This is a genomic window from Terrimonas ginsenosidimutans (genome assembly GCF_022012415.1).
GTDB lineage: Bacteria > Bacteroidota > Bacteroidia > Chitinophagales > Chitinophagaceae > Terrimonas_A > Terrimonas_A ginsenosidimutans.
Map to the genome: position 1 here is coordinate 115,344 of NZ_JAKLTR010000008.1, position 115,343 is coordinate 230,686.

The following is a 115,343-nucleotide window of genomic DNA, read 5'->3' on the forward strand; positions in this document are numbered from 1 at the left end:
TTACTCAAATACCGGGGAAGACAGTGTAATAGTACGGGCATCCTGCCGGGGTCTCGTTTATTTTGATATAAGAGGGCGTTTGAAAAACGGCATGCTGGAATTCTCCCTACCAACAGCCAGTCTGCCGGATGGCGTGATCGCCTTTGCAATTATGCGGGATACATCAATGCCGGTGGCTGAACGGCTCTATTTTAACAGCAGGCCCGAACACCGGCTGAACCTTTCCCTTAACACCGACAAACCCAACTATCAGCAGCGCGAAAAAAGCACACTCCTGATCGATACAAAAAACAGCGAAGGCAAACCAACAAAGGCCAGCATCTCTGTTACCGTGCTGAATAAAGATCAACTGGGAGACATGCAGCTCAACAGGCAGAACATAATATCTTACCTGCTGCTTAGTTCAGATCTGAAAGGAACAATTGAGCAGCCTGGCTACTACTTCGAAAAAGAACAGGAAAGAAGTGCCGACCTCGACGCTCTTTTGCTGACACAGGGCTGGCGAAAATATAACTATGTGAAGCCGGAGGAAACGATCCGCTTTCAGCCCGAACCCTTCCTGACAATTTCAGGAAATGTAAAAGGCGGATTGTTCGGTAAGAAGCAAAAGAAAGGAACGTCACTTACGCTGATGACATTTGGCAAACCACCATCCGTTGAAACGACAACCTCAGACAGCACCGGGAGGTTCAGCTTTATGATCAATGATCTTTTTCAGCAGACGGTGAATGTTCTTATTCAAACCAATAACAAATCCGGTGAGAAAAAAGATTACATGATCACGCTGGATCAGAAACAAACGCCACCTGTTGCGTTTGACCAGATCAGGACAGTAGAACAGCCTGATAGCACCATACAGGCTTTTGTCAGGAAGAGTATTGACCGGAAAAAAACAGAAGATGCTTACATCGCCGCAACCGAAGGCGTTACGCTTGGCGAAGTGATCGTAAAAAGCTATGTGCTGACCCCGGAAAGAAAGAAAGTTACAGACCGCTACGGTAAACCCAGTATTATCATTGAAGGCGATGACATCCGTGCCAATGAAGCAAAATGGTCTTATGGACTATATAGCGTACTTCTCTTTAATTATCCGGATAAGATCAGGATCGTACGCGCCGGTGATGGTACATTGTATGCCATGCATCATAACAGGGAAATGACACTGGTGGTGATAGATGGAATTCCTGTAATGCCTTATGATTATCCACTGATCCCTTCTATCCCTCCCAGCGAAGTCAAGACCTTTGAAGTGATCGATTTTGCAAAAAACTTCAGCACCCTCTATTGCGAACTCTTTCCGCAAAGCTGTATGAATGCACCTGCCTGGGGTAATGTGATCGCGATCTATACCTATGGAAAAAGCGGCTTGTTCGGAGCAAACCGTGCACCGGGTATTACAAAAGCAGCCATCCCGGTATTCTCACCACAACGCACATTCTTTGCACCAAAGTATGAACAACCAACTGCTGATGACTGGAAAAAACAGGATCTTCGCTCCCTGATACACTGGGCTCCCAATGTACAGACCGACAGTACCGGACGCACATCAGTATCATTTTACAATGCCGACCTTACGGGAAAAATGCTGGTGATCGCAGAAGCAATCTCTCCCAACGGGGAAGTCGGTTATCAGCAATTGACCTTCGACGTTAGAAGAAAAGAGGAACAGTAACATTGCTGTCTGATAACTGGACGTTCTCCAAATGATTATTATGTGTTCCTTCCAGTATTCCGCCGGTAAAATAAACTGGTATAACTGGAAGGAATCACTCAAAAGGCAACTTCTTGCCAGATCAAACAACCGCTTCTTCAGCGAAGCCTTTCAGTGTTGTTTGCTCAACGGCTTGCGGAACCGGGCTCTCCTGAGCTCCCGTGGCCTGTGAAAGGAAATCTTCAGCCCAGTAGTTAATGTCATAGTGGCTAACAAGTTCATACAGTCGTTCCATCCGCATGTTCCTTTCTTCACTGTTCATGATCAATGCCTGTAATAGATTTTCCCTTAACGCCTTCGGATCATACGGATTGGTCAGCACCGCATAGGGCAATTCCACCGCAGCACCGGCGAATTCAGATAACACCAACACACCTTTATCTCCTTTTACCTCACCCTGAACAGCAATGTACTCCTTTGCAACAAGGTTGAGGCCGTCCCGCAACGGTGTGATCCACGCGATGTCTGCTGCACCATAGTAAGCCAGGATCTCCTCAAATGGGATCGCCCGGAAGAACAGCCTGATAGGTGTCCAGTTGATATTCGAGTACTTCCCATTGATCCGTCCAACAGCCTGCTCTATCTGCAACTTCACCTCATCATAGACCTTCATGCCTTCCGCGGGTGGCGTGCAAATATTAACGAGCTCAACCTTGCTGTGGAATTCAGGGTACTCTTCGAGAAACTGTTCAAAGGCCAGGATCTTCTCAAGCGGGCCTTTTACATAATCAAGCCTTTCCGCACTCACGATCATTTTCTTCCCCCGCAATGCCTGTTTCAATGTATCGATCTTCGCTTGCATGCTTCCATCTGCAAAAAGCTTCCGGATATGCTGCATATCAATTCCAACAGGCAATGCACCAAGTTTCACCGATCGCTGATCCATAAAGATCCCCGGCGTCATTTGCGACACACCAATAGCTGCACTGTAGGTCAAAAACCTGGGAGCACAGTTGATCTTCTCCTGTGCCACTACCGGGAACAGGCTGTTCGCTACATCCACAAAATTCTCCACATAACGGGGAATATGAAATCCTATAAAATCACATTGCAACAGGCTGCCTATGATCTCCCGTTTCCATGGCAATATATTAAACGTGTTTGCCGCGGGAAATGCCGTGTGATGAAAGAATGCGATGGTAAGATCAGGTCTTAACTGACGTAAGAACCCGGGCACCATCCAGAGATTGTAATCGTGTATCCATACGATTGCGCCGTGATCTGCCTGCTCTGCAGCTTTCTCTGCAAAACGCCTGTTGATCTTTACAAAATGATCCCAGTGATGATGATTGAACTGAGCCTTATCCACAAAAGAAAAGATCGTAGGCCAGAATGCTTCTTTCGCAAATGTCTTATAGAACAATTCCACCTCATCGCTGGTAAGTCCTATCCGCGCTGCCATCAGGTTCGGATAGCGGTCTTTATCGATATAGAAATTACGCAACACTTCTCCCTCCTGCTCTGTTTCTTCCCACGCGATCCATACACCCGCACGTCCGTTTGCAAAAAAACTTTGAAGGGTTGGAAGGATCCCATTCGGGCTTTTCGGAGAAACATATTGTTTCTTCCCGTTCGACCATGTCGTTTCATAAGGGAAACGGTGATACATCATTACCAGCTGTGGTGTCTCTGATATTGCGTTCACCAGCATCTGCTCCGTTGGCATTTTTGCCAGTGAAGAGAATGCAGGAAAAATGTCCAATGCTTCGGTAATACCACCGGCGCCGGCCTTCGCTGCGAAGTGAACATCATCCAGCATTTCCGTTGCTTCTACCAAACGGACTTCCGCATTACCAACAACCACACCGTTAAATCCGCAGGTATACATGGACAGGTCATTCAATGTGTCACCCGCCACAAGTACTTCCCTGTAATCGACATTGATATGATCGATCAGTTTTGTAAGGGAGGTTCCTTTATTAACCCCACCCGGCAATACATCAAGAAACTTCCCCGCGGAATAGATCACGTCGCATCGGAGCGAAGCAACCGCTTCCCGGACAGTTTCTATCAGCGTTTCATCTTCTATAAAAAAAGAACAGCGCCTTTGCTGCGGCACTTCCTGGTATACAAGACCCGGGATATCTTTCAATACATCGAGGATCTTTAGCTCACCTGGCCAGTTCTTTTCAATGGCAGCTTGTAGCGGCTCAACCGGTTCAAGCGTATGACCGTTAACAATGGTTGCCCCTACATCGCAAATGATATAGTCCGGATTCGGAATGATCGGATCATTCAATAATGGAATGACGGACTCCAGTCCCCTTCCTGTAACGAATACAAGTTTCAGGGCAGTATTCTCCCTGATAAGCCTGTACAATTGTTGTTTATGTAAACTCTTCCCACCCAGGAAAGTCCCGTCAAGATCAGTCGCTAATAACATATTTCCTGTTTTAATTTAAGAAAATTGCCTTTCAAGGAGTTTGAACTCATTAAAAGGATTTGCATGCTTGTGGAGGATCCGGTATACAGAATTAAAAACGGGCGTTTGCAAGGCTGATTTCTTCAGCAATCTTTCAAGTTCCTTCGACGCACTGAAACCCTCCGCTACCATTTCCATAGCCTGTAAAGCTTTGTTGACCGCGTAACCACGGCCGATCAGTTTCCCTAATGTGCGGTTGCGGCTGAAATCCGAATAAGCCGTTACCAGAAGATCGCCAAAGTATGCTGACTGAAAAAGATTCCGTGTTCCCGGCTCTATAGATTCGATCAGCCGGCTTGCTTCGCCCATCGAGTTTGCAACCAACACTGCCTGGAAGTTCTCCCCATACAGAAGTCCCTGGGCGATACCACTGGCTACTGCAATGACATTTTTCAGGATGGCTGCATATTCGATTCCTGCGGGATCCAGGCTTTGAATGGCCCGCACATACGGACAGCTTAGCTGCTCACACAACCCTTTCACCAGTTGCTGATCAGCTCCTGCAATCGTGAGATAGGTATTGCGGTTATTCGCAATCTCCTCAGCGTGACAGGGGCCTCCAATAACCACGACATCTTCTTCATTCCGTCCCAATTGCGTTGCCACAAAACGGCTGGGGGTGAGTCCGGTCCCGGGAACAAATCCTTTGATAGAAACAGCCACCGGAACACCGGTCAGCAGAGCGGCATCATGTTCCTGTAAAGTAGCTTGCAGGTAGGCAGACGGCACCGCGAAAACAACAAGGGAAGACCCTGCAATCGCATCAGCCTGTACCGCTGTAACGTGTATAAAAGAGAGATCAAGAGAAGCTGCGCCAAGATACCGGGGATTATGACCATGCCGCCTGATAAACGCTGCAGTTGCCGCATCCCGTACAAGCCATGAAACATTGATTTTACTTTCTGCAAATATCTTCACGAGCGCTGTTGCCCAGCTGCCGCTGCCAACAATAGTTATCCTGTTAAGCATGGCGCAAAGCTATCCCCCTGACTATGGAACGGAGTTAATCTCAGATTAAAAGAACATTAAAATGAAAAAAGTGTTTTACGAAGTAACTTCGATGGATATATGTAAAAGACAAGCCCGCAAGATCATAAGTGAATTCATCACCGGGCTTTGCTGGCGCCGCCTGCCGGTCCTACCGATAAGACTTTTTCGCCACATTCCTCAAAATGCCCTGCACGCCGGGCAATAGCACTATTACGGTATCAGCGGTCAGCACAAAAAGATCTGTTGCAACTTCTGCACCGCCACACTGAAAGAAGGAGCATTCCTGTCCCTAAGGCTTTCAAGCAAATGCGGTGCCCGGAGCTCCGGCATTCCGGTATACGCCCACATGGTAATGGTAATGCAAGCCTTCTCATGCAACAATGCATCACCTCCTTCCAAACATTCGATCATAAAATTCCTTGCGGCCATACTATCCTGGAATTCGATCATCGCCTGGAATACATCCCGGAAACAATCATTCCTGTGATGAAGGAACTGATGATAGATAATGCTAAAGCTGCAATTATATTGCTTCAGCAACCAAAGCCCGGTAGCAAATACGATAATTCTGACCGGACTGGTATGCTGCATTTTTTCAACAAGTAAACGGGCCAATCCTTTGTAGTTATGAAAGATCAGGGTATCGATCGCAGCACGCAGACAGGTGAATTCTGTTTCAGTATCGATCCTCTTTAACGTACTGGCGATGATCTCCTCTTTCCAGACCTCTTCTTCGGACGGAGTGGCCTGATATACATCACCAAAACCATCTTTATAAATGTAAAGGGTATTGCCTCCATTCATCATATACAGCTGCCTGGAAGTAAATTGTTCCATTTGTGTCATTAATCTTCCAGTGTAAAAGGCAACTCGTACTCTTTTTCAACAACCTTATCCTTGCTGCGTACTTTCACCGCAACTTTTGCTTTCAGTTTCTCACCTGTCAGAAGATAGTGTTTCACAAAACGGTCTTCATATACCATCCAGGATGGACTTTCGATCAGATATTCTGCAGTCCCGGATTTCCTGGCTTCATAAGCCCAGCGCTCAACATGCAATGGCTCGTAGTTAACGAAATTGCCGGCACATACAACCTGTATGCCGGGCAGGGATTTATTTCCCATTTCCGTATTATGCTCAACCAACACGCGGATCACGGAGTTATCTTCCAGGTCCCGCACTTCCCACTCATCGATCTTTGTTCTGATATTCATATTGCTTTATTGATAGTGATGGGGCCAAAATTAGCAGGCACAGACTACCCGGTCAGGCCGGAATCAGTGAACAGTGGGTTTTATCCAGTAAATGGTCTTAACAGCACGATATGTTCATATATCGCTTATATACCCCGAAAAGAAAAACGCCGTAAGAGCTTGCTTACGGCGTTTCAGAAACAGGTTGGAAGTTATCATTGCCTGATCAGCACAACCGTATTGGGACCAACAGCCGGCGCCACAGAGAAATTGAATTTCTTTTTACCATTTTTATCAAAACAAAACACCTCTCCGGTAGTTACAAAGTTTTTTGCATCGGTAACATAAACGTCTCCCGTTTCTGTATCGATATTCACCCCGTAAGGGTTTATGATAGCAGTTCCGTCTGTAACAAAGTTTGAGCGTGTTTCTTTGAAATCTGTTGTGCTGAGTGTGCGCACGTTCTTCGAACCAAAGTATCCTCCCGTTGCATACAGCAATCCATCATAATAGCGGATCTTACCGATAGCGGTATCGGCGGCTTTCACCACGCTATTGGTTGCCGTGCTGAATTTCACCAAAGACGGAGCAACATCAGCATAGTTGCCTCCGCAAGCCACATAGATATTTCCGCTGTTATCCGCGGCAACAAATCCCGGATTTACACCAATCTTTACCTTTTGTGTTTCAGCCATCGTATTCAGATCCACCACAGAAAGAGTGGAATCAAACACAGGGTTGTATCCTCCTGAGTTAGCAACATACAGGCGATCGCCGGACACAGCAAGACCATCAGGATTTGCGCCGACCTTTATCCACTTATCCACGGTCAGGGAAGTGGTATCAATTACAGCAACAGTACCATCACTGGACGATACCAGCACTTTATTCTTATATCCCACAGCATAGCGGGGTTCCCTTTTTGCGCCGCTTGCCGGATCAGTAAACTCGATCTTACTGATCAATTTCGCTGTAAAAGCATTTGCAATAGTGACATTGCTTGAAACGTTCATCGGAATATAGATCTTACCACCGTACAGCAGGATATCATTCCCAACCCCACCAAGGCCACTGCCATTTACACTGTTCCAGTAATCGGTAGTCGCTTTATTGTCACTGAACCCATAATAGGTAAGCATTGTGTTGCTACCGCTAAAATTTCCCTCACTCATTACATACAGACCAGTGGTCACTTCAGGAGTTTCAGGAGCTGGATTGTCATCTTTGTTACAAGAGCTTACAAACACAAAAAGAGATAGTGCAATAAGCAGCGATGTTGTTTTCATTTTTATTGATTTATAGTAAAGCCGATTTTATAAGACCTCCCCGGCATGGGATATAAGTTAATAATGTCATAGCGGCGATCGGCAAGATTGTTCAACTCGGCCTTCACCTGTAAATGCAATTGTTTCAAACTGAAATTCCGCGCCACAAAAACATCCTGTGTTCCCCAGCCATCCATTTGGGTGAAAGAACTGTTATCACCGATCGTATATCGTGTTCCGGAAAGAACAGCGCTATACCCGGCCGTCCATTTGCGATAAGCAACCGACAGTATTCCCGAACCTGAATGATCCGGTGTATAAGGAATTCTATCCCTGTAACTGGAAGAAGACGGATCCGTGATATCCCGCGCCTGCTGCCAGGTATAGGACACACGTGCGTTCCAGGTGATCATTCCGAAAGCGCCTCCTGCTTCGGCCGTTACATCAACACCTTTGATATCTACCTTACCAAGATTAAGCATCGTCCACACAAAAAGATTCTGCGAGGGTACTGCAACGATCTTGTCATTAATGCGGTTTATATAGCCATCCACGCTTGCGCTGAAGTGGCCCGCTGTTCCTTTCGCGTGCGCGGAGTAGGTCACACCAAAATTGTATTGCCGCGCCAGTTCAGGCCGCAGCGACGTGTTCCCGATAAAATTATAATACAGATCATTGAAGGTGGGCATGCGATACACTTCCTTATAAAATGCACGAAGCATTAAGGGGCTGCGAAGACCTAATTTCCGGCTTAAAGAAAACGCCGGCGTGAATTTATTCCGGCTGACGCTGGCGTTGTTTCTTTTTGTTTCGTCTTGAAAGTAACTCCACAATACAGAACCCTGCACCTGCCACAGCGAATCGGCATAAGACAAAAGCAGGTTATCCCAATTGCTCCATCGTGATGGCTTTGCAAAGTTGGACTTGTTGGCATGCAGGGTCGTATAAGCAAAATCAGCGGACAATGCAGCTGTGATATTCTGCGATACCGCCTGGCTCACTGAAGCGGAGAGATATCCTTCATTCTGCCGGTACCGGTCATCCAGCCCGCCGGAGTTATTCAGGAAATCAGGATCGCGGTAACGTGTATAAGCGTGATTGAACTTTCCCGCTATGAGCAACGATGTATTTTCCGAAATACTTTTTACGTAGCGCGTTTGCACAAAATAATCCCGGTTGTATAATTGCTGAACGGATCGGTCATTAAAGAATACGATCGCGCCAGGCAATCCGCGTTTCGATACAAAGCTCCATGCTTTTAACTGTAAAGATGAACTGTCGCGGAACTGTTTGCTGAGGTTGATCTCTCCCTGTAACGAGCGTAATCTGCTATTGTTCCGTTTTGTTTTTTCCGAAAGATTTCCATTGATGACGGTGAACGGATAATCTCCTTCGGAAGAAACCCCTTCTGTGTAAAAGCTCAATATTGTATTCCGGGGTAAGATCCATGCTGCGCCGCCAAAGGCCTGCCAGTAACCAAAGGATCCATTCCGGACACCGGCCTGCCACCTGTTCCGCGTTAATGCTGCCACATTGAACGAAGGCGTATACATGGCCAGCACAGATCCAGAACTAAAGGCCCGGGCTGGCAGCAGCGAAACAGAAGGATTGGGTTGATAGAGGTCGAGCGACTGCAGGTTATTGCTGGAGAAACGGCTAAGATCGGTTTGTCCTGACTGAACATCAGAAACCGGAATGCCATCATACAGGAGACCACTGTGTGAAGCCCCGAGACTGCGCACTGAGATCGTTTTTAATCCTCCTGCCCCGCCATAATCTTTTACCTGTACACCGGAGAAGAAGCGGGCTGCATCTCCCACCGTTGGGGCGTTCACCTGTTGAAGCGTTTGCTGACTCAGGCTTTGAGCGGGCAAACGGTCATCAAAGGGGTTTTTCTTTTTGAAACCGGTCACTTTCACCTTTTCCATGGTGCGTGTTGTATCCTGCGCCTGCAAAGAAATTGCAGCGCATAGAACAACGGGTGCCCATAAAAAATGTCGTAGTAGTGATCTCATATTAGTTAGTCCGGGTACCTGGCAATACAACTTTATACAGTCGGTCTGCACAGGCCTGCCGGCGATTCATACTGTTCAAGGCGAATCGGGTTCACAACAAGGGGGATAGAAACAGGCAGAACGGGATAGCATGTGGGGCTATACAATCTCTTCCTGGCCTTTTCCGCGAAAGCCGTGAACAATGATGCTATGGGCAGGTCTTCTGGCTTGAGGCTCATCCTGGCACCTTCCCATCCGCCTTGGCGAACAGTGGTTTGCAGATCCAGTATGTTTCCCTTTCGGGCACCTCTTACAGCTGCGGGACAGCTCCGGAATTACACCGGATTCCCTTTTAATCCTTGTGGCGGGCCACAGGAACCGATAACGGCGGCAAAAGTAGGGGAAATTGGGGATAGTTGGTCGTTGGCCATTGGTCGTTGTCCGTTGACCGTTGACCGTTGTCCGTTGACCGATGGCCGTTGTCCGATGGCCGATGTTCGATGGCCGATGACCGAGTTTAAGTCAGCACCATTTAATAAAGGGAAAGATGCCCTCCGGTTTCAGATGGGCTCTTTCCTTTTAGTATCCCTCGAATTGAAGCTCGGCCATCGGCCATCGAACATCGGCCATCGGTCAACGGTCAACGGACAACGGACAACGAACAACTCTGGTAAACATTCTTCTCAAAGCTCCTGATGACCTTTTCCCTCCTTTCCCGATACTCTTCCAAACACAGTTTTTAAAACTATCATCATGAGAAAGATCCTGCTTACTGCTATTGTGCTGTCTACGCTGATCGCGTGCAAAAAAGATAATGGAGACGGACCGGATCCGGTTGATCCGACGCCAAACCCGCCTTCCCCCACACAAAAAGATATTGCCAGTATTGACAATGCGGTGTCTGCATTTATGACCAAGCACACGATACCGGGTGTTTCCATTGCGGTTACAAAGGCTGGCAAATTGGTATACGTGAAATCATACGGAAAGATGAGCAGTGCGGATAACACAGCGGTTACGAACTCGAGTCTTTATCGTATCGCCAGTATTTCAAAGCCGGTAACGGGTGTGGGCATCATGAAATTGCTGGAAGCAGGAAAGCTGACGCTTGACGCTAAAGTTTTCGGGGCAGGCAGTATTCTTGGCGGTGATTTTACGACCCCTGCAGGCATGCATGATATTACGGTGCGTCACCTGCTGCATCACACGGTGGGATCCTGGGGAAATGATGGCAATGACCCGATGTTCAAACAACCGACAATGAATCATACGGACCTGATCAAATGGACGATCACCAACTATCCGGCAACTTCGGGTCGTGGTGTGTATCGCTATTCCAATTTCGGCTATTGCCTGTTGGGAAGGATCATCGAAAAATTATCCGGAAAGTCTTACGAACAATTTATTAAAGATGAAGTGCTGACGCCTTCCGGTATTACTAAAATGACAATGGGTGGCAGTAAACTTACTGATCGCAAAACCGATGAAGTGATCTATACAGGTCAGAGTGGCAACGATCCGTACGCCTATAATATTCCACGCATGGACGCACATGGCGGATGGATCGCTTCCGCAACAGATCTCGCCCGCTTTATGGTAAAAGTGGATGGCTTTACAACGAAGCCTGACATTCTTCTGCCGGCAACGATCACTACGATGACTACCCGCTCTGTCCCATCCTCCAACTACGCCTGCGGCTGGGGCGTGAATGATGCCAACCATTGGTGGCATACCGGAAGCTTACCGGGAACGGCTTCAGAGATCATCCGGTCGGCAAGTGGATACACCTGGACTGTTTTATGCAATTCAAGAAGCTATACTTCCTCGTTTGATAATGACTTAGATAATCTTTTGTGGCCCATCATCAACAATGCCAGCACGCCTTGGCAGGACATTGACCAGTTTTAAACCTTGTTTTTTCTCGAGTGAAAGTTCGGCCGCCTCATTCCTGGGGCGGCTTTTTTGTGTTCCCGGAAATTTGCGTTTTTATTGTCGGATAAGACTTTTGGGGAACCTGTTAATGACATTTTCGCATGCGTTTTAAAGGTTAAATAAGGGCGGGATGTTGGTGGGGTGTTCGTTCCGTTCTTGTTCGAGGTCAGTTCGACTGTTGTTCGAGGTAAGGAAAACCTGAGAAATGCCCGTAAAGAGGCAAAAGAGTCTGAAGTTATAATTGTTGCGTACGATATGGCTGACATTTAGTCGGGTGCCATTATCAAAATAATGTGGCTATTCTTGTTCCGATTGCAAGCCAGTCCAGGGGTAATTCTTCCGATGATCTAGCACAGATTCCGTCTTTATTCGTCGTTCAAGCGTTGTTTTCTGCGGGGACATGCGTTGTCTAAGCGTTAGGGAAGCGTTGGGGAAGTATCGTTTATTCGTTCAGATAGTATCGGGGAAGCGTTGGGGAAGCGTCTGGAAGCGTTTAAAGAGGGGAAATGTTTTGAGGCTAATCGGTATCAACAATCAAATTCTGCTGGATAAAATCGGGCAATGCGGGTCAAAAACTTCCCTTAACGGCCACTTTGAAGCGAAACGAGTGAGGTAAGGCAACCAGTCTTTAATCTGTAAAGTATATCGCAAATTCCAGGCGTTATGCGTAGCCAACGGGCTGTGTATCGGTTTCGAAGAAACCGTCCGTTTGCTGAAGAAGGTGGGAAGCAGTGTTGTGATGCGGGGAATGCTGCAATGGTTGAGCTGTTTTCCTCCCACGGTTGAAACAGTGGGCTGTTGCACAATCTTTCAGTTGAAAAGGTGCTGATTGCATCTTGACAACCTTAAATTTTTGTCGAGGTTAAATCGACATTCTTTTAAGTTGTGAGTTTGAAAGACTGTCATTTATGTAAGTCGGGGACCGCTAGCGTTTCCTCTCCCACGGTTAAAACCGTGAGTTAAGCCTCATGGATTCGATAGAAAGAGGCAACCACCCCGTTTACAGAGGTGTTTAATCCTTCCGTAAGAGATCGAAATCTTGTATTCGGCTCTCAAATCAAAGGGAACTACCATATGGTAGATGCCAGAAAAAACTACTTAACTTTCTTCTGTCTATACTTTTTTTAAAGCTGCCTGCAGATGCCCGGAAGATATTGGAGGATTAGTGATGGCATCGAAAAAGACATCTTGATCTTTAGCTGACGCGATGACAATTACTTGCGCCTCTACACAGTTTTCAACTTTGGAATTTAGGCCCGGCATGGAAGCACCGTTCATTTCCACCCACTTTATAATTGATAGTGACATTCGTTTTTATTTAGAGTCCTACTTCAGTTGATAAAAGAGTTTCATTGATTTGTCAAATATTCGCTGCGCCGATATCTACCTCTGCAAAAAGGCTTTGCAACCTACAAGATTTCAACTTCATAATTAATCGATCAAAGTCTATACTTCTACAAGAAAAGGAAGTGTTTAAAGTATTATCAAAAATCAAAATAAAATACTACACCTTTACACCATCGGCGGCAGATCAATTATGATCCCCCAACGACAAAGACATGAAAGGAACCTCACGGGGTTCTTTTCGCTTATAGGAGACTTATGAATATTCGCATCTATTCATTATGTTTATTTTCTGTCTCGTTTTGTATTAATGACAAACCAGGTTCCACCGGTTCACAAAAACACTCAACATTAATATGAATAAGAAAAAAAATAACCTTCGCACACCACCTCAAGTATCTTGTATATATGTATGTGTAAAGTCGAAAAGATCTATGTTTTAACAGCATTTATTCTAAGCTAACTGTTAAACGAATCTTACATGACACACCTTAAAAAAATAAAAGGCCGCTTGAGGCGACCTTTTAAAAACTTAAACTTAGTTACGTTACCTTTAGGCAAGAGGCTTTACTAAGCATCACGATACAAAGCTACAGCTTTATATCGACATTCTCAACCACCTTTTACCTTAGGAAATTTCAAAAAATACGGAAGTATCTGTCTTCGCAACGAATCGACCGATACCTTCAGGCCACCGGAAATCAGCAAACGAAAGCGATCAGGCTATACAAAACAAATCTAAGAATAGCCCAGGCGTTTCATCCGCTACTTGGGGCACTTGAAGTGATATTACGGAACTGTATAAACACGATTTTAACAACTTACTTTTCTGATCACGATTGGATAATAAATCAGAAGACGGGATTCATGTCCGATCCATCTCTCACTCATATTGATCGCAGAACCGGCAGAAGGGTAACAAATGACTTTCTTAAATCGTCAATTGAAAAATCAGAAAGTCTTCTGCGGCGACTGCGTGTTCCAGTAAGCAGCAGCAAGATAATTGCAGATCAGGCTTTCGGATTTTGGACCGACTTATTTGAAGTTCATCATTACAGGCTACTGCTCGGCAGGCCCATACAGATATTCAATCATCTTCCATCAGGACATGGGAGAAGTGAAGTTTGTGAAAGGCTTAATACGATAAGGCAGTTCAGAAACAGGATCAATCATAACGAGCCGGTATGCTTTAACGGAACTTTTACTGATTTTACATATGTTGATAGAGTCTATCGTGCAATAACGGATATCTGGAGATGGATTGATCCTGAGCTAATACAATGGACAAAGGCTATTGATAACGTTAGAACAAAAATTGAGAGAGCGCAACTTTTGTAGAATACTTCAGTGCATCTCTTAGAAGCACAACAACAATTGAAAATTTTTACAGCATCCAGATCAATGGTCAATGACGGGTAATTTTCAAATGGTCTAACGGGAATGCATCGGAAATTGAAATGCTAGATTATCATTAAAAGGAAAGTGATGGCAAAGTTAAAAAACATACACCCAGGTGAGATTCTTAGGGAGGAGTTTTTTATCCCATTTGAGATCACCGCTTATAAACTGGCAAAAGACATCGGTATTCCTCAAACCCGGGTTTCTGAAATAACTGAAGGGCAACGTTGTATTACTGCAGATACGGCTTTACGCTTGGGTAAATATTTTGGAAACTCCGCGAAGTTTTGGCTTGGCTTGCAGGGTGATTATGATCTGGAGGAGGAAGCGAATGCAAAGAAGAGTGTTTTTAATTCGATAAAAGCGTTGCATGAAAATGTTGCATGATAACTTAGCTAGCACTTGATAAAAAGTGGAGCATCATCCCTTTGAACTTAAGCTTCAGATTTCGCTGTTTATGAGAGATCGCCCCCTGGAGGACTCTTTTATTTCATACTGAGCAGGTGAAGTCTGCATGAGCTTGGCATTCCATTCAAAGCAGTTAATAGCTGGACCTAATATTCAGCTACATGCTGACGTCGGCAAGCGGACGGCTTCTTCGAAGCCGATGCGTAGTCGGAGACATACGCATAACTCTTGAGTGTTGCGGGGTTCGTTAAAGATTTTGAAAATACAGTCATCGAAAGCATCAACATCCCTCTTCTCGTAATGCCTTAAAAAAAAAGACAGCCTCAATTGAGACCGTCTCTTTCAAAACCTTATACAGAGTTACGTCTTTTTTTTGCCAGCAGCGTGAACGCTTCGAGTTGGTCCATAAAACGATCGGCATCTTTCTGAGTTTTTATCGACCGGGCCAGGAAATCTGGCTGACGGTTAGCCCCTAGCGTTTTCTTTTGCGAAGAATCAGCAGCACAGGCTTTTGCCAATTCGTCTAAAGCATCCAATTTTTCCAAAAGAATTTTATCCATATTTTTAGGTTTAAGGTTTTTGAATTACTCTTTAAGTCTGAACATATAGTAGTGATAAAGATCATTGGCAGACCTATCGTAATCAAACTGTTCCAGCCATGGCTTAGCCCAAATTGACCCGTCTGTATATGTCTCTAATTCTCCGCCTCTCAACACCTTTACGAACCAGTCTACGCCAAACGTCTCAAGTAATTCATTAAAGCTGGTTTCGTTCGAACGGAATATTCTGTGATAAAGATAAGCCCTTGTATCGGTTGAACCATCCACACCAATAGTATAACCTGGATTTCTTTGTAAAAATTTAATGCTAAACAGAATGATAGTAGAGAATAGTCTACTAAGATTGCTGTGTAACACGCGTGACTGATCGTCTATTTCCCCATACTCATTCAGTGGACCAAAAGACAGATTATATACATCGGGAAAATATGAATATTCAACGGGAGCTATCCTTATCCTTATGAGAACAGCACTACTGCCTTTACAAGGAGAATAGAATGAAGCTTCTGAAAAATCATTGGAGATCCAGGCTATTTCATAAGTATTTTCAAAGTCGATATTTATGAGCATACATTCTGCAATAGATTTATTTTATGAAGACTATGCTTCGAATCATTTGAGAGCGGCTATCATTTCAAAACAACAAACACATCACCGCCGTTACATACATAACAAGTAGTAAAAATGATTTTTAAACTAAAAAGAGCCCAGGTATTTTAACCAGTATTTTATGTTTTTTTCACGCCGGAAGAAATTGCTGAACCAGAAATACTCAGCCACAGTTTGACGTCAGTTAGCGGACGGCTTCTGCGAAGCCGATGTGTAGTCGAAGACATATTGCTATCCGGTAAAAAGTGTCAGACACTATGCGTAACCATGTATCGATCAGTGTATGCAATTTGTTATCAAATGGCCGGGGATACATTGTGATGCCTGTTTATATAGAGATAGTATGGAGAATACATTAAGAAGGGTCTGGTGAATGTCTGACTATTATCCGGAGAATGTCTGATTAAAGTCTGCTAAGGTCCCAGAAAGTCCCAAAATATCCCAGAAAGTCTCAAAAAGTCCCAGGATGTCCCAGAAAGTCAAAAGAGAATCAAAATGGATCGAATGGAGTAGATTCTCTTAACAGATCGATTTCAATATGCTGAATTTGCGGAATTGATCTGCGATGTCGCAAGATACGAAAAATTGCTTTTATGGTAAAATCAAAAAAGAAAGCATTACCAGGCATATATGGAAATAACAAACCTCCGAACGAGGCCCGCCCCGCTCAAGCTCCTATGCCAGGCCTTCTTTAGTTTATCAAAGACTTTACTGCATACAGACCCGGCATCTTCCGCTTAACAGAAGTCCATTTTCGGATTGAGGAGATGCCGGATCAACTATTCTTAAGATTGTTATTTATTTAAAATTGGTCCGGCATAGTGCCGTTGGGGGGAAGATGCTCGTCCCGGGTCTGCGTCGTTTAGAATTGTTATAGTATGAAATTTGGGCCGGGATGACATGGAGGCTTCCTTTTTGCTTTAATGGAAATAGTAGTTTATCCTCAAAAATCCGGAGACCGGGATGACATTGAGATTCTTTGAAGGATTTGATAAAGGCAAAAGAAATGATCTCTTTAAAAAATTTAACCCATGATACTTGCATGTACATAACAAATAACAAAATGGTCTTGTCTAAATTCAAAGCAGTTTTCTGGGGCCTATATCCTCTTCCTCCTCACAAACAAAATCCCACCCAACACCAGCACCGCTCCTCCAACCCACCAGATCCACGCCGTTGATCTTTTTTCGACCACCACAGGAGATGTATCCCCCATCAAGACCAGCCCCGCCCAATAAGGTGGCGCCAGCATTCTTCCTTTAGCTGATGCGAGATAATTAAGTTTTGCCTGACGCAATGCTTCATCCTTATCCATCCCTTTCAAGAGATGATCATAGAATGATTCCATCAGCAATGTACTTGCCTTTTCATCGATCATCCATAATCCCGTGACCATGCTCTCACTTCCCGCATAGTTGAATGCATGCGCCAGTGAGATCATTCCCTCCCCATCCTGGTAACCCGGCTTTCCTGATTCGCACGCTGTAAGCACGGCGAGTTCAGAACGCAGATCACAATTATACAATTCATGCAGAAAAAGTGAATTGGCTTCTCCTTCATCATTCTTTGAAAAGATCAAACGGGAGAATTCAGGTTGCAGGTTATTGGATTCCGCATGCGTACCGATATGAATGATCTTATTCTGCCCCGCATGCTCTTTGAATGAGGAAGCAGTCGACGCATTGTTGACATACGCTGTTCCACCAAACAAGGACTGGGCTTTCTCCACGAAATCAAGCGTGAAAGGCTGCGGTAATAACCTGATATAAGAACGGTCCAGTTGAAACGAATCTTTCACCGTAGCTGCATACTGCTTCTTTCCTTCTTCCAAAAAGCCCGGCGCAAATGCAACGAAGTTGCCAGGCATTCCCGATGAAGTCTTCTGCTGACCTACCAGCGTAAGTGTATAATGATACGAAAATGTATACGTGGAAAGAAGACTGGAAGAGACGAGCTCTTCATATCCATTTATCTTTTTCGGCGTAAGTATTTCAAAGTTCAGATTGAATAGAATTCCATCGGGTATCAGAATGATCTTCTTCGTATGAATATGCTGCGCCAGTGGCTGCCATAATTGCTGGTACAATTCATGCAACACACCTGTCACTTTCTTTGTATCTGCGCCATAATCAGCAATTATGCGAATACTGCTATCCAGTCCGGATGGCTTCAGTGCAACCCAATGTCTTTGATTCCGGTCTGCAACCAGGGCATACAATTGCTTGTCGACAAACATGTATCTTACCAGCGTACTATTTTGCGGCAACGATTGTTGCACGTCCGGCACTGATTTCACCAGAGAGCCATAACGCATGCGGTAGTATTCCGGGTGATCTTTTTTCAATGATGCAACAAACAGATCCCAATCTTTGACGGCCGCAAAATAACGCTGCATCGCTTCTGCATCACCGTTACCGCTTGTAAGCGATACCTGCAGCGCTGCCTTCAGCTCTTTCTCTTTCTGCTGCACTGCCAAAGGCACATGCGCAAAACGGACCGAATCTGATTTATCCAACCGGGAACGGATCCTGTAATAGGTTCCTGATTCCTGGAGATCGATCAGTTGATTGATGTAAGCCTGATCATTTGTCAACTCATACAGATCAAGCGTGATCTTTTTAATGAACTGCAACAACTCGGCATGGCCAGCCATCATCACACTTATATCTTTCGCTTCACGGATCACAGACTTCCTGCGTTCAATAATGCTGATGGCACTATTAAGTTCCTCCAGCAGCTGTGACAGCGTCTTCTTATTTTTATTTTTCAGGAGGTAGTATTCTGCCTTTGCCTTCAGCAATACCGCTTCCGGCTTTTTCAATTCGATCTTGATCGAGTCTAGCAGGCTTGTACTGTTACTGATCTCTGCCTGCACGATCTGCAATCCCTGTTTGCTATAATCCAGTGACTGCTTAAATTTCCCCGCCTTTAAGTGTAGTTCGGCCAGGTTGGTAAGCTGATAGAAATACATAAGGGTTTTCGTTCCCTGCGTCCGTTTGATATAATCCGCGCCTTTGCTGGCTTTGCTCAGCGCTATATCGAACTGGCCATTATCTACATAGAACGAAGCGGCATTCCTCAAAAACTCCAGGTAGATATCATCATACTCCCCCTGTAAAGAAGACTCGTACAGACTATCCGCTTTTTGATAATAAAGTGATGCTTTCTTATTATCATGTTGTTCTTCATATAAAAGTGCCAGCGAATTACATGCATCAGCCTGCCAGAAAAGATAATCTCCGTCGAGTTTGGTAATATTATCCAAACCAGTTCGGAGATAAAGCAATGCATTCGCATGATCCTTCATCGCAAGGTATAACTGCCCCAGTAAGATCTGCGATTGATACACAGCAGCGGGCTCTTTTTCCAGATGCTTTTGCTTTTGTTCATAAGAATACCATTCCAGGCTCAACGCCTGTGAATAATCACCAAGATCTTTATAGATGCCTCCCAGGTTATCGATCGCCATGTATTGAAACCCTTCCGCACCGGTTTTCTTTGGAATGGATTCAGGAATGGAAAGATAGATGCGAAGGTTCTCAATACAGGCCCGCATCGTCTCTATCGCTTTCTGCGTTCTCCCCTGCACGCCATAGATCGCACACATATTATTCTGCAGAACGGCGGGACGGTAATACCTGTTAATAGGTGTGCTGTCTGTCCGTGCAAGTGCTTTTAATGCCATATCAAAGAAATAGAGCGAGCTATCCAGCTTGGACGCCATCCACATTCCACTGGCCATATTGTTTGCGGCTGAATAAAAACTTTCGGGATCTGCATCAGGATGACTAAGGTAAAATGAGATGGCTTTACGACGATGGAATTGCGACAGGTTCATGTCTCCATTACGAAAAGCGAAGGTGCCCATATCACTGTCAAGCGCTGCCAGAAAATTCTGCCGGGGAGATGATAGCTTTTCTTCCAGCTTGTATGCCTGTTGTGAAGTCCTGTATGCCTGGTCAAGCTTGTCCACTGAAGCATAATATTCCGCCAGCTCTCCATACATTTTAGGAAGGGCATTTGTTGCATTTGCATTAGCCGTGGCCTTATCTATAAGCGTCCTGATCTTCTTTTCCGCAGTAGCGGGCGAGCCAAGTTGTTCTTCGACGCGACCAACATACATAATATAAGCCGGCAGAGAATCGTAAGCCTGTTGTTGGAATAATGCGTTCAGTTTAGCCTGTAATACTGAGTCTGCATATTTGTAGGATTTCTCACGGAGCGCTTTTTCCAGCAGGCCTTTTGTATCCGGCTGTTGTGCCATGGACGTCCCGGCCAGCACTATAAGTAATGCCAGTAATAAGGTGGTTTGTTTGATCACACAATTTATTTTATAGCAGAAAGAAGTTCTTCTTTTCGTGGATGCTTTGTTTGCTGTAAAAAAGGAACAGCGTCAGCCGTTTTATTTTGCTTGAGTAAACTTAACGCGAGGAACCAGTTAGCATCAGACTGGAATGCCGTGTTGTTTAAAGAAAGTGTTTGTTTCAGAAAATGAGCGGCACTATCCGGCTGGTCCATCGAAAGAAAGGCCAGTCCCGTAAAATAATTCAGCGTATCGTTCAGCGGACGCTCCTTCAGCAAAGGTCGCCAAACGCTAACGGCTTCTTTGAACTTTCCTGAACGATACTGGATCATACCGAGATTGAATTCATATTCAGCAGAGCTTCCCATCGTTGTAGCAAGTCCCGGATCAGATTCAAAATATTGTGCAAACAATTTCTCTCCACTGCTTTTACTTCTGGAAACGAACAAACCAACAACGATCAGTAATGCCACCGCAGCGGCAGCAGAAAACCAATAGATGCGTGAGTTGTTCCTGCGAACAGGGGTATTGATCTGATTGGGTAACTGCTGATGGAATTGTTTCAGCTTTTGCTCCAATGCGGATTCTTTGATACCGACAGCAATCGTCTGTACATGCTGCACTTTAGCACGCAGGGATTGGTCAGCGTTTATTCTTGCTTCAAAAGCATATAGTTCTTCCGGCGGCATATCGCCAGCGATGTACTGCTCGATCAGCTCCCATTCTTCCTGTGGTATTGGATCAACGTTGTTCATGCTTTTTTATTTAGCATTTCCTTTAGCTGTTGGATACAGCGGTATTTATTGTTTTTCGCCGTTGCCTCTGTCCAGTTCATCTGATCGGCGATATCCTTCATTGATGCATCATCGTAATAGAACAGTGTCAGTATCTTTCTGCAGTTCTCTCCAAGTTTACCGAAGTACTTTTTAACTGCGGCGATGTTTTCATCCAGGAATGAATCCTGTTCATCTGTTGTTCTTCCTTCGGGCATTGCGGTGCTATCGATCCGGACAACTTTTGTGTGATGTGCAGAGCGAAGCTGGTCCATCCATTTATTTTTCGCCACCTGGAACAGGTAGGCTTCCAGCGATGCATTTCCGAGCAGCTGGAATTTACCCAGCTGAATATTTCGCCATACAGCGATGAACGCCTCCTGGAACACATCCTTTGCCTGATCAGGAGTGCCGCTGTTATTCACCACAAAGTTCTCCACCTTGTAATAATTCGCGTGATATAACTGCTGAAGGACGATTTCGTCATTGGCCTTCAACGCCTGGAGCTGCTCTTGCGCAGCGATATGTGGTACAACACTGTCTTGGCCCATTGGGAATCAAATTCGGCCAAAAGTTAATTATTTATTTTTCATTATCTGTACATTATGACACATTGTTGCGGGTAAGGAACGCGGCGATCGCGGCGATACGCGGCGGACGCGGCGAAAACAGCCATGACAAATATTGTATTTCGTTGCGCTCGCCGCGTTCCTTATGCGCCAGTTGAACTCGGGAGATCACCATGCATCAGGTATGCCCCAGTCTTGGATCGTCATAATAATCATTGACCAGGTCGGGTCTGTCGCGCAGGATCTCAGCGAGTTTTACTTTCTGTTCGGTCCTGTTCCCAGGTGTGGGTTCAGTATAATTGTTCCAGAAGATCAACCCGGTTGGTGTAAGTTCTATCGAGCCGGCTTCTCCGTCAGCTTCCTCATCATCCATTTTTTTTGCTTCAGCCGCATTGGTTGTACTGATTGTCACGGTGTTGCATGGCCCCGCAATGCGATGTGCTTCACCTGCCTCATAAATGCTTACAGACAGGATCTGTTCATACTCTCCTGCTGTCACGATCGTCATTTTGGCGCCATCCGGAAATATGATCGTTCGCCTCACACCATGACGGTCCTTGATGTGCTTTCCATTCAGGTTTTCATGATTTCCTGATAGAATGCCGGTTTGCCCTGATTGCGACACCAGGCCCCAAAACTCCAGTTTAAAGGTTGGATACGACTCGTGAAAGATCTTTATATGGGCGTTCAGTTTGATCAGGATCTGCCCGCCGCCACTTGTCCGGTAGTTATATACCCCTTCGGCCGCATCGAAATTCAGCTTGCCTTTGGGATCTACCACCAGTCCGCATTCATTCTTCCGCTCTGCAGCCTCTTTATCCTTTTTGCAGGAGGAAAACAGCAGGATCATCAATAGAAAGAACCCGCACCAGGTCTTACTCATCATAAGAGTAGTGCTCAAAGCCCGGCGAGAGCCAGTGCTCCGGGAGTATGGAGAGATCTTAAATCTTGTCATATCGTTTATTTTTTGATGAAGGCCGCACAATGTGCCCTTTAGGGATATCGGCAGGGTGAAGAAAAGGTCATCAACTTAGGTCAGGAATTCGAAGCATTTTTTGAATTTGAGGGTCGTAAGAGCAACGCAGCGGGCGCAAAGGATCGCAACGGGCGCAAAGAGACCCGTCTTTGATGAGGATTTCGTTGCGTTTGCGGGCCCGCTGCGTTACTCCTAGGCCGGCCAACTGAGAAGATTTACGGACTGGCCGAACATTTACGCGCTTCAGGGGTTATTAATTTCAATCTTATCATTCAAATTCTACACTATGGAGCAGGTACAGGACACTTTTACGACTGCAGTCGACGCCCGTATTATCCAGGCTTACAAAGAGTTTTTACTGAACAATGGTCACCAGCCAGCCTCTGTTTTCAAATTTGCCAAAGAGCTGGGGATCTCCGAAGAGGAATTCTACCGCCATTTTGGGTCTTTTGAAGGGGTGGAAAACAGGATCTGGGCAGATTTCATCAGAAATGTGATCGCTCCGCTTGAAACCGATGAGGGTTTCCACAGCTTTTCGGCGAGGGAAAAGATCCTCACTTTCTATTTCGCCCTGTTTGAAGAATTGAAAAAATCGAGAAGCTTCGTTCTCTTGCAGCTGAAAAACCATCGCAAGCTCGAGTTCACACCGTCTTTTCTACGCGATTTCAAGAGCATATATGAACAATTTATATCAGGCATTATCGATCAGGGTAAAGCCGCCGGTGAAGTGGCCAAACGCCCATTCTTCGATAAACGATACGCCGGCGTATTCTGGTTCCACCTGGGATTCCTGTTACTGTTCTGGCGCGATGACAACAGCTCCGGCTTTGAAAAGACGGATGCCGCCATTGAAAAATCCGTGAACCTGGCATTCGACCTGATCGGTAAGGGCGCACTGGATTCCGCATTCGATTTTGCCAAATTCATTTACCAGACAAAAGCATAATGGAAGAATCAAACAGCAAACCCCGCAGCAAAGAATTTGAAAAGATCCCTGTGACCAAAGTGCAGCGGGCAACAAAATTTGTGGGCACCGGTGTGAAGATCGGCTCCAATTACCTGAAGCATTACGCAAAGAAACTGGTCAACCCTGATCTTACGAAGGAACAGCTTCATGAAGACAATGCCCGTGATATCTACAGATCTCTTTCAGAACTCAAAGGCAGCGCGCTGAAGGTTGCGCAAATGCTCAGCATGGATAAGAACCTGCTGCCTGCCGCTTACCAGCAACAGTTTGCCATGGCGCAATACAGCGCGCCACCGCTCTCCTTTCCGCTGGTGGTCCGCACCTTTCAAAAAAACTTCGATAAAACGCCGGAGCAGATCTTTGATACTTTCTCCAGGAATGCAAGCAATGCTGCGTCTATGGGGCAGGTACACAAAGCAACGCTCAATGGAAAGCAACTGGCGGTGAAGATCCAGTACCCGGGCATTGCAGACAGTGTAAAATCTGATCTGGCCATGGTAAAGCCGATCGCTTTATCCATGTTCAAGTTAAACCCTGTCGAATATGATGAATACATGAAGGAAGTGGAAATGCGGATGATGGAAGAAACAGATTATGTACTGGAGCTTGAACGCTCGGTGGACATCTCGACCCAAAGCGCACACATTCCCCATCTTCATTTCGCAAAATATTATCCTGAGCTTTCCTGCAGCAAGATCCTGACGATGGACTGGATGGAAGGAAGACCGATGGGAGATGTAAAAACGGCTGAACTACCCGGGAATAAGAACCAGGAGATCGGGCAGGCATTGTGGGATTTTTATGATTTCCAGATCCATCAATTGAAAGCCGTGCATGCAGATCCTCATCCGGGCAACTTCATCATTACACCTGATCATCAATTAGGCATCATCGATTTTGGATGCGTAAAAGTGATCCCTGAAGCTTTTTACGATACGTATTTCCAGTTACTCGATCCGCATCTGCTCAAAGATGAAGAACGGACAACTGCGTTGTTCTATAAGCTGCGATTTATCCATGAAGATGATTCGCCGGAAGAAAAGAAATTGTTTATAGAGATCTTCTCGAAACTGGTGGAATTATTGGCAAGACCATTTGCTGCTGAAACATTCGACTTCAGCGATAGAAGTTACTTTGAAGAAGTGTATCGTTTTGGAGAGGAAGTGTCTGCACTGAAACCCCTTCGTGAGTCAAAGAAAGTGAGAGGAGTGAGAGATGCGCTGTATATCAATAGAACTTACTTTGGATTGTACAATATGCTGCATGAATTAAAGGCGAAAGTCAGGACAGGCGGGTCTTAAAAAAAGATTGGCCTTTGCGTTCTCCGCGATACTCCTACGCTATTGTTGTCTTAGAGTGGATCATAGTGTAATATTGGTTGCTTAAAGAACAGGAACATCCACAAACTTCCCTTTCAGTTCACCGGAAAAACCATCCGTGAAGGTCTCCCGCATTGCATCTCCTTTTTTGATCGCGTTCAAACCCTGGCTCATCATTCCAAATACAAAATAGCCGCTTGCTTTACCGTTCTCTACTTTCTCGATTACCAGTTTGCAGTTGGGTGAAATGGCAGGAAGTTTACGCGCCAGGCTTTCTGTTACATAAGTTGCCATGTGACCATTCGCTATGATCGGTGAGAATTTATAGATATAAGGAGTTTTGCCCGCTCCGTAATACAATACCGCCTTACTGGATTGGATCTCTGAAAACTTTTTGGTGCCATACATCGCATTCGATTGATTGGCTTCCTTGAATGGGAATGTCTCTGGTTTAAGACTCATATTCACTGATTGCAGCTCCACAGAAAAATAATTCTCTTTACTGTTTCCCTCTTCTTTACTGGCGATGAATGTGTACCTGTTATCTCCGCTTTTGATGAACTGTGCATACGGCAGTGTAATATTCACCAGTTTACTTTGCAACACTACTCCTCCGTTTGCTCCGCTTACGGCAGACGTCGAGCTGGTTTTGGTTGTAGCAGTATTTGCTTTTGAAGCAGCAGGTGTTCCCGCGCTTACGCCAGCGGGTTTTACATACTTATCCGCTTCTTCTTTAAAGATAAATTCCACGCGACGGTTCTGCGCTTTACCTTCCGGCGTTTTGTTATCAGCAATGGGTTGGGATTCACCGCGACCTTCTGTGGTCAGCTTGTCTTTATCAATTCCGTATTGATCAGACAGGATTGTTTTTACAGCCTCTGCCCTTTCCTGTGATAGTTTCTGATTGGCCGCATCTTCTCCATCGCTGTCTGTATGTCCAACGATCTTCACAGGAGCTTTCACATCTTTCAATACTTTACTGAGATCAAGCAGAGAGCCCATGCTTTCCGGGCGAAGTTTAGCAGTGCCTGTATAGAACAACAGGTTGCTTACCACTTTACCCTCTTCGAAAGCAGCCCGCGTATCAGGAACATCTTTTGCTACGCGAATGTTAGAGACATAGAACTCGGAACCGCCAAGGCTGCCAAACAGGAAGCCGAGCTGATTGGGGACCAGATCTTCACTTACGATCCCGGCATCATACAATTTCTTTTCATTCCACCACATCCTGAAACGTTTGCCCTGCACGCAGATGCTTACGTGAACGGGAACGGTGCTGGAGTACGGCATATCTGCCGACATGATATCAGAGATCTTCTTTTCATTTGAAGTGAGTGTGATACGGCTCTTATCGCTGGTGATAGCGTCAAACTGAATCGATTTTTTTCCTGATTGAAGGATAGATTCATCGGCAACAAGTTTGCCGCCGGTGTTCATCAGGAAAATAGTAAAGCGCGGATCGTAAGAACCTTTTACCATCAGCATATCAAATTCTATCGAAAAATTATTTCCCCAGCTTTGTTTCTTGTTACGCACGATATGTTCAGAGCTGGTAGCATGCATTTTCAACCAGTTTCCTTCCAGTCCTTCGATGGTTACTACTTCCGCGGAAGTTGACGTGATCCAACCCGTGGGAGCTTCTCCGGTATTATCTTTCTCAAAATTATCGTAGTACAAAACGGTTGTACCGGGTACAAAATCGAACTTGCTGTACACATTAAGCTTTGGCTTTGCTTCGGTGGCAGAAGCGGAAGGAGTGGCGCTATCGTCGCCGGCCGTTTCAGATTTCTCCTTGTTCTTTTCTTTATCCTTGCCTGCGCCTTCCAGCTCTTTTTCTGCTTTATTACTAACGGCTGATTCAGCCTTTTGCTTTAGTTTTTTCAGAAGTTGCGCCTGTGATGCTGATGTGAGCAGGAGCATTCCGGCGATCAGAAGAAGACTTTTCATTACTGCTTATTTAGGGATTAAAGGTGCAGCGCAAGTAAGGAGAATGATATCCCTTGAAAATGGGATTTTTGGCGGAATGACCGATTGTTTGGTACAACCTTGTCGGTTGAAGTGGCGTATAGGAACGCGGCGGACGCGGCGATACGCAACGGACGCGGCGAAAATAACCGCAAAGAATATTGTATTTCGTTGCGTTCGCCGCGTATCGCCGTGTCCGCTGCGTTCCTACTACGCAAATCAGGCAGCCGTCGGGCATAGAACTTCTAACATAATTTTCAGAACAAATCGCCATATTTTCCGTAAATTGCCAATATGCCAGGCAAAATCCATCATATGCTCGCTATCTCCGTCACCGCGAATCCCGTGCGTGACATGAGCGATGTATATACCTGGTCATTCCCCGAATTCCTGCCTTTCTGCAGGCATCTTTATGATTTTTCCAGCTTCAAAGCCTTTACCACTCAGGGCCCGGGCCTCATGCACCTGGCATAACTGCCTGGGTAATTTATCCGGAATTGCATCCATTTATTTATTGACTTAATGTATTGTCATGCATAAAAATGACGGACAGATCGCTATCAGCGAACGGTTCGTTCTTTTACTTGTGTTGGTGAATGCAGTCGCGATCAGAAGTGGTTTCACTACAAACCCCAAGTGGTATAAAGTGAGTTTCATTTGCATTCCGCTTCTGATCCTTACGATCGTAGCAGCCCGCAGGAAAAGAGCACCCGGCCTTAAATAACTATTTCTAAACAGGAACATGAATGAACAAAGCCGATGTTTTGTTCATTCACTCCTTTTCTTATTAAAAAACGATCATGCAAAAAACAAAAAAGAGCCTGCTGCTGACTGCGGCAGATTATGAAACCATACATGCCCTGTTAAAAGACAATACCAGCAAGCGCTGGTTCAACCGTACTGAAGCAGAAGATCTGCAGGAAGAACTGAAAAAGGCAACCGTTGTATCCAAAGAAACCATTCCGATGGATGTGGTGATGCTGTATTCTCTTGTTACTATCCGTGAAGAGGGCAGCAAGCAGTTGCGCAGCTTTACTATCGTTCCTCCGGGCAAAGCAGATATCACACAGATGAAGATCTCCGTCTTTTCTCCGATGGGTACGGCCTTGATCGGTTATGCAAAAGGAGAGAAAGTGCAATGGCGTGTGCCGGCGGGTCTAAAAACGTTCAGGATCGTTGATGTACAGCATCCACACAATTAATCATTTCAGATGAATATAATTTTAGTCCTTCTTCTTCCTTTTGGCTATTTCATCTACTTGCTGATCAGGATCCTGCTACAAAAAAAGCGCGACCGAAAACGTAAACAGGAACTGGCGCGTGTGTATAACAGTTTTGTATTGAGAGAGCGGATGATGATCGACCATTCGGAAGTTATTGGAGACATGGTCATTGCATTGAACCGGAATGGCAGGGAACTACTGGTGATAGATCATGGTGATCAACCAAAAAAGACACACAGGATCAGGCTTTCGACGGTTACAGATTGTCTTATCAAAGAAAGAAGGGAGAAACGCGGCAGTCTTGACAAAATAGAGCTGCTGTTGCTGATCAGGTCAGAAGCTACACCGCTGAAGATCTGTTTCCGTCCGGCAGATGATTCTCTGATGGAAGAACAATCGGTATTAAAAACGGCAAGAAGATGGAAGAACCTGGTGGATGTGCACAGGTATGTGATGAAGAGTGTGTGACAGGAGACGGAAAACTATGTATTCTCCACGATTTCCCTGCTACGCAGGAAACATCTTTGGTCGATTGCCGCAGGTTCCCGCAGATTACGCAGATGAGTTTGCAATAGTTGACAATGCGAGCTTATCCTGAATTATCATTAGAAGATAACGCAGATTAGCGGCTGACATGCGGAACTGATCTGCGCCCTTTGCGTTATTCCATCTAACAAAAATTTATCTGCCTTGCGTAAGGCCCCCTCTAAATCTCTCCCGAAGGGCTACCGTGTACCCATAAGTATTCGAATGGCGTAGGGGAACGCGGCGGACACGGCGATACGCGACGTACGCGGCGAATACAAAGTTTGCTATGGCTGTTTTCGCTGCGTACGTCGCGTATCGCCGTGTCCGCCGCGTTCCTTTACGCCATCAAGCTATCAAGAAATTATTCGGTCAAATAAAAGGAAAAATGTGAGTACACGGTAGCCCTTCGGGGGAGATTTAGAGGGGGCCTTACGCAGGGCGGCAGACAAGACGGTTAACTACCTTGTTCCGATTGAAATATGTTTCCTGACCGTAGGATTGCGATCCAGGCGCAGCTATTCTTACCGTTCAACAGGCACAACCTTATACTGCTTTCCCTTTTGTGTATCAAACTTCATTACAAAACCGTCGCCTTCCTTTTTTGCATCAACCTTTATCCCGGCAATCACAAATCGGAAACGTGAACGTATCACGCATTTCCCGCCCGCCAGCGACAGGATCTTTGCCCCGGCAAGTTCTCCGTCTTTCCAATCAATATCTACCTGGAAAGCACCCCTCGCTCTCAAACCTTTTATGCTGCCCGTCTTCCACGCAGCTGGCAATGCCGGCAATAAATGAAGAGATCCCTCGTGACTTTGCAACAACATCTCCGCCATACCAGCTGTGCCAGCAAAGTTGCCATCGATCTGGAACGGAGGATGTGCATCAAAGAAATTCGGATAAGTGCCTCCACCGCCTTTACTATCTGCTCCGGAATAATGCAGCAGGTTGCGGATCAGTTTATACGCATGATCTCCATCCTGCAATCTCGCCCACCAGTTGATCTTCCAGCCACGGCTCCAGCCGGTGCCTTCATCTCCACGGATCTCCAGCGATTTTTTTGCAGCCTGAAAGAAATCCGGTGATTGGGATAAAGTGATCTGTCTTCCCGGAAATAAACCAAACAAGTGTGAAGCATGGCGATGCTGTGGATCTTCTTCCTTAAAATCTTTATACCATTCGAGCAACTGCCCCTTACTGCCTGTTTTTAACGGATAAAGATTACGCTTTACATCGCTCAGTTGTTCCCTGAATTCTTTGTCATTATCCAACGCAGTGGATGCTTCGATCACGTTTGTCAGCAAGTCCCAGATAATAGACATATCCATCGTTGTAGCAACGGAAACAGATTGCGGCTTTCCATTCCTGTCAATAAAAAGGTTCTCAGGAGAAGTTGACGGAGCAGTAACCCAATATCCCGACACTTCATCTTTTACTAACCAGTCCAATGTAAACAAGGCTGCCTGTTTCATTACGGGGTAAGCAGTTTTCAGGTATTTGAGATCTTTGGTAAAGGCATAATGCTCCCATAAATGCTGGCAAAGCCAGTTGCCGCCCATATACCAGTTAGCCCAAAGAGGATCTCCATTGCCGATATCTCCGACCGGGTTAGCCAGTCCCCAGATGTCTGAGTTATGATGAGCTACCCAACCACGTGTGCCATAGAATTCGCGGGCAATATTTTTCCCCGTAGCGGAAAGATCTTTTATAAAATTTAGCAGCGGCTGATGCATCTCTGAAAGATTGGTCAGCTCTGCCGGCCAGTAATTCATCTGCGTGTTGATATTGATCGTATAATTGGAACTCCACGGGGCTCTTAATTCTTTATTCCAGATGCCCTGCAGGTTCGCCGCCGGACCTCCGGGTCGCGATGCGGAGATGAGCAGGTAACGGCCGTATTGAAAATACAATGTCTCCAACCCGGGATCGCTTGCGCCATTGGAATAGGCAAGTAATCGTTCATCAGAAGGTTTACCTGCAGATGGATTCTTTGCAGTACTGTCTGTCAGAACAAATGAGACCCGTTTAAAGTACCGCTGATAATCCTGTAAATGTTCTTTTAACAATACCTCGTAGGTTTTCCCTGAGGCAATATTAATAGCGGATGCTGCAATTGATTTCTCATTTTTCCCGTCACTGTCAGGGCACTTATCAAAACCGTTAAAGCTGGTTGCTATCGCAACGTAGCATACAATTTCATTTGCACCACGGATATGCAATCCCTCCGCATCTGTACTGGTCTGTCCACCTGCCGCAACTGCCTTTATACGGTTTTGAAAACGCATCCCGTTGCAACCTGACGTATCTTCATAGATCACATGTTCCCTTCCTTTTGGATTATAATAGCTCGGATCCACGTGAGCAGGGGCTTTGCCCGTTAAAAGTATTTCGCTGTTGCCATTTGACGTTGCGGTTGATTTCAACTGGCTTCCGAGCGAAAGATCGACACTTAATGCATTTTTCTTATTTGCCGTAAAACGGATCACAAGTATATTGGAAGGAGCATTGCAAAAAACTTCCCGCGTGTATGTTGTGCCATCAACCGTGAATCTGGTGGTCGCTATTGCCTTTTCAATATCGAGATCCCGGTAATATTGCTCAGGCTTTCCCTTCTTCAGATCCTGCTTTATATGGATATCTCCTGCCGGCATGTAAGACTCTGTATACAAACCCTGCATTTTCCTGGTAAGCTGATCCGCTTTGGCATAATCTTCTTCTTTCAATAGCGCTTCACGTACTTGTGACAGATATGATTTTGCTTGCGGATTTACGTTTCGTTTTACAGGGCCTCCGCTGTAAAGAGTGCTTTCATTTAACTGGATCAGTTCTTCATCTACTTTTCCGAAGATCATCGCGCCAATGCGGCCGTTACCGACGGGAAGGGCTTCCACCCATTGATCAGCGGGTTTGCTGTACCAGAGTTTTAGTGGAGATTGTGCAAAAGTATTATCAGCGTAAACAGAACAGGCAACCAGGAGAAAAACAGTAATTTTTTTCATGACAAATAATTAGCCCAATATAGCAAATTGTTGATCATTTAACAGCCATATTCACAGACCGGCCTTTCACGCCCCTTTCTAAAACGAATTCTTTCTGCGATCAGATCTTTACCATGGAAGGGGTCGATTTCTTTGATAAAAAAAGATGAGTCCGCGAGCTTTCTTTAAAAAAAAGCAACATAATAACCGCTTTCAGTTAACCGGATACAAAGAGAAGCCAATACCCCTCGATAATAAACATTTCAGTATAAAATAGCATTCCCGGTTCGGTGGCTGTTTTCTCCGATTCAGTAAATCTCCATCCCTGAAACACCCAGGCAATTGCTTACTTCGCAGACAATTTCAAACCAATGTCGTTTAGTAAAGAGATGGTCCTACAGTAGCTCGATGGCCGATGGCCGATGAACGAGTGCCGATGACCGATGGCCGATGACCGATGGCCGATGGCCGATGACCGATGGCCGATGGCCGATGGCCGATGACCGATGGCCGATGGCCGATGACCGATGGCCGATGGCCGATGACCGATGGCCGATGAGCGATGAGCGATGACCGATGGCCGATGGCCGATGGCCGATGGCCGATGGCCGATGGCCGATGGCCGATGACCGATGGCCGATGGCCGATGACCGATGGCCGATGGCCGATGGCCGATGAGCGATGAGCGATGGCCGATGACCGAGGGCCGATGACCGATGGCCGATGGCCGATGACCGAGTGCCGATGGCCGATGGCCGATGAGCGATGAGCGATGGCCGATGACCGAGGGCCGATGACCGATGGCCGATGGCCGATGACCGAGTGCCGAGTGCCGCATTTGGATGGAAGCTATTGCTCTTAATTGATATAGTGTATCCACTAATAAGTACATGTATTTTCGGCCAACGGCCATCGGCCATCGGCCATCGGCCATCGGTCATCGAGCTACTGTAGGACGTTCTCTTAACTAAACGCCATTGCATTTCAAACCGAAGCAACCTGTCGCTATGGAAAAAACTGCTGCACCAGGGCTGCACATCGTCCCGGCTAACAACCAGATGTGCCATTGTATCCAACTTTTCGGGGAGAGCCTCTTCCTCGACCACTTCGTTCAGAACAAACCGTTCAGATCAACACAATATTTACTCATTTTTATCGAACAGGGAAGTGTAACAATATCCGTCAACGGAGAACAGTCAATATATCCCGCTGGCAGCCTGTTCCTGGTCTGCCCCAGCCATCAGCTGCATTTCACTACATCACCCGGCAATTGTACCATGTACATACTTTCCTACGATGAACAAAGCGGCGAGAAATTACATCTTGATTTTGGTTGTTACAAAGCGTATCATGCCATCTTTGAAAAACGTGAGATTGTTTCCTATGCTATGGAAGACCCACTTCGTGGATATTTCACCTCGATGCTGCATCAACTGGACTACTATCTGAAGATCCGGCACGAAGACAATTTCAAGATTCATATTGTATCAAATATTTTCTCGGCGATCATTTATACAATGATCGATCTGATGCATGAAAATATTGACATGGAAGACCATTCTTATTCAAGAAAAGAAAAGATCGTGATGGATTTTCTTGACCTGGTGGAAAAAGAATTCCGAAATACAAAAGGCATTGGCCAATATGCAGAGAAACTGCATGTTTCGGTGCAGTATCTTTCAATCTGCGTAAGAACGGTCACACAAAAAACGCCGTCGTTCTTCATAAACCATGCTGTACTGACAGAAGCAAAAGCTTTGCTGTTAAATACCGATCATACATTATCTGCGATCGCGGATGATCTTGAATTTCCTGATCCTTTTACATTTGGAAAGTTTTTTAAGCGGCTAACAGGAACGAGTCCGGGAAAGTTCAGAAAGCGCGCCTGACAATCTGGAATTAAAGATCTGTACTTGGCTTGAAACCGACCAGTCAATGTTGTTTGACATAATGGCTTACGACAAATACTCCTTAACCAGCATCATGGATCTCGGGTATGAAAATCCCCGCGGCCTTATTTCCGTTAAAGTAATTTTAAGGCAGAAAGTGGTGGCTGCATGAAGGCCCGAGACTAATCGGAGAAGCCGTTTTCCTGTAAGGAATCTTCACAACATACTGGCGTAGGAGTATCGCAAAGGACGCAAAGACGTCGCCAGGCACGCAAGGATATACTTAGCGACCCTGGCGACGTCTTTGCGTCCTTTGCGATACTCCTACGCCATGCTCAGAAGAGATACCTCATCTTCCGGAACCGGTCATTTCCGCATTTCCAGCCGGAAAGGCTTCAACTTAAGGCAATTGACAACTTTAGACTTACTTTTGCAGTTATGTCTACTACCAATCCCCTTTTCGACGAGATTTTATCCAAACTAAAGATCAAGGCGCTCAATGAGATGCAGCTGGCCTCCATAGAGGCTGCCGATAAGCACGATGACCTGATCCTCTTATCGGCGACCGGCTCGGGCAAAACATTAGCGTATCTGCTCCCGCTGGTCAAATCGTTAAACCCGGAGGGCAAGAAAACGCAGGCGATGATCATTGTTCCCTCACGGGAGCTTGCTTTGCAGATCGAATCCGTGTTCAAAAGCATGGGGACGAGTTTGAAAGTAACCTGCTGCTATGGGGGTCATTTGAGAGAAACCGAAGAAAATAACCTTGTGCAGCCGCCGGCATTACTGATCGGAACTCCCGGCCGCCTATCAGACCATATCCGACGGGGAAATATCACCGTCGATTCAATCGAAACGCTGGTGCTCGATGAATTCGACAAATCACTGGAGCTTGGTTTCACCGATGAAATGTCATTCATTATTGGTTCCCTCCCATCCCTGAAAAAAAGAATGCTGATCTCCGCAACCGAAACCGTCAGGATCCCCGATTTTATTGGCATTCAGGATCCCGTGAAACTGAACTTCTTGAATTCAACTGATCAGGAAACAGGACTTACGATCCAGACAGTTGCAAGTGATGAAAAGGATAAACTCCAGACTCTATTCAGGCTGATCTGTATGCTGGGTAATCGTTCGACCATTGTCTTCTGCAATCATCGGGAATCCGTAGAACGCACAAGTAACTGGCTGAAAGAAAAAGATATTGTCAACGTGTTCTACCATGGTGCGCTGGAGCAACAGGAAAGGGATGCTGCATTGTGCAAATTCAGAAACGGAACGGCAAACGTACTTGTCACAACCGATCTTGCCGCAAGAGGACTTGACATCGCGAACCTCCGGTACATCATTCACTATCATCTGCCAGCGAGCGAAGATGTGTTCACCCACCGCAATGGAAGAACCGCGCGTATGGACGCAAGCGGCACGGCGATCCTGATACTGTCGCCTGAAGAAAAACTACCCGCTTACATCGATCCGGAAACGGAGAAAATAGAACTGCCGGAAACAGCCACATTGCCGGCAAAGCCACACTGGTCTACCCTTTTTATCGCTGCAGGAAAGAAAGACAAAGTCAATAAGATCGATATTGTCGGATTCCTTTCGAACCGGGGGCAATTAAAAAAAGAAGATATCGGCCTGATAGAAGTAAAAGATTTCTTCTCATTCGTTGCCGTGAGGAAAACAAAGATCAGTGCTGCACTTCAACTGATCAAGGAGCAAAAGATCAAAAATAAGAAGGTAAAGATCGCCGTAGCGAAGTAACGGGGCACGAGATCTGTTTTTAATGATTAATGACTAGAGGAAGTGCATTCACTTCCTGACCTTTCAGTCCCGGGCGAAACCCTGTTTTTATCAGAAAGGAAAAGTCAACCAATCAAAAACTGTCAATGAACACCAGAAACTTTCTGTCAATATTCATCCTTACATGCATCATATCATGCAGCAATAAGACTGCCGTGCAGGATGGTGTTGTTTCAAGGATAGCCGACTATAATATATTTGAGTATGAAGTGACCGGACTAGTGGAAGACAGTTCTGAACAATGGAAAAGATATGACAGTCTTTTGGCAGGTGTAACAGAAGAGTATCTTGTTAAGCTATGTGACCATAGAAGCCCTGTTATCCGGGCATATGCATTTTCCGGCCTGATCAGGAAAAAGAGTTCACATATATTCCGTGTGCTAAGGGAGCATATACATGATACCGCTTCCTTTACCATGGTCACAGGGTGCTTCTCTAATGCATGGTCGGTAACTGATTTCTATCTCCAAAACGTGGGGTATTATTATAAAGATTCTTCCTCTTACCGGATCGATCCCGAACAAAGAGCTTTTCTAGATTCACTGATGTTATTTGGCAATGAAATAACGCTGCGGCGTGAAAATTATAATGCTCCTCTTCTACACTCGCGCGCCTATATGCTCGAGCATATTCCTCATACTCCCTCCTACTATAAAAGGCTTCGGGAGATCGTCACAGCAGGTGTTATAGAAGCATTGCCTGCATTGGCGAAATTCCACAATGAGGATGATGTCCCCCTGATCAAAAAAGTGTATGAAATCGATGGCTCGATCGGAAACAGCTTTGTGTTCAAAGCGATCACAAACTTTCCGCATCCCGACCTGTTTCCAATAGTGGAGCAGGAAATTGAGAACAGTCTCCTGCATGATGACTATTCAGGCACTTCACCTTACCCATATTACCAGGCTCTTGTGCAGTACAAAACGCAAAGAACAAGAGAGCTATTGGTAAAGGCGATTTCGAGAACTGAACGTGAAGACCAGCAGCGGCTGGTAAGAAATATAAGATACCTTCTCAAAGAAAATCCGGATAAGATTTTCGAAGGATTATGAAAATAGGACGAGTCAGAGGTTTAATATTAATGATGAAGATTTGCCCCAACGTGTTGAAAAAAGTTACGGATATACCTAATCCACACTTAATGGCTCAATCTTTTTAAATAATGTATCTATTTTAGAATGAAGAGATGGGTTTGTTAACCGGTATAGCTCATCCAAAAAGTCTGTTGAAACAGGTTTTAGATTGGAATATTTATGCTTCTCAATAAAATTTCTCAGCACTTCATTTAATTTTTGTTCGCCTATTAATTCACTTAAAAGATACATCACCACGGCTCCTTTTGAATAGGATATATGAGTTTCCCCTGGCTGAACCATGTACAATGGCTGTTCTATTGAAAACCCTTTGCTGAAGGAATAAATATCGAGGTGCATTTTTATTCGATCCAACATTTTTTCTTTGCCATGCATCTTTTTAAGCAACATCATTTCAGTGTACATAGCCATTGTTTCAGTAAGCATGGCCGCCCCATCTCTGTCATCAGGATTTATTTGACTATTACCCCACCACAAATGTGACAGCTCATGTCCGGCCAATTCGTTGATCACATCCTGTTGCTTATCAGCCTTAATATTGGAGTGAAAAACCATGTTTTCTGTCATGTAGATGGTTGCAGGATAAGCCGTAGCTGCAAAGCCACCGGTAAAACCCGATACTTCTGCAAACCGGATGGTTTTAAATGGATAGTTTCCAAAATTTGTTTCGCAATAATCCATGGTTAACCGTGCGTTATTCATGAGATGATCTGCATTCTCTGCGTGTGTCGGGTGATAATAGATCTCAAAACTTTTGCCTTTATAGTTTTCCTTTTTTACAGCGTATTGAGCAGAGGATACAGCAAACCTGAACGGAATGGGATCATCGGTTTTGTACTGAAAGTAATTCCTGTTTTGTACTTTCCAGCTTTTGGTCAACTCTCCAACGCCAAGGGCCGTTTGATTGCCTGATGTCGAGATCGTCATGTCAATTGTTATGAAATCGTTATTGGCAGTCTTTGGTGCATCAAATGCAGTGATTGCTGATTTGGCTCCCAAATTATATTTTTTCCTGATTGTTTCATCCTCAATTTCATTTTCCAGCACATATCCAAAATGCGGATAGTATCGGCTAATGCGCATAAAGGAACCATTTTCAACAATGGCATTAAATGATTGATGTCCGTTCACCGCCTTCCACCGGTAAGAAATATTGAAATGAAAGGTTGCTTTTTGATTGGGCATTAACACTTTCTGCAATGCAAGTACCTGGTACTGATCTTTGACTGTAATTGTTTCATCCGCAATTTGAAATGCGGCACTTTCTATCTTAAAATCATTGGCAAAATTGACCAGGATAGTGTCGATATTTGAGCTGGTTTTGTTTTCAAGTGTGTAAGTTCCTTTTATATGGTAAGCGTTTTCTTCCGGAAACAAATCAACAGTTGTAATGATGCTGGTAACAGTTGGCTGGGGGCGGGTACTGTATTTACGATAAAGGGTTTCATAATTTACCTGTGCTAATAAACTGGCTTTTTCATTTTTGGGTTTATACCCTTCCACCAATTTTATCCCGGAATAGGAACAAGCAGCAACTGTTACAAGTAATATCACCCATCCATATCCTCTTCTATTGGTTTTCTTTACCAGGTAAGAGATGGTGAGCAAAATTATCAAACAACAAAATCCAAAGAACATTCCTTTTGCAAAGTCAGCACCATATAGGCCGAAGCCATTCATATCACTATAGTTTACCCGAACACCGTAGAATATCTTCGCCAGGGGATAGGTTATAATTTTTTTACCAATGGACGTTGCCATTATGAAAACAAATAATACTGCCACACCCAATCCTGCATATTTTCGATTGATAGCTTTTTTGATCAACAATAGAAATCCGCTCATGAGTATCAATGGCAGTGAAACAAAAAGAAACAGGTTGCTATACACTTTCCATTCAATAATTGGGTAGTTGTATAATAATTGGAATGCAGTTCCTTCAACAATTAATGCAAGGGTAAATATTAATGCCACAACTGCTAATGATATCCACTTTGCAAAAAAACCGGTCGAGGTATTGGCGGTACTGTTTTCAATCTGGTTAAAACGTGTATTTCTGCTGCGCCAAAAAATATCAAATGCATAATACAATACGATGATCAAACCCAATTCGTAAAAATGCTGAATAATGGTAGTGGTCATTAATCCCGAGCTCACATATTGCTGTGGAATTCTGAGGCCCTTTTCAATTGCTGCATACATTTCCATTCCTACTCCGAAAAGTACGTACAAGAAAGCCAGTATAAAGGGTATGCTTTTTACAATATAGGTTAAATACATTTTAGTAAAAGAAAGCAAAGCTTTCAGTTGTGCCAGGGCATGATGTTGTGTGGATATAGCTTTGTAGCTGTAACTTAAATTATGCTCACGGGTATTTTCTTTTGATCCCGACCGGAGTTTTGATTGTTTTTTTGAAAAACTAAATTTCCTGATACTTATATAAAGGAGCAGTACAGAGATAAGGACAACAATCATTCTATTCAAGGCAAATAATCCGTTCAACGAAATCAGCGCTGTGTTTCTTTGCTCCACAGTCCAGGTTGAAGTTTGATAAAAGTATGCGGACATACCAAATGGATCCACTATAGCACTGATTAACCTGGCTTGTTCCGATTGCGGCAATGCTCCCGCCATTAATGGTGAACCCGAATAAATAAGGGTGACCGTATAAAGCATGTACAACAATAGTCCGCTAACGTAAATGGTCAGTTTGTTTTTTGAGATCCATCCGGCAAAGCTTAACACAGCCGTTGTAAAAAGCGTGTTGATAAAGGTAAACAAGAGGACAGGTTGTATATAATAGAGTAATGAAACAGACTCATACTTTAGGTTGGATGCCGATAATTGATGGCCAAACAAAAAGCTTCCTGTAAGTAAAACGGTGAGGGAAAAGCCGATGGTGAACAATGATGTAAACCTTGCTGCAATAAATTGATTTTTCCTGATGGGTGTGCTGAAAAATATCTCCTGAAAATTATTGTCCAGCTCTTTGTTTACATGCTGGGCAGTAAAAATGGTTGAAAATAGTATGGCTGATAAACTGAAGAGTGCGGTGATAAAAGAAATTTGGTAAGGTGAATTTTGATAAACACTTTCGCTTATTGTAAAATGTGCATCTTTTCCTATCACTACGCCCAATGCAACTATCAAAACCAGCAATACCCAGGTGGTCCATCTTTTGAAGAAACGCTTTATATCGAATAAGAATAAGGTATTCATCATCAGTTTGAGTTTTGATGGAGTATAGAGAAGTACACATCTTCCAGGCTGGGGTCTATGGGCTGGAACCCAGCGGGCATCCTATCGGCCAGGATATGAATATTTAACTTGCCCGTTATGAATTGTGAGGATATAACCCTGTGATCTCTTTTATGGTCATCAAGCTCCTGCTTTATAATTTGTTTTCTTCCGATACGTCCTTGTAAACCAGCGATCAGATCATTGGGGTTGCCCTGTTGCAAAACAGACCCGTTATTGATGATGGCCATTTGCGAACACAAATTGCGGACATCTTCTACCAGATGTGTAGAAAGAATGATGATGATGTCTTCTCCCAGTTCGCTGAGTAAACTGTTAAACCTGTTACGTTCTTCAGGATCAAGTCCTGCCGTGGGCTCGTCAACAATAATAATCTTCGGATTACCCAATAATGCTTGTGCAACGCCAAATCTTTGTTTCATGCCACCTGAAAAAGTATGCACTTCTTTTTTCCGGTCAGCAAATAGATTTACTTTTTGCAGCAGCGATAATATTTGTTGCTTTCTGTCATGAGTGTTGGTAACTCCTTTCAAAATAGCCAGGTGGTTCAGCAGATCGTATGCCGATATTTTAGGATACACGCCAAAGTCCTGCGGTAAAAAGCCCAACTGTTTTTTAAGGAAGAAGGGATCATCAGCAACATTTACATTATTGAAAAATATCTGACCGCTATCTGCAGTTTGCAGACCAACAATAGTGCGCATGAGCGATGATTTTCCGGCACCATTTGGACCCAGCAATCCAAACAAACCATTGTTTATTTCCAATGAAATGCTGCTGATGGCTTTTACTCCATTGAGGTAAGTCTTGCTCAGATTTTTGATAATTAATTTATTCATAGCGTAAACTTTTAGGCAATGGAATTTTGGACAGGAACCGGCCTTTTTTTACAGGCACTATCCACTAGTGGTCATCTGTTGTGATGTTTAAGGTTTATTTGTAAGTTTTAAGGCTTATACCATTAAGTTGCATAACAAAGATATCCCTAAACCATGATACCTTGTAATACATAATACTATACCGGGCTCAAAGGGCTGATTAATGGTCGCTTTTGCGGATGACCGGCAAGACATTTGTTTTTGGCTTGCTCGCTTTTGCTTTTATGTGATACCTACACCTTGGTCATCTACCCGACAACTATATTTCCCAGAGACTATCACCCCATACGAAGCCCCATCAATCAGAACACACCGATTTTGGGGAGGCTTCTAAACTGGTTTTGCATAAAAGAGGCCGAGGACAAAAGCTTTCCGCATAATCACCGTACCACACCTCGAACTTTTCTTATCCGGTTTTAGCTAACAATTGTCTCTCCATCTCGCCAAATACTTTAACTCCTCTATTATTTGGTTCGAGTTTGAGATCCCTGGACTGTGTATTTTGTTACGCTTCTTCTATATCCATTAGTGTATGCCGCCATAAAAGCAGAAAAACAACTGCCTTATGATACCAGCGGTAATAACATACTTGATTGGGAGGAATGCTGTTTGAACGCAACTACCGTAAGCAGGCCACCGAAGCACTGGAGTGGGGAGCGGCTTAAAATCCCGCCGATAGCTCCTGGTATGGCCACCTGGGTGATATACACGCTGTATGGAAACAATATGATAAGGCAAAATGGTATTATCAGAAAGCAATATCACTTATGAATGGTGACCAGAAAAAACAAACCAATGCTAAACTAAGCGGGTTGCCTAATGATAATTAGCATTTACTTACTTACTTTGCCAGAAAACAATGGGATTATTTGATAAATTCTTTGGAAAGAAGTTAAGCGGTGATACTTCAAAGCAAGCTTCAAAAATCATCCAGCTTCAAGGGGACGATACTTCTATTTTAACGCGCGAGAGTGTTGGGTTTAAAATTATTAGGCCTTTGACTAATGAACAAACGGAAAAAATAGACAAGTCGACACTATTGTTACGGACAGGACAACTTTATATGCACTATTGGACAGATAATTTGGTTTGTACAGACCGAAATGACCCGGAATGGCAAAATAAGGTATTGTTTTTTTGGAAAGCAGAAGAACCCTTTGCGAAGAAAGCACTTCCACCAACGTTTGAAACTTTTAAAAGGAGGCATTTTCTTTTTACAGGTGACACATCAAAAATTTCGTTACAAGTTGGACAGGCTATGCCCTGGTTTGGTATGCCAGGACTTGGAGAAAAGCACGTCTGTGAATTAAACGGGAAAAAAGTTACAATTCCTGAATTAGATGAATTAGGGTTGATTGAGTATATAGAACAAGTTGAATTAACATCTGACAATTACGACATCCTGACAAAGCGGGATGATTACTTTTTCTTAATTGACGATAGCGTAACTCCTTTTCAAAACGGTAATTTTTATTTGAACGAAAAACCAATCCCAATTCACTTGGCATACACTATTGGAGGCATTCATATCTTTAAAAAAGTTAAACCTAATCAGGCGGAATAAAAAAATACCCCATAACAAGGCACTGGCAGAAGCGGGAGAACGGGGGACCCCGATGTCAAATTTGACTTTTTAATTTTTTACTACCATCAATACTCCCTCCTGTACGCTACGCAGCCGATCATAATTCAAGATCCGGGGAATCAAATTTGTCCTTATTCAACAATCAGTTCGTTCAGGCCCGCGTGACCTTTTCCGTCTCTCATAAGTTTATTAACGGGTGTTTGAGGATCGGAAGTCCAATCTCCATCCACAATATATTTATAGAGGTACCTCCCTTTGGGAAGAGCTAAGCGGCAGGTCCACCCACCATCTACCTTCACCATCGGGGTGCCGAACATATTCCAGTTGTTGAAGTCACTGACAAGGGATACTGATCTGGCATTTTCAAAACCTTTCAGGAAAAACGATGTAGTGCCTTCGAGGCTGGGCAGAACACTGATATAGTCGCGGCGTGGAAGAAGGCTGTCTCGCATTGCCACCTTATATACAAGGAAGGCTACAATAATGGCGCTTTCCCTGAGGTCTTTCTGGTTAACATACTCCACCACATCCATATTTGTATGATGAACAGCGGATATGTAGTTCAAGGGATCCTGGATAAACTGAAATGCAGGAATATTCAATGCATCAAATAATTCGTGATCCGTTTGGTTACTGTATTGGAGGGTCACAAACCCATTTTCATCTTTATTGAAGGGGGCAAGATAAGCTTCCAGAATTGGTTTGATCTTGCTGTTTCCCTGAGCATAAATACCTCTGATCTTTCCTGTGCCGTTATCCAGGTTGAAATAAGCGGAAATATTGGCGAAGTCGGGCTTGGTCCGATTACTCATCAAATCACCAACATGCGCATCAATGTACTTCCGGGAGCCGGCGAAAACCTGTTCCTCCCCACCCCACAAGCTTAACTTTACACTTCTTTTGAGGTTCAGTCCGGCTGCTTTCAGCAGGCGCATTGCCTCGATCATGACGGCGCATCCGGCTGCATTATCAACCGCCCCTGTCCCCCCATGCCAGGAGTCGAGGTGTGCTCCGATCATCACCTGCTCTTTTTGCAGCAAACTGTCTGCTCCTTTCATTGTAGCGATGACGTTGACATTATACTCAGGATTATAATTATAGGCTACATCCAAGTGAAGTTTCAACACCGGGGAAATGCCTTGTTTGATAAGCCGGATCAACCTTCCGAAATGTTCGTTGGCAATTACAAAAGAAGCAACGGGCTTAATGTCATCGTTTTTTCTATAGGAAGGAATATTCCGGTTGCCATCCACATGTAATATGCCATAGGGATAGTCGCTCGGCTCCAGCAAAGCCAATACTCCCTCCTGTTGGCAAAACTGAAAAAAAGGTCTCATGTCATCCCTTCTTTTTTCCTGGGACGCTATCGCATGTTGGGTAGAACGCCGGCTATGATAACCGATAAGCAGGTCATTAGGATCCGGGTTATCTGCGGCTTGCCGTAACAGATCTTTGGACAGCAACGCTGATCCTATTTGCTGAGCCCCCCTGAAGGAATGAAAATCCTGTCCTAACAACAAGATCTTATTTTTGAGTTTACCCTTCAGGGTTTTAAAACTATCGATGTTGTCCAGCAGGACAACAGATCCCGAAACAGTTCCTTTGGTGGGTTGGGTATAGGCCAGAGGATAGGCAACAATATGCATAAAGTCAGGAACCGTCATCTCAACATTAAATGACTTGATCGTCCAGCCCCTGAACTGTTGATCAAACGATTCAAATTGAACTTCATCAACTCCAAACGAAATGAGCTGTTGTTTTACCCATCCAGCTGTGCGAAAATAATTCAGGGTGCCCAGCAGCCGCGGCCCGTTGATGTCAGCAAGATTGTTAAGGGATGAAGAGATGGAGGAATGAATATTTGCGGCAGTTCTGATTTTTTCTAACGCCAGGCTATCGTTAGACGCTTGTCCAAATGCCGCATGTAACGGCATGCAAAATATTGCGCAGACAATTCCGGATTTGATGGTAGTCATAACAAATGAAGCTTAGGAAATGCATACGTTCTTACCCAGGTCGAAACGAATAAATAAATGAAATATTTTCTTCATTTCTTCATTTATTTATGTCGATAATGAACTTATAAGCTGGTGGCAGCAACACTGTTTAGCAGAGTTTAACCCCTAAAGTTTGTGATGAAGAAAAATCATTGGCGAACCGCAGAACAACGTAAGCCTTTATGAAATAAAGGATCAAGCGTAAAAGTTGCGGGATGGTTGTCTAAATGTTTAATGGTTTAAAAGTTTAAAGTTTTTGCTTTTGCTTTGCTTCGGTCCCTCGGCTGATGTAATCAGGCTTGCCGGTATTCTGCAAACGGGTTATTATTATTTGTCCACTTACAAGTTTTTAAGCGATAGCTACCTGATCGGGTACAAAAACGTGAGCGCGCCTTGAAGCGATATATGCTCCTTAGATACGACATTCTGGCACGCGAAGCCAGTTGATGTGTGACTTATGATAATCATTCAGGGTCAAACTCCGCGTGTTTTTGAAATGCTTGTTAGTCGTCGTTAGTTCGTCTCTTGGTCGTCCTTTGGCCGTCCAAAGTTTGACGGGATTTCAGGCAGTGAAAAATGGTGACAAGCTGACACGCTGAGGGCGATAAATCTTTTGAGCGACTGGCCTGAATTCCCTCTTCCGCTTCGCTACGGTGTAAGAGCCGGTAGAAGTTAATGCGAGCGATGCTCATCCGGAACATTTCAACCCAAGCCATTTTGCAGACCATCCCCCAGCTTTTCAATATGATCCGAAATAAACGATGTGGGTAAGTATTCAACAAAAAAGCCAAAAGCAAACTCATTTTTGAATTTTTACTTTTGACTTTTTACTTTTTTTCGAGGTCCCTAGCGGATTCGAACCGCTGTAGAAGCTTTTGCAGAGCTTTGCCTAGCCACTCGGCCAAAGGACCATTTTTGTCCAAAACCAGCTGATCAGCCTTGTTTTTTGGACAGGCGCAAAAATAAGATATTTTTGGTTAACAAACAGAAGGTTTTCTAATTAAATAAGTTATATGAATCGAATTGCAGAGTCTGAACTGATAATCAACCCGAGGGGTGCCGTTTATCACCTCGATCTGAGACCTGAAGAAATCGCGGGAACTGTGATCACGGTTGGTGACCCGGACCGTGTCAAAGAAGTCAGCAAACACTTCGATTCCATCGAGGTTCAAAGACAACACCGGGAATTCGTTTCGCATACGGGCTATGTGGGTAAGAAAAGATTAACGGTATTATCCTCAGGGATCGGACCGGATAATATCGATATCGTAGTGAATGAACTGGATGCACTGGTCAATATTGATTTTGAGACCAGGCTTATTAAATCTGAACTGAAAGCACTTAACATCATCCGGATCGGCACCTCCGGTTCTCTGCAGGCCGATATCCCCGTTGATAGCTTTGTTGCGTCCACACATGGTCTGGGCATAGACAATCTTCTGAATTTTTACCGTCACGAACATAACGAGGAAGAAAACCAACTGTTACATTCTTTTGTTACACATACGCAGATGCATGGACAGATAGGCAATCCTTACGTAAGTGGCGCTGCCCCTTCCCTGCTAAAACATTTTGTAAAAGACTTCCACCACGGTATTACCGTAACCTGCCCGGGGTTCTATGGCCCACAGGGAAGAATTCTCAGATTAGGCGTGCGGAACCCGGCCCTGATCAACCGGCTCACCGATTTCCGGTTTGGTCAGCACCGTATTACCAATTTCGAAATGGAGACTTCCGCCATCTACGGACTCGGCAGGTTACTCGGGCACAATTGCCTGGCAATCAATGCTATTGTTGCCAATCGCGTGGTCCAGGAATTCTCCAAAGACGGCAAAGCCGCTGTGGAAAAGCTCATCCAGAAATTCATCGGCATTTTTGCAGAGGAGAAGTTATAGGTACCAGAAGTTTCAGAGGTTTCATAGGTTCCATAGGTTTCAGAGGTTTCTGAAGTTCTATTATTCCGAAACGCCCGAGTTTCTGCGCTTGTGAATGTATGGAACCTCAGGAACCTATGGAACCTCTGAAACCTATGGAACCTATGAAACCTCTGGAACTCAGGAAACCTCTAAACCTTATGAAACCTCCGAAACCTTTCATACTTTTGTCAACTTTATGACGCTCAAATTCTACAAATACCAGGGAACAGGCAACGACTTTATCCTGGCAGACAACCGTACCAATCAGTATTCTTCCCTCACAACCGACCAGATCCGCCGTTTGTGTGACAGGCGTTTTGGCATTGGCGCGGATGGACTCATGCTGCTGAATCAAAAAGCAGGTTATGATTTTGAGATGAAATATTTCAATGCTGACGGGCGGGAAGGAAGCATGTGCGGCAATGGCGGACGCTGCATTACCAAGTTCGCTTACCATCTTGGCATTCACCGGATCGATTATAAGTTCATCGCTGTCGATGGCGATCATGAAGCAGAAATCGACCCCGACGGGATCGTTTCGCTTAAAATGAAAGATGTAGATAAGATCCGCCGCTTTCACAGCGACTTTATTCTGAATACAGGTTCTCCTCACTATATCAAACCAGTCAACGAAGTAATGGATATAGACGTTTACAAAAAAGGACGTGATATCCGCTACAGTAAAGACTTTGAAGCAGAAGGCATCAATGTCAATTTTGTTGAACAGGTCACTGATGACAAGATCATTGTACGCACTTACGAGCGCGGTGTGGAAGATGAAACCTATTCATGCGGCACCGGCGTTACTGCGGCAGCACTGGTCTACTATCATAACGAAAACGGCTTTAACGACGTAGAAGTAAAAACACTGGGCGGCACACTCACTGTTGAATTTGACAGAATGGGTGAAGAAAAGTACGCGAACATCTGGCTTTGCGGACCAGCGGAAAAGGTGTTTGAGGGAGAAGTTGTAGTCAAGTAAAAAGTCTAAAGTAAAAAGTAAAAAAAGGGTATCCCGGGGGAGGACGCGCCTTAAACGTTCGGGGGCTATTTTTACTTTTTAATTTTTACCTTTTACTTTGACACTATATTTGTCGCATGATCCAGTATTTCAAAAATATCAACCACACCACGGTTGAAGTAGATAAGCCCGAAGAAGGAACCTGGGTCAATGTATTACCGCCATTGAAGCAGGAAGAATTTACCGAGCTGTCAAATAAGCTCGATATCCCTATCGACTTCCTGACCGATTCATTGGATATAGACGAAAGAAGCCGTTTCGAAAAGGATTCCACGGTGAAACTGCTGGTCATCAAAACACCAACCGAAAACAACTCTTTCAACGAAAGCGACGCCTATTATATCACTATTCCGATCTGCGTCATTCTCACCCACACCCAGATCGTTACTGTCAACTCGTTTGAGAATACCGCGATCAAGAAATTCCTGAGCACATTCCAGAACCGGCATCCTGACAAGAAGAATATGATGGTGCTGAAGATCTTCGAGAAAGTCGTGCAGAACTTCATGGAACACCTCAAAGAGATCAACCAGCGCAGGAATGTTTTCGAACAAAAGCTATATGATGCCAGCCGTAATGAACACCTGCTCGAGCTCATGCGGATCCAGAAGAGCCTTGTTTACTTTGTAACAGCACTCCGTTCAAATGAATTGCTGTTCATCAAACTGGAAAGAACAAATTTCCTTGGCCTGAATGAAGAGGAAAAAGAATTCCTGAATGACCTGATCGTGGATAATTCACAGGCCCTTGAAATGGCCAACATCTACACCAATATCCTCAGCAGTACACTGGATGCGTTCGCGAGCATCATTGCCAATAACCAGAACCAGGTGTTGAAAAGACTGGCTGTGATCACGATCGTACTCACTTTCCCTGTATTGATCTCCAGTTTATTTGGCATGAACGTACCAAGCGGATTCGAACATTCGCCATACGCGTTCTATATCGTCGTATTCCTTTCACTGGCGATTGCCCTGATCGTTGGCTGGTTATTCCTCCGTAAAAAAATCATCTGAGATAAATGCATTTTTTTAATATCCGCGTATACGGCATTCTGATAAACGACAGGAAACAGGTGCTTGTAAGCGATGAATACATCCGTGGCAGTTACTTCACAAAGTTTCCGGGGGGCGGACTTGAATTTGGCGAAGGTACCCGCGATTGCCTGAAGCGGGAATTCAAAGAAGAAATGGATCTTGACGTCGAGATCGGCGATCATATCTACACCACAGATTTTTTCCAGATGTCTGCTTTCAACCCGGAACATCAGATCATTTCGATCTATTACTTTGCCAAAGCGCTGGAGGAGATCAAAGCACCGCTGCGGGAGAAGGAGTTTGACTTTGATGAACGGGAAATGGAGATGTACCGTGTGAAAGGTGAAACGGAGACGTTCCGGTTTGTAGACTGGGAGGATTTTTCTTCAAAGGCGGTGACATTGCCGATCGACAAAGTGGTGGCGGATCTTCTTAAAATTCGGCTGGCGTAGGAGTATCGCAGAGGACGCAAAGATTGCGCAAGGAACGCAAAGAATATCCTGGCGAACTTTGAGCAACCTTTGCGTCCTCTGCGAAACCTTGCGTACTTTACGGAACCTTTGCGTCCTCTGCGAAACCTTTGCGTCCTCTGCGATACTCCTACGCGGTTTCATCTCCCATGGCAGCCTTTCTCATTTGAGCAGCCGTATCATGCCCGAGGTAACGCTCTATCAGGTTGTGCACCCCATAGATCACGGGTGTTAAGATCACGGCCATGATGAATTTGTAAATATAATTCCCTACACAGATCGTCATTACCAGTGCAAATGACCATGGCTGCCCCTGCCCCGGAGACAAGCGCGGCCCGATATAAAAGGCAATAAACAACACAACAAAGCTGTCAACAAACTGCGAGATCACGGTTGAGCCCGTTGACCGCAACCAGATCTTCTTTTCACCGGTCACCTGTTTGATCTTGTGAAAGATCCATACATCCAGGATCTGCCCGATCAGAAAAGCGACCAGCGATCCGATAATGATCCATGAACTTTGTCCGAGTATTGATTGATACGCCACATCCGCATCCGCGATTCCCTGGGCTGCATAATTGCCGGTCCAGAAATCCGCCGGCGTCAAATGGATCGCGCCCTGGAACATGATGAATGTGTAAGCGATCAGCCCAACCGCCAGGAATGAAAGGAACCTGACGCCTTTCATCCCATAATATTCATTGATCGTATCAGTCATGATAAAAACAACCGGCCACAGCAATACTCCTGCAGTGAGGTTGAATGAGAACTTATTCCCAAATAAGCCGATCTCAAACGGCGCAACCCCAAACGTTTTCTCCAGCGAAAAGATCTTCACCCCGATCACTTCAGCGATCAGCGCATTCGCAATAAAAAAACCTCCCAAAATCAGGAACAGCCGTGTCGGTTTGTTTTTAATTATAGCCTGGATCATTTAACACAAGTATATAAAGCACAAGAATGACGAGAAAAAACAAATTACTGACGATCAGCCAAAGTGGAACATATGGTGTCAGCTTTCTTTTCACAAACAATACGATCAGATAACACACGTTCACAACGGGTACCAGGATACCTCCCATCAAATACCCCAATATGACGATAAACGATGTTGTACCGTCATCACTGGTCCAATCCGTGAACCGCAGGGAGAATGCCAGAAGGAAAAAAAAGCCGCAGATAAAGGCCAGTCGAGACAAAAATAATAGCCAGCGCATCAGTGATTTTCGTCTAAAATAGCATTATTTTGTCAGCCCGGGGGCCAAAGCTTTCCACGTAAAATGGACAACTGACTAACAGCCCTTCGCTTAATAAAAAAAAGATAACCGGATGAAAAACGATCTTGTAAAAAAGATACTTCCCCATATCATCGCAATCCTGATCTTTCTTGTTGTTTCCGTGATCTTCTGCAAGCCTGCACTGGAGGGAAATGTTTTGCACCAGGATGATATCGTTGGCTGGAAGGGTATGGCCCAGAGTGCGTTTGATTACAAAGAAAAAAACGGTCATTTCCCCTTGTGGAATACTAATGTATTCAGCGGCATGCCAAACTACATGATCGCAATGGATGGAAAATCTGTTATGCCAAACATGAACAAAGTGCTGGCATTGGGTCTTCCGGAACCGATCAGTTTCTTCTTCCTGGCTTGTATCTCTTTTTACATCCTTTGCCTTTCTTTCCGTCTCAGACCGGTGGTCGGTATATTCGGCGCGCTGGCTTTTGCATTCGCTACCTATAACCCGATCATCATTACAGCAGGTCACGTTACCAAAATGTACGCGATCGCCTACATGCCTTTCCTGCTGGCAGGTCTGATCAACACATACGAAAAAAGATACTGGCTCGGGCTTTCATTAACAACGTTGGGTACATACGTTCTCTTAAATGCCAACCACCCGCAGATCAGTTATTATTTCTTCATCGCCGCAGCGATCATTACGATCTCCTATCTCTTTATATGGATCCGGCAAAAAGAATGGAAACATCTTGGAATTGCTTTTGGTGTCACGGTGCTGGCAGCAATTGCTGGATTGGCCACTACGGCACTCAACCTGATGACCTCTACGGAATATGCAAAAGCAACGATCAGAGGTGGAACAAATGTTGCCATCAAGGGAGATAGCGTGACCGCAAATAAAACCGACGGACTGGATACTGATTATGCTTTCTCTTACAGCCTTGGCCGCGGCGAGGAGCTCACTTTACTGATGCCAAATGCATATGGTGGAAATGGCCGGGAACCGGGGAATGAGGATTCTCATGTGATTGAAAAACTGACCGCTAAAGGAATGCCGGAAGCGAACGCCGCACAATTTGCGGGTCAGTTCGGTAAATTCTGGGGCGATCCGGGCTCTTCTGCAGGAGGTCCGTTCTACTCTGGCGTGATCGTTTGTATCCTCGCTCTTCTTTGCTTTGTGTTATATAAACATCCGATTCGCTGGGGTTTGCTGGCTATTGCAGTTCTTGGCGTGATGATGGCCTGGGGAAAACACTTTATCGGGTTCAACATGTTTCTTTTTGAGAACCTCCCGCTATATTCAAAGTTCAGATCACCGTCTATCGCGATGACCATCCCCCAGTTCATTATGCCTATTGCGGCTGTACTGGCATTACAGGTTGTATTCTTCCGCAACAATGCGCAGGAGCTGCTGAAAGCAGACTTCAAAAAGATCCTGTATGCTCTTGGTGGACTGGCAGGTTTGCTGATTGTTATTTACCTCATGATGAGCTACTCCGCTCCTTTTGATTCGCAGGTACTCGATCAACTGAAACAGAACACTGGTAGCGATGACATGGGCCGTGCCGTGATCGCTGGTTTGAAAGAAGACAGGAAAGCCCTTTTCGGAGGACAGGTGCTCAGAACAATCGCATTTATAGCACTGACAATCGGTCTGATCTGGACGTTCATGAAAAATATCTTAAAGCCAATAGTCGCTGTAGCGATCTTCACGGCAATCTCGTTCATCGACCTTTATTCGGTTGATAAAACATACCTGAACGAAGGCAACTTCCGCTCACCTGATGAGCAGGTAGCTCAAACGGCTACCCCAACGGCAATAGATCAGCAGATCTTTGCAGATAAAGACCCTCACTTTAGAGTGTTTAATGCCGGAAACGAACGCTTCAGCTCAAGTGACTATCATTATCCTACGTTTCATCGCACATTGGGCGGATATCACCCGGCTAAGCTCCGGATCTATCAGGATGTGATCGAACGTTACCTTAACGGACAGGATAGCCGCGAAATATTGAACATGCTCGATGCGAAATACATTGCTGCAGTTAATCCACAGAACGGCCAGCCATTACTGATCCCCAACCCATCCGCATATGGTGCCGCCTGGCTTGTAAAAACTGTTCAAACTGTGAACGACGATGCTGCAGAATTACAGGCAATAGGCCGGACTAACCTGCGAGACACGGCAATCGTTCAGACTTCTTTTGCTAAGAACATTGCACAACCTCAATCGGATTCTGCAGCGACCCTTACACTGTCCAAATATGATGCAGATGAGATCGAATACAACTTCAACGCATCCACACCACAGTTTGCGGTATTCAGTGAAATCTATTACCCGTTAGGCTGGAACGCTTACATTGACGGAAACAAAGCAGAGTATGTAAAAGCTGATTATGCTTTACGCGGACTATCAGTTCCTGCTGGGAAGCATACTATCAAATTTGTATTTGAACCCGCTTCTTATAAAAAGGGGTTGGCTATTTCATTCACTGCATCCATTATCGTATTGATACTGATACTGGGAGGCTTGTTTATGGCGTGGAAACAATCAAGGAAGTAAAAAGTAAAAGTAAAAAACAGCGCGTGATGGCAGCAAGCCAGGCGCGCTGTTTTGCTTAACGACACAGTAACTTCGTTGATACGGAACCGACAGATTCAAAGATGTTTTTTACTTTTACTTTACCCCATGCCAAAAGTCCTCAGCCTTGTATGGTATAAAGTGTATCCACCCTCGTTTGGCGGGCAAAAAGGTGTTGCCCTGTTTAACCGGCAACTGGCAAAACATTGTGAACTGGTTTGCCTTTGTTCCGATAACAATGAACCCAGGGAACCCTACACAGTGCTTCCGGCCCTGCCAGGTGGACAACGTCATGTAATAAACCCGTTTTACTGGCAAAAGGTCAAAAGGATCTGCTGCGCGGAAAAACCTTCTGCTATTATTCTTGAGCATCCCTACCAAGGGATCTCGGCGTGGATCGCTGCGCGAACAATTAAAGCAAAACTGGTGGTTCATTCACACAATATTGAATCAAGCCGGTTCCGGCAGATCGGCAAATGGTGGTGGCCGGTTCTCCGGGTTTACGAGAAATGGGTCCACCGACGAGCAGATCTCAGTTTGTTCAAAACAGAGGAAGATCTGCGATGGGCGATAAAATACTTCGGGTTAGATGAAGAAAAATGCGTCGTGATCCCGTATGGTACAGAACAAACCGGCCGGCAAAGAATAGCGGATAACTTCGTCCGTGAAAAATATGCGATCAGGCCAGAAGAAAAGATCTTTCTTTTTGCAGGCACGCTGGATTATGAGCCGAATGCAGCCGCCGTCGAAAATATCTTTCGTGAGCTGGCGCCGCGCCTGAAAGCTTCCGGTATTCCGTTCAAAATACTCATCTGCGGGCGCAACCGCTTCCCTTCCTTTCAATATCTGAATGATCTGTCTGATCAAGATATTATCATGGCCGGTGAAGTTGAACACATTGAACCAATCTTTACAGCCGCCGATGTCTTTATCAACCCCGTCCTCTATAGCGGCGGCATTCAAACCAAAAATATAGATGCCATCGCAAATGGCTGTAATACGGTTTGCTTCGCTTCGCAGTCAACGGGAATTCCCATTGAAGTCTGTGGCAACAAACTGTTCGTCGCGGCTGATAACAACTGGGATGATTTTGCCGGACAGGTATCAAACGCAGCCGCGTTCCGGCATCCCACGCCACTATCATTTTTCCAATATTTTGATTGGGAACGCATCCTGCAATCGCTTATTCGTAAATTGCATCTGCATGGCTGAATCGATATCATTAATCATTATTACGTATAATCGCCCGGACGACCTGCTTGACCTGCTGCAAAGTCTGGCCAAACAATCCGACATCTCCCCTCTCAGAGAAGTGCTTATTTTGAACAATGCGAGTACCGTTTCGTATCAACATGCCGAGCAGTATATCAATGAACATCCGGAACTGAAGGTGAATTATATCCTTTCACAGGAGAACCTTGGCGTATCAAGAGGACGGAACAAGTTGATGTCAATGGCACAGGCTGAACTGATCCTTGTGCTGGATGATGACATTGTTTTTCATACGGACAATAGCCTGCCAGTCATTGCCACTGTGTTCACCAAAGAGTTTTTTATAAAAGCCAACACCGGCATTATTACGTTCAGGGTGATCTATTACGATACAAAGGAACAGCAGCAAACTGCACTTCCGCACAAACAGTTTGAAGAATACAGGCACAAACCCGTTTTTCTCACCTCTTATTTTACCGGCTGTTCTCATGTGATCAGGAAAGAACTGCTAACGCAAACCGGCCTCTACCCTACAGATTTTTTTTATGGAATGGAAGAATACGATCTTTCCTATCGCGTAATTAACGCAGGCTATTCTTTGGGATATGATGCTGCCGTTACATTTGAACATAAAGAATCACCAACAGGTCGTCAGCTGAACTATCAAAAGCTCGCGTCTCAATGGGTGAATAAATCGAAAGTGGCGAGAAGATACCTTCCTTTCATTTACTATCTCACAACAATGACGGGCTGGAGTTTTGAATACATTAAGAAAGCGAAAGGACATTGGGGTACATTCTTTAGTTCATGGCTTAAAGCGATCAAAGCCGGCTTTACCGAAAAAAGAAATCCTGTAAGTAAAAAGGGACTTGAATACCTGAAAGAAGTGCATGCGAGATTATGGTATTGAGAAAGATCGCTTAACGGATTGCCGGGGAGTTTCCCGCTGAGCTACGCTGATTGGGGGCTGATACGCAGATCAGTTCCCGATGGCAGGCAGATAGCTGCGTATCTGCGGATTGGTCTGCGTATATCTCCCGGACACTACGCGATACAAACAAATCATTTCCTCGCAATCAAAGCACTTTATAAAAATGTGGCCTGTTACGCAATACCAGGAAAGAATGCCGCAGTAAAACCATTGTATTCGAACTGTATCCCCACCAGTTCTTCCATTCCCCACCGATACCAGGCCTGAGCAAAACAGTCTTCATTAACAAAACAAGCAGGTAAAGCGGTATCGTAAAAATATACGCACTCAGATGAAAAAGAAACCATGCTACTCCGTATTGCTTCCGGATACGTAATAACCCGGAGAGCATTACCTGCTTACCCTTCCGATCACCTAAGTGCTGATACCCTCTTGTTTTTGATTTGAATGCTTCATTGGAAGAAGAGCCTTCCAGGTGCACTACATGCAGATCGCCATACACACACATAGGACCAAGCTTACGCAAACGGCTGCACCATTCTATCTCTTCGGAATAAAGGAAGAAATCTTCATCCAGCAAGCCGGCCTTTTCAATTGCCGAGCGTTTCACCATCAGAAAAGCTCCGTTGATCCAATCAACTTCGACAGCTCCAGCCGCTTCCGGCACATTTGTTTTTTTTAGCTTCATTTGCAAACCCACCCAACGAATAAAACGACCGAGATAGGGCAAGGCCATCAGATGGTTTAACCCACCTTTCATAAAGAAGTTGCCAGAGATCTGTGGCGTGCGGTCGCGGTTCAGCAACTGCACACCGGCACCGACATAATCGCTTTTTGAAAACCGTTCATAGCAGGTTGCGATGGCATTGCCTTCATTAAGTGTATCAGAATTGAGCAACAAAACTACGTTGCCTTTTGCCTGGCGGATGCCCTCATTATTTGCCCGTGCGAACCCACTGTTATAACTCATCTGGATCCATCTTACAGCAGGATAGGCGGATTGCACACGCTGAGCACTGTCATCCTTTGAATCATTATCCACGATGATCACTTCCAACCTGCTTGCATCACCGGAATAGATCGACTGCAGGCAATCAAGCAATAGCTGCGGTGTTTTGTAATTGACGATTATAATGGAGTAAAGGATCATTATTTATAAAGGTGTTAATCACCTCTTAATGCGACTTCAACACAGGTTTGTGATATATCTTTTTAAACAGCAGAAAGATCCCATGCGATATTGGATTGCTATCGATCAGCTTACCAACTTTAATCTTCCGGTAATCCAGCGGCTCAAATTTTCCATCACATAGATCTTTTCCATACTGACGGAAAGTATGGATCAATTGTCCGACAGAAGGTGTTTCGCGTTTTGATTTTGGTGTTCTCAACACCTTATGGGTAATTCCCTGGCAGTATTGCCGCAGAAGTTCGACTCCATCGCGCTTGATAACAGATGCCAGTTCAGGGTCATCGTGTTTAAGCCCGATAAGGTATTTCATCAAAAGGTCAAATGCATTGATGAACCGCGCATCAGAGGAAGACGATGTTGTAGCGGCGGGATGCTTTCTATACGAAAAACACTCCTGGCTATCCACGGCCAGAAAGTTTTTTCGGCTTAACCGGATCCAGAGTTCCATATCAGCGAACAGCAGATTCGGATACATGGGCATTCCCCCGGCCGCTTCAAAATCACGGCTTCGCATCATAAACCCGGTTCCCATAAGATCAATTTTATCCAGCAGAAAATGGCTGAGAGCGGTTGCCGGATCCTGCACTGCATTCATGTGTTTACATTTACCGATCTCATTCCCGGAAGAATCTATATAACGGAAATGGGTCTGATAGAGCGATGCATCCGGATATTTTGCGATCAGTTCCTGCATCACACAGAGATAGTTCTTATGCAATATATCATCATGACCGATAAGTGTCATAAACTCCGACTTTGGCAGACTCAGCGCCCTGTGCCAGTTATCTTCCATGGTAAGAGAGGTGGGTGCGGGAAAGATCTTTATACGCTGATCGTTGAATGATGCAAGAATATCGAGGGTATTATCAGTGCTTTGATTTTCCAGCACGAGCAGTTCAAAATCATTAACCGCTTGCGATAGGATGGACTGTACGCACTCACGCAGGTAATTGCCACCGTTTTTTACCGGGAGTATGATGCTGTAACGGGCCATTTACTATTCCTATCCTTTAATTAGTTTTTTTGCCTTGACGATAAAATCGTGCAGAGCCGGTGTGTTCTTTTTTAACTGGTATTTTATCCTGAACCTGTTTACAAAACCGGTTTTCATCACTTCCTGTTCCGCCTCGACCAGGCTTTTATTATCAAGTCCGTTCTTTTTGTAATAATGATGAAGGAATGCCATGTGACCCGTTATCCATAGACCAAAAAATCGCTCCATCAATTGTTTGATCTCAGGCCACTCCGGTAAATAAGAAAGTTTGCTTTCCATATAAACCGGGAAATTCCGGGTAAGTACAGGCAGCTGCTCATTTTGGTTGCGACCAAAATTCTCTTTATGTATTGTCTGACATCCGAGTGATCGGTTCAGCACCACCACCCCCTGCGTGCTTGACACGCTCATATAAGCATAGTCACCGAGGAACGGTGTTCCATAATCAGGAATACCGCCGAGTTTTACAAGTATCTCTCGTTTGACAATACAGGTCGACCAAAGGAAATGAGAGAATATTCTGAACGTAAAAAGATTCATAATAAAATCTGAAGGTGTAAATATCTGGACAAAGTTCAGATCATGTTCATTTGAGATGCAGGAGTTTGTTCCCACGTCCAGCTTATATTGTTTGGCAACATCTTTATCTGCACAAAACCAATCGCAGCCTCCCATATACATTCCATATCCCGGATGCGACGCTCTGAGATCAATGAGTGTCTGCAGCATGTCCGGATAAACCGGATCATCGTCAGCGATCATCACAATATATTCTCCGGACGACCGCTCCAGGCTTTTGTTAAAGCTTGGCTTCATACCGAGATTTTGCCCGTTGCTGAAATATTTAAATCGCGGGTCGTTCATTGACTCTACAAAATGACGTCCGCTGGCTTCCGGGTCATTGTCAGACACGATCACCTCGTAGTTCGTATACCCCTGAAGCCTGATGCTTTCCAGCGTACTCTTCAGTATTGCGCCACGTTTGAACGTAGTAAAACAAAAGCTTACCAAAGGATTCGCTGATATATTCTCGCTCATACCTTTTATTTAACACGCTTCAGGTACCCATCCGGGGCCACACTGATCAGCAATTTGTTATTGATGCTGTCGTCTATTTCGAACTGAGGATTCTCTGCCAGATATGTTCTTACAGCAGTCAGCGGATTGTCTCCGATGCCCCATGGTCTTTTAAGACCCGGAAGATAATCTTCAGGAAGATGTTCTACGATCGTATCAAACACTACCACATAAGAATTCAGTGAAACTAACGGCGCATACGCTTTGAGTTCCTCCAGCACGTGCTCATGTGTATGATTGGAATCAAGTACCACCATGATCACAGGCTTATCCTTTGCAAAAGCTTTCACCTGCTCTACAGTTTCTGCAGCAATGGATGATCCCTGGATCATTGTGATGCGTTTGAACATCGGATGAGCTTCGATCTCCTTTTTATTATGCTCACGGATATCAATATCAATTCCCAGCACTTCTCCTTTACCCACCAATTCAAGTACAGATGCATAGAATATCAATGAACCGCCATGTGCAATACCTGTTTCAATGATGAGATCGGGTTTGATCTCCCAGATCAATTCCTGCATCGCCAGGATATCCTGCGGATACTGGATAACAGGGCGTCCCATCCACTTGAAGTTGTATGAATACTGCGCTTTATTCGACTCAGTGTTGAATGATCTTGCAGCCTCCTGCAAGGCAGCGTTGGTTCCATTGCTCTGGATGCGATCGGCTGTTTCCTGTTTGAATGCCGCAATAGGATTACTCATCAGTTATAGTTTTCAATTTTGTTGTATCACCCCAGAAATTCCTGGGCTCGAGATCTGAATAAGGATAAAAACCGAGATTCAGCTTTATATCTGCATTGTTTCTGTTCAAATACTCCTGTACAAGCTCTTTTACCTGCACCGGGTTGCCACTACAGCAATTAATGATCCCTGATACCTCTTGCTGATCTGCAATCTTCACAATATTATCTGCCACTTTCTCTATGGGCAGATAATCCCTTAGCTGATCACCAGGGCTCATATTGAACGATGCATCACCACGCTCCAGCGCAGCCTGAAGCTGCGAAAGTAATGAATTTGGGTTTTGCCCCTTTCCATACATATAAAAGAGACGAATCCATTTAAGAGTTACCGGATGTTTTACAGACAGTTGCGCCAGCCTGATGCGAAGCTCATTTTTAGCCTGTGCATAAAAATTATCCGGAAACACTGCCATCTCTTCACTCAATTTGCCCTCCTGCATCCCGTATTCAAAACAAGTGCCGGTAACCGACACATTTTTCAATCCGTTTATCACCAGATTTTCGATAAATGCATAATGACGTGGAAGATTTTCTTCCATATGAAAAACTGACTTGTAATTAGGTAATCCTTCCCATGCCAGGTGGATCAATGCATCGGGCTGACAGAAATACTGATACAGATCCAAGTCAGCTGACGCAGAAGCAAGGTCAAACGGCTTGTAGTCAACTTGCGGAAACCAGTCCTGCTTTTTCGCTTTCTCTTCTGACAAAGAAGAAGCTATAACTGAAAAACCTTTCTTCAGCAATGCGTTGACGACATGATTTCCAACAAAACCAGTAGCTCCTGTTACGAGTACCTTTTTCATAATCAATCAATCTTCAGTCCGGGAATAGCAATCACAAACTTTCCTCCCCAGTCACGTATATAGGCCAATTGAGCCATCACTTCGTCTTTGATATTCCAGGGGAAGATGATCACATAATCGGGTTTATCCTGCTTCAGATGAGCTTCCTTTACAACCGGTATATGGCTTCCGGGAAGGAATTTATTTTGCTTATGCGGGTTGGCATCAACCACATAACTGACCAGGTCAGCCTTTACCCCACAATAATTCAGCAGCGTATTTCCTTTCGCCGCAGCTCCATAAGCCGCTACTTTACTCCCGGCTCTTTTTTGCTGTACGAGAAAATCAAGAAAATCCGTTTTCACCTTCATAGCTGCCTGCTGAAAACCGCTATAGTAACTCATATTTTTGATTCCTTTCGCTTCTTCTTTTGCCAGTAGTGCTGCAACAGATGATTCAATTTGCTTTGACCCGTCTTCCGCATGTTTTGCATAGATCCTGAGTGAACCACCGTGTGTCGGAATCTCTTCCACGTCAAACATTTCTAAACCTGCAGCTTTGAAGATCTCTGCTACAGTTGTAAAAGAAAGGTAAGAGAAGTGCTCATGATAGATCGTATCAAACTGATTGTTCTCCATCAATTGTACCAGGTGAGGAAATTCCATTGTTACAACACCCTTATCATTCAGTAACACTTTAAGTCCAGAGGTGAAATCAACAATATCAGGCACGTGAGCCAGCACATTGTTACCAAGCAGCAGATCCGCTTTAGTTCCTTTCGCAGATAATTCTTTTGCAAGTCTTACACCAAAGAAATCAACGACTGATTCCACTCCTTTTGTTTTGGCTACTTCAGCAGTATTAGCGGTAGGTTCGATGCCCAGTACAGGCACTTTTTTCTCTACGAAATATTGCAAAAGGTATCCGTCATTTGAAGCGATCTCAACAACCTGTGATCCGCTGTTATACCCGAAGCGATCGATCATTTTCTCTACATACTTCTTTGCATGTTGCAGCCATGTCGTAGAGTAAGAGGAAAAGTAAACGTATGAACTATCGAAAATGGTATCAGACTTTTTATATTCATCCACCTGCACAAGAAAACACTTACTGCAGGTATATATCTTCAGCGGGAAAAAATTTTCCGGTTCGTTCAATTGTTCTGCACTGAGAAATGAGTTGGATGCAGGAGAATTGAACAGGTCTACAAACACATCAGTAAGTTCGGTTTGGCAAAATCTGCACGTCATATTGTTAGATTCCTTTAAAATTTTTATTCAATAACGGATGCGAACGGTCGCGATCAGAAATTTCAGTTGGTGCCAGTGGCCATTCAATCCCTGTCAAAGGATCATTGTACATGATTCCTCCTTCTGCCCCCGGAGTATAAAATGCTGAATGATGATAAATAAGTTCACAGTTATCTTGCAGGCACTGAAACCCATGCGCAAATCCTTCTGGTATATAGATCATTTGCCTGTTCTCTGCACTTAATTCCAACTGCGTGTGCTGCAGGAAGGTTGGAGAGTTTTCCCGCAGGTCTATCACCACATCCAGCACGGCTCCTGCAATGCAGCGGACCATTTTTATTTCACGGAACGGTGGCAATTGATAATGCATTCCCCTGATCGTTCCTTTTTGGGAGGTAAAAGAATGATTTATCTGTACCCATTCCTTATCATGTCCAATCGCAGCAAATTCATTCTTGCAATAGGTACGGCTAAACCAACCGCGGCTATCACCGACAGGCTGCAGGCTTATAAAGAAGACACCTTCGAGTTCTGATGGGGTAAATATCATTTACGAAGGTAATTATCAATTTGAGTGAATGTAAATTCAGCCTGCTGCTCAACCGGTGTTTTATACCAGTCCATCGACCATTCGATCGCTTGCGGTGCTGACAATTGAGGTTTCCACGACAATTGTTCTGCCGCTTTTGAAATATCAAGCTTTAACAAATTTGCTTCATGCATTGCGGCACCGTTGGAGGAAACTTCCATTTTGCCGCTACCCCATGTTTTGATCGCAAGCTCAACCAATTCCTTTACGGTGAGATGGTCTTCAGGCTGAGGGCCGAAGTTAAACGCCTGTGAAAATGAAACAGGGTCATCGGTCATTTTTGTTCCCAGTAAAAGGTAACCACAAACAGGTTCGAGCACATGTTGCCAGGGCCTTACCGATCCGGGATTTCTGACAAGGATCTCTTTCCCTTGCAGCAATGCTTTGGCAGCGTCGGGAATGATCCTGTTCCGGCTGAAATCACCGCCTCCGATCACGTTACCTGCTCTTGCGCTTGCCAGCGCTTTACGATGGATCAAAATATCTTTGACATTAAAGAAAGAATTGCGGAAAGAGTCAACCACCAGCTCGGTGCAGGCTTTGCTGGCGCTATATGGATCATATCCGCCAAGGCGATCCTCTTCTTTATACAGGCCGTGATGTTCTTTATTATCGTATACTTTATCAGTTGTGATCACAATGATATTGCAGCGTTTTTCCAATTGCCTCGCCGCTTCCAGCACATTGGCGGTGCCAACAACATTGACTTCAAACGTTTCCGAAGGAATTTCATAAGAAAGCAATACAAGCGGTTGTGCTGCCAGATGAAATACATAATCCGGCTGAAAAGAGGCGATCTCTTCGGTGAGCTGTTTCCTGTTGCGGATATCAGCGATCACGCTTTGCACGTTCAGACCTGAGAACAGGTTATGAAACGGAGCTGAATCTTCCGGGGCAAGTGCATAGCCTTTTACTTCTGCACCGAGCTGATGCAAAAGGGCCATCATCCAGGTCCCTTTAAAACCTGTATGACCGGTGAGAAATACTTTTTTTCCCGCATAATATGAACGCAATAATTCCAGCATTACCAGCTTTTCCATTTTGCGTGACCTGATTGCCACAGTGATTCCAATTCAATTTTATCGCGAAGCGCGTCCATGCATTTCCAGAATCCTTTATGACGATATGCAGCAAGCTCACCATCATTGGTAAGATTCTCCAGCGGATCATCCTCCCACATCATATCCGACATATCACCGTCAAGATATTTGAACACTTCTGGTTTCAATACAAAGAAGCCTGCATTGATCCATTTACTTTCATCCTTTGCTTTTTCACGGAACGAAACAACGTCGCCGTTATCTGCAAGATCCATACCACCAAAGCGGGCATCGAGCTGTACGGCAGTAACACTGGCTATTTTGTTGTGTTGGCGATGGAATTTCATCAGCGCATCGAGATCCACATCACTTACACCATCACCGTAGGTCAGCATAAATTCTTCATTGCCGATATACTTCTGCACAGCTTTTAAGCGACCGGCTGTTTTGGTTGAAAGACCGGTATCTACCAGCGTTACTTTGAATGATTCAGCATTTGAGTTCAGTATTTCGATTTTATTTTTCCCCAGATCGATGCATACATCTGAATTATGGAGATAGTAATTCATGAAATACTCTTTGATCACATATCCCCTATATCCCAGGCAAACGATAAAATCGTTGTAGCCATACCTGTCGTACATTTTCATGATATGCCATAAAATGGGCTTTCCGCCGATCTCTACCATTGGCTTGGGCCTTGTGTCTGTTTCTTCGGAAATACGTGTTCCAAGACCCCCTGCGAATATAACTACCTTCATACGCAATGAAAATTTGGCAAAAATACCGGATTAAGATGAAAGTTCGGCCGATCCCCGCTGGTGGGAAATGCAGGTTTTTAGACCATTACAAAAGATCGGGATACTTTCTTGTTAGGAGCCCTCCTTATTCGCCTTTTTCAGGCAGAAAGCTATAGCTTTCAAACAAAACTGCCAGGGGCCTGCAAAACAAGTGCATGGCAGTGACGAATCAGCTATTTACGCACTAGCGGATCAGCATAAACGTCCCTTTTCTGAAAATGCGCGCTTCACAACCCGTATTTGCCCTGATCATATACACATACGCATCTGCGGGCTGCTTTTCTCCCTTGTAAGTACCGTCCCAGCAGGCATGACGATCCTTTGAATAAAACACCCGGGTTCCCCAACGGTTAAAGATGCTGAATTCTATTTCGTCGACAATTCCCCAGAATTTTATTCCATAACAATCATTAAGCCCATCGTTATTGGGTGTAAAAGCTCCTGGCATGTGGTACCCGCCCTTATTGCCTGTTGTAACACTGACAAGTACTGAATCGCGGCCTTCACATCCATTCCTGTCCGTACCCGATAAAACATATACGGTGGAAGCAGTCGGAGTGGCGATCGGATTTGCCAGTCTCGGGTTATTTAGGCCGATAGAAGGGGTCCAGCTATACGTCAACGCGCCACTGCCTGACAAGCGCGATTCGCCATAGCTGCAATCAATATTGTTGCTGCTGGAAGCTGTTACGTTTGGCCTGGGTGCAACCGTGATCATGGTTTGTAAGACTGCCGACTGACCACAGGTATTCTCGGTAATGGTAACGGTATAATTCGTGCTCACTGTGGGAGACACGCGAGGAGACCCCGACAATGGATCGTTGACACCTGCAGCCGGAGACCAGCTAAACGTGTCTCCTCCCGTTGCCGTCAGTGTCACGGAATCCTGCATACAGATTTTTCCTGGGCCGGTCACTGTAAATGCCGGATCGGGATGTAGTGAAACTTTAACCGAATCCTCGTAAACACAATTATTTAGATCTGTGATCAACACATGATATTTTGTGCCTTCTGATGGCGTTGCTACCGGGTTGGCAATAGCCGGATCACTAAGTTCAGCAGAAGGAAACCAATTGTACACAGCTCCGCCTGTTACCCACAATTGAATGGCCGTATTCTTGCAAATGACCGTATCACCCTGACGGGCTATAGCGGGTTTCGCAAATATGCTTATGATAACGGTATCTTTCGCCACACACCCATTCACAGTTGTCCCAGTTACAATATACTGCGTGGTCACCAATGGAGATGAAATGGGCGTCATTGACGACGGATCATCCAGTGCCGAAGCAGGAAGCCATTCATATGATTGTGCACCTGAGGCCTTTAACTGCACGGGCTTACCCGCGCATACAGATGTATCGGCCACTGCCTTGATATGCGGTTGATCAACCATTATCTTCACCAAGTCTCTTTGAATTGAGACAGGCGCAAAAGAAATATCGTCAAGGGCAAACCAATTGTTTGCACCGGCAGTGCCTTTATCAATAATAGCTAGTTCCGCAGTCACTGCAGTCCCGGAATTCCAGGTTATATAGAACTGTTGCCATTGACAGACAGCTGTGTTTCCTATCAATGGCTCTGACATCTCGATGCCATTTATACGGAAACGAAGATTCCCGGGATTCTGGGAAGAAAGGGATTGGAGCCATGCCGAAAAAGCGTATTCATGACCTGGTATCACAGGCACAACCTGTCTCCATACGATAGCATCAGTTTGAGCAGTGCCATTTATCAAAAGCATATTTCCCGAGCCCGAAGTATGATCTGTACAATTGCTCAGCGTATTGTTCCATGAAGAAACATTTGCGGCTACGTGATACTGACCCTGCGCTGAATTCTGGCTGGCATTGGTCAGATCCGTACTGAAGCCGGTATTCCCCTGCACGAAATCACCATTTAATATCATATTCGCGCCCATCATTTCAGCAGTGAAATAATAAGTAATGTCTTGTAACGCTGAAGTTGTTGGCTGAGCCAAGGCGGGATTATCTAAAAACTGCCCGGTAGACCAGCAATGCTGCAACGCAGGGAGCGTCCTCAGCAACTTGGTTGAGCTTGCACAAATGGTTGTATCGGGCGTAAGGATTATATTTTCAATGACCGTTTTGATGCTCATCACTTTGCTGATGGTATCAGAACAGACACCATCTGTAACAGCATACCGCACAGGGAAATCACCCTCAGCTGTAAACTGAAATACCGGGTTAAATGTACCCGTAATTTCAGTTCCATTAACGCTCCAATACTGGTTTCCGGAACTTCCTGCACCAAAGAATTGAACATTGAAAGGATCGCAAATATCTTTTTTATAACTGAAATCAATTTTCAGCCCGATCGGTTTTACCTGGATGGTAAAACTATCCGTACAACCCTGGCTATCCGTAACTTTGAGTTTAACGTCTTTACTGCCAGTCTGAAGATAAGTGTGAGAGACATCCTGGGTGCTGGCAATTGTACCATCTCCGAAAGACCACTCCCATGACACGATGGGGTAGTTTCTTACTACAGCGGAGCCTTTGAAATCAAAAGACATACAGGAAATCGGTGTGGAAACTATATTCAGACTTTCGATATTTATTTCGGCAGGTAGTGTGGCAAAAGGTAAAATGAGTCCTGTGCCAAGAACGCCTAATCCTCCGCTGGTTGCATTTCGGGTACCGCCGGACAAAGTATTAATGCCACGCTGGCCCGGTGTCACATTGAAGGATACGCCGGCGGCAGGCATCACGCCCTGACTCACCCATATCATACCTGCCGAACCTCCGCCACCCGGCCCTACATTGCCAGGGCCGGGATTGGATCCACCATCACCTCCTTTTGCTGAAACAGCCACGTTGCCGGTATAGTTAAGTACATCAAGCAAGATTGTGCCACCTGCGCCACCACCGCTCCTGCCAACTGGTGTTGGGGTTGCAGTAGGCGCAGGCGTTTCTCCGTGCGATTTTATCGAAAACCCATTCGAGATCACGCTGGGCGCCGATATAATAACGATTCCGCCACCATTTCCACCGCCGCTGGCAGCTGTTGCCCCCATCTGATGGCCAGCGCCGCCGCCGCCACCCATATAAATTCTGTTTATAGAGAAAGATCCTCCAACATTTGTCCCCCCCAGACCTCCGTTCGACACGATGGCGGAGCATCCATCATACTCATAGCCCCCATTCCCGCCACTGCCGCCGTTACCTCCTCCACCTCCTCCGGCATTGATACTATTACCACCACCACCACCTGTGAACGGATTATTCTTACCGGCCCATGGTGCCAGGTTATCATGAGATGATTCTCCCTTCAAGCCGCCGCGGCTCCCATCAACCACATTTGTCACAAAATCATTGAATCCGCAAAGTCCATTTGTACTGGGAATTGCAGCACCGCCGCGGAAACCTCTACCTGAAACGTCAATATCATTATTTAATGTGAGCGTATTCCGTACATTAAATGCCAACACTCCTCCTTTCTCCCCATCCCATGGAAGACAGGTCAGTACTTTGTCCGTTACCAGATCCTGGAAATAGGGAACCCTTACCAATTGGACGCGCCCTGCAGGGATCGTAAATGTTGTGGCCGGCTTGTACATAAGTCTCACCATTTCACCATTCACAGAGTGAACGATATTATATTCAAAACGTCCCGAATTGCCAATGGTAGTAAAAAAGCCAAACTGCGCTGTATTGGCAGTAACGATTTGTACACCTTTCATTTGGATCGTCAGCACCGTATCACCAGCCTTAAAACCAGTTGCATCTTTGACACGCAACGAATTATTACAATCTCCGAAACCCAAAACGGGCGTGTAAGTATTGACGATTAGCGAATCCGCAGGCACAGGGATTTTTATTGCACAGGAATCAACATCAAACCGGCAGTCCGGGATTTGAGTATTTATTGACGCTGCACCATCCAAAACGCCGTTCCAGGTTGCATTTCCCTGTTTATTCAGGAGGTTATCAAAAGTATAGTATGCGAGAAGACCGGTCTGCGTCGTGGGGTTTGGCAATGAGGTATTCATGTAACTTCTGATCTGCTCCTGCGTTCTGGCAACATTCCAGATCCGGACCTCGTTTATATAACCTATAAGCTGCGTGTTATGGACAAGGGCGTCATACAGTCCGATCTTCGTTTTGAAATTATTCTGGTACAAATTGCCACTTGCCGGGGCACTGCTCATCAAAAAGCCATTACGATAAAACTTTAATCGCGTGCCGTCATACACCATGGCCACATGATACATCTTATTAAGTTCGATCTCGCATACCGGGGGAGTCCTTACATAACCGTTATCGGACGTCGTGATCTCTGCGCTATTGGGTCTCAGCAGGTAATTGATGTCAGGCGGATTATTATGTTTCGACACAAGATCACCGGCCCATACATCTCCGCCTGAATAAGGCGCTGTTCTCATAAAAACAGCTTCAACGGTTACTGTATTTCCGGGAACATCCAGGTCTCCCACTGAGACTATCGAATTGCGGGACGGCAGATTCAGCCAGTTGTTACAAGTCTGCCCAAATGAACGATAATGACTGATAAAAAGCAGCGTGACCAGGATACTAAGACGGACAAAAGACCTTAACATGAATTTGGATAGGTTTTGCTAGCAGTTTGTTTTGAATGAAACCGGGCGAAAAATACAGAATCAAACTGTTTTCTGCAAGGTTTTGCGGACCATTAATAGTCTCCATGCCAAATCAAATTATTCTGAGGGAATTGTACCCTCCCCACCTGTAATAATGGCATCCAGGAACCGTTGCATCCCCTTTTTTTTCGCGTCAGTGAGTTCATAGCTTAGATGCAACGTATAGTACTTTTTCATATCATAAAAATCATACGGATTAGAAGCTACAATTTCATCGATCAGTTCGAGCCCCATCGCATTGGCTTTGTCGAATTCTTCGATAAATTTCTCATCCAATGGTTTCGTACTCACCCAGGCCGCAAATACAAACGGTAATCCGGTAATACCCTTCCATTCGCTTCCAAGATCATAAATATACGTTGAGACCTTTCGCTGCTCCAACGCCCGGTCACCAATAACAAGACCCGCAGTTGTACCACTTATTTTGTCGCGGTATGATTCATCTTCCGCCTCCAATATCTCGGGATGAATGCCCCAGGACTCCTTCATCAGCCATTTTAGTAATGCTACGGAAGACCGGCTTTGATAATCAAGGTAAACACGTTCAATTCTGTCCAATGGCACTTCACTGAAAAGGCATACTGAAGCGATCTCCGCTTCCGCACCAATACAATAATTGCCGACGATATAATATTCCTTCAATAATGGAATTGCCCCCACAGGTATCAATCCCACATCAATTTGCCCGTCGATCAGCATCTGTGCCAGCCGGGCCGGATACGCTCCCACAAGATCAATTTTACTCTTCATGGGCTCCCTTTCCAACCCATAGATCAATGGCTTTGTATTCCGATAATTGACTATCCCTACTCTAATCTTCTCCAATTCTGTTATTTTTGCCGCAAATATACCTTCCGCCCCCGACTTCGTCAGGGGGAGGAAGGCAAAATCTAACAGTTTCATGGAACTTTCCCCTCTTACAGCAATTTCCGCCATTGATGGCCGCTATCGTAAACAGGTCCAACACCTCGACGACTATTTTTCCGAGTTCGCGCTGATGAAATACCGCGTGATCATTGAAGTGGAATACCTGCTTTTCCTGGAAAAAAAGAAATTTGTAAAGCTTACCAATAAGAGTATCAAGCATCTCCAGAAAGTAATGACAGATTTCGGACCGGAAGACGCACAGGAGATCAAGCAGATTGAATATACCACCAATCACGACGTAAAAGCTGTGGAGTACTTTCTCAAAACTGAACTAGAGAAAAGCGGAGGAAAAGCTGCTAAAGAATGGATCCATTTTGGCCTTACTTCACAAGACATCAATAATACAGCCGTACCTCTTTCTTGGAAACACAGTATTGAATACGAGTACTTACCCGCGCTGCTCAATCTTAATACACAGCTTAAATTGCTGGCTAAAGAATGGAAGAACATTCCAATGCTGGCTCATACTCACGGACAGCCAGCAAGCCCAACCAAACTCGGAAAGGAGATCATGGTGTTTACGGAAAGGATTCAAAACCAGGTCGAGCAATTTATCGCCATTCCCTTCATGGGTAAATTTGGTGGCGCTACCGGAAATTTTAATGCGCATCATCTTGCTTATCCTAAAACAGACTGGATCAAATTCGGCAATGAATTCCTCCAGCACCTCGGTTTGAGCCGTCAGCAATTCACTACACAGATCGAACACTACGACAATCTTGCGGCTCATTTTGATTGCATGAAAAGGATCAACAACATATTCGTTGATCTTTGCCGGGATGTGTGGTCATACATTTCGATGGAGTACTTCAAACAAAAAACAAAGGAAGGTGAGGTTGGTTCTTCCGCGATGCCCCATAAAGTAAACCCGATCGATTTCGAGAATGCTGAGGGCAATCTTGGTTTAGCCAATGCCGTGCTGGAACATCTTTCAGCAAAACTCCCGGTATCAAGATTACAAAGGGATCTGACTGACTCAACGGTGTTGCGCAATATCGGCGTGCCATTCGCCCATACAATCATTGCGTTTAAGTCAATTGAAAAAGGGCTTGGTAAGCTGATCATTAATACCGATAAAATACACGCATCACTGGATAATAACTGGGCTGTCGTGGCTGAAGCGATACAGACTGTTTTGCGCAGGGAAAATTATCCCCAGCCATACGAGGCACTAAAAGAATTGACCCGTGGAAAACAAGCAATCGACAAAAACACAATTCACGAATTTATTGACACATTAAAGATTGATACTGAATTAAAAAAACAACTTAAAAAGATCAGCCCGCATAATTATACCGGTGTTAGCCCAAACTATTAGGAGGCTGAGATCCTTTGCATAGTTCTTGTCACGAGATGGTAAATACGCGCGATGAAAAAGCTATGCCTGATATTGTTCTCGATCTCTCTATTAGCTTCCTGCAAAAAAAACGATGATGCCAAATCGCAGCAGCGATTGCTGGTGACGGGTCTTTACAAAGGAACATTTAGCAGATCTGGTCTTGATACGGCAGACATATCCCTTAGTATTGTCGGGAATCGTTTCGAAGGGCAGGGCAGCCACCAGAACTATCCCGCTATTTGCAGCGGAAGTTTCAGCGAAAATCAAAGTTCAATCACTTTCCAGGACTCCTGCGCTTGGCCGGCAAATTTCGACTGGTCACTTATCCTGAATGGGCGATATGAATTCTCGGTGGATAGTAAAAACGTAAGAATCTGGAGAATCAACGGTAGCTCTACTGACGAGTATGTGCTGTCGCGTTTAACACGATAAATACTTTGGCAGTTATAAAAAGAAAGGAGCTCAATGAGCTCCTTTCTTTTTATAACTGCCAAAGTATTAAGGATTGTCTTTCACCCGGGTAAATTTACCGAATTTGCCATCGATATACCCGTCAGAATTCACCAGATCTTTCCAGGTACCCTCTGTCAATGTCCCTTCTTTTTCATTGAAAGTAAGGGTAGCGCTCTGGGTAACTTCGTTGCTGGTACGGTTAATCGTTTTATATGTTGCTTTAACGGTTGTTCCGGTCAGCGTCCATGTTCCCTGCTGATAGTAAGTTTTCCCATCGGAACCAAGTCCTTCAGTAGTGATGGTGCCATCAGGTTCGATAGCAAGCACATAACGCAAAGGCGCAAGGTTTGGCAGCTGAGTAACAGTATATGTACCGATGTATAAGCCGGGAAGTTGATACACTTTTGGTTCTTCTACCGGTGGTGGCGGTTCCTCGTCTTCTTTTGTACAAGATGAAAAACTGATTGCACTAACAGCCAAGAGCATTGCCAGAAACTTTGATTTCATATAGGATTCTTTATGTGTTTAAAAAGACCGCAGATTTACTCGGCTCGTTTTATTCCCTGGAATTTCCCATCAAGGTGTCCATCAGGGTTCTTCACATCAGTCCAGGTTGCATTTATAAATGCTCCTGCCGAATAAGTCATTTTTGCAGATTGGGTAACTTCAGACCAGTATCTATTAATTGTGGTATAAGTAGCGGTAAATGTCACTCCTTTCAATTTCCAGGTACCTTTGTGACGATAAAGTCTTCCGTCTCCACCCATTCCCTCTGTCAGCAGTTCGCCGCCGGGCTTGATAAAAAAAGTGTATTGCAGCGGAGGTAGGTCCGGAAGTTGATCTACAGTGTAGGTGCCGGTCCAGGTGCCATGAAGGTCTTCCGGAGAAAGTGCTGAATGATCCTTTTTACATGCAAAGCGATTGAGTGACAAGGATAAAAGCACAGAGATCAAAATTGCTTTCATTTGGTGGTTCTAATGGTGGATGCCAAGATATAAAAAAAAAAATGATTCCCGCCAATTCAGTACTTTATCAACCTGAACCGGCAAACTTTTCTGTCATTTTCTTCATATTCGATCTCCGGCTTAAAGCCGCATTTTACCAGTACTTTCTGCGAAGGAATATTTGCCAGGTCCGTAATAGCCGTGATCGAATTATATCCAAGCTTTTCAAAAACATAGGCCACTCCCGCCGCGGCCACTTCTGTGGCATAGCCCTTCCCCCAGTAGGATTTTAATAAGGCATATCCCAGGTGCTGATCGGTCGTGTTGGTGAGTGGCATGATGGAAAAAGTTCCGATCACCTGGCCGGTTTCCTTTTCAACAAGAGCAACACGCCAGTTGCGGGGAACATCATCATACCAACCAATAATCTGATCCAGGAAGATCCGGCATTCTTCATACGTCTTTACCGGGCGGATATAACGCATGACCTCTTCGTCTCCGTTCAACCGGTAAAAAACGTCAAGGTCGTCCATGGTGAAGAAACGGGTATAAAGCCTGTCAGACTGGAACAGCATCAGACGTTTTCTTTATGGATCTCCGATGTGAAATGAAATTCTATATCAGGGTTGTTGGCACGTTCTGTATTGAGGAACCATTCGCTTTGCCCAAGGTATACCATATGACCATCCTTATCTTCTGCGATATTAGCCTGTTTAAAGCGGCCAAAATCTTCCAGTTTTTTCGGGTCGTTGCTGGTAAGCCAGCAGGCTTTGAAGAACGGCAGGGAGTTGAACACGACTGACGCTCCATATTCGTGCAGTAAGCGGTATTGTATCACCTCAAACTGAAGTTCTCCCACGCAACCGATTATCTTTTTATTTCCCCCGAATTGAGTGAACAGCTGGGCAACACCTTCGTCTGTGAGCTGCATCAATCCTTTCTCCAGTTGTTTTGTTTTCATCGGATCCTTATTTACGACCTCCTTGAAGATCTCAGGAGAGAAGGACGGAATACCGGTGAAGTAAAAATCTTCTCCCTCGGTGAGCGTATCGCCGATCTTAAAGTTTCCGGTATCGAACAAGCCCACTACGTCGCCCGCATAAGCATCTTCTATAATGCTTTTATCACGCGCCATAAAGCTGTATGGATTGCTGAAGCGAACATCTTTGTCAAGGCGTACGTGGTGGAAATATTTATTGCGTTCGAATCTTCCTGAACAAACGCGAAAGAACGCGATCCGGTCGCGGTGCTTAGGATCGAGATTTGCATGGATCTTGAATACGAAACCACTCAGCTTATCTTCTTCCACATCCACTTTGCGGGCGGTCGTTTCGCGGCTGCGTGGTGTGGGAGCAATACCGATGAACGTATCGAGCATTTCTTTCACACCAAAGTTATTGATCGCACTACCGAAGAATACCGGTGCGATCTTTCCGGCAAGATATTCTTCTATCTGAAGCTGACCGTGCACCGTTTCTACCAGTTCCACATCTTCGCGGAGCTGTGCGGCATCTGTATCTCCCAGCAACTGATTCAGCACAGGATCGTTCACGTCTGAGATCGCCAGTGAATCTTCTTCATTTGCTTTTGTGTTTGCGGAGAACAAAAGCAGGTTTTTATCGTGCAGGTTATATACGCCTTTGAAGTCTTTACCGCTGTTGATCGGCCAGGACATCGGGTGAAGGGAGATCTTCAGTTCTTTTTCGATCTCTTCCAGCAGGTCGAACCTGTTCTTACCGTCACGGTCCATTTTATTAATGAACACGATCACGGGCGTGTCCCGCATCCGGCAGACTTCCATCAGGCGGCGGGTCTGGTCTTCCACCCCATTCACGCTGTCCACCACCAGGATGACACTGTCCACCGCCGTCAGGGTGCGATAGGTGTCTTCTGCGAAATCCTTGTGACCGGGGGTATCCAACAGATTGATCAATATGCCGTTATATTCAAAGCTCATTACAGATGTTGCTACCGAGATACCTCTCTGGCGTTCAATCTCCATAAAGTCGCTCGTTGCATGCTTCTTGATCTTATTGCTTTTCACGGCACCTGCCACCTGGATCGCACCACCAAACAGTAGGAATTTCTCCGTAAGGGTGGTTTTCCCGGCATCCGGGTGACTGATAATGGCAAAAGTGCGTCTGCGCTCGATTTCTTTGTGATACTTGCTCATAAGGGCGGCAAATGTACAGAAAAACGTTGACCGTTCTCCGTTCACGGCTGACGGAATACACCGCCGGTTAACGGTGAACGGAGAACGGTCAACGTTTTTCTGTACATTTGAAACATGATCAGGCGAACTATCGAAGTGATTCTCAGCAGTTGCAAAATGGCGGCGCAGGAGCTTTGGAAAAACAAGCTCCGCACCTTCCTCTCGCTATTTGGTATTACGATAGGCATTTTCTGTATTATCGGGGTGCTGGCCACGGTAAACAGCCTGGAACAGAATATTAAAAATGAGGTGAATTCACTGGGCAGTAATACGATCTATGTGGATAAATGGCTGTACACCACTGATGACGATGATTATCCCTGGTGGAAGTATGTGAACAGGCCTTATCCCAAATTTGAAGAGGTAAAACATATACAGGAAAGAACTCCCAGTGCGAAATACACGGTTTTCAGGATCGCCACGATCGACAACGTGGATTATAAAGGAAGTTCACTTTCCAATGTAAACCTGTATGGTGTTACAGAAGATTTTGAGAACATACAGGCGCTGGAGGTTCCGACAGGACGATATATTTCTCCGGCCGAATTCGACCGCGGGGCTAACGTTGTTGTACTCGGCGACAAGATAGCGACGGAGCTGTTTGGCTCACCGGAGCTGTCGCTTGAAAAAGAAGTGGTGATTCGTGGTAAGAAGCTGCAGGTGATAGGCGTGATCAAAAAGCAGGGCTCGCAGATGATCGGTGGCTGGGATTTTGACCAGAGTGTGGTCATGCCTTACAGATTCTCCAAAACTATCATGCGGGAAGATCGCTCAGACCCGGTGATCATGGTCCAGGGCAAAGAGAACCTCAGCAGCAAGGTGCTGAAAGATGATCTTGCCGGCACCATGCGTGCATTACACAAACTGAGCCCGACGAAGGAAGATGACTTCGCGCTGAACGATATCAACGATCTTACCGAATCCATCAGTTCAGCTTTTGTAAGCCTGAATATTGGCGGCTGGTCGATCGCCGCCCTATCATTGATCGTAGGAATGTTTGGCGTAGCCAATATCATGTTCGTATCCGTAAGGGAGCGGACAAGCCAGATCGGTCTGAAAAAAGCGATCGGGGCAAAGAGTTATATCATTCTGACTGAGTTCCTGATCGAATCTGCGTTTCTCTGTATCATCGGCGGGCTGATCGGGCTGGCGCTCGTATTCCTGCTTACGCAGATCCTCACCGCTTCGCTGGATTTCCCGGTATATATCTCAACCGGCAATATGATCCTGGCCATTGTGATCTGCGTCATCGTTGGTATACTCGCGGGGTTCATACCTGCTTCCCAGGCAGCAAGAATGGATCCTGTAGTGGCGATCCGGAGCAAGTAGGCTTCACAACATTCCGGATTGGCGTGGCACTATCGCAATGCATGCAATGGATACGCAGGAGAGCGCTAAATACCTCTTTGCGTACCTGGCGATTCCTTTGCGTCCTCTGCGATACTTCCCCAACAGCGGCGATGGCATAATCCTCCCTCTTTGCTACCTTTGCGCCATGTCTGTAACCATTCTTGCAATTGAATCAAGTTGTGATGAAACCTCTGCCGCCATATGCACAGATGGAAAGATCCTGTCAAACTATATCGCCAATCAATCTGTTCATGAAAAATACGGCGGGGTGGTACCGGAGCTGGCAAGCCGTGCGCATATGCAGAATATCGTACCGGTAGTAAAAGCGGCAATTGATACAGCTGGTTGTTCACTTGACCAGGTTGATGCGATTGCATTTACGCAATCACCGGGACTGATCGGCTCATTGCTTGTAGGTTCGCAATTTGCAAAGTCATTATCCCTTGCGCTGAATAAACCATTGATCGCCGTGCATCACATGCAGGCACATGTGATCGCTAATCTGATCGAAGAGAAAAAACCGTCCTTCCCATTTATTTGCCTGACAGTCAGCGGAGGTCATACTCAGATAGTGGTTTGCGAATCTCCCACACAGTTACGCGTGATAGGTGAAACGATCGATGATGCAGCCGGTGAAGCATTTGATAAATCCGCCAAACTGCTCGGACTACCCTATCCCGGCGGTCCACTGATAGACAAGCATGCAAAAGAAGGAAACCCTGACCGTTTTCAGTTTCCTGAACCTAAAATACCCGGGCTGAATTTCAGCTTCAGCGGATTGAAAACCTCGATTCTTTATTTCCTGCAAAATGCCGGAACAAGTCTTGTATACAAAGAAGAGTTCAAAGCATCTGAACAGGAGCGATATGATTTCATACAGAATAATCTCAACGATATCTGCGCGTCCATTCAGCAACGCATCATCACGATCCTGCTGAATAAGGTAAAGAAAGCAGCCGAAGAAACAGGGATTACAGATCTCTGCCTTGCCGGAGGTGTTTCAGCCAACAGCGGATTGCGGAAAGCTTTTGAAGAAATGGGGCGAAAGAAAGGATGGAATACATTTATTCCCGCATTTCAGTATTGTACGGATAATGCTGCCATGATCGCCATCACCGCGTATTACAAATACCAGGAAAGACAATTCGCCGACCTTTCTACTGAAGCTTCTGCGAGGGCAGAGTGGTAAACCTATTTTAAATACGATTACCTGATTTCATCTTAATGGCAAACAGCTATTTCCGTTTCAAACAATTCACTGTCCACCAGGAACTGGCTGCGATGAAAGTCACAACGGATAGTTGCCTGTTCGGCGCATGGACTGCCGCACAACTAGACAGCCAATCTCCGGTAACTTCAATACTGGATATCGGAACGGGCACAGGGTTACTCAGCCTGATGCTGGCTCAAAAATACAGTGCACATATAGACGCAATAGAGATCGACGGCGATGCAGCAACACAGGCAGAGAAAAATTTTGCACAATCACCCTGGAGTGATCGATTACAGATGATCCATCAGGACGTTCACCAGTTCACGCCTTCCCATTCTTATGATGTTATAATAAGCAATCCCCCATTTTATGAAAATGATCTGACGGGAACTGATTCAAAGAAAAATATAGCCCATCATGACTCGGGCTTACTGTTGGACGATCTCATAAAGATCATCACGAACAAACTTACACCAGGAAACGGAAGTTTTTTTCTGCTGATGCCGGAGAAGCGGCTTTCAGAAACACTATCAACGATCCGTCAGCATCAGCTGCAAACGTATAAGATCTGCAGGGTGAGGCAATCGGTTGGCCATGGTTTTTTCCGCGTGTTAATATACGGAGGCAACCAGGGCAACGAAACAAGCCCCTTCAACGAAGAATTATCGATCAGGAACAGCCACAACGAATACACTGATGAATTTGTAGCACTTCTAAAAGATTATTACCTGTATTTATAGCTGCATTAAATGCCGCTGGCATAGTCATCGAGGTAATCATACAGCGGTGTCAGCTGACCGCCATTCGTCATGGTTGCACGTTCGATGATCGGCGAACCACCTCTTACCAGGTCTTCCAGTACAAACTTGATCAGTTGCTCTCCGAAATAACGTGATGCGTCTCTCGGCAGTTCGTTTGGCAGATTCCCTACAGCCATTACATCTATGGAGCCGGCGAGATAGGGTTCTGTTTTTTGCAGGGATCTTCTGTCTACGCCATACACAGGATCCTCGATCGTCTGATCGCCGAGATTGATCGGTACAGATCCATCCGCATCATCAGTAATATCAGCAATGGACTGGATGATAAAATCATCCGCGCTTACAGCTGTTTTTTCAAACAAACGGGGCACGTCTTTATCCCAGTAGATCCCATTCATCAGGATATCCGTTTGCGCCGCGTAAGGAAGAAAGCGGCAGTCGTATTCGTTGGGATGATCATGAAAGTCTTCGCGGTTATATGTACCGGTAAGTTTATGACGATAAAGATCATGCCCTTTCAGCTGTGTGTATACGGGATAAGAAAAACGTCTTCGGAGATAATCATCAGGTTCTACCTCATGAATGCCCATCAGGTTCATGATCTCCAGGATGCCATGCGCCACGCGTCCGCTACCGGTTACAGCGATCTTGACATTAGGAAGCCGGAGGCCGAAGTAGTGATGTATGAGTTCGCGAAAACTTCGTTCTTTATATACGCGATCGAGTTTATACAATCCGGTGCGGTTGCCGTAAGCCATCATGCCGTTATGCGCACCGACCACCCCTGCGAAAAAGCCAAACCCGATGATCCGTTGTCCGTCCTCATGTTCAAGACATTCGTAATCTATCAGCCGGATGCCTTTGTCAAGAATCGCTTTGAGGAGTTTTTGATTATGTGGCTGCTTTTTCTTGGTATGGGAAAAGAAGAGATAGGTTTTGCCATCTACAAGCTGACTGACAGGCACTTCTTTGATTCCGAGCAGTACGTCGCAGCAGGTTATGTCTTCCATCACCTCCACTCCTGCTGCGGTGTATTCACGGTCTGTGAAACAGCGGCTGGGGGAAGATTGCGCCACTATTTTTACATCCGGCAAATGCTTGTGGATCCACTTGCATTGAGAAGGGATCAGCGCTACGCGATTATCAGCTGGCGTTTTTCCTTCGCGGATCAGTCCGATTCTAATCATAGTCGTTAAATTTGCAATCGTAGAAAGCCGTGTAAAGTTAACTGAAATGCGGTTGTACCTTATTTAAGAAATCAGTGATTTTAGTAAATGGCATTCCTCATATGCTATACTGATAAACACTATCGATCGGGACAAAACAAGGAGGTTTGATATGCTGAAAGCGTTGTGGAGATTGATCCGGAAGGTGTTGCTACCGAAGAAAAGTTGCTGTCGCGACTGATCTTTCAAAAAATATTTGTCTCACATTGGATTCAAATGGCGGGAAACACGTAATATTGCAGCCCCAATCTGAGGCCCAGGTGGCGGAATTGGTAGACGCAGCAGACTCAAAATCTGCCGCCGCAAGGTGTGCTGGTTCGATTCCAGTCCTGGGCACTAAAAGGCCTTTAAGTCAATGACTTAAAGGCCTTTTGCTTTGTGTAAAGAATTTACTGCTGGTCCCGGTCCGTCATTAATCCCAGTGGATCAGTTTGAATAACGGCGGATAATATACTCTGGTATCGAAAAAGTCCGTTAGCATTATAAGCCTTATTCAAATGCACACGGAAAAATCAGTTGGCGATATATCGTCCAACGGCTGGCGGACAACGGTAGGCGGACGGCTTCTGCAAAGCCGATGCGTAGTCGCAGACATACGCATAACCCTTGATTGTTGTTGAGTTCGTTATTGGTGGGGAGGAAATTACGGGTAACCGGTACTCCTCAAGACAGCCCTGGTGCGTGTCTCACGCACCAGGACAACCATCCGAAATTCCCGGTGCCTGGAACACGCGCTATCCCCCTTAGGTCACGGAATTTCAAGAGATCTTGATGGCGTAGGAGTATCGCAAAGAGCGCAAAGTAGCCGCCAAGAGCGCAATGAAATACTTAGCGCTCTTGGCGGCTACTTTGCGCTCTTTGCGATACTCCTACGATGATACTTTGTTAACCTGAAGTCGATGGAACACGCACCGGATCAGGAAATGGCGATTCCCTATTTCACCTTCTCCACTTTCAACACAACACTCGTTCTCCCACTGTTCACCAGCGGATTAAATCCAATCTCCATCAGGAACTGTCCCGAATACACTTTCTGAGAATCGATCAGAGAATTCACTCCCGGATAAAGAGAGATCTCACTCAACCGGTAGGTTGATGCGGCTTCAAGACCTTTTAACTTCACCGGATAACTGCTGCCCTGCCCATAACGGCTATTCACCAGGTAGTTGAACATTACCGCAGACGACCTGTCTTTCGACACATAAGACAAAGATGCTACGGCACTTTCACGCGGGCTCGCTAAACGATATAAGTCGCCTTTCCACACGATCTGCTTGAACGACTGGTAATCCTTTATCGCATTCTGACAATACAACAGATCTTTTTCATTCAAATGACTTACGACTATATCAAAACCAAGCTTTCCCATCATGGCTACATCTGTCCTGTATTTGATAGGTTGTTTTCCCCAATCCGTAACATGATTTGCACCGGCCACGGCCGGATAGAAATACGAATATTCCCATTGTATAAAGATCCTCTCAAGCGGATCGGTATTATCACTGGGCCAGTATTCCGTAAAATATTGCAGCGCCGCATAATCAACACGGCCGCCACCACCGGAACACAACATCATCGGCACCGTCGGATACTTAGCGCGGATCTTCTTCAATACCGTGTATAAACCACGCATATATTCGATAAAGAAATGTGACTGATTTTTCAGATATGCAGAATGTGCATTAAAGATGACCGCGTTGCAATCCCATTTGATATAAGCCAGGTCTGGATTCTTCGTGAACAGGTTATCGATCACACCAAACACAAAGTCCTGGACCTGTGGATTGGCCAGATCAAGCACCAGCTGATTCCTGAAGTAGTGTTCTGCCCGCGCGGGCTGTTTTACCACCCAGTCCGGATGTTTTTCATACAGCTCGCTTTTGGGGTTTACCATTTCAGGCTCCACCCAGATCCCGAACTTAACACCATTGTTCCCCGCTTCTTTTACAAGCGTGCTAATGCCGTTTGGCAGCTTGGTTTTATTTTCCTGCCAATCACCCAAACCAGCCGTATCACCGTTACGCGGGTATTTATTCGCAAACCAACCGTCATCCAGCAGAAAAAGATCAACGCCAAGTTTTTTCGTATCCTTCAGCAACTCCTTCAACTTAGATTCATTGAAGTCGAAGTAAGTCGCCTCCCAGTTATTCAGCAGTGTTAACCGGTCACCTTGCCCATCGAGTAGTTTGTAACTCCTTGCCCAGTCGTGCAGCTGCCTGCTTGCGTAGCCCTTCCCCTGGTGTGACAACACATACAGAAACGCGGGAGTCACAAACTCTTCCGCCGGTTTAAGCGTGTAAGGAGAAGCATAATTATTGATCCCGGAAATGATCCGGAGATTATTTTGAAAATCAAGTTCGAGGTCTGTTCTGAAATTACCGCTGTATTCCAGCGCCCCATACAGCACCGTGCCCTCATCTTCGCTGGCCGGCTTCCCCAGTGACACCATGAACACGGAAGGCTGGAACAGATTCGCTCTTGTACCCAGCTTTGTGTCAAGCGTCTTTATCCCGTGAGTGAGCTTTGATTCCTCCGGCTGCATTTCCTTTGCCCAGTCTCCATGATACTGATTCAACCAGAATCCATCCGCTTTAAGATAAAGATTTGCGGAAGCAAATTTATTCAGCACAACATTCCCCTTCTCGTTATGTTTGATCACTGACCATTGCTCTATCACATCCTGCGCTGCAAACACTTTGTAATAAAGGGACACCTCAAAATTATAAACCGGGTCTTTTAACAACACCCTGTATTGTGTAACACCGGGAGAGATCTGCTGCTGATCATGACTGGTATATCGCAGATCGAGAGAATTGTTACCATCGGCATGCGTAACGGAAACTGCTGGCTCCATCAACCCCCTGGAACCACTGCTGCTATAAGCCGCGTTCAGTACCTGCGTATAATCCCCATCACCCAGCTGCTTATATGCCTGGGGGATCAGGTCATACTCATTCCGGTTAGCCAGTTTTTTGCCATAGTAGATGATAGAAACATCTTTTTTCTGATCAATCTTCAACACCAGCGCGTTGCTGGCAGTTTCCATCGGAATAACCTGATCCTGTGCAAACGTATACACGTTCATTCCAGCACATACAACCAGCAAAGCCCAGCGATGCAGATCCAGCAATATCCTCTTTACCTTTTTTGTTTTTACCATAAAAACGGATTCTGTATGAACAATAAAACTTAAGATCACTTTAATGAAGGATCATATTTATTCAAAACGGTTATACCCGGCCACTGATCCGTTCTGAACGGAGCCGCCGGCAAACCCTCACTATTAAATAAGTTCGCATTCCCATTATCATCTGCCCATGCATATCTCACTGCAACGGGCTGAACAACGGATGAGGAATAAACCTTCACCCTTCCCCCGGGAACGATCAATGCTTCTGCGGGATAAAATCTCTGATCAGCTCCCGCGATTTCAAACCCCTGCAATTGACCGGATCCTTTAACAACAAGCCCTTTCGCTATCGCAGAAAAACTCAGCACGATACTGCTGTCATTCTTCTTCATTGCGGTGTATACGGGACCGGAAGACTGAACCTGTTTTTTATAGGTATTTCTCAATGCGAGCAACGCGAGCCTGTAACCAACATCCTGCTTATTCCGGGGATGGATATCTGCCGCATCGCCAAGATCAACGGTTACCGCCATTCCTGTTCCCCGCAAGCGAAGAGGCGCCGCCTGCGATTCTCTTAGTTCTGCCCATGTACTGCCGCTGTTACTATTTCCATTTGCCGCATTGAAGCTGGTCAGCTGTACAAAGTAGAATGGCATAGCAGGATTACTGAAACGTATCCTCCAGTCACGGATCAACAACTGCATCGCCTTGCGGTATTCATACGCAGTTGAAGTATTTGCTTCACCCTGGTACCAGATCACTCCCTTTATCTGCAGCCGCTCTATCGGATGGATCATTCCATTATACAGCAGCGACGGGTAATCATTGGGCCCGATACCGTTGGAGCTATGCAATACATCCTGGATACGATACCGCCACGCACCTGACAACGGAAATCTTTTGCCATTTGAGGATAAGAACAGCTGGTTGCTGTCGCCATAAATCCCGCCGCCATTTCCACCATCTTCCACCCTGACCGCGATCACATTTCTACCGGGCTTAAGCAGGCCATTCCGTACAGTATATACCCGGTCAGTGTTCCAGCCATTCATTCCGCCAATGCGTTCGCCATTCAGATACGTATCATCACGATCATCGATCATTCCGAGATGAATGGCTGCAGTGCCGGCCAGGTCTTCCGGGCTAAGATCAATTGCTGTTCTGAACCAGACAATTCCGTCAAGACGCGACAATCCCGGTTGCGATTCCCATAATCCAGGAAGCAGCATTTTTTTCCATCTGATATCGTCATAGCTGCTTTCTTTCCAACGGGCACTATCAGAAAGATCGGGCAGATCTTTTTGAAGTGATTCAACATAAGACTGCTCCCTGCTGCGACGCTGACCGATCAGCGCATCCATGGATAGTTCAGGAGCGTGTTGCATCACGGTAGAGTAGTAAGGATCGTTTTCAAATCCATCACGACTGATCCAGGTTTCTACAGGTGTTCCACCCCAGGTAGAATTGATCAGTCCAACAGGTACATTCAGTTCTTTATGCAATGCACGACCAAAAAAATACCCTACGGCAGAGAAAAGGGGGATGCTGGAGGGGGAACAAGTCTTCCATTCCCCTTTCAGATCACCTTCCGGCAGAGCGGATACATTTTTCTCTACGGTAAAAAGACGGATGCGTGGATAGTTTGCGGATGCGATCTCCGCCTCTGCATTATTGACACTGCTCCATCCTTTCACCGGGAACTCCATATTCGACTGACCAGAGCACACCCAGATATCTCCCATCAGTATGCCTTTGAACAGAAGTGTCTTGTTTGCGCTCACAGAAAGATCATAAGGGCCGCCGGCTTTTTCCGGAGAAAGTACAATGGTCCATTCACCCATGGCATCAGCCCTGACAGTTCTGCGCTGCTGATGAAAAACAGCCGTTACATTTTCACCGGGTATTGCTTTACCCCAAAGCCGGATCGGCGCATCCCGCTGCAGCACCATGCTATCACCGAAGACAGAAGGCATTTGCAACTGTGATTGCGCAGGCAGCATGATCCAGCTAAAAATTATTACCAGAAACGATCTCGGCATCTTTCATTTTTTATCATTCATATAAATCACGTTCAACTCATAGATAGAAGGCGGCGCGGTCGCTTTTAACACGCGCAGCCGGAGATTGCCGGTCTTATAAGCAACAGGAAAATGTATCACCTTACAATCTCCTATCGGATCCTCGCCCAGATAAACAGTGATCCATTTTTTATCCAGCATAACATCGATCGCATAGCGTTTGATCCTGGGCGTCCGGTATTGCGAAAAACCATCGGCATCATTTGCCACATCCTGGTATTCAAAAATGCTGATCTTATTGAAGGGCTTTGCTGCATCCAGGCCGATGACTACCTCCGCTACTGTATCTGTGGAAGCCCATCGGGATTGCATATTCCCATCATTGATAGCGGTAGCAGCATATACACCTTTAGAGTCCGGATAGACACTACTGGCAGAAGCATTCCGACCTGTTGATAAAAATGAACCGTTCACTGGTAAAGGCTTTCCTTCCCGGATACCCAGTCGCTTACCCAGCGCAATCACTGCGTTGGCCTCATATTCCCTGATACGGCCTGTATTATCAGGCGGAACATTCAACACCAGCGTATTCTTGTTCGCGGTTGCGTGGTAAAACAGTTCCTGCAATTCATCCAGGTCCCGAACAGGCAGCTCAGCAGTCTTCTGAAACCAGTTCCATCTTTTACTGAGGCAAATAGTATGTTCAAACGGAAGATAGTATGACCCACCTTTATGCAGGTATTGCTTTTTATCTGAAAGATTGGCAAGCTGTGGATCCCAGAGACGGAAATCAGAAGGAAAGTACTGGAAATAAAACCTGTCATTCTCCGTCATATCGCCGGCGGGTGTATAGTTGCGCTTCCCTTCTTCACTGACGATGGTGTGATTAACGCTTACTGCACAATCAGGATAATACTTTTTTGCGAGCCGGTAGATCTCTTCAATTCCCCACTCCTCCGGTTTCTTATCCCAGCCACCATCAAGCCAGAGCTCGCAGATGGGGCCATAACCCGTGAACAATTCGGTCAGCTGATCCAGCATATACTTTTGATAAGCTTTGCGATCTTTGTATACAGGCTCATGCCGGTCCCAAAGGGAGTAATAAACGGCGAACTGAACGCCGTATTTGCGGCACGCGTCCGCAACGGCTTTCACGATATCCGTTTTAACGGGCGACGATGCAACGTCATAGTTTGTGAACCTGCTATCCCATAAGCAAAATCCATCATGATGTTTTACGGTGAGCAATACATAACGGAATCCGGCCTGTTTCGCAACCCTTACCCATTGATCAGGATCCAGGTCTGAAGGATGATATTTCTCCACCGGGATCGTTCCGTCAGACCATTCGATATCAGCGAAAGTATTTATCCCAAAATGAATGAACATACCATAGCCCCTGTTCTGCATGGCCTTTTGCGTAGCATTCGGAGTACGTGCGGGCGTGATCACCTGTGCGTTGAGGTCCGGCAGGAGCAGTATACAAACAAATGACACTAAAAGAAATTCTCTGATCACTTTCACTGTATTTCTGTTTTACGTTTCATTGATCTGTAACCCAATTCAGCACCTCCGGATACAGGCATTACAGATCCCGTGATAAAACTTGCTTTATCAGATGCAAGGAATACGCATGCATCACCGATCACATCTCCCTGGGGGCAATACCCGAGTGGGTGGATCTGGTCGAGATAAGAAGCCATCGCCTGGGGATCGTCCAGGCTGGCAGCCCATTTACGCAACATATCTGTCCACACACCTGCAGGCGCAACCGCATTTACGCGAACACCATACGGTGCATAGTCAAGCGCCATTGATCTTGTAAGGGCATTCACCGCGCCTTTCGTGGCGGCATAGGCCGCATGATCTTCCTGCCCGATCTCTCCCACAAGGCTACTCGTGTTGATAATACATCCTTTTGTCTTCTTCAGTGATCCGATCGCAAACCGTGTTGTAAGCAGAATACTTTTTACATTCACATCAAAAAGCAGATCCCATTCGTGATCAGCCGTATCATGTAAAGTTTTGGCAGGATGAGCGATGCCTGCATTATTATGCACCACATTTATCTTTCCATAGCGAAGGATAGTCTTTTCAATCGCCCATTGGACAGTAGCGGCATTCGTGACGTCACAGAACATACAATCATCCATCCTGATCCGCAATGCAGATGCTGCCTGATGTAAAGACTCTTCATCATTCGCAGCGATCACCACCCTCGCACCTTCCTCTAAATACTTCCTGGCGCATTCCAGGCCAATGCCCATAGAACCGCCGGTCAGGAATATCACTTTATCTTTCAACAGATCTCCCATGCTTTTAATTTTACCTGAACGAATAAAACAACCAAACCATTACGATCACCAGGATCATTGTTAAAAAGCGGTAATCGCCCAATCCCCGACGCGCCTTCATCCTCAGAGGTTCCAATGGATGCTTCCAGAAGAAGTCGCGGCTTTCTTTTGTATGCGCAACAGGGAATAGAAAAGAGAATATCACCTGCATAAAAACACAGACACAAAACAGGTAAAAAGCCATCATCATGAATGGAATTCCTGCTATAGGGTTGTCGGGCATCAGTTTATTAAGGACAAAAACAATGGCTCCTAAGGCTGAGCCAAGCCAGAGCGTAAGCCGGGCAGACTTTGCGGAAGCCTTTCCCCAGAATATTCCAAGCAGGAATACGCAGGTGATCGGCGGCGCGATATGCGCGATGATATCATTCAATCCATTGAAAATGCTTTCATACCGGTTCAGCAACGGCAGCAGCAGCAAAGAGAAGACCAGTGCGATCACCGCGGCAACCTTACCGGCCTTTACCAGTTGTGCATCGTTCACCTCCGGCTTGTATCTTTTGTAAACATCATAGCTGATCATTGTCGAAATGGAATTCAGCGCACCGGAGATCTGGCTCATCAAACCGGATAAAAGCGCCGCAACCAATACCCCCACCAGGCCGGTAGGAAGCAGTTGCGTGATCATTACCGTATAGATGCCCTTTGACTGAACAATTTCTTTACCCGCGGCATCAACGGTCTTTAAGCTCCCCAGATCAAGTGATCCGGTTTTAAACAACACAAAAGCCAGCAGACCCGGTAATACGAAAATAAATACGGGAAGGACCTTTATAAACCCGCAAAATAATGCTCCACCTCTTGCATGATCTATATCCTTTGCTCCCAGTACGCGTTGCACGATCGTCTGATCTGCACACCAGTACCAGATGCCTAGAACAGGATAACCCAGGAAAACAGCATACCAGGGCATTCCGCTTTCGTCTCCGGAAGGACGAAGCATTGATAGTTTGCTTAATTCATTTTCTTCTGTCAGCACATTGATCATTGGTTGCCATCCACCCACTTTCTGAAATGCCGCCCAACTGATGATCAGCGCACCTGCAACCAGTACTACGGTCTGAATAGATTCGGTAACTACGACTGCTTTCAATCCGCCAACGATCGTGTAGACAGCTGTAATGATAGAGATGACTATCACGCCGGTATACATATCTATACCAAACAGTGTTTTTAGCACTATACCACCAGCCAGCATCGAGAATGCAATATGGATCACGACGGCAGAAATGAGTGAGATAACGGTAAGCCAGTCGCGACAGGCCCTGTCGTACCTTTTCTCCAAAAAATCAGGCAGGGTTGCTACGCCCGATTTGATATAAAAGGGAACAAAGAATAATGCAAGAAGGATGAGCGTGAAGGCTGCCATCCATTCGAAATTTCCATTCAGCAAGCCTGAGTCAAAACCGCTTTGGGCGAGGCTTACGAGATGAACGGTGGATATGTTTGTAGCAAACAGGGCAAGTCCGATCGCAGGCCATTTCAACGATTTTCCGGCAAGGAAATATCCGTTGGCAGCATTTGCCCGGGTTTTACGTCGATGCCTAATGCCTGACCATAATCCTATGATAAAGATCAGTACAATATACACGGCGGCAATAACAATATCTCCAGCTGCGATCATCTCAATAATTGGATTGAGGGGTTGGCAATAGATGATGACCGGTCATCTTTTTATCAACCGCAATAATTTTGTTTCGTGAGGCAATACCGTTCCTTTCCATTTATTCTTTTTGGCAGCGGTCTTATGCGTCCAGATGTCCCTGACGCTGTACTCCCCTTCAATACCCAGCTGCCGGAATTCCAGCTCCCGCTGCTGTTCTTTTCCTGATTTATTCAATATCGCCACGGCAAGATCCCCGTTCTTCAAAGGCTTCAGGAACACTTCCCAGGTGTCTGTGTTCTCTATCCTGCCGGCCTGAACACCCAATCTATCCTGGTTGATCGCAATAGCTTCTTTGTTCAATAAGATCTCCCGGGTTGGAGTGTTCATCCTTGTCAGGTCATTCGTAGCGATCAACGGAGCAGCCATTACGCACCATAAGCTCATCTGGCTTTTGTATTCAGTATCTGTACAGCCGGTCCCACCGAGATCAGCGGAAGGTCCTTTTGCCCCGTACAGACCGATCACCAGCATATCGGGATCATTCCATTTTCCGGGAGCGGCATATTTGTCCAGGCTTCCATTCACTTTCACTATATCCATGATCCCTTCGCCGCTCTGCCCGGGCAGGGCCTTCCATTTGTCACGGATATCACCTGTGGTTCTCCAGAGATTTCCGCCCACAGCAGCGGCCCATTTCCAGGGATGCCGCCCACCCCATTCGCATATACCGAATACGATATCGCGTCCGGACGCGGAAAGCGCGTTCGCCATTCTCTGGTAACGGCTTTTAGCAGTAGCGGAATCTTCGGGCGCGTTACAGTAATCATATTTCAGGTAGTCGATCCCCCAGGCGGCAAACACTTTTGCATCCTGTTCCTCAAAATTCAAACTGGCGGTGTAGCCTGCACAGGTAAGCAATGCAGCATCGGAATAAATCCCTAAACGAAGCCCCTTTGCATGAACATAGTCCGCCAGCGCTTTTATACCTGAAGGAAATTTTACCGGATCAGCTATAATATTGTTCTTGTTATCCCGTCCTCCCTGCCATCCGTCATCAATGATCAGGTAATTGTATCCTGCCTCTTTCATTCCCGTCGAATCCATTGCATCAGCCATCCTTTTTATCAATGCTTCATTGATATTTTCTCCATAAAGATTCCATGTCATCCATCCCATAGGAGGTGACAGACTGAACAATGCGCGGTCATTGATCTGTGAAAACGAGTAACCGCTCAATAAGAACAGTAATAAGAATACAGATAATCTCATCAATATTGCATTTGTCATTAATTCTTCAGATCACAACTGCTTCCCGGCTCCTGCGGGGTATGATACACCCCGTCACTCACGTTAACAGGGAAAACAAAATGATCTTTTAAGTGAGGAATATGCTCCAGCAACAGGGCTTCATGTCCAAGTGAAATGTGATTAAATAACACCAGGTGCTGATGAAGCTGTCCCATATCACCTACATGGGGCACAACAGGCACATTATACTTTTTACACAACAGGCTTACCGTGATAAATTCACTTACTCCTCCTACCCTTACAGCATCCACCTGCATAAAACCCGCGGAGCCAGTTTGAAGATAGTTTTTGAATATGATCCGGTTTGGTACGTGCTCTCCTAACGCCAGCCTGAACGGGGCAATATGATCTGCCAGCACTTTGTGAGCGAGCACATCATCCGGGTGTGTAGGTTCTTCTATCCAGTATGGATCCATCTTTTTCAATTCGTCACAAATACTGATCGCCTGCGGAAGAGTCCATTGCTGGTTTGCATCGAGCATAACACGTGCGGCGTCACCGGCAGCTTCACGAACAATATGTGCGCGGGTGATATCTCTTTGCGGATCTGTTGAGCCTACTTTCAACTTCATAGCGGTAAAACCATTGGCAACAGCTTTCGCCACATTCTGCTTCACCTGTTCATCAGTATAATTGAACCAGCCGATAGATGTATCATAACCGGGATAGCCTTTCTCAAGAATAACATGACGCGCCAGCTTGCCGGCAGACTGGGTGTTGATCAGTTCGAGGGCTTGTTCTGCGGTAAGTTCATCTTCGAGATAAGACAGGTCAAGGAGGCGAACGATTGCTTCCGCATCGAGGCTGTTCAGTAGCGACCAAAGCGGCACTCCTCTTTTCTTCGCCCATAGATCAAAGCAGGCATTGGTGACGGAAGCGAGACCAAGATGCACCACGCCTTTGTGTGGGCCAAGCCAGCGAAACTGCTGTTCATTTGAAAACTGGCTGAACAGTTTTCCGAAATCATGCATCACATCTTCAATATCCTTCCCTTTCAGCTGCTCTGCATAAAAAGCAGCAGCTTTACATACCAGATCATTTCCTTCTCCCAGCGTGAATGCCAGACCTGTACCAGTTACTCCACTATCGTCATGCAAATAAGTCACGGCATACGAGTAAACAGGATCACGATGTATAGCGTCACTACCAGCATTCTTTGCGAGTGCATATCTTCTATCTGCTACAGAAATTCTATTGATCATAGTTGGATTTATTTTGTACACTCTTCCGATGCTGTTCAAGAATTATAAACAAGCGCCGGATCTCAAATCCGGAACACTGCTAACTGAAATCTTCCGTTATCTGCATTCCGTATCAACAACGTTAAACTATTAAACCATTAAACTATTAAACTAATAACTCCCTACCACTTTCCTCACCGGGAACCAACCCCAATAGTTTTCATTTCCCCATTTACTTTCAACTTCACCTGTTGTTTGACCGGCGATGTCAGCATATACCTTGTAACAACACCGTCTTTCCAGGAGAAATCCACCGTAACATTACCTCTTGCCTTTAACCCTTTCACGCTGCCTTCTTTTTTCCAGAGATCAGGGATCGCAGGCAGCAACTCCACATAACCGGCATGGCTTTGCAGGATCATTTCAAGTATGCCGGCAGCCGCGCCGAAGTTTCCATCTATCTGGAATGGCGGCCCTGCAGAAAGCAGGTTGGGATAAACGCCTCCACCGGCGCCATAGTTAATATCCGTCCTGAGTGTCGGCTTTAATATTTCTCTTAATAATTTGAATGCCCTGTTACCATCCTGCAGCCTGGCCCAGAAAAGCTGTTTATAAGCGATCGCCCAGCTTGGCCCATCATCACCTCTCACATTGAGCGATTTTTTAGCAGCAGCAGCGAGGTCAGGTGTACCATCGGCCGTGATCAGGTTTGCAGGATACAAACCATACAAATGCGAGATATGACGATGTTCAGGATCTATTTCCTTGTAATCTTCCAGCCATTCCTGGATGCGTCCATCCGGAGAAATGATACCTGCCGGTGGCAGATGCGGCAATTGCGCGCGTAAAGAGTCCGCGAATGCCCTATCAATACCAAGTTTTGAAGAAGCCGTGATCACGTTGTTGAATAGTTCACGGATGATCTGGTTATCGATCGTTGCACCGACACAAATGCTTGCATGGTTTCCATCAGGAAGAAGGAATGAATTTTCGGGTGATGAAGATGGCGATGTAACCAGCCAACCCGTTTTCTCATCCTTTACCAGAATGCTTTTATAAAAAAGAGCCGACCCTCTTAAGATCGGGTAGATGCTTTTAAGATATTTGAGATCGCTGCTGTATTCATAATGATCCCAAAGATTATTACACAACCAGCCTGAGCCGGACTTGGTAACACCCCATGAGGCACTTTCCCCGGGCTCTGTAAAGCCCCAAACATTGGTGATCACGTGTGCCACCCAGCCATCAGCGTTGTAATACGCCTTCGCGGTTTTCCTGCCGGGCTCAACTAATCCGCGGACCAGCTCTGTCAATGGCAGATTCAATTCTGAAAGATTTGACATCTCCACCGGCCAGTGATTCATCTGCACGTTCACATCAAGGTGATAATCTCCATTCCATGGCGTATTCACCTGGTTCGCCCAAAGCCCCTGCAGATTCGGAGGGAGCAGACCAACACGTGTACTGCTGATGGTGAGATAACGACCGAATTGAAGGAACAAAGCCGGCATCGACTTATCCTGATCCGGGTGCTGATAATGTTCAGCCAGACGTTTGTCCGTTGTCATTGCTGATGCAGCGCCTGAACCCAGATCGATCGACACCCGGTCAAATAGTTTTTTGAATGCACGGGTATGTAACTGCTGTTGAACTGCAAAACTTTTCAATAGTGCAGCGTTCATATTTTTTGCAACAAGAGACTGATAAGACGGATTTCTGAAATCTGTTGCTGTCGAGATATAGATCACCGCTTCATCAGCATCCGTGATCACCAGTTCATTTCCATTTGCAGATTGTTTCCCGCCGGTATTACGGATCTTTACCTCCGTGAGATATTTCATTCCTTTTCCGTCCGTGCCATTATCCAACTGACCACGTAATTGCAAAGTATTACCCGTTACGGAAGAACTCCCACGCTCCGGTCTGCTGATGCCAACAGAGAAACTGATCATCCCTTTTTTATTTGCAGAGATCCTGATCACATCCACATCATCGCCGAAACTGGTAAAATACTCACGTTTATATTTCACCCCCTCCAGTTCAAACGATGTAACGGCAACAGCACTATCCAGTGAAAGTCTCCTGTAATAATTTTTATTCAGCGCGGGATCTGCCGCATATTTATGAGAAATGTTCAGATCAGCGAGCATCTGGAAGCAGCCCCATTGTTTGCCGCCGGAACCCGGACCAAGACACACAAAGTTCTTGTCGATCAGCTTTTGCGCTTCATTATTTTTACCAGCGGATAACAATGATCTGATCGCTGGCAATTGCTTATACGCTTCATAGTTATTGGCGTCCTGCGGACTACCCGACCACATCGTGATATCATTCAATACTACTTTTTCTTTTTGCAGGCCGCCGTCGGGAGTCATGCCTAACCGGCCATTCCCCAATGGAAGTGTCTCTTCCCATTGCGCTGCAGGTTTATCGAACCAGATAGCTAAAGGGCTTCGTTGTGCGGATGCAAATGAACAAACAAGTACTGAAAAAAGAAGTGTCAACAGTTTCATAAATGATATTTTGAACCAACACCGCAGTAGTGTTGAACAGGATGATCTGAACGGATAAAAGATGAAGTCGTCCTGCTTCGCGTTGCCTGACCTATAGAATGTTTGATAAAAAAAATCCAGGCCGCATGGGCGGCCTGGATCATGACCTATTTTTTATACCCGAATGTAAGTTCACTCAGGTTGCTGTATGACGATTCATTGCTTGCAACTTTTTTAACCCGCAAACGGATGTAGCGGATCTTTGGTGTATTCGTTCCAAAGTCAACCATATACGGACCTACGCCATCATCAGAGCGGGTCACTTCTTTCAGCAATACCCACCCTTTGGACAATGCTTCCGCTTTCCAACCCGGGTCATTACCTGCGAGTGTTGTAGCAGCATTCGTGATATCGGCAATACCCCAGATCTCATACTCTGTTGGGTTATGACAGCAGTTCCTACCGGTCACTTCAACATTCCGAAGGCTATCGTACGCTTTGCCCATATCCATTGTGAAGTGGTGGGGCAGTTGCTTATCTCCATTGGAGTGGAAGATATCCGGATAACCTTGTGGTCCAACCGATCCATCCCAAAGTCTTGCCACACTTGTTTGCCCTTCATAAGGCTGCACGTCATTTGGCAGGTTTGCAATGCTGAACATGCCTTTATCACATTTCACAATACCGAATTCGATACGGGGGAATGTATCAACGAGGCTTACAGAAAAAGTATCCAGTGAATTCCCTACAGGTTTATAATATGACTGGTAAGCCACTTTTGTTCCGTATTTGAAATCATTCAAGGTGACTGAATTTGTCTGCGGCAACACAGCTACTTCTTTCAGTACATTACTCAGATTAGTATAACGTACATACGTGATCATATTCGTTGTGTCTGGCTGAAGAAAATTCAGGGTGATCTGCGAGCCTTCGTCATTCAGCAGTTTATAGGGCTCCACCAGGTTGATCGGGCGGTTCATCAGGCTCTGCCGATATGTGTTTCCAAATACTCTTGCATTCTGGATCTCCGTAGGAATGGAGCGATTGCCTTTCGCATCAAATGAATAAACAAAGAACGTGTAGGTATATTCCTGCAGGTTACCGATCACCGTATAGATCGTGTCGGAAGGATTATGGGAAGTAGCAGCCACTTCAACAGAGTCGAGGCGGTTATTCCAGTAGATCCTGTATTTGGTAACAGACGGATCAGGGCTGGGGGACCAGCCAATGCCTACACGAAGATTACCGGGTCTTACAAATGTCTTGTTGATCACACCGGGATATTTTACCTCCTGGCCTTCCAGGAATTCCCTGAAGTCATCCGGCTTTTGTGAACAAGCCAATATGGTAACAAGCCCGATGATCCAAAGCCAATATGAATTATTTCTGCGCATGATAATTTGTTTTATTGGGTTAACGAGGGTCTCCCCAGAAAGTCAATTCGGTCATGTTAAAAAAGTTGTTGGTAAGAGACGCATTCTCCAGGCACTGGAAGCGAATGTATCTTACACGGGGAAGGTCGAGCGAGAAGTTAAAGCTGAAGCCCGCATTCCAGAAATCAAGATCAGCATTGGTGTATTGCGGATTGGGCAAGCCGGATGGTTTTGCAGGAAGCCTGAACGTTCCAAGGTTGATCCATCCGTTGGGAGAAGTTTCTCCAACGCCCGGAGCGGATGGCCCGCTGGGCATTGTTTCGTCAACAGGGGCTGAGGTCCTGCCCCAGAGTGTCCAGGACAACGGTGCACCCGCCTGCCATAACCAGTTTCCGCTTCCATCGATCCCGCGATCCCAGAGCGTATAGCGGCTGAGCTTGGCAGTCTGCCCCATATCAAACGTGATAACGGCCGGCCAAACCAATGGCTGAATAGGTTGATCAGTGTGATAACCCGGTGAACCGGTATTGTTATTCCACAGGTTTTCGATCACCCAGCCAAAACCTGTACGCACATCACTCGGCAGTGAATAGGAGGCAAACTTTGATTTATCCATCAGCAATTCATAGATCGGCGTGATCGTTCTGAACAGAGTATCAGAAATATTGCCCCACTGATCTGTGATATAGAAACCGAATTGTTTTGGAATAGTGTCATACCCACGAAGACTGTAAGAGATCGTATCCTGGCTGGTATAATTCTGGTTAATGATCTCGAACTTCTTCGTTACGGGATCTATCGCCACTGTAATAACTCCAATATTTGCTTTTTTGGCATTCAATACATTGATGTTAATACCTCCGAAATCGGGCTTGACAACAATAGTTGGAAAGACGGCCCGGTAAGCCGGTTCCAGCGGATGTACAGTTACAACTATTGAATCCGAAGAAACATTGGCGCGGCTTACGGTGCGTAAGACAACCTTGTATTCCTGGCTTCTTTCAAAACCGCTTACGATTATGGTATCTGAGTAATAAGACGACTTTGTCTGGCGACTGACCTTATCATTGATCATATAAGTCGCCTGCACATACAGGATATTTTCGGAAGCAGGCAGATCATAGGTAATGACAGCAGCGCCGGCCTCATTCTTCACCAGTATGTTTGTTACAGGGTCAGGTTTTGTCATATCAGTAGATACAACATCCTTATATTCCGAGACCTTGCTGCACGAGAACAGACAGGCGATCATCAGAGCCGGCAGGATCGTGTGCAGTATATTTTTATATTGATTTATCATGATCATACATTAAGCAATTCGCGATATTGTTTACCAGTAAGGAGTTTGAACAAGGTTTGGATTCGTCATCAGGTCGTATTCCTGGATCGGGAACAGATAGTCACGCAATCCGAATGATGGCTGATAAACGGTGCCGAGCTGATAGTATCCCGCAATCGTTCTGTTAAATACCGACCAGCCCTGGAATGGTGTTGCCAGTACTGATTGTAATTCTTTCCAGCGGCGGAGATCCCATCCTGCCTGCCCTTCGAAAGCCAATTCAATTCTTCTTTCCTGGTGAATGATCTGGCGAAGTCCCTCTTTTGTTGAAGGCTTTGATGGATTGCGTGAATACTGAGCCCATGATTCCTGCACACCTTTCAGACCAGCACGCGTTCTCACTTTATCGATCCATGAATATACTTCCGCGTTAGGTCCAGACACTTCATTCAAACATTCCGCATACAATAACCACAGACCAGAGAGACGCATAAAGGTCCATGGGTAAGTCTGCCAAACGGTATTCTGACCGGGCACGGACTGATAATGCGTCAGTTTTTTCGCCCAGTAGCCTGTCGCATTGTAACGAACCCTGTCGGGCGGGGATGCGTAACCATTTACTGCGTTAACATAGTTGGGATTGTTATCGTTCGTGTTACCGGAGCCAAACCATACGGCACCATCAAATGCAACGGATGAATAGTAACGTGGTTCACGATCGAAGTTTCCTTTCACCGTCGTGTAATCCTGTTTGATGTAGTATTTATTAGCCTCATCTCCTACTCTCAGCTGATGCCGGCCTGCAAAATCCCAGCTGGGATCTTCAGACACAGGTACACCGTTCTTTGTATAAAAGATCTCAGACTGAGCTATGGGCACAGAGAAGTTGGAATAAACGGCGAACACATTCGCAGCAGCTTCCGCCGTAACTCTTGGCATCGCCATATATTGCCATCCGAAACGTGGATTCAGTGTCCATACCTGCTCAGGGTTCCAGCCATCAACGAAAGCCCCCTGCAAGGTCAGCAACTGACGTGTCTGCTCGGACATGTTTACGATATTACCCTGGATCCTCAATTCATAAGGCTTTGCGCCGGCAGCCACAGCAGCGTCGATCGCAGCTTTGCAGGCCGTTGCTGCTCTCTGCCATTTTAACGGATCAGCAGCAGATGGAAAAAGACTTACGCCGTCTTTGTTTTTGAATGAAGCATAATCAGGATTACCATTGAACAACGGACTTGCCTGGGTGGTGAGCACTTCAGCTTTAACAGCCAGGGCGATGGTAGAAGTGATGCGTCCCGCTTCCGCCGCAGCGTTTTGAATTGCTGGAGGCAAGCCAGCGATCGATTCATCAAGCGTTTTGATCACGTAGTTAAAACAGGAATCAAGCGTCTGTTGTTTCTGGCGCACTTCTTCAGAAGTTGCGCTGATCGGGATGGCAACATCAGCAATAGGAATTGGTCCGTACATCCTGATCAGCCAGTAGTGATAGTATGCTTTCAGGAATTTAGCTTCAGCAGTCCACCTGGCTCTGTCAAATGGTTGAACATCGCGTGGCTGATCAACATTGGCCAGGAATGTATTGCACATACGGATAGACTCCCAGAGTTTCAATCCCTGGTTATATCCATCCCAGAAATTATGGATCGGGTTCAGGCTGTTCTGCAAACCACGCATCAGGTTAAAACCGGCATCGCCGCCTGCACCGCCAAGCGTAGTCTGATCCTGCATATTGATCGGGAACAATACTTCGCCGGAGGCGGTAAAACCTGCGTTAGCTCTCACATCCGCCAATCCCTGGAGATTGGAATAACAACCAAACAGGTAAGCCTGCGTTTCATTCGCGTTGCTGAACGAGCTGTTCAGTGTAGCAATGTTATCCGGCGTTACATCGAGGTATTTCTTACATCCTGAAAAGAGGACTGTTGTGCAGCCTGCCAGAAATATTTTTATAAAGATTTTCATATGCCTTTTATTAGAGTGATCGGGAATAATGTTAGCCTGGTTAATCAGAAAGTGAGTTTCAGACCAACGTTAAATACTTTCTGGATGGGGTAGGCAAACCCATTGCCCGCAAGCTCGGGATCCCAGAGTTTGAATTTGCTGAAGGTGAGCAGGTTCAAACCACTGAAATAGATCCTTGCACTTTCCATGTGCGCGCGGCTTGTCCACCTGCGCGGGAATGTGTATCCGGCCTCAGCTGATTTCAAACGGATAAAACTTCCGTCACGCAGCCACCAGGTACTTCTTTGCTGGTTGTTCGGTACATCGAATACGGAAAGACGTGGCCAGAGTGCGTAGAGATTCTGATTCTCTTCAGACCAGTGGTCGTTTGCATAGGCCTCCAGGATCTGCGCATTGTTCACGAATGGCGCAGTACCGAATCTTCCATTATCAAAATCTGTTACACCAGTCGGATCGATAAAGAATGAGGAACGGGCTGATCCCTGGAAGAATACACTAAGGTCAAAACTTTTGTATCCCATAGACAGGCCAAAACCGTAAATGATCTGCGGAGTAGATGGCAAACCGATCGGCACCATATCATCCTGGTTGATCACACCGTCCTTGTTGATATCACGATACTTGATATCACCACCCTGGGGAAGCAGGTTACCAAAAGATTGCACGGGTGAATTCTGCGCCTCTTTATCATCCACAAACAGACGTTCTGCGATAAAACCAAAAGGCTGATTGATCATGCGGCCAGCAGCAAACCTCCATGGGTAAGCGTACTCCGGCTCTTCGAGATGAACGACCTTATTACGGGTTACAGTTAGATTGCCCAAAACCGATGCCCAAAGACCGGATTTGAAATCCTGGCGATAGTTCACATTAAGATCAAATCCTTCCGAAGTAGCTCTACCCAGGTTTGAACGGAGGTTATTTAGCGCGTTCTGCTCTATACCAACAGTGATAGGAATATAACCGCGATTGATCAGGATATCTTCCCTGTTCTCCCGGTATACTTCCGCGACAATGTTCAATTTTTCAAGAATGGTAAGTTCTGCAGCAATGTTAGATTTCTTCGCTCTCTCCCAGGTCACACCAGGATTCGGATAGGCATTGATGACCGGTCCGCGCATAGACACGGAGTTATTTGTACCGAAGTAGGCGATCGGGCCCGCATTGGGCTGTACGTTGGAAAGATAGAAGAATCGCTGTGTTCTCGGATCACCGATCGCATCATTACCCACGAGACCATAGCTTCCTCTCAGTTTCAATCTCGTGATCACTTTACTGATCGATCCGTTCCAGAATTTTTCATTAGAGATCACCCATGCACCACCAACGGTTGGAAAGAAACCAAACCTGTTATCAGGAGCAAATTTTTCCGATCCGTTGTAACCAAAGTTAAATTCAGCGAAATAGCGGTTATCATAAGAATAGCTTGCACGACCTGATATACCAAGGTTCCTGTTTGGCAACGAGGCCTGCAGGTTCCCGGCATTGCCGGTAAGGGTTTGCTGACGTGTTCCAACCAGGGACGCACCAACACCATGGGGGCCGAAGCTCCTGTTATAGTCGACACGACCAAGCATATACAGGTAAGTGTTCAGGTATTTTGCACCTTCGTTATAATTGAGATACTCCTGAGCAGCGCCGGGCTGAGCATTAAGCCAGTTGAGTTTATACTCCCCCGTCTGCTCATCAAAGCTCTGCATGTTATAGTAGAATGGCAGATAGTTACGGCTCAGGTCAAAATAAGAGTACCTGTTTGTGCTGAACAAGCCAAAGAATGAGAGGCCGGGCGTGATGAACTTCAGGTTCTGCGTCACCTCAAATTGTGCGGACATGCGGGACTCTGAAAATGTCTTGTAGCCATACATCAATGACGCGTATGGGTTTGCCTGAAGGTTACCCGTTTGATTGATCGCGTTACCGAAAAGTATATGATTGGTAGTACGGTTAGCGCTGTCAGGCAGATAGTATGCAGGAAATCCTACCGGATTTGCGTGAAGCACCTGCGAATAGAGATCAGTTGCAAATCCACCACCCTGGTTGCTGATCGGCCCCGTGTAATCATTAAAGTTACCCCAAAGCCTTACACCAATTTCCGTGGTAGAAGTTGCTTTGATGCTTGTATTTGCACGAAGCTGGTAGTTCTCGAAACGCATGGCCGAGTTAAAATTGTTCACCGGGTTTACCTGGAGAATACCATTGTCTTTTGAATAAGAACCTGCGATGTAATATTTCGCAACCGCATTGCCACCACTAACGCTCATATTGGCGCGGCGGGTGCTTGTGCGATCTTTAAAGATCTCTTTCATCCAGTCAACCGCCGGGTAGAGATACGGAGTGATCCCTCCTTCGCCGGCAAGAGTTCTTTCTGTACCGAGGATCTTGTTCGGAGAGAAGAAAGGAGTAGCACCGGCATTGCGGGTTGTCAACGCTTCATTATACGTTCTCATATAAGAGATCGGATCAGCCAGTTTGATACTTTTTGTAGGAGTAGAGATAGCGTTCTCCACTCTCAGTTCAATGCGTGCCTTACCGGCTTTACCTTCTTTGGTAGTGACGAGTATCACACCGTTTGCACCTCTTGCGCCATATAATGCGGCGGCGCTCGCATCTTTCAGGATGGAGAAGCTGGCGATATCATCTACCTGCAAACGTGCGAGATCGCTCGCAGTAAGTTCGATGTTATCGATGAGGATAAGTGGCGAGTTGCTGTAGCCAAGAGTAGTTACTCCACGAATGAAGAATTGCGAATTGTCGAGCCCCGGCTGACCACCACGCTGAAAGGCGATCACACCCGCGATCTTACCGGCGAGTGCGTTGGTGATATTACTGGCGGGAATCTTCAATTCACCGGGCTGAACGCTGGTAACTGAGCCAACCACCGCTTCTTTCCTTTCACGGCGGCCGAATGCGGTCACCACAACTGCTCCCGAAGTATCGATCGAAGGAGCAAGCGCAACAGTGACTGACGAACCTTTGGTCACGACCATTTCAATTGGCCGGTAACCGATGCTGGTGAATTCGAGGACAGCCTGGCTGGCAGAGATGTCCAGTGAGAAGAGACCGTCCTTACCGGTACTGGTTCCCTGCCTAGTTCCTTTGATCACGACGGATACACCGTTGATCGGGGCGCGTGAAAGGCTGTCCACGACCATCCCGGACAGTGTACCGCCCTGGGCTGATGAACGAATGGAAAAAAGGGAAAGCATGACAAGGAAGGACAGAAAAACCAGGTGGCGGGAATACAGAGATTTCCCGCAGGCGAAGCAAGCTAATCTGATGTTCATATTAAGCAATTGTTTTTTGGTATTCACGGTATTTCAACCGTGAGCAGAGTCATCGCAGAAGTGTCTGACTGACACCTGTACTATACTATACTATTCCACTAAAGTAGAAGATTATTTTAATTCGTCCAAAAAATATTATCCGAAAGGATCGAAATGCTTTTGTGGCTTTGGAAGGCGTGGGAGTAACGCAGAGAGCGCAAAGTAGGCGCAAAGGTCGCTAAGTATTCTTTGCGTTCTCTGCGGCAACTTTGCGCTCTCTGCGTTACTACAACGCTAATCAGACCAAAGCTTATCGCCGCTTAACGAGCAAAAAAGAATATTTCGGCATCCCTCGCTGCCAGCGTGAAGTTTAAGCCGCCAGAGATAGAATTTACTATTCCGCCGGTAAGCAGTGGTATGTGCCTGACAGTTTTTCGTTTCACTCCGGCAGGCAAAACCTGTGCGATTTTTTTTACAGAATCACTATAGTTAAAGAACGCCATGTAATACCCTCCGGGAACATACTTCTCAAATACTTCTACTCCCTTATTTCCAGTGTTGGCCTTTACCGGCTTAAAGCTTTTTCCATCTTTTACAACCGCCAGTAATGTCCTATCCTGTAATATTTTTTTAGCCGTAGCCGTCCACTTGCCCTGTGAAGAATAATCGTCTCCAGTGAACACGGAGCCTGTTACCAATGCTGAAGCAAGCCGGGCCCTGTTCACTCCGTCCTCTTCAGTGGCAAATACCACATGATCCGCATCGACATAATTATACATCAGCGACTGCCACCAACCGTAACCTGTGCTGTTGAGTGTATATTCTGTATGGTCAATGCTGCTCCATGCATCACACGCGATACGGCGTACATGTACATATTTTGATGTGGCAAGATTGGGAGAGATAGCTGCATAGACCAGCATCCTGCCATGCAGTACGCTGTCGAGATATTTCATTCCCTGGCGGAATGCCTGCATACCGGTGGTTACACTCTTATCATAAAAATGATCCGCCTCCAAAGCTCCGTGCCCCAGGAAATCGATCTTGATCATTTCAAAACCCAGTTCTTTCATTTTATTGAGCGTATGCACCATCCGGAGTTTTGTTGCCGGATGAGTCGGATCCATTGCCCTGCCCCCATCGATATCATACATTTTTCCTTTTTGGGTGGTCCAGGTTTGCGCATAGGTATAGTCACCGGCGCCTTCAACTTTCCTGTCCCATTTACCCCAATCTGCAAATGGCGTCCAGTAGATGCCTGGTTTTAGCCCCTTGCTTTTGCAGTGCTCAGCAAAAGTCTTGAGTTTGCTTACGTCTCCATCAATTCCATTAGTGGTCATATTATCCCAGAATGCATCGAGGTCTATGTAAAGAGTGCTGTCCGCATTTCTGAAATTCTTTAAGGAATCGCCGAAAAAATCAACCACTTTCATTGCCTGCTCAAAAGTGATCTTGTCTTTCAAAACACCCCAGCTATTCCATCCCATGGGTGTGGCCCGATCCCAGTTGAAGATATCCGGTTTGTTGAGCAAGCCATTGAATTTTGCGGCGCATTCCATCCCCGTTCTCCAGTCACTGAAGTAACCCACCAGCATCAGCGGCGAACTGATCACTCCGTTCACCGGTAATACTTTTCCATGCGTGATCCGGTCATGGGTGATCGTACTGTCAGCGAAGCCTGCGAACAACTTCAATGAAGCGGTGCTGTCGTTTGCTGCTTTGATGGCGATACCTGTTTTCCAGTCATACTGATCCAGTGAAGCGGCAACAAACCCTTCGTTATTATCGGCATCATAAACCGCTGTCAGCTCACTGCTTTGGAGGTCTGCCTTTGCGAGTGGCGAGGCGTTATATCTTGCCCACATATCATTATCAAAAGGCACATAAAGTGCGCGGTTGTCACCTTTGCTTTTCAAAGAAAGATCAGCCGTAATGAGCGGCGCAATATGATCAGATGGCCCATCCGGATCTACCAGCTGGATCTGAGTGAAGAAATAGTTCTGCGATTTCACTACATAAAATAACTGTATCAAAGAGGCGTCTGCGGCAAACTTCAACCTGTACAACCGGGCGCTTCCGAATGGCGTAAGCGTATCTTTCGCGGTATAGCTGGCTTTACCGGCCTGTCGGGTATCGTTGCTTTTTGTTCCCGCGGCATATGCGGCATAAGCATCAGAGAATATCGTACGCCCCTGCGAGATCATACTATAAGATCCCTTATTCAGATCATACACTACCCGGCCGTTCTTTCCAAGCGAAATAATCAGAGCATTCTTTTGCGCAATAAGAGAAGACGTGCAGCACAGTGCACAAATCATCAGAATGAGGCGGGAGATTTTTGAAGTGGTTACAGCTAGATACAATACGTTGGGCATACTAATTTGTTTAAAGATCATTCAGCAATTCCATGAGGCGAGAACAGCACGAACATGCCGATCATCAGTATCACCAGCACTACAAAATACCAGTGGCGGTTCTTCCAGGGCTTCAGATCAACCGCTGCATGTGCCTGCAGTGAGAAGGGTGATTCCATTGGACGGAACCTTCCCACCAGCAACATAATGATTGTGGTGACAATAAAAAGGATCGCAAGTATATGCAGGTAATGCAGACCGGTGTCTATGACAAACTGTGTCAGCGTATAGGCTGTCACAAAAAAGAATACACCGATTTTTGCCGCGATCGGTGGAACTTTTTTTGTTAGCAGTCCTACAACCATGATCGTGAAGACAGGCACGCTAAAAAAGCTCGATACTTTCTGCAGGTAGTTATAAAAACCGCCCTCATAGAACATAATGTATGGAGAGAACAAGATGGCAATCGCAGTTAAGCTTACCTGGAACAGCCTTCCGCTTTTTACCAGTTTTTTTTCGTCCGCCACTTTTCCTTTTCGCTCGAGCCAGGGCTTGTACAGATTCATAGCGAATAAGGTCCCCGAACTATTCAGACCGGCATTGAACGTACTGAGTGCACCTCCAAACACCACCGCAGCTACCAGTCCGATGACCACTGGCGGCAGAATATCACTGACCAGCTTCGGAAAGACTGTCGCAGTATTGGCGATATCCGGATACAAATGCACTGCTATCAATCCGGGTACATTCAGCAACAGCGGCGCGATCAGTTTCCCTACACAAGCCAGCGAGATCCCTTTCTGACTCTCCGCGAGGTTTCTTGATGCGAGCGCTTCCTGCACGATGTACTGCTCCATTCCCCAATAGTAGATATTGATCAGCAACATCCCGGTAAAGAGTGTGCCGAAAGGCAACACATCTTTTGGCTTACCGATGGCATTGAGATGGTCGCGGTGTTCACCCGTCAACTTTTCCACTCCCTGCAACACACTGCCATCACCCAAAAAACGGAGACCGTACCAAACGATAAAGATCCCGCCGATAAGCATCCCGATCCCCTGGACCACATCTGTAATAGTGATCGCACGTAGCCCACCCAGCACGGTGTACAGGCAGCCAACCACACCTACGATAACTACAAGGATCCGGATGGTTAAGAAATAACTGAGCCCGAACCACTGATCAACATGAAAGATGCCGTTGATGGCAACGGCACAACCATACAATACAGATGGGATGAGATTGATGAAGTAGCTCAGCAGGAAGATGACTGAAACGATCCGTTGTGTTTGCGTATCAAAACGTTTAGCCAGAAAATCCGGTGTTGTAACTGCACCAATGCGGAGATAGACCGGCATCAGTAATTCTGCGACGATCAGCATGGCAAGGATGGAACTCATCCCCCACGCCATCACCGACATATTGGTCGTGTACACAAATTCATTCTCCCCGATGAACTGGTTTGCGCTCATGTTTGTCAGGAACAGTGAGCTGCCGATCATCCAGAAGCCGAGGCTCCTGTTGCCGAGGTAGTAACTGATGGGTGTACGCAGCTGTTGCTTCCTTGTCGCAAAAAAAGCGATCAGCGCGGCAATAAGCGTAACGGCCAGAAAACTTGTCAGAATAGTTATGTTCATAAAGAAGCAATCATAGTGATCCCCGGCGCAGCAGCACGGTTGGAACAACCTCCTGTATCATATTTCTCTTCATCACAAATTCGGCGGCTTTCTCGGCCATCACAGCAAAGTCGGTGGAGTAAGTAGTGATGCCATCAAAGATGATCTCTTTTACTACCTCATCATTGTGAGAAAGGATGCCTACATCTTTCCCCAGTTTGAATCCTTTGGCTTTGGCATCTTTCAGCATTTGCCATAGTTCGGCATTATTGATGGTAAAGTATACAAAACCTTTCTCGATAGATCCCGGGATGTATTCTGTCCGGATCACGCTTTTGATCTTCTGTTTTTTTACAAACTTCTTATATGCTTCAATGATCTCGATGGGTGTATCGGATGCGGGACGGTGATAGTGGATCATTCCTTCAAATTTCCTGATGGCCGGTGCCAGTTTGGAAAAGGCATCATAAGATGACTCTTCGAATTCCTGTACCACATACGAGAAATCACCGGGCATGGGTTGATACCGGTCGATCATCAGGAATTTATTCAGCGGAAGGGTGGTCAGGATCTCGGCCGTCCGTTTATGCGGGATCGGAGCAACAACATACATTCCGTATTTTCCGCGGACGTTGTTGATGATACTTTCAAGTACATCAATATTATTATGATGGAAAAAGATATCGATGTGGGCGGTCTTTCCTACCCTGTCGCGCAACGTTTTATAGAATACTTCCTGGAAGCTGTCAAAGGCGAAGATCACCAGTGCGATGCGAAGATGGCTTTCGGTATTCTCCTGGGCCACGAAGAAGCCGATACGGTTTTTTGATTCGACAATACCCCGGCTCATCAGTTCTTTATAGCCTTTGGCAATGGTTTCCCTTGCAAAGCCCAGTTCTTTGATCAGGCTGTTGACGGAAGGCAGCATGTCTCCGCGCGATACCAATTTATCATTGATGGCATTGATAAAGCCCTGGACAAGTTGTTCATGTTTCGACAGCCCCTGTATGTTTTCGAGCTCTCTTACCTGTTGGTAAATATCCTGCATAGCAATCAGTTTCGTCTTTTCGGTAGGTTGGTCCTGTATCTGTACTATTCTATTCTACCGGGTAAATGTATTTCAAGTTTTGGGAAATGAAAAAAAATAGTTTGGTACACAGCCTGAAGAGTTCGTTCAACGCTGGTGTTGCCGACGTTTAGTTAAGACATCGTCCTAGAATAGTTCGATGGCCGATGACCGATGGCCGATGGCCGCATTTGGATGGAAGCTATTACTGCTAATGGGCATAGGGTATTGACACTAGTAGGTATATGGTCAATTTATTTTAACATCCCCCGAAAAAAAGATGATTGTCATTTCTCCGCACCGTACATTTCCGTGATCACTTATTGTCACTGTCATTTCCTCTCCAATATTTCTTCATTCAAACTGTATTACCAACCTCTTTTTTTAATAACTTCCCCTTCTAACCATCTGTTCGCATGCGTTTAATCAGGCAAAGTATTTTATTCTTCCAGGAAGGAAATTCCGATAAGGTTTACGAAACGGACCTTTGTGATGTTGGCAATGATAGATACGTGGTTAATTTCCGCTATGGCCGAAGGGGTGCTAGCCTGAAAGAAGGCAGTAAAACGCCTGTACCGGTTTCATTGCAGGAAGCCGAGAAGATATATAATGACGTCGTAAATGAAAAGACCGCCAAGGGATATACGGGCGCTCCGGGCGTGGCTGGAAAACCGCTGGATGACAACTTTCTTTCCGCGATCAGCCTGCCTTCTGTAAATATTTCCGTCCTGCCCGAGGGAAAAAAGAAAACGATCCTTCAACGGCTGGATTCCGCAGCCAATTCAACGCGGTCATCCAGAAATTACCGCTGGAAGTTGAGCCGTGTGATCTGGAAAGCCGGTGAATATAAAATTAACGAAGCAGTCCCCTATCTCGTTAAACTGTTCACTAAAGGAGATCTGCTTCACCAGTATTGCTGCACATGGTCGCTGGTAAGATGTGCCGGAGCTGAAACCATTCCTGTCTTGCAGGCGATCTATGACCATCACCCTTCCCTGCTGATCAAGAGGCTGGCGCTTGCCGGTCTGCTTCAGCAGCACACAGGCGAGGCGAAGGAGGAACTGGTTGCACAAATCGCCAGATCTCTGCCACAAGCCATACGGGATGCATTTCTGCAGAATAATCGGCGTTCCCTAAACTCTCTCTGCCTGCAGCTGTTCCCCGAGCACACGAACCCGAACTGGCATGAACAACTATACCTGTTGTCGACCTCTGTCACGTGGATCCGCCCGGCGGTTAAATCCATGTTGCTGCAATTACCACTCGCGCCCGGAACTTTTAACGAGATCAGAGCTGTTTACAAACTGGCGGAAATGCTGGATGATTTTGAGATCAGTGGTTTACTGACCTGCCGGTTTGAAATTGAACCGGAGTTCTTCAGCAGCAAACTTGCCACAAAGAACCTGAACAGGAAAGTTTATATAAACGCCATACAAGATCATATAAATCCTAATAAAGAACTCAAACAAAAGAACACCCGGCTGGCGTATTCGCAAAAAACAAGGTGGTACCTGCACAAGCGGATCGATCGCAGGTTGCGCATGTTTGCAGAAAATAACAGCACTGACTATGTCAGGCTGGCTACCGGCATTCTGGTGAGCTATAAGCGTGAACGGGATACCAAGGAAGCATTCACTACCAGCTCCTATCAATGGCAGAACGGACGTTACCAGGATGTAGAACGAAGGTTCCCGGCAAATGCGAGAGCGATCTTCCTGCATCAGCTATTGAACGGGAACAACCCACAAATGATCCTGACCAGGCATCATATCTGGGAGTTCATATCCCCGGCAGGCCAAACAAGAAGGCCATCCGCAACAAACAGCGGCAATACCGGCAGCGGGGGGATCGGCGGCTTCATCAAAAAGATCACGGGGCTATTTGGCAGCAAGAAACAGGCAGCGCCTCCGCCTACTGCGCATGTAGCGCCCTTGCCGGCATTACAGCCAAATTCATTCGCGCCCCAACAGCATCTCTGGGATCAATTACCACAGGCATATCTGCAGTTGCTGATAGAAGCAGAAATGGACGAGGTACTGAAATTCGCTGCTAAACAATTAGCCGGTCATCCTTCCTTCAAAGAGATCAAGGAAAAGCTGGATACGGACACACTGATCAAGCTGATCCGCTCGAAGTTCACCATTCCGGCGGATCTTGGCTACAGGATCATACTGGAAAGATTTTCAAAAGAAACCGCTTCTGCTGAACTGATCACCGGCATGCTTGGCTCAGTTTCTTCGGATGCCAGAAGCAAAGCAAAGGAATGGGCCGAAGCAAATACGCAGGTGCTCCTCTCCGATGCCGGCTTTATCAGCGGACTTCTGTTCACACCGTTTGCGGATATCAGAAGCTGGGGCAAAGAGCTGATCAGGAACAATACGCTCAGCTCAGCGCTGAAGCAGGCAGTAACAGGAAGAGTCATCGCGGAGATGATGAATACTGATCCGCAATTGGCCGACAATTCTTTATTGAATGATGTTTCAGATTCTTTGTTCGCATTATTCGATCATGAACTTCGCCAGGTTGACGTGAATATTGTTTCAGACCTGCTGCATCATCCGGCCTCACCTGTGCTCCTGTTTGGGCTGCGGATGGTAAAGCATAAAAAATCAGGATGGAGAGGGGAAGAATTAAAAACGTCCGGGTTGCCTGGTTTGCTTAATCATACCTATGAGCCGGTGAGACAGCAGATCGTTGAGCTAATTAATAATCTGCCGGATGAGGAACTCAGCTATCTCAAAGAAGACCTCGTTGATGCGGCATTATCGGCCTGGCCGGACGTCCGTTCCGGCAGCAAAGCGGCGCTGGTCCGTTTAGCCAACCGTGAACCTGCGTTTGGTATAATGGCCACAGAAACGCTGATGCCATTTCTTTCCCGAAAAGAATTACATGAAGGGATACATGAGTATCTCGCAGAGCTGTTGAGCAATGAGCTTAGCACTTATCTGAAAAATGTTGACAAGCAGACAGCATTGAATCTTTTGTACGGTAACTATGCTCCTGCACAAAAGCTTGGTGTAGCTATTCTGGAAAATCATATCGATCCGGCAACACTCTCCCTTCCCCAGATCATTGCGTTAGGAAATCATGAAAATATTACTGTCCGGAACTGGACCTGGAATTTCTATAAACAATATGCAGGGCGGATCAAATATGAAGCAGCTGCCGCGATCCGTATTCTTGAAAGCCGCTGGGAAGATACCCGCTCCTTTGCCATGGATTATTTCCGGCAGGAATTTGAAGAAAAAGACTGGGAACCAGAAGTGCTGATCGGCATGGCTGATTCTGTTAAACCGGCCGTCGAGTCATTCGGCCGTGAACTCATCACCAAATATTTCACCGATGCCAATGGCCCGCAGTATCTGCTCAAACTAAGTCAGCACCCAGGTGAAAAAATGCAATTGTTCACCACCAACTACATGGAGCGTTTTGCAAGCGGTGATCTTGAACGTATAAAAGAGCTTGAATTCTATTTCCGCTCCGTATTAAGCCGTGTGAATAAGAACAGGATCGCGAAAGACAGGATCTTCCTGTTTCTACTGAACGAAGGTTTAAGATCAGAAGAGGCCGCCAACACTGTAGCAGCGATCATTTCGGACATTTCAGCGCAAACGGCTATCGGCGATAAAGCCAAATGTATTGATCTGCTAATGCAATTACGCGCGATCTATGATATCGAAACGCCATTGAGGGTGAGACCGGTTGAGGAGAGGCGGTGAGGGAGGGCCGATGGACGATGACCGATGACCGATGGCCGATGGACGATGGACGATGACCGATGGCCGATGGCCGATGGACGATGACCGATGACGGATGACCGATAGCCGATGACCGATGGACGATGACCGATGACCGATGACCGATGACGGATGATTAAGAATATACTTGCATTAATAAAATAACATTTTGAAACATTTATCAACTTAGCCCGATAGTATCAGATCGAGGTTCGGCCATCGGCCATCGAACATCGGCCATCGAACATCGGCCCTCAAACAACTTTCAACATTAAAACAGCTACATGTTATTCACCTATCGATTTGCCGGAAATACAGCGGTTACGAACACCACGCAAATGACGGGTCTTTCTTTTGCTCCCGATACGTTGAGGGAGAGTGCGTGGTTTATCGGAAAGCTGAACCGGAAACTTGCATTCCGTGAAGCGATGTCTGCGTTGCATGATGTAGTGATCAGTGATCTCCGGTTCAAACCAAAAGATAAAACTGACTATAAAGAATGGGTGGCACGGAACGAAGCGTTGTTCATGGCGCAGCACATGGCGGGCTATGATATGGCAGGCACGAATACAAGGATCGGGCAGATCAGGGAAGAGCTGACGGCGATACGTGCAGAGAAACTTCGTGCATTAGCACCTTTCAATAAAGCAAAGCGGGCATATTTCGATTATATATATCACAAAGACCGCAACACCTGGATCGTTCTTGACCCTGTGATCACCATTCATCCGGATGAACTATTCTTTGAGTGTTTCAGCCAGGATGAATCCACTTACGCAAGACTTGGTTGCAATTACAATGTATTCAAAGAAGTGGCGGATTATAAATGCGGCACCACCAATGTGGATTATTCTGCCGGTTTATACGAAGAGTTTCAAAAGATCCGTGACTACAAAGACACCGAATTAAAAGTAGACCCTTCCGGCTTTGCTGTTCAGACAACCAATGAAGAAGAGTACAAAGAAGTAAAGATCGATCTGCCTGACAGCTGGGTGAGAGGTTTTCTGCAGGTGAGCAGCGCCATGACATTGCCCACCATCCAGTTCGATCTGCACCCAATGGATATCTACAGTCTTTGCCTCATATTGAGAAAGTTCAAAGAGAAAAAAGGGCCGCGCGCATTGCGCTATATCCTGGAGCCGGGGCACCCGGTAAAGATCGTTTTTGAACCGTGGGGAAAAGAGATCATTTGCAACAGAAGTATCTATACAGGTGCCGTCAGGCAGGAGGTCCGCACCTGGGGAAGAAGAAGGTTACTAACGCTGGAACGGCTGATACCCGTTGCAAAGAAGTTCACAGTGCATCTTCTTGGAACCGGACTTCCGTCCGTGTACATCGCAGACATGGGTGATATGAACTTTACCTTAGGGCTAAGCGGGTGGACTGCCAATGACTGGAGCCAGGCAGGTAATTTTGATCTGCTCGCCCCGCGCATGAATGTGGACGACAAAACAAAGCAGTTGGTGTTCAACGGTCTTAAACAGGACTGGCTTGGCACGGCAGAACAGTTGAGCAGGAAACTGGGCATTGATACAGCCTCTGTTACAGGCGCATTAAGTCTGTATACACAGGCAGGCCGCGTGATCTATGACCTGAATAAACAGGTTTACCGCGTTCGCGAATTGAGCAGGGAGCCGCTGCCGGTGGAAACTCTCCGGTTCAGTAATCCGCGTGAAGAAGTGGCGGCGAGAATACTGGAACAAAAAGGTGTTAAATACACTGCCCGGGAACTACCTGACAAAAGCACACAATTAAATGGGACGATCAAATCGGCAAAGAGGAATTATAACCCGCAGATGGTGATCGATGCGGACGAAAAGATCAAATCAGCCACCTGCGATTGCAGCTTCTATGCTGAGAATAAGCTCTACAAAGGACCGTGTGAACATATGCTGGCGATGCGCCAGGCGTATAACGCGGGGAGAGTAAATGGCTTGATAGAGGGTTGATGACCGATAACCGATGGCGGAAACGGAACAAATGAGGAACAACATTTTACGTACGATATTTTCCGACCATCGAACATAGGCCATCGAATAGCTTTGAATGAATTTTCATTTTTAAATTAAGAAGGAGAAAACTATATTTGTTAACCTCTTTCATGTTCTTTGACGGGGTTGATGTATGCACCTTGCTTCCGAAAGGAAAGAACGATGTTTCGTCGTTCATGCGACATGAATAGTTCATGCATCACCAAATGTAATCTTTACTGTGGCATACGGGCCTATATGTACTGGTTAACAGTACAGGCACCGTGTGCCAAACCAGTACATATAGGCCCGTATGCCTGGCGTTGATTAATCTGGTCTCAGGCACGCACGAAGGAATACATAAACCCCGTCAGAACATGATCTCTCTTATCTATTATGTTCGATAATCAACAGACGCGACAGCAACTTTACGACAGGATCCGCGAGAGCAGCAGAGACGAAGTCATCCTGGAAGAAATGAAACGAATGGGCTTCTGGGGGAAGAAGGATGCAGAACCATCACTCCCTGAACAGCTGATCAAACAGGAAACAGCTCTTTCAAAAGAGTTGAATGCACTCGTTGCGCAACAACGTAAGTTCCAGGATAAAGAGAAAATGCTGAAAGAAATGCGCATCAAACGCATGGCTGAGGCAAAGCAAAAGAGAGCGGAGAATAAAAAGAAACGTGAACAGCAACGGTTCGAGAAAGCTGAAGCCTGGCGCAAAAGAAGGGGCGGCGAGATCCTCTTTTTGGGAGAGATGGTCTCAACCGGCCTCAATAACACCACTAACAACACTGAATCACTCAGCAAATTCGGCTTACCTGTTTTCCATAATGAAAATGACCTTGCAATAGCAATGGGTATTTCGTTATCGGCATTGAGATTCCTGGCATTTTCCAGGAAGGTTTCAACCGTCTCGCATTACCGGAAATTCTATCTCGCAAAAAAGTCGGGCGGTAAGCGATTGATCTCCGCACCAATGCCAAAGCTGAAAGGTGTTCAGTACTGGATCCTGCAAAATATCCTTCAACGTGTGAATGTGCATCCATCTGTGCATGGATTTATTGCCAATCACTCTATCCTTACCAATGCACAACCCCATATCGGAAAAGAAGTGGTATTGAATATCGATGTTAAAGACTTCTTCCCTTCCATTCATTTCAAAAGAGTAAAGGGAATGCTGCAGCAACTGGGCTATGCGGAAAAGATCGCCACCATACTGGCATTACTCTGTACGGAAGCCGTAACGGAGGAAGTGGCGATCGATGGCAAGACATACTTTGTTCAAAAAGGAAATCGTGTGTTGCCGCAGGGCGCACCCACTAGTCCGGCTATCACAACTATTCTATGTTACAAACTTGATAAACGCCTGCAGGGCCTGGCAGACAGACATCAATGCAACTACACTCGTTATGCGGACGATGTGACATTCTCCACCTCACGTACTGAGCTGAACATGCAGCAGATGGTTTGGCGGATAAAGAAAATCCTGGCGGATGAAGGATTTACTGTTCATCCAGACAAGATCTCGATCATGCGGAAAGGTGCGCAGCAACAGGTTACAGGCATCGTAGTAAATCAGAAACTCTCTGTAAACAGGGAGAAGCGCCGTAAGCTTCGAGCCTTACTTCACAACCTTGAAACAAAACCTGGCTTTGTGCCCGTCTGGGGACAGAACAGCAGCGCCGCCGCAATACTTGGGTATGCTCATTTTGTGAAGATGGTCGATGCGGAGAAGGGAGAGAAATTCAAAGATAAAGTAAGATCATTGATCGCCCAGGGCAAGCTATCACTTACACAATCCAATAACGACCGTAGCGGGGGAAACGCGGGCAGCGATAAACCCTGGTGGAATGTAACCTGAGCAGCCGTCAACAAATAAGCAGTACGACAATTTACCGCCATGTAAGCAACGCAGAGCGCCAAAGCTTTCGCAAATTTATCTGAGAATATCTCTGCGTTGCTCCTGCGACAGCATTATTTCAGTAGAATAGTTCAACAAAAAGGGCCCGCATTTCTGCTGACCCTCGTATCGACGATCACCGATTCACCCCTTATTTGATCTCTTTCAAGAAAGCTTCCGTATGATACTCTATAAATTTCTTTCCCGCGAGATAAGCTCCTTCTGCGTATTTCTTATCATCAACAGGAATAATAGTGGTGGAAGAGGATGAGTTATCAGCCGGATTGTAGTATTTCCCGTAAATAGTAGAGACACCCACCATGTCCACTTTATTCTTTGCAAATGCCTGGATCTTCTGATCTTCGATCACTCCGCTTACAGGCATTGACTTACCCAAGGAACCGGTGTAACTGCTCACAATGCCAGCCCCCATTTTCCCAGAATAAAACCCGACCTGGCTGTTAACCGGCGTTTGAGTGTTCTCTCCTTTGAACTTGATCTTTGCCTTCTTCGTCATCTCGATCGACTCCTGGCCTGCCAGGCGCATATTGGTCTTCACCTTGATGTTCGCACCGGCTACATCCCAGGATGATTTATCTTCTATGAACAAAACGAAAAGGTCTACATCGGCAACGATCGCATCATCAAGATCTTTGGAAAGTTTCGCGTGTACGAAGTTGGCATTGCCGAACAAGCCTCCCGATTTCTCCTTGCCGGACTTATCGATCTTCTTCACGTAATACTCCATCCCTGTCGGTACGGTTGCAAGCATACCCGGAAATTGAGCTTCGCTGATGGTTCCTCCGGTAAGTTTTACAAAACCGTCATAAGTATCTGTCTTGCCCGCCTCTTCCGGAGTGATCAGTTCGATCCCGTTTGCCTTGAGCATAGCGGTAAAATCCTGGTATAACTTATCAGTAACACCCTGCACTCCTGCTTCGGTGAGGCCTTCAAGCCCTACGGACAATTCCGCTTTTGCATCACCTTTGGAGCCACCTCCACCGAACATACGACCACCCTGCTTAAACTCTTCTTTCTCATTGAACACCTGGTAGTTTACTGTAAACGAAGCAACGTATAATCTCTTGCTCTTTATTTTCCGCAGACCACCGGAATGATCTTTCGGTTTAAAGTCACCAAGAGTTTGACTGAATGCAGAAAGAACACCTGCAAAAGAGAGGATCATTGTAAATAGCAATCTCATAAAGCTGTTTTTTATCTGAGATAAAAATAGCCTGCGCGATCAATCCGGAAAATGTGAAAAAAGTAGTAAAGGAATATTACTGACCGTGAAACCGGGAGAGCGCCTGGGCGCGGGTTCTTACCTGCAGCTTTTCATAAATGTTACGGATATGCGTCCGGACGGTCTCAATACTGATGAATAAACGGGCAGCGATCTCTTTATACCGAAGCCCTTCGGACAAAAGAGCGAGTATCTCATTTTCCCTGCGGGACAGGATATCTGATTGAAACTTCTCTGTTTTACTGGCAGCAAATTCTGTTACCACCAGCCTCGCGATCTGGCTGCTCATGGGAGATCCGCCGTGATGTATATCCAGGATCGCCTCCACCAGTTTCTGCGGATCGGTATTCTTAAGTATATAGCCTGTAGCGCCAGCCTTTAATGCCCGGAAAGCCGTTTCTGCATCATCGTAACTCGTCAGCGCCATGCACTGCATGCCGGGATGAATGGCTTTTAATTTATGCACTACATCAATACCAGAAATGCCGGGAAGGTTGATATCAAACAGCAACACATCTACAGGCCTCTTCTTCAGATCATTCAAAGCCGTTTCTCCGTCCTCAAAAGCATCTATGACTTCCAATTCATCCTGCCTGTATAATAACGTGAGTAAAGACTGACGGATTGAATCTTCGTCTTCGATCAGCGCGATATTGATTTTAGCTGTTTGCATAAGATTTTCTTCGCCACTAAAGTTATACCGCAAAAGGATCTGACGGATAAAAAAAAGTAGTATTAAATGGTGATGCCATAGCGAACCTGTGTACCAATCCCTTCTTTGGTTTCAAGCGCATAGTGACCACCAACACTTGCCATCCGGCTTCGCATGTTGAGCAGGCCATTCTTTTTACCGTTCACTTGCTGGTCTGTTTTCCCTGCATCAAATCCGGAGCCATTGTCTTTTACCGAAAACACGATCGACTCATCCTCAATTGTCAGGTAAAAATCGATCAGCGATGCGCCGGAATGTTTCAGGGCATTATTAAGCGCTTCCTTTGTGACCAGCATAAGTTGCTGGCGGATCATATGGCCAAGCGAGAGATCGGGAAGTGAATCGGGAAAATGAAATCTGACCTCAACCGGCAGTGACTCCGTTGTTTCATAAATATATTCCTTGAGATAAGCCGCCAGGTTACTTAGCGTATCATTGCGCGGATTCAGGGTCCAGATGATCTCTCCCATTTTATCTGCGAGTTTGCGGGATGTGTCACTGATCTCGTTAATGATCCTGTCATTCTTTCCAGGCATCTTATCATTCTTCCCAACTTCAGACAACAGGGCGATCTTACTCAACCCGGTACCCAGTTCATCATGCATATCCCTTGAAATACGCAGTCTTTCATTATTGACAGCCAGTTGTTGTTCGATGATCCGCATCTGTTTTTCCATTTTCCTTTTCAGGTAAAACCTTGAAAGGAAAAAGATCAGGGAAGCGGCAGTGAAAGCCGCAATGATCCTGAACCACCAGGTGAGCCAGAATGGAGGAGAGATAGTGATCGACAGCAAACTGAACGGCGCAGTCCACACCCCTTCGCTATTGGAAGAAATGATCTCGAAGCGATAGTTGCCATGCGGGAGGCGACTGTAGCGTGCATCCGGGTTACTGC

The 115,343-nt window shown here is 45.8% G+C and carries 85 protein-coding genes, 2 tRNA genes and 1 riboswitch (2 of these 88 cut by a window edge); of the genes, 30 read left to right on the forward strand and 57 right to left on the reverse strand.

The window, feature by feature from the left end; translation table 11 throughout:
* Nucleotides 1-1,672, forward strand: partial view of a hypothetical protein gene (locus LZZ85_RS13720; RefSeq protein WP_237872636.1) — the 3' portion only. The gene continues 1,073 nt to the left of window position 1, outside the view; only the last 1,672 of its 2,745 coding nucleotides appear in the window; the start codon falls outside the window, past its left edge; it ends in the stop codon at nt 1,670-1,672.
* A gap of 121 nt (nt 1,673-1,793) precedes the next feature.
* Here LZZ85_RS13720 and ggpS read toward each other — a convergent pair whose 3' ends face one another.
* The 6 genes from ggpS to LZZ85_RS13750 all read right to left on the reverse strand — a co-directional run bounded on the left by ggpS (nt 1,794) and on the right by LZZ85_RS13750 (nt 9,509).
* Nucleotides 1,794-4,094: a glucosylglycerol-phosphate synthase gene (ggpS, locus tag LZZ85_RS13725; protein WP_237872638.1), complete on the reverse strand. Its 2,301-nt coding sequence runs from the start codon at nt 4,092-4,094 to the stop codon at nt 1,794-1,796.
* A 15-nt stretch (nt 4,095-4,109) separates the two neighbouring features.
* Entirely contained in the window at nt 4,110-5,102 is a 993-nt protein-coding gene (locus tag LZZ85_RS13730) for an NAD(P)H-dependent glycerol-3-phosphate dehydrogenase (protein ID WP_237872639.1), read from the reverse strand.
* 246 nt (nt 5,103-5,348) lie between these two features.
* Nucleotides 5,349-5,960: a hypothetical protein gene (locus LZZ85_RS13735; RefSeq protein ID WP_237872642.1), complete on the reverse strand. Its 612-nt coding sequence runs from the start codon at nt 5,958-5,960 to the stop codon at nt 5,349-5,351.
* 8 nt (nt 5,961-5,968) lie between these two features.
* Nucleotides 5,969-6,337 (reverse strand): hypothetical protein, encoded by a 369-nt coding sequence (locus tag LZZ85_RS13740; RefSeq protein ID WP_237872644.1) that lies wholly within the window; start codon nt 6,335-6,337, stop codon nt 5,969-5,971.
* A gap of 194 nt (nt 6,338-6,531) precedes the next feature.
* Nucleotides 6,532-7,602, reverse strand: a complete 1,071-nt coding sequence (locus LZZ85_RS13745) for a DUF5074 domain-containing protein (protein ID WP_237872646.1) — start codon at nt 7,600-7,602, stop codon at nt 6,532-6,534.
* Between the two features lie 2 nt (nt 7,603-7,604).
* Nucleotides 7,605-9,509, reverse strand: a complete 1,905-nt coding sequence (locus LZZ85_RS13750) for a TonB-dependent receptor domain-containing protein (RefSeq protein WP_237872648.1) — start codon at nt 9,507-9,509, stop codon at nt 7,605-7,607.
* A gap of 262 nt (nt 9,510-9,771) precedes the next feature.
* A riboswitch (cobalamin riboswitch) is annotated at nt 9,772-9,973 on the reverse strand.
* 355 nt (nt 9,974-10,328) lie between these two features.
* Between LZZ85_RS13750 and LZZ85_RS13755 the strand changes: the two genes are divergently transcribed.
* Nucleotides 10,329-11,483, forward strand: coding sequence for a serine hydrolase domain-containing protein (locus LZZ85_RS13755; RefSeq protein ID WP_237872650.1), 1,155 nt, complete (start codon nt 10,329-10,331; stop codon nt 11,481-11,483).
* A 685-nt stretch (nt 11,484-12,168) separates the two neighbouring features.
* Here the strand turns inward: LZZ85_RS13755 and LZZ85_RS13760 are convergent.
* Together LZZ85_RS13760 and LZZ85_RS13765 are read right to left on the reverse strand one after the other, a co-directional pair.
* Nucleotides 12,169-12,342, reverse strand: a complete 174-nt coding sequence (locus tag LZZ85_RS13760; protein WP_237872652.1) for a hypothetical protein — start codon at nt 12,340-12,342, stop codon at nt 12,169-12,171.
* 278 nt (nt 12,343-12,620) lie between these two features.
* Nucleotides 12,621-12,815 (reverse strand): type II toxin-antitoxin system TacA family antitoxin, encoded by a 195-nt coding sequence (locus LZZ85_RS13765; RefSeq protein WP_237872654.1) that lies wholly within the window; start codon nt 12,813-12,815, stop codon nt 12,621-12,623.
* 903 nt (nt 12,816-13,718) lie between these two features.
* Between LZZ85_RS13765 and LZZ85_RS28655 the strand changes: the two genes are divergently transcribed.
* The gene (locus LZZ85_RS28655; protein ID WP_349291744.1) at nt 13,719-14,189 is read left to right on the forward strand and encodes a hypothetical protein; all 471 of its coding nucleotides are present in this window, start codon (nt 13,719-13,721) and stop codon (nt 14,187-14,189) included.
* A 147-nt stretch (nt 14,190-14,336) separates the two neighbouring features.
* Nucleotides 14,337-14,636, forward strand: a complete 300-nt coding sequence (locus LZZ85_RS13775; RefSeq protein WP_237872656.1) for a HigA family addiction module antitoxin — start codon at nt 14,337-14,339, stop codon at nt 14,634-14,636.
* Nucleotides 14,637-15,007: 371 nt separating this feature from the next.
* On the opposite strand, the gene LZZ85_RS13780 is transcribed toward LZZ85_RS13775, so the two are convergent.
* From LZZ85_RS13780 to LZZ85_RS13805, 6 genes are all read right to left on the reverse strand, one after another.
* Entirely contained in the window at nt 15,008-15,217 is a 210-nt protein-coding gene (locus LZZ85_RS13780; RefSeq protein WP_237872658.1) for a hypothetical protein, read from the reverse strand.
* A gap of 24 nt (nt 15,218-15,241) precedes the next feature.
* Nucleotides 15,242-15,787, reverse strand: coding sequence for a DUF6934 family protein (locus LZZ85_RS13785; protein ID WP_237872659.1), 546 nt, complete (start codon nt 15,785-15,787; stop codon nt 15,242-15,244).
* A 1,138-nt stretch (nt 15,788-16,925) separates the two neighbouring features.
* Entirely contained in the window at nt 16,926-20,147 is a 3,222-nt protein-coding gene (locus tag LZZ85_RS28660; protein ID WP_237872660.1) for a CHAT domain-containing protein, read from the reverse strand.
* Nucleotides 20,148-20,152: 5 nt separating this feature from the next.
* Nucleotides 20,153-20,884, reverse strand: a complete 732-nt coding sequence (locus tag LZZ85_RS13795; protein WP_237872661.1) for a tetratricopeptide repeat protein — start codon at nt 20,882-20,884, stop codon at nt 20,153-20,155.
* Nucleotides 20,881-21,453 (reverse strand): RNA polymerase sigma factor, encoded by a 573-nt coding sequence (locus LZZ85_RS13800; RefSeq protein WP_237872662.1) that lies wholly within the window; start codon nt 21,451-21,453, stop codon nt 20,881-20,883. The genes LZZ85_RS13795 and LZZ85_RS13800 overlap by 4 nt, the downstream gene beginning before the upstream one ends.
* A gap of 196 nt (nt 21,454-21,649) precedes the next feature.
* Complete coding sequence (locus tag LZZ85_RS13805; protein ID WP_237872663.1) at nt 21,650-22,426, reverse strand: hypothetical protein; 777 nt, start codon at nt 22,424-22,426, stop codon at nt 21,650-21,652.
* 307 nt (nt 22,427-22,733) lie between these two features.
* On the opposite strand from LZZ85_RS13805, the gene LZZ85_RS13810 reads away from it, so the two are divergent.
* On the forward strand, nt 22,734-23,393 hold the full coding sequence (locus LZZ85_RS13810; protein WP_237872665.1) for a TetR/AcrR family transcriptional regulator: 660 nt from the start codon (nt 22,734-22,736) through the stop codon (nt 23,391-23,393).
* Nucleotides 23,393-24,715 (forward strand): ABC1 kinase family protein, encoded by a 1,323-nt coding sequence (locus LZZ85_RS13815; protein ID WP_237872667.1) that lies wholly within the window; start codon nt 23,393-23,395, stop codon nt 24,713-24,715. The genes LZZ85_RS13810 and LZZ85_RS13815 overlap by 1 nt, the downstream gene beginning before the upstream one ends.
* 81 nt (nt 24,716-24,796) lie before the next feature.
* Here LZZ85_RS13815 and LZZ85_RS13820 read toward each other — a convergent pair whose 3' ends face one another.
* Entirely contained in the window at nt 24,797-26,680 is a 1,884-nt protein-coding gene (locus LZZ85_RS13820) for an OmpA family protein (protein WP_237872669.1), read from the reverse strand.
* 312 nt (nt 26,681-26,992) lie between these two features.
* Between LZZ85_RS13820 and LZZ85_RS13825 the strand changes: the two genes are divergently transcribed.
* The 4 genes from LZZ85_RS13825 to LZZ85_RS13840 all read left to right on the forward strand — a co-directional run bounded on the left by LZZ85_RS13825 (nt 26,993) and on the right by LZZ85_RS13840 (nt 28,389).
* Nucleotides 26,993-27,172 (forward strand): hypothetical protein, encoded by a 180-nt coding sequence (locus LZZ85_RS13825; protein ID WP_237872671.1) that lies wholly within the window; start codon nt 26,993-26,995, stop codon nt 27,170-27,172.
* 58 nt (nt 27,173-27,230) lie between these two features.
* Complete coding sequence (locus LZZ85_RS13830) at nt 27,231-27,422, forward strand: hypothetical protein (protein ID WP_237872673.1); 192 nt, start codon at nt 27,231-27,233, stop codon at nt 27,420-27,422.
* Between the two features lie 76 nt (nt 27,423-27,498).
* Complete coding sequence (locus LZZ85_RS13835; protein ID WP_237872675.1) at nt 27,499-27,900, forward strand: GreA/GreB family elongation factor; 402 nt, start codon at nt 27,499-27,501, stop codon at nt 27,898-27,900.
* A 9-nt stretch (nt 27,901-27,909) separates the two neighbouring features.
* Entirely contained in the window at nt 27,910-28,389 is a 480-nt protein-coding gene (locus LZZ85_RS13840; protein WP_237872676.1) for a hypothetical protein, read from the forward strand.
* A gap of 581 nt (nt 28,390-28,970) precedes the next feature.
* Here LZZ85_RS13840 and LZZ85_RS13845 read toward each other — a convergent pair.
* On the reverse strand, nt 28,971-31,448 hold the full coding sequence (locus tag LZZ85_RS13845) for a glycoside hydrolase family 95 protein (protein WP_237872678.1): 2,478 nt from the start codon (nt 31,446-31,448) through the stop codon (nt 28,971-28,973).
* 374 nt (nt 31,449-31,822) lie between these two features.
* Entirely contained in the window at nt 31,823-32,494 is a 672-nt protein-coding gene (locus LZZ85_RS28835; protein WP_432422772.1) for a hypothetical protein, read from the reverse strand.
* Here LZZ85_RS28835 and LZZ85_RS13850 point away from each other — a divergent pair.
* The 3 genes from LZZ85_RS13850 (at nt 32,435) to LZZ85_RS13860 (ending at nt 36,171) form a co-directional block, all read left to right on the forward strand.
* Complete coding sequence (locus tag LZZ85_RS13850; protein ID WP_237872680.1) at nt 32,435-33,316, forward strand: helix-turn-helix domain-containing protein; 882 nt, start codon at nt 32,435-32,437, stop codon at nt 33,314-33,316. The two genes, LZZ85_RS28835 and LZZ85_RS13850, sit on opposite strands and share 60 nt — an antisense overlap.
* 438 nt (nt 33,317-33,754) lie before the next feature.
* Nucleotides 33,755-35,080 (forward strand): DEAD/DEAH box helicase, encoded by a 1,326-nt coding sequence (locus LZZ85_RS13855; RefSeq protein WP_237872682.1) that lies wholly within the window; start codon nt 33,755-33,757, stop codon nt 35,078-35,080.
* Nucleotides 35,081-35,205: 125 nt separating this feature from the next.
* Nucleotides 35,206-36,171 carry a hypothetical protein gene (locus LZZ85_RS13860; RefSeq protein ID WP_237872684.1) on the forward strand — a complete coding sequence of 322 codons (966 nt, stop codon included), beginning with the start codon at nt 35,206-35,208 and terminating at the stop codon, nt 36,169-36,171.
* 75 nt (nt 36,172-36,246) lie between these two features.
* Here the strand turns inward: LZZ85_RS13860 and LZZ85_RS13865 are convergent, their stop codons facing one another.
* The gene (locus tag LZZ85_RS13865; protein WP_237872686.1) at nt 36,247-39,435 is read right to left on the reverse strand and encodes a M1 family aminopeptidase; all 3,189 of its coding nucleotides are present in this window, start codon (nt 39,433-39,435) and stop codon (nt 36,247-36,249) included.
* Complete coding sequence (locus LZZ85_RS13870) at nt 39,435-40,310, reverse strand: ABC transporter ATP-binding protein (RefSeq protein ID WP_255724111.1); 876 nt, start codon at nt 40,308-40,310, stop codon at nt 39,435-39,437. Before LZZ85_RS13870 ends, LZZ85_RS13865 begins: the two co-directional genes overlap by 1 nt.
* 898 nt (nt 40,311-41,208) lie before the next feature.
* Between LZZ85_RS13870 and LZZ85_RS13875 the strand changes: the two genes are divergently transcribed.
* Nucleotides 41,209-41,913, forward strand: a complete 705-nt coding sequence (locus LZZ85_RS13875) for a glycohydrolase toxin TNT-related protein (protein WP_237872690.1) — start codon at nt 41,209-41,211, stop codon at nt 41,911-41,913.
* Between the two features lie 152 nt (nt 41,914-42,065).
* On the opposite strand, the gene LZZ85_RS13880 is transcribed toward LZZ85_RS13875, so the two are convergent.
* Together LZZ85_RS13880 and LZZ85_RS13885 are read right to left on the reverse strand one after the other, a co-directional pair.
* On the reverse strand, nt 42,066-43,910 hold the full coding sequence (locus tag LZZ85_RS13880; RefSeq protein ID WP_237872692.1) for a M20/M25/M40 family metallo-hydrolase: 1,845 nt from the start codon (nt 43,908-43,910) through the stop codon (nt 42,066-42,068).
* Between the two features lie 861 nt (nt 43,911-44,771).
* A tRNA-Cys gene (locus LZZ85_RS13885) sits at nt 44,772-44,842 on the reverse strand.
* 102 nt (nt 44,843-44,944) lie between these two features.
* Here LZZ85_RS13885 and LZZ85_RS13890 point away from each other — a divergent pair.
* The 4 genes from LZZ85_RS13890 (at nt 44,945) to LZZ85_RS13905 (ending at nt 48,357) form a co-directional block, all read left to right on the forward strand.
* The gene (locus LZZ85_RS13890) at nt 44,945-45,826 is read left to right on the forward strand and encodes a nucleoside phosphorylase (RefSeq protein ID WP_237872694.1); all 882 of its coding nucleotides are present in this window, start codon (nt 44,945-44,947) and stop codon (nt 45,824-45,826) included.
* A gap of 217 nt (nt 45,827-46,043) precedes the next feature.
* The gene (gene dapF, locus LZZ85_RS13895; protein WP_237872696.1) at nt 46,044-46,829 is read left to right on the forward strand and encodes a diaminopimelate epimerase; all 786 of its coding nucleotides are present in this window, start codon (nt 46,044-46,046) and stop codon (nt 46,827-46,829) included.
* A gap of 116 nt (nt 46,830-46,945) precedes the next feature.
* Nucleotides 46,946-47,884: a magnesium transporter CorA family protein gene (locus tag LZZ85_RS13900; RefSeq protein ID WP_237872698.1), complete on the forward strand. Its 939-nt coding sequence runs from the start codon at nt 46,946-46,948 to the stop codon at nt 47,882-47,884.
* A gap of 5 nt (nt 47,885-47,889) precedes the next feature.
* On the forward strand, nt 47,890-48,357 hold the full coding sequence (locus LZZ85_RS13905) for an NUDIX domain-containing protein (protein WP_237872700.1): 468 nt from the start codon (nt 47,890-47,892) through the stop codon (nt 48,355-48,357).
* A gap of 148 nt (nt 48,358-48,505) precedes the next feature.
* Here the strand turns inward: LZZ85_RS13905 and LZZ85_RS13910 are convergent, their stop codons facing one another.
* A complete protein-coding gene (locus tag LZZ85_RS13910; RefSeq protein WP_237872702.1) occupies nt 48,506-49,309 on the reverse strand; it encodes a queuosine precursor transporter in 804 nt (267 codons plus the stop codon).
* A complete protein-coding gene (locus tag LZZ85_RS13915; RefSeq protein WP_237872704.1) occupies nt 49,290-49,592 on the reverse strand; it encodes a hypothetical protein in 303 nt (100 codons plus the stop codon). The genes LZZ85_RS13910 and LZZ85_RS13915 overlap by 20 nt, the downstream gene beginning before the upstream one ends.
* 112 nt (nt 49,593-49,704) lie before the next feature.
* Between LZZ85_RS13915 and LZZ85_RS13920 the strand changes: the two genes are divergently transcribed.
* The 3 genes from LZZ85_RS13920 to LZZ85_RS13930 all read left to right on the forward strand — a co-directional run bounded on the left by LZZ85_RS13920 (nt 49,705) and on the right by LZZ85_RS13930 (nt 54,316).
* On the forward strand, nt 49,705-52,176 hold the full coding sequence (locus LZZ85_RS13920; protein ID WP_237872705.1) for a YfhO family protein: 2,472 nt from the start codon (nt 49,705-49,707) through the stop codon (nt 52,174-52,176).
* Between the two features lie 126 nt (nt 52,177-52,302).
* Complete coding sequence (locus LZZ85_RS13925; RefSeq protein ID WP_237872707.1) at nt 52,303-53,406, forward strand: glycosyltransferase family 4 protein; 1,104 nt, start codon at nt 52,303-52,305, stop codon at nt 53,404-53,406.
* Nucleotides 53,399-54,316, forward strand: coding sequence for a glycosyltransferase family 2 protein (locus LZZ85_RS13930; protein ID WP_237872709.1), 918 nt, complete (start codon nt 53,399-53,401; stop codon nt 54,314-54,316). The genes LZZ85_RS13925 and LZZ85_RS13930 overlap by 8 nt, the downstream gene beginning before the upstream one ends.
* 166 nt (nt 54,317-54,482) lie before the next feature.
* On the opposite strand, the gene LZZ85_RS13935 is transcribed toward LZZ85_RS13930, so the two are convergent.
* From LZZ85_RS13935 to LZZ85_RS13985, 11 genes are all read right to left on the reverse strand, one after another.
* Nucleotides 54,483-55,487 carry a glycosyltransferase family 2 protein gene (locus tag LZZ85_RS13935; RefSeq protein ID WP_237872711.1) on the reverse strand — a complete coding sequence of 335 codons (1,005 nt, stop codon included), beginning with the start codon at nt 55,485-55,487 and terminating at the stop codon, nt 54,483-54,485.
* Between the two features lie 25 nt (nt 55,488-55,512).
* On the reverse strand, nt 55,513-56,523 hold the full coding sequence (locus LZZ85_RS13940; RefSeq protein ID WP_237872713.1) for a glycosyltransferase family 2 protein: 1,011 nt from the start codon (nt 56,521-56,523) through the stop codon (nt 55,513-55,515).
* 9 nt (nt 56,524-56,532) lie between these two features.
* Nucleotides 56,533-57,561, reverse strand: a complete 1,029-nt coding sequence (locus LZZ85_RS13945; protein ID WP_237872715.1) for a glycosyltransferase family 2 protein — start codon at nt 57,559-57,561, stop codon at nt 56,533-56,535.
* Between the two features lie 5 nt (nt 57,562-57,566).
* A complete protein-coding gene (locus LZZ85_RS13950; RefSeq protein ID WP_237872717.1) occupies nt 57,567-58,307 on the reverse strand; it encodes a cephalosporin hydroxylase family protein in 741 nt (246 codons plus the stop codon).
* Nucleotides 58,300-59,154, reverse strand: coding sequence for an NAD-dependent epimerase/dehydratase family protein (locus LZZ85_RS13955; RefSeq protein WP_237872736.1), 855 nt, complete (start codon nt 59,152-59,154; stop codon nt 58,300-58,302). The genes LZZ85_RS13950 and LZZ85_RS13955 overlap by 8 nt, the downstream gene beginning before the upstream one ends.
* A 2-nt stretch (nt 59,155-59,156) precedes the next feature.
* Nucleotides 59,157-60,383 carry a class I SAM-dependent methyltransferase gene (locus LZZ85_RS13960; RefSeq protein WP_237872743.1) on the reverse strand — a complete coding sequence of 409 codons (1,227 nt, stop codon included), beginning with the start codon at nt 60,381-60,383 and terminating at the stop codon, nt 59,157-59,159.
* A gap of 4 nt (nt 60,384-60,387) precedes the next feature.
* Nucleotides 60,388-60,933, reverse strand: a complete 546-nt coding sequence (rfbC, locus tag LZZ85_RS13965; protein ID WP_237872751.1) for a dTDP-4-dehydrorhamnose 3,5-epimerase — start codon at nt 60,931-60,933, stop codon at nt 60,388-60,390.
* Nucleotides 60,930-62,012 (reverse strand): CDP-glucose 4,6-dehydratase, encoded by a 1,083-nt coding sequence (rfbG, locus tag LZZ85_RS13970; protein ID WP_237872758.1) that lies wholly within the window; start codon nt 62,010-62,012, stop codon nt 60,930-60,932. Before rfbG ends, rfbC begins: the two co-directional genes overlap by 4 nt.
* Nucleotides 61,997-62,773: a glucose-1-phosphate cytidylyltransferase gene (rfbF, locus tag LZZ85_RS13975; protein ID WP_237872767.1), complete on the reverse strand. Its 777-nt coding sequence runs from the start codon at nt 62,771-62,773 to the stop codon at nt 61,997-61,999. The genes rfbG and rfbF overlap by 16 nt, the downstream gene beginning before the upstream one ends.
* 223 nt (nt 62,774-62,996) lie before the next feature.
* Nucleotides 62,997-67,391, reverse strand: coding sequence for a T9SS type B sorting domain-containing protein (locus LZZ85_RS13980; RefSeq protein WP_237872780.1), 4,395 nt, complete (start codon nt 67,389-67,391; stop codon nt 62,997-62,999).
* A 117-nt stretch (nt 67,392-67,508) separates the two neighbouring features.
* The gene (locus tag LZZ85_RS13985; RefSeq protein WP_237872794.1) at nt 67,509-68,276 is read right to left on the reverse strand and encodes a menaquinone biosynthetic enzyme MqnA/MqnD family protein; all 768 of its coding nucleotides are present in this window, start codon (nt 68,274-68,276) and stop codon (nt 67,509-67,511) included.
* Nucleotides 68,277-68,352: 76 nt separating this feature from the next.
* On the opposite strand from LZZ85_RS13985, the gene purB reads away from it, so the two are divergent.
* Both purB and LZZ85_RS13995 read left to right on the forward strand, forming a co-directional pair.
* The gene (gene purB, locus LZZ85_RS13990) at nt 68,353-69,696 is read left to right on the forward strand and encodes an adenylosuccinate lyase (RefSeq protein ID WP_237872808.1); all 1,344 of its coding nucleotides are present in this window, start codon (nt 68,353-68,355) and stop codon (nt 69,694-69,696) included.
* A 51-nt stretch (nt 69,697-69,747) separates the two neighbouring features.
* Complete coding sequence (locus LZZ85_RS13995; protein WP_237872810.1) at nt 69,748-70,149, forward strand: hypothetical protein; 402 nt, start codon at nt 69,748-69,750, stop codon at nt 70,147-70,149.
* A gap of 66 nt (nt 70,150-70,215) precedes the next feature.
* On the opposite strand, the gene LZZ85_RS14000 is transcribed toward LZZ85_RS13995, so the two are convergent.
* From LZZ85_RS14000 to LZZ85_RS14015, 4 genes are read right to left on the reverse strand one after another with little or no spacing between them, the layout of a single operon-like run.
* Complete coding sequence (locus LZZ85_RS14000; RefSeq protein WP_237872813.1) at nt 70,216-70,677, reverse strand: hypothetical protein; 462 nt, start codon at nt 70,675-70,677, stop codon at nt 70,216-70,218.
* Between the two features lie 35 nt (nt 70,678-70,712).
* Nucleotides 70,713-71,135 carry a hypothetical protein gene (locus tag LZZ85_RS14005; protein ID WP_237872816.1) on the reverse strand — a complete coding sequence of 141 codons (423 nt, stop codon included), beginning with the start codon at nt 71,133-71,135 and terminating at the stop codon, nt 70,713-70,715.
* 56 nt (nt 71,136-71,191) lie between these two features.
* Nucleotides 71,192-71,689 carry a GNAT family N-acetyltransferase gene (locus LZZ85_RS14010; RefSeq protein ID WP_237872818.1) on the reverse strand — a complete coding sequence of 166 codons (498 nt, stop codon included), beginning with the start codon at nt 71,687-71,689 and terminating at the stop codon, nt 71,192-71,194.
* Nucleotides 71,689-73,287, reverse strand: a complete 1,599-nt coding sequence (locus LZZ85_RS14015; protein WP_237872820.1) for a peptide chain release factor 3 — start codon at nt 73,285-73,287, stop codon at nt 71,689-71,691. Before LZZ85_RS14015 ends, LZZ85_RS14010 begins: the two co-directional genes overlap by 1 nt.
* A gap of 114 nt (nt 73,288-73,401) precedes the next feature.
* On the opposite strand from LZZ85_RS14015, the gene LZZ85_RS14020 reads away from it, so the two are divergent.
* From LZZ85_RS14020 to LZZ85_RS14030, 3 genes are all read left to right on the forward strand, one after another.
* Nucleotides 73,402-74,655 carry an ABC transporter permease gene (locus tag LZZ85_RS14020; RefSeq protein ID WP_237872827.1) on the forward strand — a complete coding sequence of 418 codons (1,254 nt, stop codon included), beginning with the start codon at nt 73,402-73,404 and terminating at the stop codon, nt 74,653-74,655.
* A 166-nt stretch (nt 74,656-74,821) separates the two neighbouring features.
* A complete protein-coding gene (tsaD, locus tag LZZ85_RS14025) occupies nt 74,822-75,865 on the forward strand; it encodes a tRNA (adenosine(37)-N6)-threonylcarbamoyltransferase complex transferase subunit TsaD (protein ID WP_237872835.1) in 1,044 nt (347 codons plus the stop codon).
* A 35-nt stretch (nt 75,866-75,900) separates the two neighbouring features.
* On the forward strand, nt 75,901-76,629 hold the full coding sequence (locus tag LZZ85_RS14030; protein ID WP_237872843.1) for a tRNA1(Val) (adenine(37)-N6)-methyltransferase: 729 nt from the start codon (nt 75,901-75,903) through the stop codon (nt 76,627-76,629).
* Between the two features lie 5 nt (nt 76,630-76,634).
* On the opposite strand, the gene LZZ85_RS14035 is transcribed toward LZZ85_RS14030, so the two are convergent.
* Nucleotides 76,635-77,837, reverse strand: a complete 1,203-nt coding sequence (locus LZZ85_RS14035) for an NAD(P)-dependent oxidoreductase (protein WP_237872845.1) — start codon at nt 77,835-77,837, stop codon at nt 76,635-76,637.
* Between the two features lie 293 nt (nt 77,838-78,130).
* Between LZZ85_RS14035 and LZZ85_RS14040 the strand changes: the two genes are divergently transcribed.
* Nucleotides 78,131-78,212, forward strand: a tRNA-Leu gene (locus LZZ85_RS14040).
* A 598-nt stretch (nt 78,213-78,810) separates the two neighbouring features.
* On the opposite strand, the gene LZZ85_RS14045 is transcribed toward LZZ85_RS14040, so the two are convergent.
* The 15 genes from LZZ85_RS14045 to LZZ85_RS14115 all read right to left on the reverse strand — a co-directional run bounded on the left by LZZ85_RS14045 (nt 78,811) and on the right by LZZ85_RS14115 (nt 104,863).
* Entirely contained in the window at nt 78,811-81,036 is a 2,226-nt protein-coding gene (locus LZZ85_RS14045) for an alpha-galactosidase (RefSeq protein WP_237872847.1), read from the reverse strand.
* 35 nt (nt 81,037-81,071) lie between these two features.
* Complete coding sequence (locus LZZ85_RS14050) at nt 81,072-83,045, reverse strand: sialate O-acetylesterase (protein WP_237872859.1); 1,974 nt, start codon at nt 83,043-83,045, stop codon at nt 81,072-81,074.
* A 3-nt stretch (nt 83,046-83,048) separates the two neighbouring features.
* Nucleotides 83,049-84,548, reverse strand: a complete 1,500-nt coding sequence (locus LZZ85_RS14055; protein WP_237872867.1) for an alpha-L-fucosidase — start codon at nt 84,546-84,548, stop codon at nt 83,049-83,051.
* A complete protein-coding gene (locus tag LZZ85_RS14060; protein WP_237872872.1) occupies nt 84,545-85,339 on the reverse strand; it encodes an SDR family NAD(P)-dependent oxidoreductase in 795 nt (264 codons plus the stop codon). Before LZZ85_RS14060 ends, LZZ85_RS14055 begins: the two co-directional genes overlap by 4 nt.
* Nucleotides 85,340-85,349: 10 nt before the next feature.
* Nucleotides 85,350-87,002, reverse strand: a complete 1,653-nt coding sequence (locus LZZ85_RS14065) for a sodium:solute symporter (protein ID WP_237872875.1) — start codon at nt 87,000-87,002, stop codon at nt 85,350-85,352.
* Nucleotides 87,003-87,044: 42 nt separating this feature from the next.
* Entirely contained in the window at nt 87,045-88,253 is a 1,209-nt protein-coding gene (locus LZZ85_RS14070; RefSeq protein ID WP_237872882.1) for a glycoside hydrolase family 27 protein, read from the reverse strand.
* Between the two features lie 17 nt (nt 88,254-88,270).
* The gene (locus LZZ85_RS14075; protein ID WP_237872891.1) at nt 88,271-89,494 is read right to left on the reverse strand and encodes an enolase C-terminal domain-like protein; all 1,224 of its coding nucleotides are present in this window, start codon (nt 89,492-89,494) and stop codon (nt 88,271-88,273) included.
* Nucleotides 89,495-89,667: 173 nt separating this feature from the next.
* Nucleotides 89,668-91,986: a glycoside hydrolase family 95 protein gene (locus LZZ85_RS14080; protein WP_237872899.1), complete on the reverse strand. Its 2,319-nt coding sequence runs from the start codon at nt 91,984-91,986 to the stop codon at nt 89,668-89,670.
* Between the two features lie 146 nt (nt 91,987-92,132).
* Complete coding sequence (locus LZZ85_RS14085) at nt 92,133-93,359, reverse strand: DUF4998 domain-containing protein (protein WP_237872901.1); 1,227 nt, start codon at nt 93,357-93,359, stop codon at nt 92,133-92,135.
* Between the two features lie 19 nt (nt 93,360-93,378).
* Nucleotides 93,379-94,638 carry a DUF5000 domain-containing lipoprotein gene (locus tag LZZ85_RS14090; protein WP_237872909.1) on the reverse strand — a complete coding sequence of 420 codons (1,260 nt, stop codon included), beginning with the start codon at nt 94,636-94,638 and terminating at the stop codon, nt 93,379-93,381.
* Between the two features lie 30 nt (nt 94,639-94,668).
* Nucleotides 94,669-96,582 carry a RagB/SusD family nutrient uptake outer membrane protein gene (locus LZZ85_RS14095; protein ID WP_237872912.1) on the reverse strand — a complete coding sequence of 638 codons (1,914 nt, stop codon included), beginning with the start codon at nt 96,580-96,582 and terminating at the stop codon, nt 94,669-94,671.
* A 44-nt stretch (nt 96,583-96,626) separates the two neighbouring features.
* On the reverse strand, nt 96,627-99,866 hold the full coding sequence (locus LZZ85_RS14100) for a SusC/RagA family TonB-linked outer membrane protein (RefSeq protein WP_237872914.1): 3,240 nt from the start codon (nt 99,864-99,866) through the stop codon (nt 96,627-96,629).
* Nucleotides 99,867-100,165: 299 nt separating this feature from the next.
* Nucleotides 100,166-102,220: an alpha-amylase family protein gene (locus LZZ85_RS14105; protein ID WP_237872923.1), complete on the reverse strand. Its 2,055-nt coding sequence runs from the start codon at nt 102,218-102,220 to the stop codon at nt 100,166-100,168.
* 17 nt (nt 102,221-102,237) lie between these two features.
* Complete coding sequence (locus LZZ85_RS14110; RefSeq protein WP_237872932.1) at nt 102,238-103,836, reverse strand: solute:sodium symporter family transporter; 1,599 nt, start codon at nt 103,834-103,836, stop codon at nt 102,238-102,240.
* Between the two features lie 10 nt (nt 103,837-103,846).
* Nucleotides 103,847-104,863, reverse strand: a complete 1,017-nt coding sequence (locus tag LZZ85_RS14115; protein ID WP_237872939.1) for a GntR family transcriptional regulator — start codon at nt 104,861-104,863, stop codon at nt 103,847-103,849.
* Nucleotides 104,864-105,297: 434 nt separating this feature from the next.
* Here LZZ85_RS14115 and LZZ85_RS14120 point away from each other — a divergent pair, with 434 nt between their 5' ends.
* The 3 genes from LZZ85_RS14120 to LZZ85_RS14130 all read left to right on the forward strand — a co-directional run bounded on the left by LZZ85_RS14120 (nt 105,298) and on the right by LZZ85_RS14130 (nt 112,454).
* Nucleotides 105,298-108,600 (forward strand): WGR domain-containing protein, encoded by a 3,303-nt coding sequence (locus LZZ85_RS14120; RefSeq protein WP_237872952.1) that lies wholly within the window; start codon nt 105,298-105,300, stop codon nt 108,598-108,600.
* Between the two features lie 302 nt (nt 108,601-108,902).
* Entirely contained in the window at nt 108,903-110,567 is a 1,665-nt protein-coding gene (locus LZZ85_RS14125; protein WP_237872954.1) for an SWIM zinc finger family protein, read from the forward strand.
* Nucleotides 110,568-110,984: 417 nt separating this feature from the next.
* A complete protein-coding gene (locus tag LZZ85_RS14130; RefSeq protein ID WP_237872956.1) occupies nt 110,985-112,454 on the forward strand; it encodes a reverse transcriptase family protein in 1,470 nt (489 codons plus the stop codon).
* Between the two features lie 190 nt (nt 112,455-112,644).
* Here LZZ85_RS14130 and LZZ85_RS14135 read toward each other — a convergent pair whose 3' ends face one another.
* From LZZ85_RS14135 to LZZ85_RS14145, 3 genes are all read right to left on the reverse strand, one after another.
* Nucleotides 112,645-113,697 (reverse strand): hypothetical protein, encoded by a 1,053-nt coding sequence (locus LZZ85_RS14135; protein ID WP_237872964.1) that lies wholly within the window; start codon nt 113,695-113,697, stop codon nt 112,645-112,647.
* Nucleotides 113,698-113,773: 76 nt separating this feature from the next.
* On the reverse strand, nt 113,774-114,409 hold the full coding sequence (locus tag LZZ85_RS14140; RefSeq protein ID WP_237872976.1) for a response regulator: 636 nt from the start codon (nt 114,407-114,409) through the stop codon (nt 113,774-113,776).
* A gap of 62 nt (nt 114,410-114,471) precedes the next feature.
* Nucleotides 114,472-115,343 carry the end of a ligand-binding sensor domain-containing protein gene (locus tag LZZ85_RS14145; protein ID WP_237872982.1) on the reverse strand. It continues 2,167 nt past the right edge of the window, so only the last 872 of its 3,039 coding nucleotides appear in the window; its start codon lies beyond the right edge, outside the window; the stop codon is at nt 114,472-114,474.

Excerpts from the sequence above, each read along its gene's own strand:
- ggpS (WP_237872638.1), bottom strand. The coding sequence starts at position 4,094 with ATGTTATTAGCGACTGATCTTGACGGGACTTTCCTGGGTGGGAAGAGT.
- LZZ85_RS13730 (WP_237872639.1), bottom strand. The coding sequence starts at position 5,102 with ATGCTTAACAGGATAACTATTGTTGGCAGCGGCAGCTGGGCAACAGCG.
- LZZ85_RS13735 (WP_237872642.1), bottom strand. The coding sequence starts at position 5,960 with ATGGAACAATTTACTTCCAGGCAGCTGTATATGATGAATGGAGGCAAT.
- LZZ85_RS13740 (WP_237872644.1), bottom strand. The coding sequence starts at position 6,337 with ATGAATATCAGAACAAAGATCGATGAGTGGGAAGTGCGGGACCTGGAA.
- LZZ85_RS13745 (WP_237872646.1), bottom strand. The coding sequence starts at position 7,602 with ATGAAAACAACATCGCTGCTTATTGCACTATCTCTTTTTGTGTTTGTA.
- LZZ85_RS13750 (WP_237872648.1), bottom strand. The coding sequence starts at position 9,509 with ATGGAAAAGGTGAAAGTGACCGGTTTCAAAAAGAAAAACCCCTTTGAT.
- LZZ85_RS13755 (WP_237872650.1), top strand. The coding sequence starts at position 10,329 with ATGAGAAAGATCCTGCTTACTGCTATTGTGCTGTCTACGCTGATCGCG.
- LZZ85_RS13760 (WP_237872652.1), bottom strand. The coding sequence starts at position 12,342 with ATGCAATCAGCACCTTTTCAACTGAAAGATTGTGCAACAGCCCACTGT.
- LZZ85_RS13765 (WP_237872654.1), bottom strand. The coding sequence starts at position 12,815 with ATGTCACTATCAATTATAAAGTGGGTGGAAATGAACGGTGCTTCCATG.
- LZZ85_RS28655 (WP_349291744.1), top strand. The coding sequence starts at position 13,719 with ATGTCCGATCCATCTCTCACTCATATTGATCGCAGAACCGGCAGAAGG.
- LZZ85_RS13775 (WP_237872656.1), top strand. The coding sequence starts at position 14,337 with ATGGCAAAGTTAAAAAACATACACCCAGGTGAGATTCTTAGGGAGGAG.
- LZZ85_RS13780 (WP_237872658.1), bottom strand. The coding sequence starts at position 15,217 with ATGGATAAAATTCTTTTGGAAAAATTGGATGCTTTAGACGAATTGGCA.
- LZZ85_RS13785 (WP_237872659.1), bottom strand. The coding sequence starts at position 15,787 with ATGCTCATAAATATCGACTTTGAAAATACTTATGAAATAGCCTGGATC.
- LZZ85_RS13795 (WP_237872661.1), bottom strand. The coding sequence starts at position 20,884 with ATGAACAACGTTGATCCAATACCACAGGAAGAATGGGAGCTGATCGAG.
- LZZ85_RS13800 (WP_237872662.1), bottom strand. The coding sequence starts at position 21,453 with ATGGGCCAAGACAGTGTTGTACCACATATCGCTGCGCAAGAGCAGCTC.
- LZZ85_RS13805 (WP_237872663.1), bottom strand. The coding sequence starts at position 22,426 with ATGACAAGATTTAAGATCTCTCCATACTCCCGGAGCACTGGCTCTCGC.
- LZZ85_RS13810 (WP_237872665.1), top strand. The coding sequence starts at position 22,734 with ATGGAGCAGGTACAGGACACTTTTACGACTGCAGTCGACGCCCGTATT.
- LZZ85_RS13815 (WP_237872667.1), top strand. The coding sequence starts at position 23,393 with ATGGAAGAATCAAACAGCAAACCCCGCAGCAAAGAATTTGAAAAGATC.
- LZZ85_RS13820 (WP_237872669.1), bottom strand. The coding sequence starts at position 26,680 with ATGAAAAGTCTTCTTCTGATCGCCGGAATGCTCCTGCTCACATCAGCA.
- LZZ85_RS13825 (WP_237872671.1), top strand. The coding sequence starts at position 26,993 with ATGCCAGGCAAAATCCATCATATGCTCGCTATCTCCGTCACCGCGAAT.
- LZZ85_RS13830 (WP_237872673.1), top strand. The coding sequence starts at position 27,231 with ATGCATAAAAATGACGGACAGATCGCTATCAGCGAACGGTTCGTTCTT.
- LZZ85_RS13835 (WP_237872675.1), top strand. The coding sequence starts at position 27,499 with ATGCAAAAAACAAAAAAGAGCCTGCTGCTGACTGCGGCAGATTATGAA.
- LZZ85_RS13840 (WP_237872676.1), top strand. The coding sequence starts at position 27,910 with ATGAATATAATTTTAGTCCTTCTTCTTCCTTTTGGCTATTTCATCTAC.
- LZZ85_RS13845 (WP_237872678.1), bottom strand. The coding sequence starts at position 31,448 with ATGAAAAAAATTACTGTTTTTCTCCTGGTTGCCTGTTCTGTTTACGCT.
- LZZ85_RS13850 (WP_237872680.1), top strand. The coding sequence starts at position 32,435 with ATGGAAAAAACTGCTGCACCAGGGCTGCACATCGTCCCGGCTAACAAC.
- LZZ85_RS28835 (WP_432422772.1), bottom strand. The coding sequence starts at position 32,494 with ATGGCACATCTGGTTGTTAGCCGGGACGATGTGCAGCCCTGGTGCAGC.
- LZZ85_RS13855 (WP_237872682.1), top strand. The coding sequence starts at position 33,755 with ATGTCTACTACCAATCCCCTTTTCGACGAGATTTTATCCAAACTAAAG.
- LZZ85_RS13860 (WP_237872684.1), top strand. The coding sequence starts at position 35,206 with ATGAACACCAGAAACTTTCTGTCAATATTCATCCTTACATGCATCATA.
- LZZ85_RS13865 (WP_237872686.1), bottom strand. The coding sequence starts at position 39,435 with ATGATGAATACCTTATTCTTATTCGATATAAAGCGTTTCTTCAAAAGA.
- LZZ85_RS13870 (WP_255724111.1), bottom strand. The coding sequence starts at position 40,310 with ATGAATAAATTAATTATCAAAAATCTGAGCAAGACTTACCTCAATGGA.
- LZZ85_RS13875 (WP_237872690.1), top strand. The coding sequence starts at position 41,209 with ATGGGATTATTTGATAAATTCTTTGGAAAGAAGTTAAGCGGTGATACT.
- LZZ85_RS13880 (WP_237872692.1), bottom strand. The coding sequence starts at position 43,910 with ATGACTACCATCAAATCCGGAATTGTCTGCGCAATATTTTGCATGCCG.
- LZZ85_RS13890 (WP_237872694.1), top strand. The coding sequence starts at position 44,945 with ATGAATCGAATTGCAGAGTCTGAACTGATAATCAACCCGAGGGGTGCC.
- dapF (WP_237872696.1), top strand. The coding sequence starts at position 46,044 with ATGACGCTCAAATTCTACAAATACCAGGGAACAGGCAACGACTTTATC.
- LZZ85_RS13900 (WP_237872698.1), top strand. The coding sequence starts at position 46,946 with ATGATCCAGTATTTCAAAAATATCAACCACACCACGGTTGAAGTAGAT.
- LZZ85_RS13905 (WP_237872700.1), top strand. The coding sequence starts at position 47,890 with ATGCATTTTTTTAATATCCGCGTATACGGCATTCTGATAAACGACAGG.
- LZZ85_RS13910 (WP_237872702.1), bottom strand. The coding sequence starts at position 49,309 with ATGATCCAGGCTATAATTAAAAACAAACCGACACGGCTGTTCCTGATT.
- LZZ85_RS13915 (WP_237872704.1), bottom strand. The coding sequence starts at position 49,592 with ATGCGCTGGCTATTATTTTTGTCTCGACTGGCCTTTATCTGCGGCTTT.
- LZZ85_RS13920 (WP_237872705.1), top strand. The coding sequence starts at position 49,705 with ATGAAAAACGATCTTGTAAAAAAGATACTTCCCCATATCATCGCAATC.
- LZZ85_RS13925 (WP_237872707.1), top strand. The coding sequence starts at position 52,303 with ATGCCAAAAGTCCTCAGCCTTGTATGGTATAAAGTGTATCCACCCTCG.
- LZZ85_RS13930 (WP_237872709.1), top strand. The coding sequence starts at position 53,399 with ATGGCTGAATCGATATCATTAATCATTATTACGTATAATCGCCCGGAC.
- LZZ85_RS13935 (WP_237872711.1), bottom strand. The coding sequence starts at position 55,487 with ATGATCCTTTACTCCATTATAATCGTCAATTACAAAACACCGCAGCTA.
- LZZ85_RS13940 (WP_237872713.1), bottom strand. The coding sequence starts at position 56,523 with ATGGCCCGTTACAGCATCATACTCCCGGTAAAAAACGGTGGCAATTAC.
- LZZ85_RS13945 (WP_237872715.1), bottom strand. The coding sequence starts at position 57,561 with ATGAGCGAGAATATATCAGCGAATCCTTTGGTAAGCTTTTGTTTTACT.
- LZZ85_RS13950 (WP_237872717.1), bottom strand. The coding sequence starts at position 58,307 with ATGAGTAATCCTATTGCGGCATTCAAACAGGAAACAGCCGATCGCATC.
- LZZ85_RS13955 (WP_237872736.1), bottom strand. The coding sequence starts at position 59,154 with ATGAAAAAGGTACTCGTAACAGGAGCTACTGGTTTTGTTGGAAATCAT.
- LZZ85_RS13960 (WP_237872743.1), bottom strand. The coding sequence starts at position 60,383 with ATGACGTGCAGATTTTGCCAAACCGAACTTACTGATGTGTTTGTAGAC.
- rfbC (WP_237872751.1), bottom strand. The coding sequence starts at position 60,933 with ATGATATTTACCCCATCAGAACTCGAAGGTGTCTTCTTTATAAGCCTG.
- rfbG (WP_237872758.1), bottom strand. The coding sequence starts at position 62,012 with ATGGAAAAGCTGGTAATGCTGGAATTATTGCGTTCATATTATGCGGGA.
- rfbF (WP_237872767.1), bottom strand. The coding sequence starts at position 62,773 with ATGAAGGTAGTTATATTCGCAGGGGGTCTTGGAACACGTATTTCCGAA.
- LZZ85_RS13980 (WP_237872780.1), bottom strand. The coding sequence starts at position 67,391 with ATGTTAAGGTCTTTTGTCCGTCTTAGTATCCTGGTCACGCTGCTTTTT.
- purB (WP_237872808.1), top strand. The coding sequence starts at position 68,353 with ATGGAACTTTCCCCTCTTACAGCAATTTCCGCCATTGATGGCCGCTAT.
- LZZ85_RS13995 (WP_237872810.1), top strand. The coding sequence starts at position 69,748 with ATGAAAAAGCTATGCCTGATATTGTTCTCGATCTCTCTATTAGCTTCC.
- LZZ85_RS14000 (WP_237872813.1), bottom strand. The coding sequence starts at position 70,677 with ATGAAATCAAAGTTTCTGGCAATGCTCTTGGCTGTTAGTGCAATCAGT.
- LZZ85_RS14005 (WP_237872816.1), bottom strand. The coding sequence starts at position 71,135 with ATGAAAGCAATTTTGATCTCTGTGCTTTTATCCTTGTCACTCAATCGC.
- LZZ85_RS14010 (WP_237872818.1), bottom strand. The coding sequence starts at position 71,689 with ATGCTGTTCCAGTCTGACAGGCTTTATACCCGTTTCTTCACCATGGAC.
- LZZ85_RS14015 (WP_237872820.1), bottom strand. The coding sequence starts at position 73,287 with ATGAGCAAGTATCACAAAGAAATCGAGCGCAGACGCACTTTTGCCATT.
- LZZ85_RS14020 (WP_237872827.1), top strand. The coding sequence starts at position 73,402 with ATGATCAGGCGAACTATCGAAGTGATTCTCAGCAGTTGCAAAATGGCG.
- tsaD (WP_237872835.1), top strand. The coding sequence starts at position 74,822 with ATGTCTGTAACCATTCTTGCAATTGAATCAAGTTGTGATGAAACCTCT.
- LZZ85_RS14030 (WP_237872843.1), top strand. The coding sequence starts at position 75,901 with ATGGCAAACAGCTATTTCCGTTTCAAACAATTCACTGTCCACCAGGAA.
- LZZ85_RS14035 (WP_237872845.1), bottom strand. The coding sequence starts at position 77,837 with ATGATTAGAATCGGACTGATCCGCGAAGGAAAAACGCCAGCTGATAAT.
- LZZ85_RS14045 (WP_237872847.1), bottom strand. The coding sequence starts at position 81,036 with ATGGTAAAAACAAAAAAGGTAAAGAGGATATTGCTGGATCTGCATCGC.
- LZZ85_RS14050 (WP_237872859.1), bottom strand. The coding sequence starts at position 83,045 with ATGCCGAGATCGTTTCTGGTAATAATTTTTAGCTGGATCATGCTGCCT.
- LZZ85_RS14060 (WP_237872872.1), bottom strand. The coding sequence starts at position 85,339 with ATGGGAGATCTGTTGAAAGATAAAGTGATATTCCTGACCGGCGGTTCT.
- LZZ85_RS14065 (WP_237872875.1), bottom strand. The coding sequence starts at position 87,002 with ATGATCGCAGCTGGAGATATTGTTATTGCCGCCGTGTATATTGTACTG.
- LZZ85_RS14070 (WP_237872882.1), bottom strand. The coding sequence starts at position 88,253 with ATGAGATTATCTGTATTCTTATTACTGTTCTTATTGAGCGGTTACTCG.
- LZZ85_RS14075 (WP_237872891.1), bottom strand. The coding sequence starts at position 89,494 with ATGATCAATAGAATTTCTGTAGCAGATAGAAGATATGCACTCGCAAAG.
- LZZ85_RS14080 (WP_237872899.1), bottom strand. The coding sequence starts at position 91,986 with ATGAAACTGTTGACACTTCTTTTTTCAGTACTTGTTTGTTCATTTGCA.
- LZZ85_RS14085 (WP_237872901.1), bottom strand. The coding sequence starts at position 93,359 with ATGCGCAGAAATAATTCATATTGGCTTTGGATCATCGGGCTTGTTACC.
- LZZ85_RS14090 (WP_237872909.1), bottom strand. The coding sequence starts at position 94,638 with ATGATAAATCAATATAAAAATATACTGCACACGATCCTGCCGGCTCTG.
- LZZ85_RS14095 (WP_237872912.1), bottom strand. The coding sequence starts at position 96,582 with ATGAAAATCTTTATAAAAATATTTCTGGCAGGCTGCACAACAGTCCTC.
- LZZ85_RS14100 (WP_237872914.1), bottom strand. The coding sequence starts at position 99,866 with ATGAACATCAGATTAGCTTGCTTCGCCTGCGGGAAATCTCTGTATTCC.
- LZZ85_RS14105 (WP_237872923.1), bottom strand. The coding sequence starts at position 102,220 with ATGCCCAACGTATTGTATCTAGCTGTAACCACTTCAAAAATCTCCCGC.
- LZZ85_RS14110 (WP_237872932.1), bottom strand. The coding sequence starts at position 103,836 with ATGAACATAACTATTCTGACAAGTTTTCTGGCCGTTACGCTTATTGCC.
- LZZ85_RS14115 (WP_237872939.1), bottom strand. The coding sequence starts at position 104,863 with ATGCAGGATATTTACCAACAGGTAAGAGAGCTCGAAAACATACAGGGG.
- LZZ85_RS14120 (WP_237872952.1), top strand. The coding sequence starts at position 105,298 with ATGCGTTTAATCAGGCAAAGTATTTTATTCTTCCAGGAAGGAAATTCC.
- LZZ85_RS14125 (WP_237872954.1), top strand. The coding sequence starts at position 108,903 with ATGTTATTCACCTATCGATTTGCCGGAAATACAGCGGTTACGAACACC.
- LZZ85_RS14130 (WP_237872956.1), top strand. The coding sequence starts at position 110,985 with ATGTTCGATAATCAACAGACGCGACAGCAACTTTACGACAGGATCCGC.
- LZZ85_RS14135 (WP_237872964.1), bottom strand. The coding sequence starts at position 113,697 with ATGAGATTGCTATTTACAATGATCCTCTCTTTTGCAGGTGTTCTTTCT.
- LZZ85_RS14140 (WP_237872976.1), bottom strand. The coding sequence starts at position 114,409 with ATGCAAACAGCTAAAATCAATATCGCGCTGATCGAAGACGAAGATTCA.